This is a genomic window from Spirillospora sp. NPDC052269, from assembly GCF_040679435.1.
Taxonomy (GTDB): Bacteria; Actinomycetota; Actinomycetes; order Streptosporangiales; family Streptosporangiaceae; genus Spirillospora.
Map to the genome: position 1 here is coordinate 27,571 of NZ_JBFAUU010000017.1, position 114,579 is coordinate 142,149.

Genomic DNA, 114,579 nt, shown 5'->3' on the forward strand with positions numbered 1-114,579 from the left:
GTGGAGTCGGCGCTGCGGGGGTGCGTGGGGCGCGCCGGCGGCGCCCCCCCCCCCCCCGCCGGGGCGCCCGCCCCCCCCCCCCCCCCCCCCCGCACGACTGATCGCGAAGCGATGTCGCGCTCGCCCGAGTCATCGGGCCGCGCCCGAGCCGCTAGGCGAGGGCGTGGAGCCGGGGGCTCCTTGAACACAGCCTCTGGGCGAGCCCTCGGAGCCGGAGGCTCAAAACAAACACTCCCGGCGTTGCTGGCGTTCTTGGGGGTGGTGGCGTACTCGCTCTCGATGGCGGTGCTGACGCCCGCGATGCCGCTGGTGCAGCGGGATCTGCACACCTCGGCGGCGGGGGCGGCGTGGGGGCTGACGTCGATGATGCTGTCGGCGGCGGTCTCGACGCCCGTCGTGGGGCGCCTGGGGGACCTGTACGGGCCTCGGCGGGTGCTGTTGGTGGTTCTGGTCGTCGCGACGGCCGGGACGGTCCTGGCGGCGATTGCGCCGTCGCTGGGGGTGCTGCTGGCCGGGCGGGCGCTCGCCGGGATCGGCGGCGGGGTGTTCCCGCTGGCGTACACGGTGATCCGGAACGTGCTGCCGCCGGCGCGGACGGCGTCGGCGGTCGGGCTGATGTCGTCGATGCTCGGGCTGGGCGGGGCGCTGTCGTGGTGTGTGGCCGGGCCGGTGATCGACCTGTTGGGCTGGCGGTGGCTGCTGTGGATGCCGGTGCTCGGGCTGGTGCCGGGGATGGTCCTGGCGTGGCGGCTCGTCCCGCATGTGCCCGGACGGCCCGGAGCGGGCGTGGACTGGTGGGGCGCGGGCCTGTTCTCGGCGTGGATGGTGGCGGCGCTGACCGCGCTCACGCAGGGCATGTCGTGGGGCTGGACGTCCGGCGGGGTGCTCGGGCTGGCGGGCGCCGCGGTGGTCCTGGCGGGCGTCTGGTGGGTCGTGGAGCGGCGGGTGGACGAGCCGCTCGTCGATCCGCGCCTCATGCGCGTGCGCGGGGTCTGGACGGCGAACGCGGCGTCCCTGCTGGCCGGTTATGGCCTGATGGCGGGCGGCGTGCTGTTCCCGCTTCTGGTGCAGGCTCCGCGTCCGACGGGGTTCGGGGGGAGCGCGACGGCGGCGGCGATGCTCCAGCTCCCCGCGAGCGTGGGGATGACGCTCGCCGGGATCGCCGCCGGACGGCTCCACCACCGCGTCGGATCCCGTGCCGTGCTCATGGTGGGCGCCGTGCTCACGGGCGTCGGGTACGGGTTCGTCGCGCTCGTCCATGGCGCGATGTGGGAGCTCTACGTCGGCGGGACGGCGCGGGGGATCGGGCTCGGGCTGGCCTACGCGGCGGTCGCGAACCTGGTGGTCGCGGCGGTCGAGCCCGCGCAGACGGGGGTGGCGACCGGCGTGAACACGCTGCTGCGGACGGTCGGCGGGTCCCTCGGGACGCAGGTCAGCGCGGTCATCCTCACCGCCTCGGCCGTCCACGGGCATCCCGCCGGGGCGGGTTATGCGACGGGCTTCACCATCACGGCGGTGACGATGGCGGGGGTCCTGGCGCTCGCGCTGGCCGCTCCGGGACGGCGGGCGGCGCGTCCGTCCGGGGCCCTGGACGCACAGGCGCCTGGGCGTGCATCTGCACACTCCAGCGCGCAGCGTTAGGACGGCGGGTTTCAGAACGACCCAGAACGGCGCGGAACGGCCCGGAACGGCCGGACGGCCCGGCGGCACGAGGCCGCCGGGCCGTCCGACGCAAAGGGTTCCGCCCGACCTCCCGGAGGGCTTCCGGGAGGCCGTGACCCGGGTGTTAGAAGGACTCCACGGCCCGGCGGGCCTCGGGGTCCAGCACGCCCCAGCCGATGAGCTCCTCGGTGAGCTCGGTCGGGGACTTGTCGTAGATCACCGCAAGAGAACGCAGGTCCTCCTGCCGGATGGACAGGACCTTTCCGTTGTAGTCGCCCCGCTGGCTCTGGATCGTCGCGGCGTAGCGGGCGAGGGGACCGGCCTTGTCCTTCGGAAGCTGCTGCAGGCGCTCAAGGTCGATGACGAGCTTGGGCGTTGGCCCGAGCGGGCTCGGCGCGGCTCCGCCGGGCAGCAACTCGGAGACCGGCACGCCGTAGAAATCGGCGAGCTCGGCCAGCTTCTGAACGGTGACGGCGCGGTCGCCCCGCTCGTACGAACCCACGACGACGGCCTTCCAGCGGCCGCGGGACTTCTCCTCCACACCGTGCAGGGACAGGCCCTGCTGGGTGCGGATGGCGCGCAGGCGCGCGCCGAGAGCCTTAGCGTATTCAGACGGCATTTCGCGGCCCCCCAGGCTCACTTCTCGTCGTCGTTGCGGATTCCCCGGCACCGGTGGGTCCGGTGTCGGGCGGAGTCGGGCCTCCCGGCCGTCACGGCCCGGAAGTCCTCCTCCAGGGATGGTTACGGACAGTGACGGTAAAACGGTGACGCCCCCAGGTCAAGCCGATTGGAAAAAAGCGGTCGAATCCGTAGGTGTCGATCCGGGTCGTCCGGATCACCGCGAAGGCCCGCACGCCCCGCTCAGCGGGCACCCGCGCCCCCTCCCGCGCGCGTCTCGCGCGTGAGGGCGTGCGAGCCGGGTGTGACCGCTCTCACCAGGCACAATGCGGCCGGGAGGGGTTCGGTTCAGGGGGGTCGGCCTGCTAGGTTGTCCGGGACAAGGCGTCCTTTAAGACCCGTCCTGTGAGGCGGGAAAGGAGGTTCAGGCGGTGAATGCTGCCCAAAGGCCGGACGATCCGGCCCAGGCGCGAGTGACCGGCCGTGACAGCGGTCCGGACCCCCGGCAGAAGGCCGTTCTGGAGGGTCCCGACATCCGGCGCGCGCTCACCCGTATCGCCCACGAGATCCTCGAGCGGACCAAGGGCGGCGAAGACGTCGTCCTGATCGGCATCCAGACCCGCGGCGTGACGCTGGCCGAGCGGCTGGCCGAGGCCCTGCACGAGGTCGAGGGCCGTCCCGTTCCGTGGGGCTCGCTCGACGTGACGATGTACCGGGACGACCTGCGGCTGCGGCCCGCCCGCGCGATCCGCCGCACCGAGCTGCCCGCGGGCGGCATCGAGGACCGGGTCGTCGTGCTGGTCGACGACGTGCTGTTCTCCGGCCGCACCGTGCGCGCCGCGCTGGACGCGATGAACGAACTCGGCCGCCCCCGCGCCGTCCAGCTCGCCGTCCTGGTGGACCGCGGGCACCGCGAGCTCCCCATCCGCGCCGACTACGTGGGCAAGAACCTGCCCACCTCGACGCGCGAGACGGTGAAGGTCCTGCTGGCCGAGAACGACGGCCGCGACGCCGTCCTCCTCGGTCCGAAGGAGGAGAAGTAAATGAAGCGCCACCTCATCTCGGCCGCCGACCTCACCCGCGACGACGCGCTGCTCGTCCTCGACACCGCCGAGGAGCTCGCCCGCGCGACCGAGGGGTCGATGAAGAAGCTCCCCACGCTGCGCGGCCGGACGGTCGTCAACCTCTTCTTCGAGGACTCCACCCGCACCCGCATCTCGTTCGAGGCGGCCGCCAAGCGGCTCAGCGCGGACGTCATCAACTTCTCCGCCAAGGGCTCCTCGGTCAGCAAGGGCGAGAGCCTGAAGGACACCGCGCTCACGCTGGAGGCCATGGGCGCCGACGGCGTCGTCATCCGGCACGGCGCGTCCGGCGCTCCGCACCGGCTGGCCAACTGGGTCCGGGGCAGCGTCGTGAACGCCGGGGACGGCACGCACGAGCACCCCACCCAGGCCCTGCTGGACGCGTTCACCATGCGCCGCCGCCTCGGCGACCTGGAGGGACGCAAGGTCACCATCGTCGGGGACATCCTCCACAGCCGGGTGGCACGGTCCAACGTGCTCCTGCTGAACACCCTGGGCGCCGAGGTCACCGTGGTCGCCCCGCCGACCCTGCTGCCCGTCGCGGTGGACACCTGGCCCGCCGAGGTCTCCTACGACCTGGACGCCGTGCTGCCGAAGAGCGACGTGGTGATGATGCTGCGCGTCCAGCACGAGCGGATGAACGCCAGCTACTTCCCGACCGTCCGCGAGTACAGCCGCCGGTACGGCCTGGACGGGGAAAGAATGGCCCGTTTGTCCGATAGCGCCATCGTCATGCACCCCGGCCCGATGAACCGGGGCGTGGAGATCGCGGCCGAGGTCGCCGACTCCGTCCGGTCCACCATCGTCGAGCAGGTCGCCAACGGCGTCAGCGCTCGCATGGCCGTTCTCTACCTGCTGCTCGGCGGTTCCGAGCCCGCCATCGGCAAGGAGGTCTCCCAGTGAGCACCGAGTACGTCATCAAGGGCGCCCGCATCCTGGGCGGAGACCCCGCCGACATCCTGGTCCGGGACGGCGTGATCGCCGAGATCGGGCCGGACCTGGCCGCCGAGGGCGTGGAGGTCGTCGAGGCCGCGGGCCTCATCGCCCTGCCCGGCCTGGTCGACCTGCACACCCACCTGCGCGAACCCGGCCGCGAGGACGCCGAGACCGTCGAGTCCGGCACCAAGGCCGCCGCGATGGGCGGGTTCACCGCCGTCCACGCGATGGCCAACACCGACCCCGTCGCCGACAGCGCGGGCGTCGTCGAGCAGGTCTGGCGGCTCGGCCGCGAGGCCGGGTACTGCGACGTCCAGCCGGTCGGCGCGGTCACCGTCGGGCTGAAGGGCGAGCGGCTCGCCGAGCTCGGCGCGATGGCCGACTCGGCCGCCGGCGTCCGGGTGTTCTCCGACGACGGCCACTGCGTCTCGGACGCGGTGGTCATGCGGCGCGCGCTGGAGTACGTCAAGGCGTTCGACGGCGTCGTCGCCCAGCACGCGCAGGAGCCCCGGCTGACCGAGGGCTCGCAGATGAACGAGGGCGAGATGAGCGCCGCGCTCGGCATGCGCGGCTGGCCCGCGGTCGCCGAGGAGGCGATCATCGCCCGGGACGTGCTGCTCGCCCAGCACGTCGGGTCGCGGCTGCACGTGTGCCACGTGTCCACGGCCGGCTCGGTGGAGATCATCCGCTGGGCCAAGTCCAAGGGCTGCCGGGTGACCGCCGAGGTCACCCCGCACCACCTGCTGCTGAGCGACGAGCTCGCCGCGTCCTACGACCCGATCTTCAAGGTCAACCCGCCGCTGCGCACGGCCGACGACGTCACCGCGCTCCGGCACGCCCTGGCGGACGGCACGATCGACATCGTCGCCACCGACCACGCGCCGCACCCGGTCGAGGCCAAGGAGACCGAGTGGGCCGTGGCCGCGATGGGCATGATCGGCCTGGAGACCGCGCTGGCGGTCGTCCAGGAGGCCATGGTCGAGACCGGCCTGCTCGACTGGGCCGGGGTCGCCGAGCGCATGTCGTTCGCGCCCGCCCGCATCGGCCGCCTCTCCGGACAGGGTCGTCCGCTGGAGGCGGGGTCGCCCGCCAACATCACGCTGTACGACCCGTCGCCGCGCCGCGCCGTGGACCCGGCCGCGATGACGTCCAAGAGCCGCAACACCCCGTACACGGGGATGGAGCTGCCCGGACGCGTCGTCGCGACCTTCCTGCGCGGCCGCGCGACCGTTCTGGAAGGAAAGCTTCAGTGACCCCACCTCCCGCTCTTCTCGTCCTCGAGGACGGACGGACGTTCGAAGGGGTCGCCTACGGGGCCGAGGGGGAGACCTTCGGCGAGATGGTCTTCAACACCGGCATGACCGGCTACCAGGAGACCCTCACCGACCCGTCCTACGCCCGGCAGATCGTGGCGATGACCGCCCCGCACATCGGCAACACCGGCGTGAACGACGAGGACCCCGAGTCGTCCCGCATCCAGGTGGCCGGGTACGTGGTGCGCGAGCCCGCGCGGGTGGCGTCGAACTGGCGGGCCACCGGCTCGCTGGGCTCGGCGCTGCGCGCGCAGGGCGTGGTCGGCATCGCGATCACCGGCACCCGGGCGCTGACCCGGCACCTGCGCGACCGCGGCGCCATGCGCGCCGGGATCTTCAGCGGGGACGCCGCCCAGGCCCCCGTGGACGAGCTGCTGAAGCGCGTCCAGGAGTCGCCGCAGATGGCCGGCGCGTCCCTCGCCGAGGAGGTCGCCACCCAGGAGGCCTACGTCGTCCCGGCGATCGGTGAGAAGCGGTTCACGGTCGCGGCCGTGGACCTCGGCATCAAGGGCATGACCCCGCACCGGATGGCCGAGCGCGGCATCGAGGTGCACGTCCTGCCCGCGACGGTCACGGCCGAGGACATCCTCGCGCTGGACCCCGACGGCGTGTTCCTCTCCAACGGCCCCGGCGACCCCGGGACCGCCGACCACCAGGTCGCGGTGCTGCGCGGAGTCCTGGACGCGGGCAAGCCGTTCTTCGGCATCTGCTTCGGCAACCAGATCTTCGGCCGCGCGCTGGGCCTCGGCACCTACAAGCTGCGGTTCGGCCACCGGGGCGTGAACCAGCCGGTGCAGGACGTCCGCACCGGCAAGGTCGAGATCTCCGCGCACAACCACGGGTTCGCCGTGGACGCGCCCAAGGACGGCCCGTTCGACACCCCGTACGGCCGCGCCGAGGTCTCCCACGTCAACCTGAACGACGGCTGCGTCGAGGGGCTGCGGCTGCTCGACCGCCCGGCGTTCAGCGTCCAGTACCACCCTGAAGCGGCGGCGGGTCCCCACGACGCCTCCGGCCTCTTCGATCAGTTCGTCCAGATCATGGAGGACGGGAAGTAATGCCGCGCAGGGAAGACATCCGGTCCGTCCTGGTCATCGGGTCCGGCCCGATCGTGATCGGGCAGGCGGCCGAGTTCGACTACTCCGGCACGCAGGCGTGCCGCGTGCTGCGCTCGGAGGGCCTGCGGGTCATCCTGGTCAACAGCAACCCGGCAACGATCATGACCGACCCGGAGATGGCGGACGCGACCTACGTCGAGCCGATCACCCCGGAGACCGTCGAGAAGATCATCGCCAAGGAGCGGCCGGACGCGCTGCTGCCCACGCTGGGCGGCCAGACGGCCCTCAACACCGCGATCGCGCTCTTCGAGAGCGGCGTCCTCACCGAGTACGGCGTCGAGCTGATCGGCGCGGACGTCGACGCGATCCAGGCGGGCGAGAACCGCGAGAAGTTCAAGGAAGTCGTCGCGAAGGTCGCGCGCGAGCAGGGCCTGAACGCCGAGTCCGCGCGGTCGGTCGTCTGCCACACCATGGACGAGGTCATGGCCGCCGCCGGGGAGCTCGGCTACCCGGTGGTCGTCCGGCCGTCGTTCACCATGGGCGGCGCGGGCTCGGGCTTCGCGCACGACGAGGACGACCTGCGCCGCATCGCCGGCACCGGGCTCGACGCGTCCCCGACCAGCGAGGTGCTCCTCGAGGAGTCCATCCTCGGCTGGAAGGAGTACGAGCTGGAGGTGATGCGCGACCGCAACGACAACGTCGTCATCGTCTGCTCGATCGAGAACCTCGACCCGATGGGCGTGCACACCGGCGACTCGATCACCGTCGCGCCCGCGATGACGCTCACCGACCGCGAGTACCAGAACATGCGGGACGTGGCGATCGCGGTGATCCGCGAGGTCGGCGTCGACACCGGCGGCTGCAACATCCAGTTCGCCGTGCACCCCGGCACCGGCCGCATGATCGTCATCGAGATGAACCCGCGGGTGTCGCGGTCGTCGGCGCTGGCCTCGAAGGCCACCGGCTTCCCGATCGCCAAGATCGCGGCGCGGCTGGCCGTCGGCTACACGCTGGACGAGATCCCGAACGACATCACCCGCGTGACCCCGGCCTCGTTCGAGCCGACGCTCGACTACGTCGTGGTCAAGGTCCCGCGGTTCGCGTTCGAGAAGTTCCCCGGCGCGGACGGCACGCTCACCACGCACATGAAGTCGGTCGGCGAGGCCATGGCCATCGGCCGCAACTTCACCGAGGCGCTGCAGAAGGCGCTGCGGTCGCTGGAGCAGAAGGGCTCGTCCTTCTCCTGGGCGGGCGCGGTCGGCGACAAGGCCGAGTGGCTGGCGAAGGCCGCCGAGCCGCACGACGGGCGCGTCCGGGCCGTCCAGCGGGCGATGTGGGCGGGCGCGACCGTCCAGGAGGCCTACGAGACGACCCGGATCGACCCGTGGTTCCTCGACCAGATCGCCGGGCTGAACGAGATCGCGGGCGAGATCCGCACCGCCGAGGACGCGCTGACCCGCGACAAGATCCTCACCGCCAAGCGGCACGGCTTCTCCGACGCCCAGATCGCCGAGCTGCGGGGGCTGTCGGAGGACGTCGTCCGCGAGGTGCGGCACGCCCTCGGCGTCCGGCCCGTCTACCTCACCGTGGACACCTGCGCCGCCGAGTTCGAGGCCAAGACGCCGTACCTGTACTCGGCCTACGACGAGGAGACCGAGGTCCCGCCGGGCGAGAAGCCCAAGGTGATCATCCTCGGCTCCGGGCCGAACCGGATCGGGCAGGGCGTGGAGTTCGACTACTCCTGCGTCCACGCGTCCTTCACCCTCGCGGACGCGGGCTACGAGACCGTCATGGTCAACTGCAACCCCGAGACCGTCTCGACCGACTACGACACCTCCGACCGGCTCTACTTCGAGCCGCTCACCCTGGAGGACGTCCTGGAGGTCGTGCACGCCGAGCAGCGGTCCGGCCAGGTCGCGGGCGTGATCGTCCAGCTGGGCGGGCAGACCCCGCTCGGCCTGGCGCAGAAGCTCAAGGACGCGGGCGTGCCGATCGTGGGCACCTCGCCCGAGTCGATCCACCTCGCCGAGGAGCGCGGCGCGTTCGGCCGCGTCCTGCACCGGGCCGGGCTCACCGCGCCCAAGCACGGCACCGCCACCTCCTACGAGGAGGCGGTCGAGATCGCCGCCGAGATCGGCTACCCGGTCCTCGTCCGGCCGTCCTACGTGCTCGGCGGACGCGGCATGGAGATCGTCTACGACGACGCCACGCTCGAGGCCTACATGGCCAAGGCGACCGAGGCGTCCCCCGAGCACCCGGTGCTGGTGGACCGCTTCCTCGACGAGGCCATCGAGATCGACGTGGACGCCCTGTTCGACGGCGAGGAGCTCTACCTCGGCGGCGTCATGGAGCACATCGAGGAGGCCGGGATCCACTCCGGCGACTCGGCGTGCGCGCTCCCGCCGATCACCCTCGGCCACGACGACCTGCACCGCATCCGCGAGGCCACCGAGGCGCTCGCGAAGGGCATCGGCGTCCGCGGGCTGATGAACATCCAGTTCGCGCTGTCGGCGGGCGTCCTGTACGTCCTGGAGGCCAACCCGCGCGCGTCCCGGACCGTCCCGTTCGTGTCGAAGGCGACGGCCGTGCCGCTGGCCAAGGCCGCCGCCCGCGTCATGATGGGCGCGACGATCGCCGCGCTCCGCGCCGAGGGCCTGCTGCCGCCGACCGGCGACGGCGGGGCGCTCCCGCTGGACGCGCCGATCGCGGTGAAGGAGGCCGTCCTGCCGTTCGACCGGTTCCGCAACGCCAAGGGCCAGGGCGTGGACACCGTCCTCGGGCCGGAGATGCGGTCCACCGGCGAGGTCATGGGCATCGACGAGGTGTTCGGCACCGCCTACGCCAAGTCGCAGCAGGCCGCCTACGGTTCGCTGCCGACCAAGGGCAGGCTGTTCGTGTCGGTGGCGAACCGGGACAAACGCCACATGATCTTCCCCGTGAAGCGCCTCGCTGACCTGGGCTTTGAGATTCTTGCCACGGAAGGGACCGCCGAGGTCCTGCGCCGCAACGGCGTGCGTGCCAAGATCGTGCGCAAGCACAGCGACGGTCCCGGCGAGGAGGGCGAGCCCACCATCGTGCGGCGCGTCCTCGACGGGGAGGTGGACCTCATCGTCAATACTCCCTTCGGGAGCCCCGGCCAGTCCGGGCCCCGGCTGGACGGCTACGAGATCAGGACCGCGGCCGTCCTGCGCGGCGTGCCGTGCGTGACCACCGTCCAGGGGCTCGCCGCGGCCGTGCAGGGCATCGAGGCCATCGCCGGCGGGCTGGTCGGCGTCCGCTCCCTGCAGGAGCACGCCGAACGCCTGAGCGGCGCCCACGGCGTGCTCGGGCAGGGGTGAGCTGAGGAACACGGGCTCCGGCGGGCCGCCCCCACGCGCGGGGCGGCCCGCCGGCCCGGACGAGGACGAGAGGGAGACGGGTGTCCGACTCACCGGTGCAGACGTCGGCGACGGTCCTGACGGTCCGCCAGGTGCAGGACTATCACGCGATGACGCTGGTGGCCCCGGCCATAGCCGAGCGGTTCCGGCCCGGCCAGTTCGTGGGGCTCGCCGTCGGCGGCGAGCACTCCGCCCGGCTGGTGCGGCGCTGGTTCTCGGTCTACGAGGTCAAGTCGGACTACGGCGGGACGATCGAGATCGTGTTCGCCGACACCGAGCCCGGGACGGCCTGGATGACCTCCCGCCGCGCCCGGGACCAGGTCGACCTGCTCGGCCCGCTCGGCCGCCCCTTCCGGCTGCCCCGCGACCCGGTGAGCTGCCTCCTCGTCGGCGGCGGCCCGCAGGGCGCGGCGGTGTTCGCGCTCGCCGACACCCTGGCCCGCCGCGGCTGCAAGGTCCACTTCGTGCTCTGCGGCGCGTCCGCGCCGGAGGTGTTCGGCTCCCGGATGGCGCAGCGCATCGGCGACACCGCCGTGACCGTGACCGAGGACGGCTCGCTCGGCGAGCGCGGGACCGTCCGCGACGTCCTGCCCCGGGTCATCGACGAGACCGGCACGGACGTCGTCTACGCCTGCGGCCCGACCCCGATGCTGCGCGCGGTCACCCGCGTCGCGGGCGACTTCGGGCTCCCCTCCCAGGTGTTCCTGGAGGAGTTCCTGCAGTCCACCGCGGTCTGCGGGATCGGCGTGTGCGGGACGTGCGTCCTGCCGTTCCACGGCGACGACGGCGTCACCCGCATGGTCCGGGCCTGCGCGGACGGGCCGGTGCTGCGCGGCGACCGGGTCCGCTGGGGCGACCTCGGCACCATCCCGTTCGACGCGCTCGGCGCGCCGCGCGTGCTGTCGGCCGTCCCGTCCGAAGGAGCCGACCGATGACCCCCTCGTCGACCGACATGACCGTCCGGATCGGCTCGCTGGAGCTGCCGAACCCCGTGCTCACCGCCGCCGGGTGCGGCGGCACCGGACGCGAGCTCGCCCCCTTCTTCGACCTCACCCGGATCGGCGCGTTCACCACGGCCTCGGTGACCACGCAGCCGCGCGCCGGACGCCCCACCCCCCGCGCCGCCGAGGCCCCCGCCGGCCTGCTCACCGCCATGGGCCTGCCCGGCCCCGGCGTCGAGCCGTTCCTCGAGCGCGACCTGCCCTGGCTGGTCGACCGCGACGTCCGGACGATCGTGTCGGTCGCGGGCAACAGCGTCGAGGAGTTCGCCGAGGTCGCCCGGCGGCTGCGCGGCGTCGCCAACATCGCGGCGATCGAGGTGAACGTCGCCTGCCCGAACGTCGCCGACCGGGGCCGCATGTTCGGCTGGCACCCGGGCGCGGCGGCCGCCGTGGTCGGGGCCGTCCGGCTGCACTCGCGGCCCGGGACGCCCGTCCTGGCCAAGCTCGCCCCGGACGTCACCGACATCGCCCGCATCGCGCTCGCCTGCGTGGACGCGGGCGCCGACGGGCTCACCCTCGTCAACACCATGGAGGGCATGGCGATCGACCCGGTCACCCTGCGGCCCGCGCTGACCGGCGTGTCCGGCGGGCTGTCCGGTCCGGCGATCCGCCCCGTCGCGGTCCGCTGCGTCTACCAGGTGCACGCCGCGCTGCCCGACGTCCCGATCATCGGGGTCGGCGGCGTCGACTCCGGGCTCGCCGCCCTGGAGTTCCTCCTCGCCGGGGCGAGCGCCGTCGCTCTCGGCACCACCCTGTTCCACGAGCCCGGCGCACCGCTGCGGGTGCTGCGCGAGCTGGAGGACGCCCTCGCGTCCCGCCGCATCGCGCACCTCGCCGACGCCGTCGGGCTCGCCCACAAGCCCGCCGGGTACGTCCCGCCGCGCATCCTGCCCCTGCCCCCGGACCTCACCGAGGGCGCCACCGAGCCCGCCGAGACCCCGGAAGCCGCCGTGTCCGCCTCTGTGTCCGCCGCTGAGGCGTCCGGCGGGCCTTCCGGGTCTCTTGCGCGCCCGGGCTCCCGCAAGGCCGCTGACGCCGCGTTCGGGGCGCGGTCAGGCGGCGCGGACGCCCGTCCGGGGGGCCGGGAGGGCGCCGCGAGGTCGTGGGAGGCGCGGATCGCCGCCCCCGCCCGCCCCCGCCGCCAGGACGCACCGGACCCCGACCCCGCCGGGGCCGAGACCAAGGAGAGACTCCCGTGACCGCTGTACAGGCCCCCATCGCCGTCGCCCTCGACGCCCCCGACCTGGACACGGCCGCGCGCTGGGCCGGCCAGGTCACCCCGCACGTGAGCACCGTCAAGGTCGGCCTCGAGCTCTACCTGCGCTACGGCCCCGACGTGATCGCGAGCGTCCGCGGGGCGAGCCGCGTCCAGGTGTTCCTGGACCTGAAGCTCCACGACATCCCCGCGACCGTCGCCGGCGCGACCCGCGCCGTCGCCCGCCTGAAGCCGACCTACCTGACCGTCCACGCCGCCGGCGGCCCCGCGATGATCCGCGCCGCCGCCGAGGCCGCCCCGGACACCCGGATCGCCGCCGTGACCGTCCTGACGTCCCTGGACGACGCCGACCTCGCCCAGATCGGCCTCGCGGGCCCCGCCGCAGACGCCGTCCTGCGCCTGGCCGCCCTGTCCGTCGAGGCGGGCGCCCGCGCCCTGGTCTGCTCCCCGCACGAGGCCGCCGCCGTCCGCGCGGAGGTCGGCCCCGACATCACCCTGATCACCCCCGGCGTCCGCCCGTCCGGCGCCGCCACCCAGGACCAGGCCCGCGTCGCGACCCCCGAGCAGGCCCTGGCGGCCGGAGCCGACCTCCTCGTCATCGGCCGCCCCATCACCGGCGCCCCCGACCCCGGCGCCGCGGCCGCGAGCATCGCCGCCTCCCTCCGAAAGAACACGGCTGTGTTGGATTGAGCCTCCGGCTCCGCCTCCTCGCCTAGAGGCTGTGTTGGATTGAGCCCCCGGCTCCACGCCCTCGCCTGGCGGCTGTGTTGGATTGAGCCCCGGCTCCACACCCTCGCCTGGAGGCTCGGGCGCGGCCCGGAAGCTCGTGCGAGCGCGGCATCGCTTCGCGATCAACCGCGTGAGGGCTCGCCTTCGGCGTCGCCCCCACGCGGTTGGTAGCGCGCTCGCTGCGCGGGCTGAGCGCCTCCGCTGCGCGGGTTGAGCGCCTCGGCTGGGCGGGTTGAGCGCCTCGGCTGGGCGGGTTGAGCGCCTCGGCTGGGCCAGAAATCTTGGGCCTCGGAGCCGCGTTCCGGGGGCGGCTCGAAAACGTGACCAAGATCATCTTTGGGTGGGGTGATGAGTGACGGGTTTCGGGGGTTTATGGGGGGAAAGTTGCGATCTTGCCTATGTGTCCAGGTGGCGGGGGCGGGGCCGTCGCGCGGGGCCGAGTTGGGTACACTCTGTATTCAGGACACTCCAAGGAGTGATTTTCGTGATTTTGTGGCGGGTAAAACGGCACTTCACGTTGCCTTATGGGCCGTGAACTCGCTAGTTTCCCGTCCCGTCCGACTCCGTCGAGTGGAAACCTGAGGTGACCCGGCGTGGCTCTTCCGCCCCTAACCCCCGAACAGCGCGCCGCAGCCCTGGAGAAGGCTGCCAAGGCCCGCAAGGAGCGTGCCGAGGTTAAGAACCGGCTGAAGCACGGGGGGACCTCGCTCGCCGAGGTTCTCAAGGAGGGTCAGTCCGACGATGTCGTCGGAAAGATGAAGGTGTCGGCTCTCCTGGAATCCCTGCCCGGTGTGGGCAAGGTCCGTGCGAAGCAGATCATGGAGCGTCTGGGCATCGCAGAGTCCCGCCGTGTGCGGGGCCTCGGCGCCAACCAGCGCGCCTCCCTGGAGCGTGAGTTCGGCGGCGGTGGAAACCGTTAACCCCGATCCGCGAGCGGGCGCGACGGCGATGCCGTCGCGGCCGGCCCGGGTGTGCCCGGATCCGGCACCACCCCGCTCAGCTCCGGTGCGCTCATGACCGCGCCGGACGGCTCCCAGCTGACCGATGGTCGGCTCGTCCGTCGCCTCACGGTCCTCTCCGGGCCGTCGGGCGTCGGCAAGAGCACGGTCGTCGCCGAGATCCGGCGTGCCCACCCCGAGGTGTGGCTGTCGGTCTCGGTGACCACCCGGTCCCCCCGACCGGGTGAGATCGACGGCCTGCAGTACCACTTCGTCGACGACGCCGGTTTCGACCGGCTCGTCGGCGAGGGCGAGCTCCTCGAATGGGCGGAGTTCGCGGGCAACCGCTACGGGACCCCGCGCCGCCCCGTCGAGGAGCGTCTCGCCCGAGGCGAACCCGTCCTGCTGGAGATCGATCTCCAAGGCGCCCGCCAGGTCCGGGGGACGATGCCGGAGGCCCGACTGGTCTTCCTGGCCCCGCCCTCCTGGGACGAGCTGGTCCGCCGCCTCACCGGGCGCGGCACCGAACCCCCCGAGGTGATCGAGCGCAGGCTCGAGGCCGCCCGGGTGGAGCTCGCCGCCGAGAAGGAGTTCGATGTCACGCTCGTGAACACATCCGTGCAGGATGTCGTGCATGAGCTGCTAGTCTTGATGGCTGTTCGTCAGTAAGCATCCGCGCCGCGCGTCCGCCGCTCCGGGAACACCCTGGGCGGGGCGCGCGACGACGGCCATCTAGTGGAGGGCCACCGCGTGGCAGCCAGCAACGACGGCATCACCAACCCGTCCGTCGACGACCTGCTCGAGATCGTCGACACCAAGTACGGTCTCGTGAGCATCGCGGCCAAGCGTGCCCGGCAGATCAACGCCTACTACGCCCAGCTGGGCGAGGGCCTGCTCGAGTACGTCGGCCCGCTCGTCGAGACCCAGGTGCAGGAGAAGCCCCTCTCGATCGCGCTCCGCGAGGTCCGCGAGGGCCTGCTCAAGGCCGAGCCCGTCGAGGGCTGACCCGGCGTCCGGCCCGCGGACCACCGCGTCCTAGAGTCACCCGTATGACAGCCCCCGACAAGCCCCGCGTGGTGCTCGGCGTCGCCGCCGGGATCGCCGCGTACAAGGCCTGCGAGCTGCTGCGGCGGCTCACCGAGTCCGGCCACGACGTCACCGTCGTTCCGACCGAGGACGCCCTGCGCTTCGTCGGCGAGCCCACCTGGGCCGCCCTGTCCGGCCACCCCGTCTCCACCCGTGTGTGGGACGGGGTTTCCGGCGTTCCGCACGTGCGCATCGGCCAGTCCGCCGACCTGGTGTTCGTCGCCCCGGCCACCGCCGACCTGCTCGCCCGCGCCGCGCACGGGCTGGCCGACGACCTGCTCACCAACACCCTGCTCACCGCGCACTGCCCGGTCGTGTTCGCGCCCGCGATGCACACCGAGATGTGGGAGCACCCGGCCACGCAGGCGAACGTCGCGACGCTCCGCGAGCGCGGCGCGATCGTCTTGGACCCCGCGTCCGGCCGCCTCACCGGCAAGGACACCGGCCGCGGCCGGCTGCCCGACCCGTCCGAGCTCTTCGACGTCGCCCGGCACGTCCTCACCCGCTGGCAGAAGGCCCGCGCCGCCGCGCTCGACGACACCGGTGAGTCCGGTGGGCTCGTGGAGGCGGGGCGGCGGGTCGACCCCCGGACGACCGGACTGTTCGACCTCGCCGGACGGCACGTCGTGGTGTCCGCCGGCGGCACGCGGGAGGCGCTCGACCCGGTGCGGTTCCTGGGGAACCGGTCGTCCGGGCTCCAGGGGTACGCGCTCGCCCGGACGGCCCTGGCGCGCGGCGCCCGTGTGACGCTCATCTCGGCGAACTCCGCCCTGCCGGACCCGGCGGGCGCGCACGTCGTCCCGGTGGGGTCGGCGCGCGAGATGCGCGAGGCCGTCCTCGAGGCGGCGGACGGCGCGGACGTGGTGGTCATGGCCGCCGCGGTCGCCGACTTCCGTCCCGCCGAGTACGTCGACTCCAAGATCAAGAAGGTTCCGGGCGGGGATCCCGCGCCGATCCGGCTGGTCAAGAACCCCGACATCCTCGCCGAGCTGGGCGCGCACCGCCGTCCGGGCCGGGTCGTGGTCGGGTTCGCCGCCGAGACCGACGACGTGCTCGCCAACGGCCGGGAGAAGCTCAAGAGGAAGGGTTGCGACCTTCTGGTCGTTAACCAGGTCGGGGGAGACCTGGCCTTCGGCCGGCCGGACAACGCGGCCGTCGTGCTCGGCGCGGACGGCTCGGCCACCGAGATCCCGCGCGGCCCGAAGGAGGACCTCGCCGACGTGGTCTGGGATCTGGCCGCCGCCCGGCTGGACGGATCCGGGGAACCGGGCGACTGAGGCATGCCTCACCCCGGGGACCGGTCGCGGATCTAGCTGTTCGCGAGGTCGTTCCCGATAGACTTCGATCGAAAACTCAAGCGCAAGCCCAGGGCGGGGGGCCGGCGTCTCCCGCCACGCCAAGTCAGAGAAGTCCGTTCTGCGACGTCAGTCAGCAGCCGCTGCAAGGAGTTCACGTAACGTGTCTCGCCGCCTGTTCACCTCCGAGTCCGTCACCGAGGGGCACCCGGACAAGATCGCGGACCAGATCAGTGACGCCATCCTGGACGCGATGCTCAAGGACGACCCGGCCTCCCGGGTCGCCGTGGAGACGATGATCACCACCGGTCAGGTGCACGTGGCCGGCGAGGTCACCACCGAGACCTACGTCGACATCCCGGGCGTGATCCGGGAGAAGATCCTCGAGATCGGCTACGACTCGTCCAAGAAGGGCTTCGACGGCCACTCCTGCGGCGTGTCGGTCTCCATCGGCGCCCAGTCGCCCGACATCGCGCAGGGCGTGGACGACGCCTACGAGTCGCGCGAGGAGGGCCAGCAGGACGACCTGGACCGGCAGGGCGCGGGCGACCAGGGCCTGATGTTCGGCTACGCCACCAACGAGACCCCCGAGCTCATGCCGCTGCCGATCACCATGGCGCACCGGCTGTCGCACCGCCTGTCGGCGGTCCGCAAGGGCGGCGTGGTCCCCTACCTGCGTCCCGACGGCAAGACCCAGGTCACCATCGAGTACGACGGCGACCGCGCGGTCCGGCTCGACACCGTGGTCGTGTCCACCCAGCACGCTCCTGACATCGACCTCAAGGAGCTGCTCACCCCGGACATCAAGGAGCACGTCGTCGACCCGGTGCTCGCCGAGTTCGACATCGACTCCACCGGTTACCGGCTGCTGGTCAACCCGACCGGGCGGTTCGAGATCGGCGGCCCGATGGGCGACGCGGGCCTGACCGGCCGCAAGATCATCGTTGACACCTACGGCGGCATGGCCCGGCACGGCGGCGGCGCCTTCTCCGGCAAGGACCCGTCCAAGGTGGACCGCTCGGCCGCCTACGCGATGCGCTGGGTCGCCAAGAACATCGTCGCGGCGAAGCTCGCCGACCGCGCCGAGGTCCAGGTGGCCTACGCGATCGGCAAGGCCCAGCCGGTCGGCGTCTTCGTCGAGACCTTCGGCACCGAGAAGGTCGCCGTCGAGGCGATCCAGAAGGCCGTCCTCGAGGTCTTCGACCTCCGCCCGGCCGCGATCGTCCGCGACCTGGACCTGCTCCGCCCGATCTACTCCCAGACCGCCGCGTACGGCCACTTCGGCCGTCCGGAGCCCGACTTCTCCTGGGAGCGCACCGACCGCGCCGAGGCCCTCGCCAAGAAGGCCGGCCTCTAGGCAGCACTGGAAAGGCCCCCGGGAGTTCGCTCCCGGGGGCCTTTCGCATGTTCGAGGGTGGGTCGCTACTTACACGCGGTTCCGCGGGGGAGTTCGTAGCGGGCGCCGACGGTGTAGCGGCCGGCGGTGGGGAGCTTCAGTTCGACGAAGTCCTTGTCGGGGCCGGTCTTGATGTGAGAGAGGCAGGCGCCGCTGCCGGGGCCCTTGACGCTGAGCCAGGGGGAGTGGGCGATGCGGAGGAGGTAGGTGCCGCCGGCGGGGGCGTTCACGACGACCTTGTCGGGGCGGAAGGTCTGGACGTAGGCGGGGCTCTGGACGAGGGGGACCGGGTCGGTGACCTGGAAGAGGCGCCAGTTGGCGTCGCGCCAGACCTCGGTGAGGTAGGGCTGGCCCGCGCGGACGAGGACGTCCTCGTTGTGGGAGGACCAGTCGATCTCCTGCTCGGGGAGGACGACGTAGCGGACGGCCCACTTGTGGAGCCAGTCGCGGTAGGCCTCGGGCGACAGGGTCTTCTCGTAGAACAGGGCGTTGCGCTCGGCGTCGACCTGGCGGTTCCAGCCGCGGGCGAGGATCACCTGGCGGCTCAGGCCGGACGCCTCCCAGTGGGAGCGCAGCGGGACGACCTCGACCCGGCCGCGGTCGGCGCCGCGCTCGTGGAGCTGGGTGATCAGGTCGCGGGACTGGGCGGCGGCCTCGGCGGCGGGGGTGGTGTGGATCAGGTCGTCCATGGGCTTCACGACCTGCCAGACGCCGGTGACGATGAAGGCCAGGGACAGGACGACGAGCCGGCGCCAGTCGGTCACGCGGCCGACGGCGCTGAGCAGGATGGCGCCGCCGAAGACCAGGGACATGCGTTCGACGTTGCTGCCGACCGGGGTCGGGATCAGCCAGGTGAGGGCGATCCCGAGCAGGTAGACGGCCGCGCCGATCCGGATGATCCTCCAGTCCCTGGGCGCGCAGATCAGGAGGGCGACGACGCTGGCGATCGCGGGGAGGACGATCGCGGCGAGCGAGATCGGCTGGACGCCGGTGAACGGGAACAGCAGGGTGGTCGTGCCGACGACGAGGGGCATGCCGAGGCAGATCGCGATGCCCGCGCGGCGGCGTCCGGTGAGGAACATGGCGGCCCCGACGACCAGCAGGAACAGCCCGGCGACCGGGCTGGCGAAGGTCGCGAGCAGGCCGAAGCCGACCATCCCGGAGGCGCGCAGGAACGGGGTTCCGCGGGCGGTGAAGGCGCACATGACGGCGCCGAGCGCGAACAGCAGGCCGAGGCCGAAGGTGGTGCGTCCGGACGCCGAGTTGCAGGAGATCGCGAACGCGGCCCAGACGGCGGCGGGCAGCGCGACGGGGGCCCGGAAGCGGACCAGCATCATCGCGGCGAGCGTCGCCGACAGGGTGCCGCTGATCACCGCGACCGTCCGGATCCCGAACCAGGCCATGAGGAACGGCGAGATCACGCTGTAGGACGCGACGTGGATGCCCCCGTACCAGCCCAGGTTGTAGGCGGCCCACGGGTAGTGCCCGACGAAGTGCGTCCAGGCGGCCTGGGCGGACAGGTCGCCGCCCTCGGTGGCCAGGAACAGCGCCCAGACCATGTGCAGGACGAACGCCACGACGGTCGCGGCGACGATGGGGTTGCGCGGGTTCACCCAGCGCCGCCAGCGCGGCCCGAGAACGGGCGGCGTCGTGGGGGCGGCAGGGGTGGAGCCCACCCGCGCGGAGGCCGATGCGGTGGTCAACGCTGCCTACAGGATCGGGAGGGACGGTCTGGGCCCGGGGGGCACCGGCCAATGATCCACTGATCCCCGGACGAGTTCAAACCGGTCTCGGACGGTTCCACGGGACTGGCGCACCCCCTGGTCTGGTAGGACGAACGTGTGAGCAACGACGACGGGGACACCGGGCTGATCCCGGGTCTGGACGTGCTTCCGGACGGTCCCGGTGGAACGAAGGTACCGCCCGGGACGTCCGTCGCGCCCGGAAAGTCCCCCCGGCGGGGGGCCGGGCCGCAGGGCAAAGGCACTGTCAAGGCCGCGGCAAAGGGCGGTGTGAGGAAGACCGCTCACAAGGGCGCGCGCGTCCCGGCCGAGCGTCTCTCCGTGGCCCGGGTCGCCGTGGACATGTCGCTTCCGCATCTGGATCGGCCCTTCGACTACCTCGTACCCAACGAACTCGATCTCAAGGCCGTGCCAGGGTGTCGGGTTCGTGTGCGTTTCGCCGGTCAACTCGTGGACGGCCTGCTGCTGGACCGCGTCCAGGAGAGCGATCATGAGGGGCGCCTGTCGTTCCTGGAGCGGGTGACCTCGCCCGAGGCCGTCCTGGCCCCGGAGATCGCGGCCCTGGCCAGGGAGGTCGCCGACCGGTACGCCGGGACGCTCGCCGACGTGCTGCGGCTGGCGATCCCGCCCCGGCACGCCAAGGCGGAGGGCGAGCCGCCGCGGGAGCCCGCCACGGCCCCGGAGCCGCCGGACGGGCCGGGGCCCTGGTCGCGGTACCCGGCCGGGCCGTCCTTCCTGGCCGCGCTGGCCGCCGGACGGGCCCCCCACGGCGTCTGGACGGCCCTGCCCGGCCCCGAGCGGGTCCCGGCGATCGCGCGGGCCGTCCGCACCGCGCTGGCCGCCGGGCGCGGGGCGCTGGTCGTCCTCGCGGACGGCCGGGACGTGGCCCGCGTGGACGCGGCGCTCACCGAGGAGCTCGGTGAGGGACGCCACGTCGCGCTGACGGCCGATCTCGGCCCCACCGAGCGGTACCGGCGCTGGCTGGCGGTCCGGCGCGGGGCGGTCAGGGCGGTCGTCGGGACGCGCGCGGCGATGTTCGCGCCCGTCCATGATCTCGGTCTGGTCGTCCTGTGGGACGACGGGGACGACGTCCACGCCGAGCCGCACGCGCCCTACCCGCATCCGCGCGAGGTGCTGGCACTGCGCGCACACCGTTCGCAGGCGGGGGCGCTGATCGGCGGGTACACGCGGACGACCGAGGCGACCGTGCTGGTCGAGACGGGCTGGGCGCACGCCCTGACGGCCGACCGGGAGACCGTCCGGGCGGCGATGCCGCGCGTTCGGCCGGTCGGGGACGATTTCGACATGGCCCGCGACGAGGCCGCCCGCGCGGCCCGGCTGCCGCACATCGCGTTCGAGACGGCCCGGCGGGCGCTGGAGCACGGCCCGGTGCTGGTCCAGGTGCCCCGGCGCGGGTACCTGCCCGCCCTGGCCTGCCAGCGCTGCCGGACGATGGCGCACTGCTCGGCCTGCCAGGGGCCGCTGGCGCTGACGTCCGCGCACGCCGCGCCGTACTGCCGCTGGTGCGGCCGGATCGCGGGGGACTGGCACTGCCCGGAATGCGGGTTCTTCCAGCTCAGGGCCGTCGTCGTGGGGGCCCGCCGCACCGCGGAGGAGCTGGGCCGGGCGTTCCCGGGCGCGGTCGTCCGGACGTCGGGGCGCGAGGCCGTCCTGGACACGGTCGGCCCCGGGAAGGCGCTGGTGGTGTCCACGCCGGGCGCGGAGCCGGTCGCCGAGGACGGGTACGCCGCCGCGCTCCTGCTGGACGGCTGGGCCCTGCTCGGCCGCGCCGACCTGCGCGCGGCCGAGGAGAGCCTGCGCCGCTGGATGAACGCCGCCGCGCTCGTCCGGCCGGGCGGGTCCGTCGTGATCGCCGCCGACGGCGCGCTGCCCGCCGTCCAGGCGCTGATCCGCTGGGATCCGGTCACCTTCGCCGAGCGGGAGCTGGGCGAGCGCCGCGAGGCCGGGTTCCCGCCCGCCTTCCGGATGGCGTCGCTGACCGCCACCCCGGCCGCGATCCGCGAGCTGCTCGTGGACGCCCGGCTCCCGGCGTCCGCCGAGGTGCTGGGGCCGGTTCCGGTCGGCGAGCAGCCGCAGCCGGGGCAGCAGCCGCGCGAGCGGGCGCTGGTCCGGGTGCCGCGCGGGGACGGGCTGCCGCTGGCCCGCGAGCTCCAGGCCGGGCAGGGCGTCCGCAGCGCCCGGAAGACGACCGAGTACGTCCGCGTGCAGATGGACCCCCTGGAGCTCATCTGAGTTCTAGGGTTGCCGCGTGGGCGATGAGATGTGGGTGCAGGACGTCGCGGACCGGCTCGCCACCTGGGCCGGAGGACGCGAAGACGTGGACGTCGCCGGCGCGGAGCTGCTGCTCGGCCTGGCGTGCGAGGAGCTGGGCCTCACCGGTCCCGGCGGGCTGACCCCCGAGGCGCTGCGCGCGCTGCTGCTGGAGGTCTTCCCCGAGACGGTCGTCGCGGAGGCGGGCGAGGTCCCGTCGATCCTCGCCGCGCTGCGGGCCCTGGTCGCCTGCCTGGACGAGACGGGCGCGCTCCCGGCCGGGCGGGGCGCGGCGCTCACCGCCGAGCTGGAGGCGATCACGCCCGCGTTCACGCGGGTCGTCGAGGAGGCCGACACCGAGGAGCGCCGCGCCGCCGCCGAGGTGATCGCCGGGATGATGGCCGAGGACGGCGTGGACCCGGGCGACGCGCGGGCCGTCGAGCGCTGGGTCGCCGCGTTCGAGGCGCTGCCCGAGGCCGAGCGGTTCGCGCGCACCGAGGACTACCTGCGCAGGACCGAGGAGCTGGTCGTCCCGCCCGTCCGGCTGGCGTCCACCGAGGAGCTGGCGCGGGCGGCCCGGGCGTCCGGCCTGCTGGAGGCGGCCGAGCAGGCCGGTGCGCCCGCCGACGACGCGGTCGTCCTGGTGGCCTGGCTGAACCGGTTCGACGAGGTCGCGGTCGCCGAGCACCCCGAGGACGAGGAGCTGGAGGTCGGCGACCTCGTCCGGGGCGAGCTGACCGGCGTCCTGATCCAGCTGTACGAGCAGCGCGAGCCGTCCTCGCCGGACGACCTGACCCGCGTCCTGCTCGATCATGTCGAGTCGGTGTACGAGGTCAGCGACCCGCGGCTGCTGAAAGAGGCGGTCGCCGGGGCGCTCCGGGAGCGGCTGGACGAGCTGGCCGGGTGGGGCGTGGTGGCGGGCCGCGACGCGGGCCTGGAGCTGACCCCGCTCGGCGTGTGGGGCGTCCGGGAGCTGCTGCTCGCCGACGGCTACCTGGCCCCGGTCGTCGGGGCGCTGGCTGAGGCGGACGCGGGCGAGCTGGTCGCCGGGCTCGCCCTGCACCGTCCGGACACCCTGGACGACGAGATCACCGCCTGGCTGGACGGCCGGGACCCGCTCGTCGCGGCCCGCGACCTGGTCGAGGTCATGCGGGACGGCCCGGCGGGCGAGCGCGTGCTGGCCGCCGCCGTCCTGGACCGGCTGGGCGCGGAGGCCGAGCCGGCCGTCCGGGACGCCGTGGACGACCCGACCGTCCGCCCGTACGCCGCGCGCTGGCTGACCGGGCACGGCCTGCCCGCGCCGGAGCCCGACCCGCACTGGCTGTTCGTGGACGGCGTCGCCGGGCGCCTGGAGACCACCGCGCCCGCCGAGGCCGTGGTCGCCCTGCCCGTCCCGGAGGACGTCGCCGCGCTGTGGCGCTGCCACCATCCGGCCACCGCGGACGTGCTCGCGGCGCTCGGCGATCACCATCCCGACAGGGGGACCGCGAAGTCCGCCCGGACCGCCGCGTTCAAGGCGCGGTCGGCCGCCGGGGGATCTTAGACTGGACGGTTCGTAGACTGGACGCGTCAGCACCCCGGTTTCGAACCCGTCGGCGCACCCCTGGAAACGGAGCCCTCCTTGTCCGTCAAGCCCATCCGCCTCTTCGGCGATCCCGTGCTGCGCACCCCTGCCGAGCCGGTCAAGGACTTCGACAAGGAGCTGCGCCAGCTCGTCAAGGACCTCACCGACACCATGATCGACGCGCCCGGCGCGGGGCTCGCCGCGCCGCAGCTCGGCGTCGGCCTGCGGGTGTTCACCTACTACGTCGACGACGTCCTCGGCCACCTGATCAACCCGTCCCTGGACCTGTCGGACGAGCAGGAGACCGGCGACGAGGGCTGCCTGTCGCTGCCCGGCCTGGCCTTCCCGACGCCGCGCTCGGTGGGGGCCGTCGCCAAGGGCTTCAACCAGCACGGCGAGCCGATCACGGTCGAGGGCACGCACCTGCTGGCCCGCTGCGTCCAGCACGAGACCGACCACCTGGACGGGATCATCTTCATCGACCGGATGGACACCGCACAGCGCAAGGCCGCGATGAAGGCGATCCGGGAGGCCGAGTGGTTCGGCGACCCGGTCCCGCAGGTCAAGGTGTCCCCGCACCGCACGCTCGGGAAGGCGATCTGACCATGCGCCTCGTCTTCGCCGGAACACCCGAGACGTCCGTCCCGTCCCTGAAGGCTCTGCTGGAGTCCTCGCACGAGGTCGCCGCGGTCGTCACCCGTCCCGACGCGCCCGCCGGGCGCGGCCGCAAGCTCGTCCCGAGCCCGGTGGCGCAGGTCGCCGAGGAGGCCGGGATCGAGGTGCTGAAGCCCGCCAAGGCGTCCGACCCCGAGTTCCTGGACCGGCTGCGCGCGATCTCGCCGGACTGCTGCCCGGTCGTCGCCTACGGCGCGATCCTGCGCCCCGCCGCGCTGGAGATCCCCCGGCACGGCTGGGTGAACCTGCACTTCTCGGTGCTGCCCGCCTGGCGCGGCGCGGCGCCGGTGCAGCGCGCGATCCTGCACGGGGACGACGTGACCGGCGCGGCCACCTTCCAGATCGAGGAGGGCCTGGACACCGGCCCGGTCTTCGGGGTGCTGACCGAGCCGATCCTGCCGACCGACACCTCCGGCGACCTGCTCGGACGGCTCGCCGTCGCGGGCGCCGGCCTGCTCGTCGACACCATGAGCGGCATCGAGGCCGGGGTGCTGGAGCCCCGTCCGCAGCCGTCCGAGGGCGTCTCGCACGCCGCCAAGCTCACCCCGGAGGACGCCCGCGTCGCGTGGACGTCCCCGGCCCTGCACGTCGACCGGCTCGTCCGGGCCTGCACGCCCGCGCCCGGCGCGTGGACGACGTTCCGCGACGCCCGGCTGAAGCTGTTCCCGGTCCGGTCGGTCCCGGATGCCGAGCCGCTCGCGCCCGGCGCGCTGCGCCCGGGCAAGGACCAGGTGCTGGTCGGGACCGCCACGCACCCGGTCGCGCTCGGCGACGTCCAGCCGCAGGGCAAGCGCCGCATGCCCGCCGCCGACTGGGCGCGCGGGGTCTCTCTCACCGACAAGGACACGCTCGCCTGATGCCGCCCACCCGCCACCACCGCGGACGGAGCAACGCCAACCGCCGCCCGGACGGGCCGCGCCGCACCGGCCGCCCGCAGGATCTCGTCCGCCGCACCGCGTTCGACGTGATCCGCGCCGTGGACTCCCGCGACGCCTACGCCAACCTGCTGCTCCCGGCCCGGCTCCGCGAGCGCGGCCTGACCGGCCGCGACGCCGCCCTGGCGACCGAGCTGACCTACGGCACGCTGCGCGGCCGCGGCACCTACGACGCGATCCTGGCGCTGTGCAGCGACCGCGAGCTGCGCCGCATCGACCCGCCGCTGCTGGACGTCCTGCGGCTCGGCGCGCACCAGGTGCTCGCCACCCGGATCCCGCCGCACGCGGCCGTCGGCACGGCCGTCGACCTGGCCCGCGACGTCACCGGGCCCGGCCAGTCCAAGTTCGCGAACGCGGTGCTGCGCAGGGTCGCCGGGCGCGACCTGGCCGCCTGGCTCGACATCGTCGCGCCGGACGACATGGACGCCACGACCCGGCTGTCGCTCCGGCGCAGCCACCCGAAGTGGATCGTGTCCGCGCTGCGCGACGCGCTCGGCCCCGAGCGGGACGAGATCGACGCGCTGCTCGCCGCCGACAACGACCGTCCGCGCGTGACCCTGGTCGCCCGGCCCGGCCGCGCCACGCTCGACGAGTTGGAGGGCACCGACCCGGCGCCGTACTCGCCGGTCGGGGCCCTGCTGCCCGAGGGGGACCCGGCGATGTTCGCCGCCGTCCGCGACGGCCGCGCCGCCGTCCAGGACGAGGCCAGCCAGCTCGTCGCGCTCGCCCTGGCCGCCGCCCCGCTCGACGGCGCCGACGCCCGCTGGGCCGACCTCTGCGCCGGTCCGGGCGGCAAGGCGGGCCTGCTGTCGGCGGTCGCGACGCAGCGGGACGCCCGGCTGCTCGCCGCCGACGTCACCCCGCACCGCGCCGCCCTGGTCACCCGCGCCGTGGACCGCCGCGCCGGGGTCGTCGTCGCCGACGGAACCGTCCCCGCGTGGCGTCCCGGCTCGTTCGACCGGATCATGCTGGACGCGCCGTGCACCGGCCTGGGCGCGCTCCGCCGCCGTCCCGAGGCGCGCTGGCGGCGCGGCCCCGAGGCGGTCGCCGAGCTCGGCCCGCTCCAGCGGGACCTGCTGGGCACGGCCCTGGACTCGGTGCGTCCGGGCGGCGTCGTCGCCTACGTCACGTGCTCGCCGCACCTCGCCGAGACCCGGGTCGTCGTGGACGACGTGCTGCGCCGCCGCGAGGACATCGAGCGCGTCGACGCCCCGGACGTCCTCACCGGCATCGCGCCGTCGCTGGAGCGCGTCCGCGTGGGGGACACCCCGTACGCGCAGTTCTGGCCGCACCGGCACGGCACCGACGCGATGTTCCTGGCCCTCCTGCGCAAGCGCGCCTGAGGCACGGCGGAAACACCGGCGCTGAGGCCCGCCCTGCCGCATGAGCGGTGACCGGGGGCTTCTAAGCTGGGGGCATCATGGCTCCGCAGATCTCTCCCAGCATCCTGTCCGCCGACTTCGCCGCCCTGGGCGGCGAGGTCGAGCGGATCGCCGACGCCGCCGACTGGGTGCACGTCGACGTGATGGACAACCACTTCGTCCCCAACCTGACCCTCGGGCTGCCGATCGTGGAGGCGCTGCTCAGGACCAGCCGCCTCCCGCTCGACTGCCACCTGATGATCGAGGACCCCGACCGCTGGGCCCCCCAGTACGCCGAGGCCGGGGCGAAGAGCGTCACGATCCACGCGGAGGCGGCGTCCGCGCCGATCCGCACCCTGCGCACGATCCGCGCCGCGGGCGCGCGCGCCGGGCTCGGCGTGAACCCGGCGACGCCGGTCGACGGGTTCGAGGACATCCTCGGCGAGATCGACATGCTGCTGCTGATGACCGTCGAGCCGGGCTTCGGCGGGCAGAGGTTCCTCGATGTCGTGCTGCCGAAGGTGCGCCGCGCCCGCGATCTGATCAAGGGCCGTGACCTGGACGTCTGGCTCCAGGTGGACGGCGGCGTCAGCGCCGAGACGATCGAGCGCTGCGCCGAGGCGGGCGCGGACGTGTTCGTCGCGGGCAGCGCCGTCTACGGCGCGGACGACCCCTCCGAGGCGATCCGGAAGCTCCGCGCCCAGGCCGAGAAGGCGACCGCCGCCGCCCCCTGGTCCGTGCACTGATGACCTTCCTGCCATGCTCGGCCGTCCTGTTCGACGTGGACGGCACGCTCGTCGACTCCACCCCGCTGGTCGAGGCGGCCGCGCGGGAATGGGCGGCCGAGTACGGCATCGACGCCGCGGACTACCTGGCCGGAGCGCACGGCCGCCGCACGTCCGACCGGATCGCCGAGTACCTGCCCGCGGGCCAGGTCGCCGAGGCGGCCGCGCGGCTGGACGCGCTGGAGGCGTCCCGCACCGACGGCATCACCGCGCTGCCGGACGCCGTCCGCCTCCTGACCTCGATGGACGCCCTGCCCTGGGCACTGGTCACCTCGATGGACCTCGGCCAGCTCAAGGTCCGGACGGACGTCGCGGGCGTGCCGCTGCCGCCGGTCGTCGTGACCGCCGAGCGCGTGGCGGAGGGCAAGCCCGACCCGCAGGGATATCTGCTGGCCGCGCGCGAGCTGGGCGTCGAGCCGTCCGCGTGCGTGGTCGTGGAGGACGCGCCCGCCGGGATCCACGCCGGACGCGCCGCCGGTGCGACCGTCGTGGCCGTCACGACCAGCCACGACGCGTCCGAGCTGGGCGAGGCCGACTGGATCGTGCCCGACCTGACCCACGTCACCGCGACGCCAGGCGGCCTCATGGTGGAGTTGAGTGCACCCCAGGTCGGCACCTAGCCACCTCGAAGGGCCGTCGCCGGGTCCGTAGCGTCCAGGACATGAGCGATCACCACCTTGGACGACCCGCCCTGACCCGCCGCAGCGTGCTCGGCGGGGCCGTCGCACTCGGCGCCGCCGGAGGCGCCCTGGCCGGCGGCCTCCCCGCCTACGCGACCGAGCCGTCCGGCCTCGAGAAGCAGATCGACGCCACGGCCAGACGGCTGGACGCCGACCTGATCGCGTTGCGCCGCGACATCCACTCCCACCCCGAGTTGGCGGGCGTCGAGACGCACACCGCCGCGCTCGTCGCGGACCGGCTCCGCGCCGCCGGACTCGAGGTGACCACGGGCGTCGGCGGCACGGGCGTCGTCGGCGTCCTGAAGGGCCGGAAACGCGGCCGGACGGTCGCCTACCGCGCCGACATGGACGCCGTCCCGCCGGACTCGCAGATCAACGGCGGCCCGGACCCCGCGCACGTGTGCGGCCATGACCTGCACACCACGATCGGCGTCGGCGTCGCCGAGGTCCTGGCCCGCCTGCGGAACCGGCTCAGCGGCGAGGTCGTGTTCTTCTTCCAGCCGGGCGAGGAGTCCCTCACCGGGGCGCAGGCGATGATCTCCGCCGGTGTCCTGGAACGGACGAGGCCGGCCGAGATCCACGCCCTGCACTGCGGCCCCATGCCGGTCGGGACGTTCGCGGTCACGCCGGGCACCGGGCTTCCGGGCCTGGACCGCGGCAGCATCACGCTGACCGGGCCCGGCGCGTCCGACCGGGCCGCCCGGCTCGTCGCCGACATCAGCGCGCTCTCCACGGTCGCCTACCCGGAGACGTCCGCCGACCTCGAACGCATGGTCCGGGAGACGGAGACGCCGAACGGCCCGCTCGCCCGTTTCGTCTGGATGCGGGCGGGCGCACGTCCCGCGGCCAACGGCGACGTCGAGGTGCGCGCGACGTTCCGCTGCTGGCCGCAGGAGCGCGTCCCGGAGATCCGCGACCAGCTTCGGGGCCTGGCCGCCCGCTACCCGGACGCCCGGATCGACTTCCCCACGGACGCGTTCCCGGCGATGGTGTGTCCGCCGCGTCCGGGACGGGAGGTCCGCGACTACCTGACGTCCAGGCTCGGACGCCGGGCGGTCACGACGATGCACGCGGCGATCCCGTTCAGCGGCGAGGACTTCGCGCTCTTCCTCCGCCGCCTCCCCGGCACGTTCAGCTTCCTCGGCGTCCGCCGTCCCGGCGCGGACATCGTCACCGCCTACCCGCACTTCGGCGCCTTCGACCCCGACGAACGCGCCATCGGCGTCGGCGTCCGCTCGATGTCCGGCTGGCTGGCCCACCGCACCGCGTCCGGGACGACGGAAAGGATGGCGGCCTAGAAGGCTCCGGTGGCGAGGACGGCAGGCCCGTTCTCGTCTCCGACGCTGACGGACGTGGTGGTGTGCGGGAGGTGGGTCATCCCGCTCAGGTAGGGCTTGGCGACACCGCCCTTGGGCGTGGCCTTGGTCCAGTGCCCCTTGCTGTAGTGCCAGATCTCGCTGGGGGAGTAGAGGGTGGTGGCCCACAGTCCGCCGTGGCCGTCGTCGGCGAGCCCGGCCAGGGGAGTGGACGCGCCGGGTGCGGTGACGACCGTCCACTTCTTGCCGTCGTAGTGCGCCAGGCCGGGCGCGCCGGTGCCCTTCGCGGTCGGGAACCGTCCGGCGACCCAGACGTCGTGGGAGCCGCGCGCGACGAGCCCGCCGCCGGCGAACGACTGGTAGGGGTTGTCGACCGTGGTCGGCATCGGCATCGACCGCCAGGCCCGGCCGTCGTAGTGGATGACCGCGAACCCGAACGGCTCGGCGACCACGGCCCACAGGTTCTTGGGGGAGATCCCGACGACGTTGTTGATGGAGCCGCTGGTGACGTTCTTCGGGGCGGCGACCTTCGTCCAGCGCTTGCCGTTGAAGTGGGCGATGTACGGCTCGCCGTTCTGCCCGCCGACGCGTCCCAGGGCCCACACGTCGCGCGGGCCGAACGTGGCCGCGGTGGTGATCCAGGTGTAGTCGCCGGGCAGGCCGCCGGCCGTCCAGGCCTTTCCGTTCCAGTGCAGGGCGCGCTCGGGCTTGTCCACGCCCATCAGGGGACCGAACGCCCAGGTGTCGCCCGTGGACGAGGTCGCGATGGTGGTCAGCCGGGTGACCTGGTCGGCACGTGGCGACAGGGACGCCCACTTCGCCCCGTTCCAGTGCAGGGCGACCGGCGTGGACGGGTGGTCGATCGTGCCGTAGGTCTCGCCGGCGGTCCACAGGTTGCGCGGGCCGCCCGCCTTCACGTCCCGCAGGAGGACGTCCTTGTTCGCCACCCGGTGGACGATCCGCCAGCCCGGGACGGGCTTGGCCGTCCCGGCTTCGGCCGGTGCGGCCAGGGTTCCGCCGGTCAGCGTGAGCGCCGCCGTAGTGATCACGATCCGCTTGATGGACATGGGGCTCCCAGGACAGGTGTGTGTGCAGGGATGATCACCGCGGCCGTGCGGGGGCAGCCGCAGCGGGAGCCTAGTCCGGGTGATCTTCGGCGGGAAGGCCCGTCTTTCGGGGGTCGGAGAGGCTGTACCCGAACGAGCGCTTGGTTGGCCGAATGAGGTCGTGGGCGTTCTCACATGGTCCCGGGAACAAGGCGCGTGGCACACTGGTTGGCAAGCAGTGCAACGCGTGCTCCGGGGTCGGTGAAAGTCCGAACCGGCGGTGATAGTCCGCGACCCGGCCGAAGCCATCGGCCGGTTGACCCGGTGGAACTCCGGGACCGACGGTTAAAGTCCGGATGGGAGGCAGCGCGCGAACGGCCCCTGCTCGAGGTGAAAAGGGGCTGCACGCCGTACGCGATCCGTCGTGCTGGCAGGAACCCCGGAGCCTGACCCCCAAAGGGAGGCCCGGGACATGTTCACCGGCATCGTCGAGGAACTCGGCGAGATCAGAGCGGTCGAGTCCGCGGCGGATTCGGCCCGCCTGACCATCCACGGCCCGATCGTCACTTCCGACGCCGTCCACGGCGCGTCCATCTCCGTCAACGGCGTCTGCCTCACCGTCGTGGACGTCAAGGACGAGGCCTTCACCGCCGACGTCATCAAGGAGACCCTCGACCGCTCCGGGCTCGGCGGCCTCGCCCCCGGCGCGCGGGTGAACCTCGAGCGGCCCGTCCGCGTGTCGGACCGGCTCGGCGGCCACATCGTGCAGGGCCACGTCGACGGCACCGGCACGATCCTCTCCCGCGAGCCCGGCGAGCGCTGGGACGTCGTGACCGTTTCGCTCCCGTCCGGCCTCGCCCGCTACGTCGCCGACAAGGGCTCGATCACGGTGGACGGCATCAGCCTCACCGTCGTCGAGGCCGGGCCCGACCGCTTCACCGTCGCGCTCATCCCCACCACCCTCGCCCTGACCACCCTCGGCCACAAGGGCGTCGGGGACGTTGTCAACCTCGAGGTCGACGTCGTCGCCAAGTACGTCGAGCGGATGCTGACCGTCCGGAACAGCGAGGAGGCGTCGTGAACTGGTTGAACTCGAGCTTCACCCTCTTCGGTGAGCACGTGCTGTGGACCGACCTGGTCGGCAACGTCCTCTCGCTCGCCGTCGTCTACCTCGCCATGAAGAAGACGCTGTGGACCTGGCCCGTCCAGATCGCCGGCGCGCTGCTGCTCCTCGCGGCCTCCCTGCACGCCCACGTCCCCGGCAACGCCCTCAAGCAGGGCCTGTTCGTCTTCCTCGGCGCGTACGGCTGGTTCATGTGGACGCGCGGACGCCGTGGCGGCGGGCCCCTGGTCATCCGCAAGGCCACCGCCCGCGAGCGGATCGTCCTGCTGGCCGCGCTCGCGGTCGGGACCGTCCTGGTCGCGCAGATCTTCATGCACCTGGCCTGGCTGAAGGTCGCCTGGTCGCCGTGGGCGAACGCCTACATCTTCGTCGGCAGCGCGGCGGCGACGTTCGCGCAGAGCCGCGCCCTCGTGGACTTCTGGATCATCTGGGTGCTGGTGGACCTGGTCGGCGTCCCGCTGGCCCTGAAGTCCGGGCTCTGGGTGTCCGGGGCCGTGTACGGGATCTTCTTCGTCATGGTCATGGCCGGATTCCGCAACTGGCTCAAGGAGGCGCGCCGGACCCCACCCGTCCAGGCGCGCGCGGACGGGGCGGTGACGGCGTGATGACCGGCGACGACACGAGGGACGACATGACCCACGGCACCGTGGCCGTCAGCGGCACCGACCTGGCGCGCGACGACGCGTCCGGCGTCTTCGACCCGATCGAGGACGCCGTCGCCGACATCGCGGCCGGGAAGGCCGTCATCGTCGTGGACGACGAGGACCGCGAGAACGAGGGCGACATCATCTTCGCCGCGGCGAAGGCCACGCCCGAGTTGCTCGCCTTCACCATCCGGCACACCAGCGGCGTGATCTGCGCGCCGATGCTCGGCGCGGACCTGGACCGCCTCCAGATCCCGCTGATGACCACCCAGAACCGCGACCGCATGCGCACGGCGTTCACCGTCACCGTGGACGCCCGGGACGGCGTGTCCACCGGCATCTCGGCGGCCGACCGCGCGCACACCCTGCACGTCCTGTGCGATCCGGGCAGCGAGCCGTCCGCGCTGGTCAGGCCGGGGCACATCTTCCCGCTGCGCTACCACGAGGGCGGGGTGCTGCGCCGCCGCGGCCACACCGAGGCCGCCGTCGACCTCGCCCGGCTCGCCGGGCTGCCGCCCGCGGGCGTCCTCGCCGAGATCGTCAACGACGACGGCACCATGGCCCGGCTGCCCGAGCTGCAGGTGTTCGCCAAGGAGCACGGCCTCAAGCTGATCTCCATCGAGCAGCTCGTCGAGTACCGGCGGCGCACCGAGCCCATGGTCACCCGCGAGGCCGAGACCAGCCTCCCGAACCGCTTCGGCATGTGGCGCGCCGTCGGGTACGCCAGCTCCGTGGACGGCGGCGAGCACGTCGCGCTCGTCCTCGGCGAGATCGGCGACGGCGAGGACGTCCTCGTCCGCGCCCACTCCGAGTGCCTCACCGGCGACGTCCTGCACTCCGAGCGCTGCGACTGCGGCGCCCAGCTGGACGCCGCCATGGAGCGGATCGCCGAGGAGGGCCGCGGCGTCGTCCTCTACCTGCGCGGGCACGAGGGCCGGGGCATCGGCCTGCTCGCCAAGCTGCGGGCCTACGCCCTCCAGGACGTCGGCTCCGACACCGTGGACGCCAACATGGAGCTCGGCCTCCCCGTGGACGCGCGCGAGTACTCCAACGCCGCGCACATGCTGCGCGACCTGGGCGTGAGGTCGATCCGCGTCCTCACCAACAACCCGGCCAAGCTCCAGGGCCTGTCCGGGTTCGGGATCGGCGTCCACGGCCGCGAGGCCCTGCCCGTCGCCGTCACCGAGCACAACCGCCGCTACCTGACGGCCAAGCGCGACCGCCTCGGCCACGAGATCGGAGACCTCGTATGAGCGGGCAGGGACGCCCCGAGGACACCACCATCGACGCCGCCGGGCTGACGCTCGGCATCGTCTGCACCCGGTGGAACGCCCAGATCACCGACCAGCTGCTGGACCGCGCGATCATGGCGGCCAAGGCGTGCGGCGTCCCCGAGCCGATCGTCGTCCGCGTCGCGGGGGCCCTGGAGATCCCGGTCGTCGCGCAGCAGCTGGCGCGCGACCTGGACGCGGTGGCCGTGCTCGGCGCGGTCATCCGCGGTGAGACGGCTCACTTCGACTACGTCTGCGACTCGGTCACCGCCGGTGTGACCAGGGTCGCTCTGGACGAGTCGACTCCGGTCGGTAACGGTGTTCTCACCTGCGACAACGTCGATCAGGCCCTCGCGCGCAGCGGGTTCGCGGACAGCTCGGAGGACAAGGGCTGGGAGTCGGTCGTCGCGGCGCTCGACACCGCCCTCACCCTCCGTAGCCTGCGGTAGTGGCGCGGTCACCCCGGGTGGCGCCACCCGGGGTGACCCGGAGGAGTCCGCCGGTCACGGCATGGTAAGGTCGGCTTTCACTACAGCAAGTGATGGCATCGAAAGGGACGGGAGGCGACGGTGACCGCATCCGGCACGGTTCTGACCCTGCGAGGTACGCGGCATCACGGTCACGCCGGGCATGACTCGGAGCATCTGGGCTCCTGAGCCCGTCCCGGATCCGTCCCACCATCACCTCTCCCCGAAAGGGAATGCTGTGCTGTCTCTCGTTCTGCCCAAGGGGTCCCTGGAGAAGGCGACCCTGGAGCTGTTCGACGCCGCCGACCTGACCGTCCGGCGCTCCTCCGACCGCGACTACCGCGCGTCCATCGACGATCCCCGGATCGACCGGGTGCGCGTGCTGCGCCCCCAGGAGATCCCGACCTACCTCGAGCAGGGGCTCTTCGACCTCGGCATCACCGGCCGCGACTGGATCACCGAGACCGACTCGGACGTGGTCAGCCTCGGTGAGCTGAAGTACTCCAAGGCCACCTCGAACCCGGTCCGCGTGATCATGGCGGTGCCGAACGACGCGCCCTGGCAGTCGGTGTCCGACCTGCCCGAGGGCGTCCGGATCTCCACCGAGTTCCCGGAGATGACCCGCCGGTTCCTCGACCGGCACGGGGTGAAGGCCAAGGTCGTGCCGTCCTACGGCGCCACTGAGGCGAAGGTGCCCGACATCGTGGACGTCATCGTCGACCTCACCGAGACCGGGTCGTCCCTGCGCAAGAACGGCCTGCGCATCCTCGACACCCTGCTGACCAGCTACACCGAGCTGGTCGCCAACCGCGAGGCGTACGAGGACGACGAGAAGCGCGCCGCCATGGAGGACGTCGCGCTCCTGCTCCAGGGCGCCATCCGCGCCCGCGGCAACGTCCTGCTCAAGCTGAACGTCGCCCAGGCCGACCTGGCCGGGGTCCTGGAGATCATGCCCGCCATGTCGTCCCCGACCGTCACCGCCCTCGCCGGCGGCGAGGCCAGCGCGGTCGAGTCCGTCGTCCCCAAGCGCGGGGTGAACACCCTGATCCCCGCGCTCAAGGCCGCCGGCGCCCACGACATCCTCGAGATCCCGATCAGCAAGATCGTTGACTGAGACCCCGACGCTGCCGGTGGTGTGGCGCCCCCGCACCACCCGGTTCATCGCGTACGTGACGGCGGGCGTGAGCGTGCTCGGCATGGTCCTGCTCGCCGTCATCGTCGCGCCCCAGTTCAAGGCGTTCGACCGGACCATGATGGTCCTGTTCGGCCTGCTCATGGCGTGGCTGCTGCACATGCTGGCGCGCTGCCGGGTGGCCGCCGACGAGGCGGGGGTGACGGTGGTCAACGCCTTCCGCACCCGCCGCCTCGAATGGGCCGAGATCGTGGACGTGAACATGAGCGTCGGCGAGCCGTGGCCGACCCTCGACCTGGCGGACGGCACGTCCATCGGCGCCATGGGCATCAACGGCGCCGAGAAGCACCTGGCCGTCCGCCAGCTCACCGAGCTCCAGGCGCTCGTCCACGCCCGCGGCGAGGCCCGCGACCGCTAGTCGCTAGTCCTCCTTCTGGAACTGCTCCAGGACGGACTTGATCCACTCCTCCGCCTCGTCCTTGTCGAGGTTCGCGTCCAGCAGCGGGCTGCCCTCGTCGAAGTAGGCGAGCAGCAGGTGCTCGGTGCCGATGTAGTTGTGGTTGAGCCGCAGCGCCTCGCGGACGCTCCGCTCCAGCACCTTCGCCGCCTCCTGCGCGTAGGGGATGTTCTCCGGGATCTCGGTCTCCACGCGCGGCGGCAGCGCCTGGACGGCGATCACCCGCACGTCCTCGACCGTGACGCCCTGCTCCTCGATCGCCTTGACGGCGAGGCCCTCGGGCTCGGTCAGCAGCCCGAGCACCAGGTGCGCGAGCCGGATCTCGTCGTTGCCCGCGCTCCGCGCCGCCTCCTGCGAGGCGAGCACCGAGTTGATCGCGCGCTTGGTGAACCGCGAGAACGGCCCGCTCGCCTCCGCCGTCCCACCGCTGGGCTTCGGCACGAACCGCTTCTGCGCGGCCTGCTTCGTGACGCCCATGCTGCGCCCGATCTCCGTCCAGGACGCCCCTGACCTGCGCGCCTGGTCCACGAAGTGCCCGACCAGATGATCGGCCGCCTCTCCGACCTGCTCCGACACCACCACCGCGCCCGACAGCCGCTCCAGCGGCCCGCCTTCGGGACTCTGCTCGTTCACGTACTCGATGAGATCACCGAGCCGCACCGGAAATTCGCTCATACGTCAACCATAGGTTGACGCTCGCAATGCGTCAACCCGCGGTTGACGATCGATGGGGGAATGGACACTTCTCCGCCCGGGGCCGCCAACTAGGCTTCACCGAGATCAGCGCGGCGAGGGAGGGTTCAGTGGCTCTGACCTGGGTTCAATCCGGTGGAGGCCCGCTGTTGGTCGCGCCCCGGGCCGTGCTCGACCGGTGGGAAGGCGTCAGTGACGACGACGGCCCCGTCGAGACCTGGGGCGACTACGGTCGCGCCTGTTCGATCGAGGGATACGTCGGATCGATCCCGATCGGCGATCAGCACGGCCTGGTCCTCGGAGTGGAACCGGTGTCCACCACATTCCTGCCCGACGAACTGCTGTTCTTGCGCTGGGCCGCCGCCGACTCCGAGTCCGAGATCGTCGACGCGGCTCGCCGCGCCCTTCACGACGGCGTCACCTGGGACGAAGACGGAGACCTCATCTGGGACGTCCCAGGCACAGCCGTCCTCTTCGATTCGACCTTGGCCGGGGACGAACTCGAACCCGGCGACCACCTCGTCGTCGACCTCGCACCCGGCCGGTACCGAGTCCGCGCCACCTACATCATGGACGACGCCGTCTGGATGATCCTCGTCCAACTCCAGCCGATCGAGGAGCAGGGGGCTGGGGCGTCGGCGCGGGTGGTGCTTGGGGTTGATGACCTGCGGTCGTTGCCTGGGGTCACGCGGATTGCGCGGACGAGTGCTGAGGGTGTTCTTCTGCTGGAGGAGCACCGTGGGTGCTTCATCGATGAGCTGTGGCTCGACCATGACCTGGGTGGGGACGACAGCATCATGCCAGTGGTGACGGTTCTGGAGGAGGCGGCTTTCAGCGGGGAGCCGTTCCGGATCGGGATGGTCTATGTGCACAGTGCGAATCCGAGTGGTGCGGAGACCGTTGTCCGGGTGCTCAGCCGATGGGGATATCAGGTTCGGCGCGCGGTTGCTTGCTAGTGAAGGCCGGCTTGGGAGAGCAGGGTGGTCATCACTTCGGGTGGGAGGGCCGGGGGCGGGGACGGGTGGTGCTCGGTGAGGAACTCGACCAGGTCCGCGGGCAGATGGGGACTGTAGGCGGCGGTGCGGCGGAGGCCCAGGTGGGCGGACGTGGCGCAGCGGCGCATCGTCTCGAGGTCGTCGAGCCGGTCCCACAACCAGTCGGGCGGCCGGACGAAGTCCTTCGGGCCGACGTGGAAGTCGATGGCGGCGCGTTGTTCCTCGGTCAGTTCCGGGCGCATCGACACCGCCAGGCGGACCGAGGGGGCGGGGTCGGTGAGGAGACGGTCGGTGACGTCCTCGGGCGGGTTCGGCCATCCCTTGATGGCGGTGGCGCGGACGAGGGGGTCCTCGTCGGCGCAGAGTGCCCTTCTGGTCTCGGGTGGGGTTCGGCGTTGTTCCGTCAGGGCAACGCGGACCTGCTGGTCGGGGTCGGTGGCCAGGCGGGCTCGGTGCTCGGGTGGGGCGTGCCGGTTCTTGGCCACCATGTTCCGGACGTGCTGGTCGGGGTGGGTGACGGCGGCGTTCCAGACCTGGTCCGGGACGTGCGGGTTCCGGAGGACGTTGAACTGGAGGTCGTGCTCGCCGCTGTTCAGCAGGGCCAGGAGCATGTCCGTCGGGGTGTTCGGGTTCTTCGCCAGGCCCTTCAGTTGGGCGAGGGTGAGCTTGTCCAAGTCAGTCCTGGTCCGGGGCGGGGGAGAGGGGGAGTTCGGTCGTGTCCTGGCCGAAGGCCCAGTCGAGCAGGCGGGTGGCGTCGGTGAAGCGGGCGGTGGAGGTGGGTTCGCCGAGGACGGCGCCGTAGACCGTGCGCTTGCCGCGCCGGGCGGTGAAGAGGAGGCAGTAGCCGGCGGTGTTCGTGAAGCCGGTCTTGACGCCTCGCACGCCATTGTAGGTACCGAGGAGGCGGTTGGTGTTCGTCCAGGTGTAGGCCCTGTGGGTTCTGGTTTTGGGGAGTGTGTAGGTGCGGGTTCCGACGACGCGGCGGACGGTCGGGTCGGTGAGGGCCTCGCGGGCCAGGACGACGAGGTCGCGCGGGGTGCTGGAGTCGGCCGTCCGGGACGGCCAGGGGAGGCCGTCGAAGTTGTCGTAGCGGGTGTCGGCCATGCCGAGGTCGGCGGCGGTGGCGTTCATCCTGGCGACGAACTTCGGCCAGGTGCCTCCGTAGGACTCGACCAGGGCGAAGGCGGCGTCCGAGCCGGACGGCAGGAGCATCGCGTAGAGGAGCTGGCGCGCGGTGAGGCGGTCGCCGGGGTGGAGGCCGGCCATGCTCGCGTCGTGGCGGGCGCCGTAGGTGCGGTACTTGCGCTTGATGGTGATCGTCCGGTCGAGGTCGCCGGCGTGGACGACGACCAGGGCCGTCATCAGCTTGGTGATGCTGGCGATCGGACGGGCGGACTCCGCGCCGCTGCCCCAGGTGGTGTTCCCGACGGACAGGTAGGCGGCCTTCGCGCGCAGGCTGGACGGCTCCGGGCCCTGGAGGGCGGGGCGGGGTTCGGCCGCTGAGGGCGCCGCCGTTATGAGGGTGATTGCGAAGGTCGTGCCCGCGAGAAGTCCCGTGCGTCGCATCAGTGGCCCCGTTTCGCTCGTCCGACGAAAGCCCATGCAGCTTCGCGGGGCGGCGGGGGCGTCCGCAAGCGGTTCGGCCGAAACATGGGGAGGCCCCCTGCGCCTCGAGCGTCGCAGGGGGCCGGGGAGCCAGGGGGCTACGTCAGTCGACGTTCGCGCCGGCCGGGACCGGCGGGACGACCCAGACGTCGGCGGTGCGGACGCCGAAGCCCCAGTTGAGCATCTTCGCGGCGTCGGTGAAGCGCGCGGTCTCGACGGTCTTGGAGGAGTCCATGACCACGCCGATCAGCGTCTTCTTGCCGCGGACGGCCTCGAACATCAGGGAGTAGCCGGCCGCGTTGGTGTGGCCGGTCTTGATGCCGATCGCGCCCTTGTAGGCGTTCTTGCCGGAGCCGAGCATCCGGTTGGTGTTCCACTCGCTGTACGCGTGGTGCGAACCGGTGGCGCCGAGGTAGTAGCGCGGCTGCTTCACGATCGAGCGGAACGTGGAGTTCTTCATCGTGAAGTAGCCGAGCCGCGTCTGGTCGTACGCCGTCGAGTAGGTCGACTTCTCCGACGGCCAGTTGAGGCCGTCGAAGTTGGCGTAGTGGGTGCTCTTCATGCCGAGCTTGCGCGCGTTGGCGTTCATCTTGGCGACGAAGTTCTTCCAGCCCGGACCGACGGTGTCGGCGAGGACGTACGCGGCGTCGCAGCCGGACGGCACCATCATGAGGTTCAGCAGCTGCCGGACGGTCAGCTTGTCGCCCGCGACGATGCCGGCCCGGCTGGCGTCCTTGTGCTGCTTGGTGACGTACTCGACGTGCTTGCGCTGGATGGTGATGACCTTGTCCAGGCTCACCTTGCCGTTCAGCACCGTGTAGGCCGTCATGACCTTGGTCATGGAGCCGATCGGGCGCTTGGTCTTGTCCGCGCGGGCCCAGCGGGCCTTCTTCGCGGACACGTCGTACAGGTAGGCGGACTTCGCTCCCACCCCGGCCGGGCCGGCGGCGGCCCAGACGTCCGCGCCCGGCGCGGCGGCCGGCGCCGCGTTGGCGGCGGTCCCGGCGACGGCGAGCAGCGGCACGGCGGTGATGGCCGCGACCGCGCAGCGCGCGGCTAGTCGTGCAGAAGCCTTCATGGCATCCCCGTTCAACAGATCGCCCCATAGGTCACTGATGTCCCATGGGTCCGATAGGAGAGTGCCAGGGGGGACCGTCCCTCGCAATTGATCTTGATTGAAGGGTGTGGGTTGGGCGGGTTTCGGACAGTCCGTGTGCCGTTTTCGTCCTGAGTGACAAAACCGGATCATCACTCGGTGACAACCCGGGTTCGTCTCGCGGCCACATGACGGTTGCTCAGATTCGGACAACGTCCCGCACTCAGCGGGTGACAACGGGATGTGCTCAGGGATGGATGACGTCCTGTGCTCACGGGGTGATGACTGCGGGCGCCTCAGGGGGCGTCAGCGGCCGAGAAGAGGGATACGGGTTCGGGCGGCGAGGGCGGCGACGCCGTACCAGACGCAGATCAGGCCCATGAGCTGGCGCAGGTCGGCGACCGGGCAGGTGACGGTGTGCTCGTCGACGCGTTCGGCGCCGGGGACGTCGGCGGCGGCCTCGGCCGCGGCGGGGAGCTGGAAGCCGACGGTCAGGTCCAGCCGGTCGGGGATCGGGACGGGACGGAGCGTCGGGGCGTTCTTGACGGCCGCCGCCGCGCCCTCGCGGATGAGGGCCTGAGCCCGTCGTGGATGCAGGCTGTCGGTGGCGCTGTGGCCCTCGGCGGTCTTCACCGGGGCGGTGACGACGCCGGGGAAGACGCGTTCGGCGAGCGCGCAGATCTGGTCGTCGCCGGTCACCAGTCCGACCGGGACGCCGTGCTCGGCCGCCAGCAGGGCGTTGACCTCGGCCTCGGACACCAGCCGGTCGTTGAGGCGCATCCAGGTGAACCAGGACGAGAAGCTGTGGGCGAGCACGCCGGGACAGCCGCCCGGCGCGTGGTAGCCGACGAACAGCGCCACGCCATGGCGTCCGTCCAGGCCGTGGGCCATGCACTGGGCCTTGGGGGCGCCGGTGACCAGGCGGGCCCGCTCGTCCAGCGCGTCCTGGAGGAAGTTGTCCATCGTGCCGTGGCTGTCGTTGACCACGACACTGTCGGCCCCGGCGTCGAACGCGCCGGCGATCGCGGCGTTGGCCTCGGCGGTCATCAGCTCCTGGGAACGGGGGTAGTTGTGCCCGCCGCGCACGATCTGGTCCATCGTGGCGATGCCGGCGATGCCCTCCATGTCGACCGAGATGTAGACGTCCATAGGGCTCCCTTCGCGGTTTTGCCCGTGAGTATCCGTGGACGGACGGCAGGGAGGCTTCGGAGCACACCACATGGATCGGCCGTGTTTTTTGTGCGGCCGCACGAATCGTGCCCGGTGGCGTGATGCCTACCGTTCAGCCACCCGGCGGCGAACACGTCGCCCGGACGGAGGTGACGACGGTGACTCCACAGGAACTCCAGGCGCGGCTGGCCGAGGCGGCCGGGCGGCATGACATTCCCGGCGCGGTCCTGGCGGTCCGGCGCGGGGCCGAGGTCGTGGAGGCCGCCTTCGGCGTGCTGGACGTCGAGACCGGCTACCCGGCGACCGTCGACTCGGTCTTCCAGACCGGCTCGATCACCAAGGTCTGGACGGCGACGCTGATCATGCAGCTCGTCGACGAGGGCCTCGTGGACCTGGACGCGCCGGTCGCCCTGTACCTGCCCGGGTTCCGGGTCGTGGACGAGGCCGTGAGCGCGTCGGTCACCGTCCGGCACCTGCTGTCCCACGTCGGCGGCTTCGAAGGCGACATCTTCGACGACCACGGGCCGGGCGACGACGCCGTCGAACGGTTCGTCGCGCACCTCGCCGAGCGGGCCGGGCAGCTGTTCCCGCCGGGGGAGCGGTGGTCGTACTGCAACAGCGGATACGTGGTGCTCGGGCGGATCGTCGAGGTGCTGACCGGGCAGACCTGGGAGGCGGCGCTGCGCGAGCGGATCGCCGTGCCGCTCGGCATGACGCACGTGGCGACCTCGCCCGCCGAGGCGATCCGGCACCGGGTCTCCATGGGGCACGTGACCGGTCCGGACGGCGCGCTCGTGAAGGCCCCGGTCTGGGCGATGCCGCGCTCGAACGCGCCGGCGGGGTCCACGCTGACGCTCACCGCCCGCGACCAGCTGCGCTTCGCCGGGATGCACCTCGGCGGCGGCCTCGCCCCGGACGGGACCCGCGTGCTGTCGGAGGCGAGCGCCCTGGCGATGCGCGAGCCGCAGGCCACCCTGCCCCCCATCCCGCCGCTGGGCGAGCGCTGGGGGCTCGGCTGGGAGCTGTTCGACTACGAGGGCGGCCTGGTGGTCGGGCATGACGGCGGCACCCTCGGGCAGGTCTCGCTGCTGCGGGTGGTTCCCGGCGCGGACGTGGCGGTCGCCCTGATGACCGGCGGCGGCGAGTTCTACGGCCTGTACCCGCTGGTCGCCGAGCTGCTGGACGAGCTGGCCGGGGTGAAGGTCCCGCCCCTGCCGTCGCCGCCCGCCGTCCCGCCCACCGTCGATCCGCGCTACTTCACCGGCAGGTACGCGTCGGGGACCATGTGCGCCGACGTCGCCGAGGACGAAGGCGGCCTGACGGTGACCGTCCGGCCGCTGGGCGCCCTGGCCGAGCTGACCGGCGACGCGACGGGGAGCACCGAGGTGATGGTGCCCCTGGACGCCCGGACCCTGATCGCCCGCGAGCCGCAGGCGGGACGGCACGCCGTCCACGTCTTCCCGGGCGACGGGCTGCGCGCCGACTTCCTGCATCTCGGCCGCGCGATCCCCCGCGCCTGACGCGCCCGTGCGACGGCCTGGCGTCCGATCTTCGAGGAGTACCAGTATGAGAACAACCACGGCCAGGGCGGCCGCAGTGGTCGCCGCCCTCGGACTCGCCGCCGCCGGTTGCGGCGGCGGGGGCGGCACCGCGGGCGGCGGCCGCGGCGCCGTCACCATCGCGGTCCCCAGCGACCCCGGATCCCTCGACCCGCTCACCACGCTGGCGTCCAAGGCCATCCTCATGAACGGCTTCGCCTACGCCCGGCTGGTCCAGCTGGGCGCGGACGGGAAGCTGACCGGCGGCGTCGCCGAACGCTGGTCGTCCACCACCACGTCCGCGACGTTCACCATCAAGCGTGGCGTGACCTGCCAGGACGGGTCGCCGCTCACGGCCGAGGACGTGGCGGCCGAGTACAACCACGTCGCCGATCCGCGCAACGAGTCGCCGATGCTGGGCCTGTCGGTGCCGTTCACCGCCAAGGCCACCGCCGACCCCGCGTCCCGGACGGTCACGGTCAGGACGGCGCGGCCCGCGCCGTTCATCCTGCCGATGTCGAACCTGCTGCCGCTGGTGTGCCGCAAGAGCCTCGCCGACACCAAGACGCTCGCGCGCACCACCGCCGCGTCCGGGCTCTACCGGATGACCGAGGCCGTGCCGGGCGACCACTACACCTACGTGAAGCGGCCGGGCGTCACGTGGATGCCCGGCGGCGCGGACACGTCGGCCTCCCCCGACAAGGTGATCTTCAAGGTGGTCGCGAACGAGTCCACCGCCGCCAACCTGCTGATGTCCGGGCAGGTCAACATCGTCCAGCTGAACGGCTCGGACCGGCAGCGGCTGGAGGCCGCCCGGATCGCCCACCAGGGGATCCGGGCGACGATCGGGCAGCTGCTGTTCAACGAGGCGGCCGGCCACACGACCGGCGACCCGGTGGTCCGGCGGGCGCTGGTCACCGCCGTGGACCTCGGGCAGATCGGGGCGGTGGCGAGCGGCGGAAAGAACGTCCCGCCGACCAACCTCGGCGAGGTCGCGCCCACGCCCTGTCCCCAGAACTCGGTGGCGGGCAACGTGCCCGGCCGCGACACGGCCCGCGCGGCGGCGGACCTGACCGCCGCGGGATGGGCCAAGAGCGGCGGCCAGTGGACCAAGGACGGGAAGCCCCTCCAGCTGACCGTGGCCTATCCGACCGTCATCGGCCCGCGCGTGACGGCCGCCGTCGAGCTGGCCGTGCAGCAGTGGACGGCGTTCGGGGTGAAGGTGTCCACCAAGACCATGACCCCCACGACGGTCGGCACGATCATGGCGGCCAGCGAATGGGACGTCGCCTGGCAGCCGCTCGTCGTCAACCTGCCCGACCAGCTCGTCCGGTTCTACGACGGGCCCCGGCTGCCGAAGGGGTCCAACTACGGCGGCATCGACAACCCCGACTACCGCCGGCTCTCCGGCCAGGCCATGGCCAAGCTCGGCACCGAAGGCTGCCCCCTGTGGATGGCGGCCGAGAGCGCCCTGATCAAGCGCCTGGACGTGGTGCCCTTCGCGACCTTGGAGGAGACCTACTACGGCAAGGGCGTGACCTTCCAGCTGGACGGCGGGGGCCCGCTCCCGCAGACGCTGCGAAGGACCGGACGATGAGCGCCGCGAACCCCCCGAGCGCCGCCACCGTCCGGAGTGGCGCGCCCTTCCTGGGCGCCGTGGGCTCCCTGGTCGAGGCACATCCGTGGGCCGGGTTCGCGGTTCGCCGCGCCGGGCGCCTGGTGGTGTCGCTGCTGGTGCTGGTCACCGCCTCCTTCGCGATGATCCACCTGGTGCCGGGCGACCCCGTCCGCGCGGCGCTCGGCCCGACCGCCGACCCGCAACTGGTCGCCGCCCGCAGGCACGCGCTCGGCCTGGACCGTCCGCTGTTCGACCAGTACCGGCACTTCCTGTCCGGGCTGGCGCACCTGCGCCTGGGCGACTCGATCAGCACGGACATGCCGGTGGCGCAGGTCATCTCCAGCCGTCTGCCCGCGACCCTGGAGCTCGCCGTCCTGGCGTTCGTGCTCATCCTGGCCGTCGCGATTCCGCTGGGCATGGCCGCCGCCGTGCTGACCCGCGAGGGCCGGCGCCGCGGAACCGAGCTCGGCTTCGCCGCCGTCACCGGGATCCTGGGCGCGGTGCCGGAGTTCCTGCTCGCGGTCGGCCTGGTCGCGGTGTTCGCGGTGGCGATCCCGCTGCTGCCGGTGGCCTCGCGGGGCGGCGCGTCGTCGTACGTCCTGCCGGTCCTGGCGCTGGCGGCCGTCTCCGCCGCCGCGCTCGCCCGGATCGTCCGGGTGGAGACGCTGCGGGTGCTCGGCGAGGACTACATGCGCACCGCGCGGGCCAAGCGGCTGCCCGCCCGGCTGCGCTACCTGCGGCACGCGCTGCCGAACCTGCTGACCGCCTCGCTCACCCTCGGCGGCCTGCTGTTCACCTCCCTGATCACCGGGACGGTGCTGGTGGAGAACGTGTTCGCCTGGCCCGGCCTCGGCACCACCATCGTGCAGGCGATCACGCAGAAGGACTATCCGCTGGTGCAGGGCGTGGTGCTGGTCTACGGGACGGCGGCCCTGCTGATCACGTTCGCGGTGGACGTCGCCGTCGCCCTGGCCGATCCCCGTTCCACGATCCGCGGGAGCTGACGATGCCGTCGAAACCATCCTCCACCCGCTCCGCCCGGCGGACGTCCGCCGGGCCGTCCTCGGAGTCGTTCGGCCACCGGCTGCTGGACGCCCTGCGCACGCCGCTGGGCCTGGCCGCCGTGACCGCCGTCGCCGTGCTGACCCTCATGGCCGTCCTCGGTCCGACGCTCGCCGGATCGGCGGCGACCCGGGTCGACACCGGGGCGATCGACCAGGGCGGCGGGTCCGCGCACCTGTTCGGCACCGACGGCCTCGGCCGGGACGTGGCGGCGCGGGTGCTGGTCGCGACCCGGCTCACGCTGGAGCTCACCCTGGCCGCCACCGCGATCGGCCTGGCCGGGGGCCTGCTGCTCGGCCTGGCCCCGGTGGTGCTCGGCCGCCGGGCGGGCCGTCTGGTGACCGCGACCGTGGGCGTGCTCGTGGCCTTCCCCGGACTGCTGTTCGTCCTGGTCCTCGCGACGGTCTTCGGGGCGGGGAGCACGGGGGCGGTGCTGTCGGTGGGCCTGGCCCTCGTGCCGCCCGCCGCGCGCCTGGTGCAGAACCTGTCCGCGTCGGTGGCCACCGCCGACTACGTGGCCGCCGCGCGCATCCTGGGGACGGGCCGGTTCCGGCTGGTCACCCGGCACGTGCTGCCGAACATCGCCGAGCCGGTGACGCTGTTCACCGCCCAGTCGGCGGCGCAGATCCTCATCGCGTTCTCCGGGCTGTCCTTCCTCGGCCTGGGCGTGCAGGCGCCCGCCTACGACTGGGGCCGCCTGCTCAACGAGCAGCTCGGCCGGATCTACGTCAACCCGCTCGCCGCGCTCGCGCCGGGGCTCGCCGTCGTCCTCACCGGCATGGTGTTCACCCTGGTCGGCGAGGTGATCGCGCAGGCCGGCGGACGGCGCGCGCCGCACCGGGCCGCCGCCTCCGACCCCGCGGACGAGCAGGCGGGGACGTCCTCCGCGACGCCGTCCTCGGCTTCGGCTTCGGCCTTGGACGCGGGAGGAGGCGGCGACACCGCGACCGAGGACGCGCTGCTGAGCGTGCGCGACCTGCGGGTGACCTTCCCCGGAGGCCGGACGTCGGTCCGCGGCGTGTCGCTGTCGGTCGCGCCGGGAGAGGCCGTGGGACTGGTCGGGGAGTCGGGTTCGGGCAAGAGCCTGACCGCCCTCGCCGTGGCGGGCCTGGCCCCGCACCCCGCCCGGGTCGCCGCCGGCGAGCTGCGGTTCCGCGGGGTCGATCCCCGCTCGGGGAGCGGGCTCGGCACGTCGCTGGCCATGGTGTTCCAGGACCCGATGGCCTCCCTCAACCCCGCGCTGCGCGTCGGACGCCAGCTGGCGGAGGTCGCCGAGGTCCATCTGGGCGCGTCCCGCGCTCAGGCGTCGGCCCGCGCGGTCGAACGGCTGGCCTGGGTGCGGATCACCTCGCCCGAGCGGCGGGCGCGGCAGCGTCCCCACGAGTACTCCGGCGGCATGCGCCAGCGCGCGATGATCGGCATGGGCCTGATGGGCGAACCGAGCCTCATCGTCGCCGACGAGCCGACCACGGCGCTCGACGTCACCGTCCAGCGCCAGGTGCTGGACCTGCTGGGCGAGGTGCGGCGCGACTCGGGTGCGGCGCTGCTGCTGATCTCGCACGACATCGCCGTCGTCGCGCAGGTGTGCCAGCGGGTCCTGGTGATGTACGCGGGCCGGGTCGTGGAGGAGCTTCCGGTCGCGGACCTCGCCGTGCGCGCCGCCCACCCGTACACCAGGGCCCTGGTCGGGGCGGTTCCCACCATGGGCACCGACCGGAACACCGCGCTCGCGACGATTCCGGGCCGTCCCCCAGAGCCGGGGGACCGGCCGCGCGGTTGCGCGTTCGCACCGCGTTGCGACCGGGCGCGCGACCGATGTCGCACCGCCGAGCCCGTGCTCACCGACCAGGGCGAGGGCCGCCGCGTCGCCTGCTGGTACCCGGTGACCGCCTCCTCGGGGCCCGTCCAGGAGGCCCGGCATACGGAAGAACCGCCGCCGGGTGACGCGGACCCGTCCCGGCACGAGGCGGAAACGCTGCAGGACGATGCGCGGTCGGTACGAGACGGGGGAGTGCGATGAGCACGCTGGAGTTTCGCGGGGTCGGCGTCCGCTACGGCCGGTTCACCGCCGTGGACGGCGTGGACCTCACGGTGCCGGACGGCTCCGTCACCGGTCTGGTCGGAGAGTCGGGCTCGGGCAAGTCCACGCTGGGCCGGGCGGCCGTCGGGCTGGCCCCGGTGGTAGCCGGGCAGATCCTGGTCGATGGCCGGGACGTCGGTGCGCGGCCCCGGCGCGGTCCCGTCCAGCTGGTCTTCCAGGACCCGTACGCCTCGCTCGACCCGCGCATGCCGATCGGCGCGTCCGTCGCGGAGGCACTGCCGCGACCGTCCCGCACCGCGGGCGTCCTCAGGACCGGCCGCGACGGCCCCACCGCCCGGAGGGGCCGTGCCGGACGGACGGACCGCGCGGCCGAGGTCGCGCGCTACCTGGACCTGGTCGGCATCGACCCCGCCCGTGCGGACCAGCTGCCCCGGGCGCTGTCGGGCGGTCAGCGGCAGCGGGTGGCGCTGGCCCGCGCGCTGGCCGCGCGCCCGAGCGTGCTCGTCGCCGACGAGATCACCTCGGCGCTCGACGTGTCGGTCCAGGGCGCGGTGCTCAACCTGCTGCGCGGGCTCCAGCGCGAGCTGGGCTTCGCGATGCTGTTCATCTCCCACAACCTGGCCGTCGTCCGCTACCTGGCCGACCGGGTCGCCGTCATGGACGGAGGCCGCCTGGTCGAGAGCGGCCCGGCGGACCAGGTGCTGGAACGCCCCGACCACACCCTGACGCGGACCCTGCTGTCCTGCGTCCCCACCCTCGACGCGTCCGTCCCCGGAACGCGTCCCCAGGAACCCACCACCGACACGACCGCTGTTGAGGAGGCTTCGTGACCCGGCCCCTGGCCATCGACGATCTCTACCGCTTCGCGCTGCCCGGCGATCCCGCCCTGGCGCCCGGCGGAGACCGGGTCGTCTACACCCTGACCACACAGAACGCCGAGAACGACCAGCCGGAGAGCGCGCTGTGGGAGGTGCACGCCGACGGCGGAGCGCCGCGACCGCTGACACGCGGTCCCGCCGACCTCGCGCCGCGCTGGTCCCCGGACGGCTCGACAGTGGCCTTCCTGCGCGCGGGGCAGATCCACCTGCTGCCCGCCGACGGGGGCGAGGCCGTACCCCTGACCGACCGTGAGCCGGGCGCGGGCGCCCCGGTCTGGAGCCCGGACGGCACCCGCATCGCGTTCGCCGCCCCCGCCGAACGTGCGGACCCGGTGGCGCCCGTCCAGATCGACCGGCTCGACTACAAGGCCGACGGGCGCGGCGTGGTCGGGAACGTTCCGACGGCGCTGTTCGTGGTCGAGGTCGCGACCGGCCGGACCACGCGGATCGCCGACGCCGTCCAGCACGCCGGGCCGCCCGCCTGGTCGCCCGACGGGACCCGGATCGCGTTCCCCGCCTCGACCGGTGACCGGTCGGACCTGACCGGGACCCTGGCCGCGTGCGTGGTCGAGGCGGACGGCGCCGACCTCCGCGTCGTCGGGAACGCCGACGGCCTGACCGCGACGGTCGGGTGGTTCTCGGACGGTGAGTCCCTGCTGGTCATCGGGCGCGAAACCGCCGACACCGGGCATCTGCATCTGATGCGCCTGCCGCTCGACGGCTCCCCGGTCACCGTCCTGTCCGCCGCGCTCGACCGGAACGTCATGCCGGGCTTTCCGGGCTACCCGGGGGCGCCGGCGCAGTTCACCGGCGGAGACGCCGACTCGCTGGTCTTCTGCGCCCGCGACCGCGGCGTCACCCGCCTGTACCGCCTGGACGGCGAGGGGATCACCGAGGTCGCGCTGCCCGCCGGGACGGGCGTGTCGGGCTGCTCGGTCGCCGCCAAGGCGGGCCGGGCCGCGCTGCTGGTCGGCGACGCGGCCCGCTTCGCCGAGATCGAGCTGCTCGACCTCGGCACCGGCCGGACCACGCCGCTGACCCGCCACACCGCCGAGTCCCTGCCGGGCGTGGCGCTGCCGGAGATCGCCGAGCGCGAGTTCACGATCTCCGACGGCACCCGCGTGCACGGCTTCCTGATCCGCGATCCGGACGCGCCCGCCGGCGGCCCCCTACTGGTGGACGTCCACGGCGGCCCGCACAACGCCTGGGCTCCGCTCGCCGACCCCGTCCACCTCTACCACCACGAACTCGTCGCGCGCGGCTGGACGGTCCTGGCGCTCAACATCCGCGGCAGCGACGGCTACGGCGAGGCGTTCTACACCGCCGCGCTCGGCGCGTGGGGCGAGGCCGACGAGCGGGACGTCCTGGAACCCGTCCAGGTTCTGATCGACGAGGGGCTGGTCGACCCCGGCCGCGTGGCGCTGACCGGCTACAGCTACGGCGGCTACCTCACCTGCTGGCTGTCGGCGCGCAGCGGGATGTTCAGCGCCGCCGTGCCCGGCGGCGTCGTCACCGACCTGGTCTCGATGGCCGGGACCTCCGACGAGGGCCACGGCCTCACCGGCCTGGAGATCGGCCCGCACGACCGGCTCGTCGCGCTGTCGCCGCTGACCCACGCCGACGGCGTCCGCGTGCCGACCCTGATCCTGCACGGCGACGCCGACGACCGCTGCCCGGTCGGCCAGGCGGAGCAGTGGTTCCACGCGCTGCGCATGCGCGGCGTCCCGGTCCGCCTCGTCCGGTACCCGGGCGGCGACCACATGTTCCTGCTCACCGGACGGCCCTCGCACCGGGCCGACTACTCCCGCCGCCTCGTCGGCTGGGTCACCGAACACCTGGGAGTCGACCATGACTGACACCACGTCCGCCCCCGCCCCCTCCACCTCCACGTCCGGCGCCGCGCGCCCGGCCGACGCCGCGCACTGGGCCGAGCGGCTGGCCGTCCTGGCCGCCCGGCATGGTGTGCCCGGCGCGAGCCTGGGCATCCTGTCCGGCGGTGAGATCGTCGAGGTGGCCACCGGTATGGCCAACCTCGGTGCCCGGATCGAGGCCACGACCGACACGTTGTGGCAGATCGGTTCGATCTCCAAGGTCTGGACGACGACCGTCGCGATGATGCTCGTCGACGAGGGCGTCCTCGACCTGGACGCCCCGGTCGTTTCGGTGCTGCCTGAGCTGCGGCTCGCAACCCCGGAGCTGACCGAGCAGGTCACCCTGCGCCACCTGCTGTCTCACACCAGCGGCATCGACGGTGACTTCTTCATTGACACCGGGCGCGGCGACGACTGCCTGGAACGCTACGTCGAACGCCTCACCGAGGCCGCCGCCAATCATCCGGTCGGCGCGACGATGTCCTACTGCAATGCCGGGTTCACGCTGGCGGGCCGCGTCCTCGAAAAGGTCACCGGCGTGCAGTGGGACCGGCTGATGGCCGAACGCCTCTACGGACCGCTCGGCCTGACCCACACCGCGACGCTGCCCGAGGACGTCCTGCGTCACCGCGCCGCCGCGGGCCACATGGGTGACCCGCCGGCCGTCGCGCCGCACTGGATGCTCATGCGGTCGGCGGGACCCGCGGGCCTGATCTGTTCGACGCCCCGGGACGTCCTGACCTTCGCCCGCCTCCACCTGGACGACGGCCTGGCCTCGGACGGCACGCGCCTGCTGTCGGCGGACAGCGCCCAGGCGATGCGCACATCCCAGGTCGCCCTGCCCGACACCCGTGTTCTCGGTGACGCGTGGGGGCTGGGCTGGATCCTGATGGGCTGGCAGGGACACCGCCTGTACGGCCACGACGGCGGCACCATCGGCCAGAGCGCCTTCCTGCGCATCCTGCCCGACGCCGGTCTCGCGGTCTGCCTGCTCACCAACGGCGGCGACACCATGAGCCTCTACCAGGACCTCTACGGCGAGATCTTCGCCGAACTCGCCGACGTCGAGATGCCCCGGCTGCCCGAGCCGGCCGCCGAGCCCGTCCCGGACGACCCGTCCCGCTACGTCGGTGTCTACGAGCGCGCCTCCACCCGCATGGAGGTGTTCGAGCGCGACGGCGGTCTGGTCCTGCGCACCACGGTGACCGGGGTACTGACCGAGCTGATGCCCGAGGAGGAGCTCGTGCAGGAGGAGCCGATGCGCCCGCTGGAGCCGGGGGTCTTCGTCATCCGGCGGTCCGGCGCGGACGGCTGGTTCCCGGTGACCTTCTACACGCTCGACGACGGGTCCCGGTACGTCCACCACGGTGTCCGCGCGACGCCCAAGGTCGGCTGACGTGCCTGAACTGCTCACGGCGGCCCGCGCCCGGACGTCCGGGATGGTCGCCGACATCGAGGAACTGGTGCGGGCCGAGTCGCCCACCGCGGACGTGGCGGCCGTGCGCCGCTGCGCCGAGAAGGTGGCCGAGCTCGGCTCGCGCCTGACCGGGGCGTCCCCCGAATGGCTGGAATCGGACGGACGGCCGCACCTGCGCTGGCGGTTCGGCGCGGGGGACCGCGTGCTGCTCCTCGGCCATTTCGACACCGTCTGGCCGATCGGCGCGCTGGCCACCCATCCGTTCGCCGTGACCGAGGGGAGGCTGACCGGCCCCGGCTGCTTCGACATGAAGGCCGGACTCGTCCAGATCTTCCACGCCCTGGCGCTCCTGGACGACCTGGACGGGGTGACCGTCCTGGCCACCGGCGACGAGGAGACCGGATCGCGCTCCTCCCGCGAGCTGGTCGAGTCCGAGGCGCGCCGCGTCCAGGCCGTCCTGGTGCTGGAGGCGAGCGAGGACGGCGCGCTGAAGACCGCGCGCAAGGGCGTCTCCACCTACGACCTCCGGATCGTCGGGAAGGCGGCGCACGCCGGCCTCGAACCGCACCGGGGGGTGAACGCCGCGATCGAGCTCGCCCACCAGATCCACGCCGTCGCCGCGCTCGCCGATCCGTCCGCGGGCACCTCGGTGACGCCGACGGTCGTCTCCGCCGGGACCACCCGCAACACCGTCCCGGACGCGGCGGAACTGCTCGTGGACGTCCGCGCCGAGACGACCGCCGAACAGTCCCGGGTGGACGACGCCGTGCGCGCGCTGCGTCCCGCGCTGCCCGGCGCGCGGCTCGAGGTGACCGGCTGCCCCGACCGGGCGCCTCTCCAGGAGGAGTCGTCGGCGCCGCTGTTCGCCCTGGCCTCGCGGCTGTACGGCGAGCTCGGCCTCGGCTCGCTGCGGGGTGTGGCGGTCGGCGGCGGCTCCGACGGGAACCTCACCGCCGGGGTCGGCACGCCCACGCTGGACGGCCTCGGCGCGGTCGGCGGCGGCGCGCACGCCGACCACGAACACGTGATCGTCGCCGAGCTGCCGAACCGGACGGCCCTCCTCGCGGCGCTCGTCCGCGAACTGACCATCCGTCCACCCGGAGACCAGGCGGGGGAGACGGCGTGAGCGGCCCGACGACCTTGGATGAAGGACCGAAGATGGCTGACCGACCCGGAACAGGCGAACCCGGAGGGGACGAGGAGGTCTCCCAAGCCGTCCGCCGGGCCGCGCATCGCGCCGCCCACCGGGCCGCCGACGCCGCCGGCGTCCGGGTCAGGGAGCTGGCCGAGCTTCCCGAGCTGGCCCAGGCGGCGGCGCTCATCGACCGCGTGTGGCGGCCCCCCGCCGGGAGCCCGCTCATCACCCCCGAGCTGATGCGCGTGATCGCGCACGCGGGCGGCTACGTCGTCGGCGCCTACGACGGCGACCGCATGGTCGCGACCTGCGTCGGGCTGCTGGCCGCTCAGGGGCTGCACTCCCACATCGCCGGCGTCGAGGGACACTCCCGGGGCCGCAGCACCGGGTACACCCTCAAACTGCACCAGCGCGCGTGGGCGCTGTACCACGGCATCACCACGGTCAGCTGGACCTTCGACCCGCTGATCAGCCGCAACGCCTACTTCAACCTGGCCAAGCTCGGCGCGGTGCCGGTCGAGTACCTGACCGACTTCTACGGCGCCATGCAGGACGAGGTCAACGGGGGCGACGAGACCGACCGCGTCCTCGTCCATTGGGATCTGGCGAGTCCGCGCGCGGCCGCCGCCTGCGAAGGGCGTCCGCACGTCCCGGACGCGGGGCCGCGCCCGGTCGTCGCGCTCGACGCCAAGCCGGACGGCCGTCCCGCCGCGGGACGGCTCGACGGCGCGACCGTCCTCGTCCGGATCCCGTCCGACATGGAGGCCATGCGGACCTCCGCCCCCGCCGTCGCCCGGGAGTGGCGGCGCGCCGTCCGCGACACCCTCGGTGGCCTGATGGCCGAGGGCGCGGCCGTCACCGGCTTCGCCCGGGACGGCTGGTACGTAATCGAACGCGAAGAAAGGACCTGTTCATGAAGCTCGCCGGAGTGGAGTTGCGCCGGATCGCGATGCCGCTGGTCTCGCCGTTCCGCACCTCGTTCGGAACCCAGACCACCAGGGAGCTCCTGCTGGTCAGGGTGGAGACCGGTGAGGGCGAGGGCTACGGCGAGTGCGTCACCATGGCCGACCCGGTCTACTCCTCGGAGTACACCGACGGCGCGATCGACGTGCTCCGCGGCCATCTCATCCCCGCCCTGATGGCCTGCCCCGACCTCGACCCGTGGCGCGTGGCGCCCGCGCTCGCCCACGTCAAGGGCCACCGCATGGCCAAGGGCGGCCTGGAGGCGGCCGTCCTGGACGCCTGGCTCCGCTCGCGGTCGGTGTCCTTCGGCGCCTGGCTCGGCGCCACCGCCGACCGCGTCCCGGCGGGCGTCTCGGTCGGCATCATGGACTCGATCCCCGCGCTGCTCGACGCGGTCGAGGGCTACCTCGCCGAGGGCTACCGGCGGATCAAGCTGAAGATCGAACCGGGCTGGGACATCGAGCCCGTCGCCGCCGTCCGCGAGCGCTTCGGCGACGCGGTGCCGCTCCAGGTCGACGCCAACACCGCCTACACGGTCGGCGACGCCGCCCACCTGGCCCGCCTGGACGAGTTCGGGCTGCTGCTCATCGAGCAGCCCCTGGACGAGGAGGACCTGCGCGGCCACGCCCGCCTCGCCGCCACCGTCCGCACCCCGATCTGCCTGGACGAGTCCATCGTGTCCGCCCGCGCGGCCGCGGACGCGATCGCGCTCGGCGCCTGCTCGGTCGTCAACATCAAGCCCGGCCGCGTCGGCGGCTACCTCGAGGCCCGCCGCATCCACGACGTCTGCGCGGCGCACGGCGTCCCGGTGTGGTGCGGCGGGATGCTGGAGACCGGCCTCGGCCGCGCCGCCAACGTCGCCCTGGCCGCCCTCCCCGGCTTCACCCTCCCCGGCGACACCTCGGCGTCCGACCGCTACTACCGCACCGACATCACCGAGCCGTTCGTCCTCGAGGACGGCCACCTGCGCGTCCCGACCGGTCCGGGCCTCGGCGTCGAGCCCGTTCCCGAGCGGCTCGCCGAGGTCACCGTCTCCACCGAATGGATCACCGGGTGACCGCCGCCGCCCCGCCCACGATGGAGGCGGCCGAGGCCCGCATGCGCGCCGCGTTCACCGAGGCGGGCGTCCGGGGATTCTGCTTCGCGCGCGACGTCGACGGCGACCGCGCCGTCGGCGTCGACCCCGACGCCCCGGTCGTCCTCGCGTCCGTCTTCAAGATCCCGATCGCGCTCGAATACGCCCGCCAGGCCGCCGCCGGACGCCTCGACCCCACCGGCCGGCACGCGGTGGAACCCCGGTTCCGCGACGGCGGCATCGGCACCTCCGGCTGCGCCGACCCCGTCGAGATGAGCCTGCGCGACCTGGTCCTGATGATGCTGACCATGAGCGACAACGCCGCGACCGACGTCGTCCTCGACCAGGTCGGGACGGACGCGGTCAACGCCACGCTCACCGGGCTCGGCCGCACCCGCACCCATCTGGTCGGCGGCTGCGCCGACCTGCTCGCGTCCCTCACCGCCGAGCTCGGGGCGGCCTCGCTCGCCGACGCCGAGGCCCTCATGGCCGCGCTCACCCCGGCCCGGCTGGACGAGCTGTCGGTCTGCGACCCCGGGCGCACCACCCGCGGCACCGCCCGCGACATCGCCGAACTGCTCGCCCAGATCTGGCGGGACGAGGCCGGGCCACCCGGGGCGTGCGCCGAGGTGCGCGCCGTCATGGCCCGGCAGATCTGGCCCCACCGCCTCTCCTCCGGCTTCGGCGACGACTACCGCGTAGCGGGCAAGACCGGCACGCTGCCCGGCTGGCGCAACGAGGCGGGGGTCGTCCAGGCCCCGGACGGCGGGCGCCACGCGGTCGCCGTCTTCACCCGGTCCACCCGCCCCGACCTGCGCCACCCCGAGGCCGACCGCGTCATCGGGACCGTCGCCCGCATCGCGGTGGACGCGCTGCGATCGCCTACCTTGACGGCATGACCACTCCGCCCGCCGCCGTCCTCGGCCGCATCCTCGCCGACCTGGGATCCACCCTGGTCGAGGTCGCGGCCGGCGACCCGGACCCGGCGCGCCCGGTCGCCGGCGTCCTGATCCACGACCCCCACGACGAACCCGTCCGCCTGCCCGGGGCCGTGGTGCTGGGCGTCGGCGTCCACGGCGCCGGACCCGTCGCGGCGCTCGTCGCGCGGGCCGCCGACCTGGACGCCGCCGCGATCATCGTCCGCTCGCCGGTCGCGGTCGACGACGCCGTCCGCGACGCCGCCGCCCGCACCGGCGTCACCGTCCTCGGCCTCACCCCGGGCGCCTCCTGGGCCCAGGTCGCCGCCCTGCTGAGGTCGCTGCTGGCCGTGGACGAGATCGGCGTGGACGACCCCGGCCCGTCCGACGACCACGACGGGCCGCCCGCCACCGACCTGTTCGCCCTGGCCAACGCCATCGCCGCCCTCCTCGACGGCCCCGTCACCGTCGAGGACCGCAACGGCAGGGTCCTGGCCTTCTCCAGCCGCCAGGACGAGGGCGACCAGGCCCGCATCGCCACGATCCTCGACCGCCAGGTGCCCGCCGACAAGCTCCGCGCGCTCGAGGAACGCGGGGCGTTCCACTCCCTCTACCGCAGCGACCGTCCCGTCTACGTCGAAGGCGTCGCCGAGAAGCCCCGCGTCGCCATCGCCGTCCGCGCGGGAGGGGAGATCCTCGGCTCGATCTGGGTCGTCGTCGACCGGCCGCTCACCCCCGACCGCGAGCGGTCCCTCACCGAGGCCGCCCGTGTGGTCGCCCTGCACCTGCTGCGCCGCCGCGCGGGCCAGGACGTCGAACGGCGCCTGCGCGCCGACCTGCTCGCCACCGTCCTGGAAGGGGGCGCGAACGCCTCCGAGGCCGCCGCGCGCCTCGGCCTGACCGCACAGCCCGCCTGCGTCCTCGCCCTCGCGATCACCGGGGAGTCGTCCGCGCCCGAACGGGTCGCCGCCGGTGAACGCGTCTCCGACGCCCTCGCCCTCCACCTGGCCGCGATCCACCCGCGCACCGCGACCGCCTCCCTGGGCGGCGTCACCTACGCGATCCTGCCCACCGCGACGGACGAACCCGCCCTTCGCGTCGCCGACGCCTTCCTCGCCCGCGTCGGCACCCGCGTCCCGGCCGTCATCGGGATCGGCCGGGTCGCCGTCCGTCCCGCGCACCTGCCGCGATCCCGCCATGACGCCGACCGCGCCCTGCGCGTCCTGCGCCAGGGACGCGCCCACGCCCGCGCCGCCCGTCTCACCGACGTGTACGTCGCCTCCCTCATGGCGGACCTGGCCGGCCGCATGGCCGGCGAGGACGACATCCCCGACGGTCCCGTCGTCCGCCTCCGCGCGTACGACGCCGAACACCACACCGCCCTCACCGGGACGCTCGCCGCCTGGCTCGACACCTTCGGCGACGTCCCCACCGCCGCCGCGGCCGTCCACGTCCACCCCAACACCTTCCGCTACCGCCTCAAACGCCTCACCGAGGTGTCCGGCCTGGACCTCACCGACCCCGACGCCCGATTCGAGGCCATGCTCCAACTCCGCCTGACGCCCCCGTGACACGACACTGACCCCGTCCCCGGTTCAGGCGGTGGCGAGGGCGAAGGCTCCGGCGCCGACGAGGGCGACGGCCCAGACGCGGTCCAGGTCGAGCCAGGCGCGGCGCAGGACGGTCAGCCCGAGGACGTCGTAGACCAGCAGCGCGATGATCCCGGCCGTGACGAACATGGCGAGGGTGTGGACGCCGGTGACGAAGACGGCGGCGGAGACCGCGCTGCCCGCCGCGTGGCCGAGTCCGTGCGCGTGCGCGCCGGTGAGGGCGTGAGCGGACCCGGACGCGGTGATGACCGGGATCAGCATGAGCCCGGCGCCGTGCGCGGACGACATCAGGAACGACCAGCCCGCGAGCTGCGGCAGCGACAGCCGCATGCCGACCCAGCGGAAGTGCCGCTTGGACAGCAGCCGCCACAGGCCGAACCCGACCAGCGCGACGCCGCCGACGACCGCGACGACCTGGGCGGCGACGACCGACCGGGTGAGCGTGACCAGCAGCGCCACGGCTCCGACGGACGCGGCGTGCCCGGCGGCGATGGCGGGCAGCGCTTCCAGGACCCGCTTCCGGCTGCGTTCCTGGAGGCCGCGCGCCACCGCGAACAGCCAGCCCATCGCGGGGTTGAGGCCGTGGAACGCCCCGAGGGCGACCAGCGCCGCCAGCGACCCGTCCGTCACCGGGTCACGGGTAGCAGTAGGAGTCGGACGAGGCGTCGCCGCCCTGGAGCCGGGTCTGGTGGACGCGCAGCCCGCCGAAGTCGTCGCCGTTCGGGAAGAAGCGCGGGTCGAAGCCGAATCCGGCGTCGGACGAGTCGAGTTTGGCCATCCACGCGCCGACGCCGTCCGGATAGAACTGGTCGTCCCAGGACCGGTACAGGGAGTTGGTCACGTAGACGCGGCGGCCGTCGCGGCTGACCTCGACCATCTGCGGGCCGCCGGAGAGCGGGACGTCCGGCGCGGTCGGGTGCGGCGTGCGGTTCACGATGCCGCCGATCCGCACCGACCCGGCCTCGACCGGGTGGAACGGGTCGGACACGTCGTACCGCTTCAGCTCGCCGGTGCCCCAGCACGACACGTACAGCCAGCGGTCGTCGACGGACAGGTCGATGTCGGTGACCAGCGGCGGGACGGCCCCGAACGGCTGGATCACCGGCGGCAGCGCGTCCGCGGGCGCGGGCTCGGCCGGGATGGTGATGATCTTGGTGGCCGTCCAGGGGCCGTCCTTCGAGCCGTTCTCGCGGTGCCAGACCCAGATGGAGGACGACAGGTCCTCGACGCTGACCACGGTGTTCACGAAGCCGTACTGCTTGGTCGGGTCGTGCGCGGGACGCAGTTCCAACGCCATCTGGTGCTGGTCGCCGAGGTCGACCCGCTGGACGTGGCGGCGCTTGCGCATGTCCCAGAAGTGGAGCGCGTGGCCGTACTTGCGTCCGAGGAGCAGCTCGCCGACCACGCCGTCCTCGATCATGGACGGCGTGCCCCACTCGGATGTCACGAGCACGTCGTGCGCGATGTGCCACCAGGCGTCATAGGCGAGGTGCTGCGGCCCGCGGTCGACCTCCCAGCGTCCGAGCACGTCGAACGAGTCGTGGTCGAGCAGCGCGATCCCGCCCGGTCCGTCGTTGCCGTTCGCTCCGCCGAGGGACGCGACGTACAGGCCCTCGGGCCCGCAGTGGACGGTGTGGGGGCGGGAGTACCCGGCGCGTTTGGCCAGCTCGTCCGGCTCGAGGATCTTGGCGATCTCGGGCGAGGTCGGGTCCTTCTTGACGTCGACGAAGTACATCCGGGACGACCGGAGGCCGGGGACGACCAGGTAGCGGCGTTCGACGTGCGGGTGCGGGGCGTACGGGCACAGGGCGCTGCTGCAGGCGTTCCACCCCATGTGGTGCAGCTCGTCGCCGGTGTGGGGCAGGTCCGTGCGCCCGACGACCGAGCCGTAGGCGGCGGAGTCCGGGTCGGCGTCGAGGACCAGGACGGCGTCCGGCCCCTGGGAGGTCGGGTCGAACGCCGCCACGTAGGCGAGCTTCTCGGGAGGGGCGGAGACCGCGTCGCGCGGGGAGGCGTAGAAGGTGGGGTCCGGCTTCCACAACGGCATGGCGGCTCCTCAACGGGGTCCCCCCGATCCTCGCTCGAAGCGCCCCGTTTCGCCAAGGGCCGGTTCAGGTCACAGTCACCGGGTGGCGCACGACCGCGCCGAACAGGTAACCGTTGTCGTTCGGGGGTTCCGCGTCCGGCTGGGTGTGGCCGGTGTCGTCGGTGGCGCGGGCGAGCAGCTCGTACCGTCCGGGCGCGGGCGGACGCCATCGCAGCGACCAGAGCGCCCACGCGTCGGGGTCGCCGTGCAGTTGGACGGCCTGCCAGTGCGCGCCGCCGTCGGTGCTGACCTCGACGCGCTCGACGCGTCCGGTGCCGGACCAGGACCGTCCGGTGAGCGTGACCTCGCGTCCGGCCGCGCCGTCGAGCGTGGCGGGGAGCGGGAGCTCGAACGCGCTCTTGACGTTCATCGTGGTGAGCGGCGCGCCGCCCTCGGGCGGGAGGTCCGGCCCGAACATCCGGTAGTAGCGGGTGTTCCAGGGGGACGTCAGCGCGTGGTCGGCGACCTCGATGTCGCCGAGCCACTTGATGGACGCGATGCCGACCCAGTGCGGGACGACCAGCCGCGCCGGGAACCCGTGGTCGGGCAACAGCGGCTCGCCGTTCATCTCGTAGGCGACCAGGACGTCGTCGAGGGCCTTGGCGACCGGCAGCGGACGCCGGACGCGGCCCATGTTCTCGCCCTCGTCGACGAAGTCGGGGTCGAGGCCGCGCGGGAGCAGGTCGACGGCGGCGGGGGACAGGCCCGCGCGGCGCAGGACGTCCGCGAGCGGCACGCCGCGCCAGCTCGCGACGCCGATCCCGCCGAGCGTCCAGGGCGTCCCGGTCACCTGCTCGTCCTGCTGGGTCCGGAAGAACGAACGGCCGGTTCCGGTGCATTCGATCGCGGTCGTGATCGTCCGGGCGGGCATGCCCAGGAGTTGCTCGTAGGTGAGCTCGAAGGGGGCGTCCTCGGTGGGGGAGCCGTCCAGGCCGGCGCCCCACAGCTTGAGCCGCCACGTCCGCTCGTCGATCCGGGGCGTGATCACGTGGTTCCGGACGAAGAACCTGTCCGTGGGGGTGATCAGGCCCTGCCCGGCCATGGACTCCCAGCGCATCTCCGCGTTCGTGTCGCGCGTGATGAACAGCTCCTGCGGCAGGGGCTTCAGGATTCCGTGAGCGGGGCCGTCCGCGTCGTTGCGCACCGGATCATTCAACCAGAGGGCGCCGGTCCGGCCTTCGCCCGCCTGGCGTGGGCGCGGATGTCCGGGTTCTCGCCCGGGTGGGGGATGTGGCCTGCCGGATAGGCTGTGTGGCGTGGCGCACAGCATCCCTCCGCCGCGTCCGGCGGGAGTCCTTCCGGCGTCGCCCGGCGCGCTCGCGGAGCTGCTCGACGAGCACGCCTACCTGTGCGACGACGGCCTCGCCACGGCGTGCTTCCTCGCGCTGCGCATGGGCCGCCCGCTGTTCCTGGAGGGCGAGGCCGGGGTCGGCAAGACCGAGCTGGCCAAGACCCTGGCGCGGGTGCTCGGCGCGCCGCTGATCCGGCTCCAGTGCTACGAGGGCCTGGACGCCTCGCAGGCCCTCTACGACTGGGACTTCCCCCGGCAGATCCTGCACCTGCGCGCCGCCGAGGCCGCCGGGGCGACCGACGCGGCCCGGCTCGAGGGCGAGCTGTACGACCGGCGGTTCCTGCTGGCCCGGCCGCTGCTGCGGGCGCTGGAGACCAGCCCGTCGGTCCTGCTGGTGGACGAGGTCGACCGCGCCGACGACGAGTTCGAGGCGTTCCTGCTGGAGGTGCTGAGCGACTTCACGATCTCGGTGCCCGAGCTCGGCACGATCCGCGCCGAGACGCCGCCCGTCGTGGTCGTCACGTCCAACCGCACGCGCGAGGTGCACGACGCGCTGAAGCGCCGCTGCCTGTACCACTGGCTCGAGCACCCGTCCTACGACCGCGAGGTCGCCATCATCCGCCGCCGCCTGCCGGACGCGGCGGGCCGCCTCGCCGGGCAGGTCGCGCGCGCCGCCGCCGCCCTGCGCGCCGCCGACCTGCTGAAACCGCCCGGTGTCGCGGAGTCCCTCGACTGGACCGAGGCGCTGGTCGCGCTCGGCGTCCGCGACCTGGACCCGGACGCCGCCGCGCTCACCCTCGGCGCCGTCCTGAAGTACCGGGAGGACCGCGACCGCGGCCTCGCCGCCCTCTTCGACGGGGGGTGACGCCGTCGTGCGTGATGTGGTCGAGACGGTCGTCGGGTTCGCGCGGACGGTGCGCGCCGCGGGCGGACGCGCCGATCCCGAACGGGTGCAGGCGATGCTGACCGCGCTCGACCACCTCGACGTGCTCGACCCGCGCGACGTGTACTGGGCCGGGCGCCTCACGCTGTGCGCCGACCCCGAGGACCTCCCGCGCTACGACCGCTGTTTCGTCGCGTACTTCTCCGGCAGGACGGCCGTCCCGGGGCCCCGCCGGACCCCGCCGCCCGTCGTCCGGACGGTCCGTGTCGCGCCGCCTGTGCCCGACCCGCCGTCCAATGGCGACGCTCCGGCCGACGCGAGCGTCACGAGTGCGAGCGGGGTGGAGGTGCTGCGGCATCGGGACGTGTCCCGCCTCGGGCCGGACGAGCGCGCGGAGATCAACCGGCTGATCGCCGTCCTCGGAGCGTCCGCCGAACCCCGCCGGTCGCGCCGCCTCACCCCTGCGTCCAGCGGACGGCTCGACCCCGCCCGGACCGTCCGCGAGGCGCTGCGCCATGGAGGCGAACCGGCTGTCCTGCGCCATCGCGCCCCGCGCACGCGGCCCCGCCGCCTCGTCCTGCTGGTGGACGTGTCCGGTTCCATGAGCCCCTACGCCGACGCCCTTCTCCGCTTCGCGCACGCCGCCGTCCGCGCCGGGACGGCGGCCCGGCGGGTCGAGGCGTTCGGCGTGGGGACGCGGCTCACTCGGGTGACGCGGGAGCTGGGGACGCGGGATCCGGACGCGGCCATGCGGGCGGTCGCGGCGGCGATCCCGGACTGGAGCGGCGGCACGCGGCTCGGCGAGGAGCTGAAGGAGTTCCTCGACCGGTTCGGGCAGCGGGGGATGGCGCGCGGCGCGGTGGTCGTCATCGCGTCGGACGGCTGGGAGCGCGGGGACGCGACGCTGCTCGGGGAGCAGATGGCCAGACTTGCGCGGCTGGCGCACCGGGTGATCTGGGCGAACCCGCACAAGGCGCGCCCCGGGTACGCGCCGCTCGCCGCCGGGATGGCGGCCGCCCTCCCGCACCTTTCCGCGTTCACCTCGGGGCACAGCCTGGCCGCCCTGGAGGAACTCGCCCGACTGATCGGAGACCCGGGTCATGCGTGACGTGCTCGACGACATCGCCTCCTGGTACGCGTCCGGGCGGACGTTCGGCCTGGCCACCGTGGTCGGGACGTTCCGCAGCGCGCCGCGTCCGCCGGGCGCGGCCATGGCGGTGTCGGCGGACGGCGAGGCGGCGGGCAGCGTGTCCGGCGGGTGCGTCGAGGGCGCGGTGTACGAGCTGGCGCGGGAGGTCGTGGCGTCGGGGCGGCCGGTCGTCCAGCGGTACGGGGTGAGCGACGACGACGCGTTCGCGGTGGGGCTGACCTGCGGCGGGATCCTGGACGTCCTGGTCGAGCCGGTCGACGCGGCGTCCTTCCCGGAGTTCGGCGAGGTCGTGGCCGCGATCCGGGAGCACCGTCCGGTCGCCCTCGCGACCGTCGTGGCGGGACCCGGGCGGATCGGCGCGCGGCGCGTCGTCTGGCCGGACGGCGCGTCGGGGTCGCTCGCGCCCGGGGAGGCGCACGCGGCGCGGCTGGACGCGGCCGTCGACGACGACGCGCGCGGGATGCTCGCGCAGGGCCTCACCGGGCAGCGCCACTACGGGCCCGAGGGCGAGCGGCGGCTGGACGACCTGACCGTGTTCGTGCAGAGCTTCGCGCCGCCGCCGCGCCTGCTGGTGTTCGGCGCGATCGACTTCGCCGCGGCCGTCGCGCGCGTCGGCAAGTTCCTCGGATACCACGTGACGGTGTGCGACGCGCGTCCGGTGTTCGCGACGTCCAAGCGCTTCCCGGACGCGGACGAGGTCGTGGTCAAGTGGCCGCACAAGTTCCTGGACGAGGCGGACGTGGACGAGCGGACGGCCATCTGCGTCCTCACCCACGACCCGAAGTTCGACGTCCCGCTCCTGGAGATCGCGCTGCACACGCCCGCCGGATACGTGGGCGCGATGGGTTCGCGTCGCACGCACGAGGACCGCCTCGCGCGCCTGCGCGAAGCCGGTCTCACCGAGGCGGAGCTGTCGCGGCTGCGTTCGCCCATCGGCCTGGACCTCGGCGCGCGGACGCCCGAGGAGACCGCCGTGTCGATCGCGGCCGAGCTCGTGCAGCTGCGCTGGGGCGGTTCGGGCCGTCCGTTGTCGGACACCCAGGGCCGTATCCACGGCGAAACGTGAAACGGCGACTACCCTGCCGGGATGACCCTGCACGGAGCGCAACCACCCGCCGGTGTCCTGCTCGCCGCCGGCGGCGGCAGCCGGCTCGGCCGGCCCAAGGCCCTGCTGGAGCTGGACGGCGAACGCCTCGTGGACCGGGGCGTCCGCACCCTGCACGACGGCGGGTGCGCGCCGGTCGTGGTCGTCGCCGGGGCGGTCACGGTCGAGGTGATCGGCGCGGTCGTCGTGCCGAACCCGGACTGGGCGTCGGGCATGGGCTCGTCGCTGCGCGCGGGCCTCGCCGCGCTCCCGCCCGAGTGCCCGGCGGCCGTCATCGCCCTGGTCGACCAGCCGCGCGTCACGTCCGCCGCGGTGTCCCGGCTGCTCGCCGCGTACGAGGACGGCGCGCGCGTCGCCGTCGCCACCTACGGCGGACGGCCGCGCAACCCGGTGCTCATCGCCCGCGAGCACTTCGACGCCGTCGCCGCGTCCGCCGTGGGCGACGTGGGCGCGCGCCCGTTCCTGCGCGCGAACCCCGACCTGATCACGCCCGTGCCCTGCGACGGCGTGGCGTCCCCGGACGACATCGACACCCCGGCCGACCTCGCCGCCTACCTCGTCCGCCGCGGCGCCTAGGCGCTCTAGGTTCCGAGTCCGGCTGATGATCCGTTCGGGGGCGGTATGTCGGACCGTCCTTCTACGATGCCCGCGTGACGAAGATCGTTGACTATGGGACGTTCGCGGACCGACTGAAGGCCGCGCCGAATCGCTGGCACGTCCTGCGCGAGTTCTTCGAGGAGTGGGGCTGCGCCGTGGATCCCGACTGGGACCGCTGGGACCGCGGGGCCGAGGACGAGCAGGAGACGGCCGGCGCGCTGAGCGGGGAGCCCGGCGACGAGGACGGCCTGGAGGACGACGACACGCCGCCCATCCCCGACGCGGTGTTCGAGTTGTGGGACCTGCCGCTCGACTCGTACTACCAGTACGACGACACGAACATGCTCACCCTTCCGCTCGTGCGGTTCGACCCGTCCTCCAACGGCGATCCGGGCCCGCTCCAGGACGACTCGGACCTTGTCGCCCCCGGCTCCGACCGCCGCGTGTGCGTGTTCCTGGCCGAGCACCAGTACTGCAACGAGTGGGGCTACCTCGCGGCCGAGGCGCACGAGCCCGACCCGCGCGTGCTGGTCAGCGTGGGCGACGAGCGGTGGGTGCTCCAGGCGCGGTCGGTCTCGGAGTTCTTCCTCCAGCTCGCCGTCCAGCGGCTGCCCCGGAGGCTCGGCTGGTCCACGCGGATCCGCGACGAGGAGATCATCGACGGCGACGAGGACGACCTGCGCGCCCGGATCGCCGAGCGGATGCCGGAGCTGGGCTTCGAGCCGTGGGCCGAACTCGAGCGGTACACGATCGTCTACGGCGGCCCGGACGTCCTGGTCTTCGTCGCGGACGGCGAGCTGGGGGGCATCGACTTCGCCGGCCGCACTGCCCAGGCCGTCCTCGACCTGGCCGAACGCCTCGGCGTGAAACTCGCCGAGGAAGAGCTCGGCAAGCCCGGCCAGTACTAGCCGAGGCGCGTCGCGGCGCGCCCGGTACGACCGGTTGAAGGAGGGGCACATGGCCGCTCCCGCAAGCGCCGGCGGTTGAACGACGCCGTTCCCGGCTCATGGATCGCGCTTTCGGGCGTGCTCGGTCCACGCCCTAATGTGAACAGGAAGGTGATCGGCCGAGAGGGCTGGGAGGGTTCGGGGAGTGGGGATGGCTGAGGGGGTGCGGCGGCGTCCGGTGCAGCAGCGGAGTATCGAACGGGTCGCGAGGATCCTGGACGCGTGCGCGCACCTGCTGGACGAGGTCGGCTACGACGATCTGACCGCGGTGGAGGTGGCGCGCCGGGCGGGGGTGCCCACCGGGACGATCTACCAGTTCTTCGACGGCAAGACCGGCATGCTGCGTGCCCTCGCCATGCGCAACATGGACCTGCTGCTCCATCGGCTGCGTGGTCATCTGCGCGAGGGTGTCGAGCTCACCTGGCCGTCGGCCGCGGAGATGGTCATGGACGAGACGCTCGACATGCGCAGGACCGTGCCGGGTTTCTCCGTCATGGACTTCGGGGACTCCCGGGTGACCGGCCACACCTTTCTGCCGCCGGGCTCCAGCCCGGAGGGCGGTGACGCGCTGGTCGAGGCGCTGTACGACCTCGCCACGCGGGAGGCCGGTCTGCCGCCTCTGCCGGATCCCATGCGGATGGTCAGCCTGGCGATCGAGATCGGAAGCGTGGCCCTCAAGCGGGCCTTCGTGATCTCGCCGACGGGCGACGTGCCCATGCTGGACCTCGCGCACAGGCTGATCCGCCTCTACTTCACCGAGGTGGCCTCTCCCGAACGGGACTGAGCTCCTTCCTGCGCCGAAACGGCTGACGTGCTACTTCATCCCATTGAAACGTGACATGTCGTCATGTTCTAATGTGGCGCCTCGTCATGTTTCGCCGAGCCGGAGGTGGCGCAGTGACTGATCCGTGGTGGCGTGACGCGGTGGTCTACCAGGTGTATCCGCGGAGTTTCGCCGACGCGAACGCCGACGGCGAGGGGGATCTGCGGGGAATCCGCGCCCGTCTGCCGTATCTGAAGGACCTGGGTGTGGACGCGGTCTGGCTGAGCCCCTTCTATCCCTCGCCCATGGCCGACAGCGGGTACGACGTCGCCGACTACCGCGATGTCGATCCCCGCTACGGGACGCTGGCCGACTTCGACGACCTGCTGGCCGCCGCGACCGCCGCGGACATCAAGGTGATCGTCGACATCGTGCCCAACCACTGCTCGTCCGCTCACCCCTGGTTCGCCGAGGCACTGGCGGCGGGCCCCGGCAGTCCTGAGCGGGAGCGCTTCATCTTCCGCGACGCACCGAACAACTGGCAGTCGCAGTTCGGGGGCCCGGCCTGGACGCAGGTCGCCGACGGGCAGTGGTACCTGCACCTCTTCGACGCGGCCCAGCCCGACTGGAACTGGCGTCACCCCGACGTGGTCGCCCTGTTCGAGGAGACCCTGCGGTTCTGGCTGGACCGCGGCGTGGCGGGCTTCCGCATCGACGTGGCGGACATGCTGTTCAAGGACGAACTCCTGCCCGACACCACGCCGCCCGACGGTGTCGCCGAGCAGTTGGAGTGGACGCCGGCCAAGGAGACGCCGCCCTACAAGCACCAGAAGGAACTCTTTCCGCTCTACCGGACCTGGCGGGAGATCCTCGAGTCCTACCCCGGCGACCGCGTGATGATCGGGGAGATCTGGCTCGACGATCAGGAACTCAAGCGCGAGTACCTGGCCGGCGACGGACTGGACCAGGCGTTCAACTTCACCTTCATGGCCACTCCCTGGGACGCCGCGGACCTGCGCGCGGTGATCGGCCGGTCGCTTCCCCTGGCGCACGCGCAACCGTGGGCGCTGGGCAACCATGACGTCCCCCGGGCGGTCACCCGGCTCGGCATCGACCAGGCGCTGGTCCGCAACCCCACCGCCGAAGTGCTGCGCGGCGAGGTGGAGGTGGACCGGGCGCTCGGGACCCGCAGAGCGCGGGCCGCCGCGCTGCTCCTGCTCGCACTGCCCGGCTCCACCTACATCTACCAGGGCGACGAACTCGGGCTGCCCGAGCACCTGACGATCCCGGACGAACTGCGCCAGGACCCGATGTTCATCAGGATGGGCGGTGCCTTCATCGGCCGTGACGGCTGCCGCGTGCCGATGCCCTGGGCCGGACGGCGCGCGCCGTACGGATTCGCCGACCGGCCCGTCGACACCTGGCTTCCCCAGCCGCCGGACTGGGCGGAGCTGACCGCCGAGGCCCAGCAGGCCGACCCCGGCTCGATGCTCACCCTCTACCGGCAGGCCCTGCGGCTGCGGCGCGACCACATCAACGGAGCGTTCGCCTGGCTGGACACCGTCCCGGACGCCGACGTTCTCGCCTTCACCCGAGGCGAAGGCTTCGCCTGCGTCCTCAACGTCGGCGAGCAGCCGGTGACGCTGCCGGCGCACCTGCGCGTCCTCCTGGCCAGTGAACCGCTGGACGGTGGCGTCCTGCCCCCCGACACGGCGGTCTGGCTGGACCTCGCGAAATGACGGACCGGCTCCCGGCCGGGAGCGCCCGGTGACCGCACTCGCCCAGCCCCCCGCCGGAACCGAACCCACCCGGAGGGCCGGCAGGGGATTCGTCGCCGCGCTGACCGGCGCCAACCTCGGTCTGTGCGTGGCGTGGTTCGGCCCGCTGCAGCTCCTGCTGGCCAAGCAGGCCGCGCAACTCACTCCGCACCACAAGACCTCCACGCTCGCGCTGGTCACCGGTCTCGGCGCGGCCGCGGCGCTGATCGCCAACCCGGTGTTCGGGGCGCTGTCCGACCGGACCGTCGCCCGGGTCGGCCGGCGCATCCCCTGGGTGGCGTTCGGTCTCGCGGTCGCCGCCGCCGGCCTCGCGGTGCTCGCCCGGGCTCCGTCGGCGCCGGTGATGGCGATCGGCTGGTGTGTCGTCCAGATCGGTTCCAACGCCGCCTACGCCGCGCTGACCGCGGCCGTCCCGGACCAGGTGCCGACCCGCCAGCGCGGCACGGTCGGCGCCGGCATCGGCGTCGCCGCGATCGTCGGCGTCCTGATCGGCACCGGGCTGGCCACCGTCGCCGGCGGCCTGACCACCGGATACCTGGCCTGCGCGTTGTTCTCCGTCATCGCCGGCGTGCCCTACCTGCTGATGCGACGCGACCTGCGACTGGACCGCGCGCAACGCCCGCCCTTCCAGTGGAGGCGGTTCCTCGCCGGGTTCTGGCGCTCGCCCCGCCGCTACCCCGATTTCGGATGGGCGTGGCTCACCCGCTTCCTGATCAACCTGGGCAACTCCATCTGCACGATGTACCTGCTCTACTACCTGACCGACACCGTCCACTACCGCGGCGACGCCGACACCGGCGTCCTGATCCTCACCGCACTGGACGCCCTCACCATCCTGATCGCGGCCCTGATCGGCGGCATCTGGTCCGACCGCACCGGCGAACGCAAGGCCTTCGTCGTCTGGGCCGGGATCATCATGACCGCCGCGACCGTGCTGTTCGCCACCATCCAGACCTGGCCCGGCGCGATCGCCGCCGCCCTCATCCTGGGCATCGGCTACGGCGTCTACACCTCCGTCGACTTCGCCCTCATCACCGACGTGCTCCCCACCGCCGAAGACCACGGCCGCGACCTCGGCGTCATCAACATCGCCGGCGCCGCGCCCCAGGTCCTCGCCCCCGCCATCGCCGCACCCATCGTCGCCGCGACCGGCGGCTACACCACCCTGTACCTCGCCGCCGCCGCCATCTGCCTGGCTGGCTCCCTCCTCGTCCGCAGAATCCGATCGGTCCCCTGACGGCCGCGCGCCGACCGGTGGACGCGACGCGACGGCCCGGCCTCGGTGCCGTACCGGTCCCGGGCTGAGTCCCCGGGACCGGTGCCCTGCGCGGAGGTCGAACCGCGAAGGGCCGTCAGCCGCCGAACATCTCGACCTGGCAGGCCGAGGAGAACAGGAAGTCGGTCGCCTCGCCCATCTCCTTCACCAGCCGCGGGATCTCCCAGCCCGCGCCGGCGAAGGTCCGCCGGACCAGGTCCTCCTGCTCGGCGCGGTCGCGCAGGTCGATGTCGGGGGAGTCGGTGGCGAACGACAGGCTGACGGTCAGGCGGTCCGGCTCGGCGCCGCTGAACAGGTAGACCGCGCGTCCGGGGGCGCTCATCAGGAGGCCCTGGTGGTCCAGCCCGAGGTGGTTGGCCGTGGTGAAACCGGCCCCGGACATGCCCAGGTGCCGCACGAAGTCCGTGTGCGGCCCGAAGGCCAGGCGGCGGACGGTGGAGTACACCCCGTCCGCGCCGACGACCAGGTCGTAGACGCCCGACGGGTGGTTCTCGAACTCGACCCGCACGCCCGCTTCGTCCTGGGCGAGGGCGCTGATGGAGTCGCCGAAGACGTAGCGGACGTCGTCGGCGGTGATGCGGTGCAGGATGCGGGTGAGGTCCTTCTTGGGGACCTCCAGCCCTCCGGCGAACGCCTCGGCGGGAAGCTCGCCGGTCTTGCGGCCCTCCGCGTCCACCATGTCGGTTCCGCGCATCCCGGTCTCGCGGGAGCGGACCTCGGCCGGCTGATCGACGGGTGGGTGGGCTATCTGGCCGACTGCCCGTTCCCGGGCGGCTGCTTCATCACGTCCGCCTCGTCCGAGCTGGACGGGCGTCCGGGGCGGCTGCGTGACCGGCTGCGCGAGATCGCCGCGTCCCAGCGCCGCGCGCTGGCCGCGGAGGTCACCGCGGCCCGGGCCGAACTGCCGGGTCCGTATCGTCCCGCCGAAGAGGTCGTCGCGACGCTGGTCGGCCTGTACATGGTGCTCAACCAGGAGATCCAGTTGCTCGAGGACCCCACGGCCCCGTCCCGCGCCCGCACCGCCATGCGCCACGCCGCGGGACTGCCCACCTGATCGGCGACCGCCGCGTCGAACAAGTGGTGCTCACCGAAGCCGGCGAGCACCATCGCACGCCCGGTACGTCCGGTTGAAGGAGGTCGCATGGCCACTCTTGCCAAGCGCGGGCTGCTGGTGTCGATCGACGGTCCCGGCGGGGCCGGGAAGTCGGCCCTCGCCGAAGCCGCCGCCAAGCTCCTGCGCCGCAGTGGCCACCTGGTTCTGAACACCGCCGAGCCCTCGACCGGCGCGGTCGGGGATCTCATCCGGACCGGCACCCACTACCGGGGGCTGACGCTGGCGTGCCTCGTCGCCGCGGACCGCCTCGACCACCTCACGACCGAGATCCAGCCCGCGCTCGACAGCGGCGTGACCGTCATCTGCGACCGGTACACGCCGTCCTCGCACGTCCTGCAGACCCTCGACCACGTCCCGGCCGAGTACGTCGCGCACCTCAACACGTACGCGCCCGCACCCGACCTGGCGGTCATCCTCACCTGCGACCCCGCCGAGATCACGCGCCGCCTCCGGGAACAGGAAACGCCCGGCCGGTTCGGGGACGACGTCAGGCGACCCGCGCGCGAGGTGGCCGCCTTCGCCGACCTCGCCGAACGGCTCACCGGTCCCACCCTCGTCCTGGACTCCACGTCCACCCCGGCCAAGTCCCTGGCGAACCGGGTGTTCTGGGCCGTGCGAACGCTGGCCTCCGGCGGCGCACACCTACCACCGTCCCCGGGAGCCGACTCGCATCCGACCGATACTCCTTCACCGTTCACGTGATCCGCGAGGGCGGCGGAGACCCGTGGGCCTTCATCACCCGCCGAACATCTTGACCGCTTCGCGGACCGTCACGATTCGGGAAATGGGCTTTCCGGTAGCGCAGTAGGCGACATCATGGCACCTTGGCTTCAGGTCGCCTGATGTGGAAGTGCCGTCGCATTTGGAAGGCGGAGCATCGTGCCAAGTGAAAGCAGCGGATGGGCCGACCGGCCCCGCCTCGGGGAGTCCCCGGCAGCTCGCGCAGAGAACGCAGTCGCGGCGGACGACGGTTTGGAGATGCTTCAGAGCCTCACCGACAGCCGGACTCTTGTGTTGATCCCGTGCTCGAAGAGCAAAAGAGCCGGTGGGGACTCGGAGAACTGTAGCTCTGAGCCGTGGCCCTCCTCGCTTCTCGCGGCACGGCGGCGCATCCGCTCAATGACGAACGTGGATGAACGACGGTTGATGCCCGCGTGGCGTCGCTACAACGGCGGCTTCTATGCAAAGGCTGGAGACCGGCTGCGGGATGCTGTGGCTCGGGAAGCTCCCTTGCTCATCCTCAGTGGCGGGTACGGACTGTTGCACCCGCGAGAGCCGATCGGCGACTACGACAAGGTCATGCGCCTGTCGGACTGGCCGGCCGGCCTTCTCGAAGACCTTCTGATCAGCGAAGTGCGACGTCGGAACGTATCGTCGGTCGTGGCTTTCGCGGCCGGCAGCTCCGACTACGCGAAGCTCGTCCGGCGCACGCCCTGGGAACGGACAGGAGTCAACGCGTTCCTTGTGACCGTCAAGGGCGTGGAGAAGGGAGCCTCGGGTAAGGTGCCGCGTCTGCTCGGGCAGGCCTTCGCTTGCTTCTGGCAGGGCCACCTCGCCGACAGGTATCCGGAAGGTGCAGCGGTGGAGCCTTTGGGGTGAGCGTCATGCGAGAACATCGTCGACTGGATACCGACCGGTTCTACGCCGTACTCGACGAGTTGGCCGGACGGCTCGGCGGACCGAGGCTGCTCAAGGATTGCGCCCCGACTGACGGGTGGCCGCAGCACGGTGTGGAGTTCTTCCTCGAAGACGGTCAGGCCCGAGCCGGGGAGAGCCGGCTTCGGGTCGTGCGCGTGGGCAGCCATGCACTCAGGGCCACATCGCAGGCGACCTTCTGGACCAGGCTCACCCAACACCGGGGTCCGGTGCGCGGCGGCAATGCAGGAGTGGGCAATCACCGCGGATCGATATTCCGGCAGCACGTCGGCAGCGCGCTGCTGCAGGACGGCCAGTGGTCGGACGAGGTGCAGATGTCCTGGGGCCAGAAGATGGTGAGTCCCGCGCAGCGAGAAGCCGAGTACCCGCTTGAGCGCGCTGTGAGCGACCGCATCGGTGCCATGCCGCTGATTTGGCTCGATGTGCCCGACCGCGAGCAACGCATATCGATACGAGCCAACTCGATCTCCCTGCTGTCCCGCTGCAACGGCGGTATCCACCCGATCAGTCCCGGCTGGCTCGGCCTGGACGCGGAAAACGAGAACGTTCGCAGATCCGGATTGTGGAACAGCGAGCACGTGGACGACGTCTACGAGCCCGCTTTCCTGGATCTCATTGAAGCCCGCTTGAAGGCAACCCCTCGACAAGGATGAGAGACCGTGGGTTTCCAGACTCCCCTCTATGAGCTGGCCAAGTACCTCAAGTGGACGACGAGTGGCGATGTCCAGCTTCCTGACTTCCAGCGGGGCTACAAATGGGAGGACGAGCGGATCCGCCAACTCCTCGTCACGATCCTGCGAGGGCATCCGCTCGGCGTCGTGATGATGCTGAAGACGGGGAACGACCAGATCCGCTTCAAGCCGCGCCCGGTCGAGGGGGTCGTCCTTCCCGAGAACACCGAACCCCGTTGGCTGCTGCTCGACGGACAGCAGCGGTTGACCTCCCTCACCCAGGCCCTCGCCGGCGACGGCGTCGTGCACACGAAGGACAGTCGGGGCAAGCTCATGGAGCGCCGCTACTACGTGCACATGCCGACCGCGTTGCTAGGCGAGGACCGGATCGACGAGGCCGTCCACTCCCTGCCCGGCGACGGCGTGCTGCGCAGCAATTTCGGCAAGGACGTCGTCCTCGACCTGTCCACGCCCGAGAACGAACGGACGCATGGATACTTCCCGGTCAGGCTGCTCTTCGGCGAGGCGGAGACCGTCACCTGGCTCTTCGCCTGTGAGGACAAAGAGCAGGCGGCCGTCTTCCACGCCGAGGTCATACAACGTTGCTCCATCTACAACATCCCGGCCATCGAACTCGACGAGACGACCAGCAAATCGGCCGTCGCCACCGTGTTCGAGAAGGTGAACACGGGCGGCCTGCCTCTCAACGTGTTCGAGCTCCTCACCGCCACGTTCGCCGGTGACAAGAAGTACTACGACACGCATGGGACCGACTTTCGTCTCAACGACGACTGGCAGGAGACCCAGAAGCTGTTCGCCGCGCACTCGGTGCTGGCGGCCGTCGAGAACACCGACTTCCTCCAGGCGGTGAGTCTGCTCGCGAGTCTCAAGCGAGCGAAAGAGGGCGGCTCGGGGCGGCCGTCCGCGGTCTCGGCCAGGAAGGAGGATCTGCTCAAGCTCACGCTCGACGATTACCTCGAGTGGGTGCAACCGGTTCGCGATGCGTTCATGTGGACGGCGACCTTCCTCGCGGACCAGCACATCTTCGATGTCAGGTTCCTGCCCTACCCGAAGCAGCTCGTGCCGCTCGCCGCGCTCAAGGTCGTCCTCGGCGGCGACGCCGACTTGTACGGGGTGCGAGCCAAGCTCACCCAGTGGTTCTGGTGCGGCATCCTCGGCGAACTCTACGGCTCCGCCATCGAGACTCGGTTCGCGCGCGACGTGGAGTCCGTTCCAGGCTGGGCGCGGGGCATCGAGACCACCGCCCCGCGGACGGTCGCGGACTGCACCTTCGCGGCCTCCCGCCTTCTGTCGCTACGGACCCGGAATGCGGCGGCGTACAAGGGGATCTATGCCCTCGTCCTGTCCCAGGGCGCCAAGGACTGGATGTACGACAAGTCATTGGACAAGGTCCAGTACGTCGAGCTCGCGGTCGACATCCACCACATCTTCCCGTTCAAGTGGTGCCTTGATCACGGCATCGATCCGGCCATGCGGGAGAGCATCGTCAACAAGACGCCGCTATCTGCGGAGACCAACCGTGCCATCGGTGGGGCCGCGCCCTCGATGTACCTGCCGAAGATCGAGAAGAAGGCGGGCATCGTGGCGGGGCAGCTTGACGCCCTCCTCGCCACTCATCTGGTGGATGCCGGCGAACTGCGTGCGAACGACTTCGACGGCTTCTTCAAGAAGCGGTTGGAGAAGCTCGTGGACGTCATCGAAGCCGCGACCGGCAAGCCCGTGCAGAACGACATGCAGGACGGCGACGCCGAGGAAGAACTGCAGAAATTCGACCCGGAGGACGTCGCCGTCATACCCGACCTCGATGACCTGGAGGTCTGACGGCACCGGTCCACCCGCTGCGCGCGGCCAGGATCGTCTCCCGAATCCCGCCTGGAGCGTCCAGTGGAAGTTGCACTCCGTGAGCGACGGGTAACGCTCCTTCGTGACGTCCACGGGTCGAAGGGAATACCCACCCTGCTTCTGCTGCTGGTCGAACCACAGGTCGGTGCGGTCGGTGATTCGTGGCCGCTTCTCGACGCAGCTTGTTGAAAGTGGGGTCGGTGGCATGGCGGAATTGACGGGCGTGGCGGCTGTCGGGGGCGGTTCCGGGCTTCAGGCCGATCTGCTGGTGATCGGTTTTGGGAAGGGTGGGAAGACGCTCGCGGGTGTGCTCGGCCGCAGGGGGCAACGGGTCGTCATGGTGGAGCAGTCCGACCAGATGTACGGCGGGACGTGCATCAACATCGGTTGCGTGCCGTCCAAGGCGCTGGTGCACCGCTCCCAGGAGCGGCCCGGAATCGACGATCCGGCGGCGTGGTTCGAGAAGAACGCGCGTGACGTCCACGAGCTGACCGCTTTCCTGAACCAGAAGAACTTCGCAATGCTCGACGGCATCGACACCGTCACCGTCGTCACGGGGAAGGCGCGTTTCCTGAGCCCGACGACGGTCGAGGTGAGCGCGGGGGACGACCGGCTGCTCATCTCCGCGGACGCGATCGTGGTGAACACCGGCGCCGTTCCCGTGGTGCCGCCGATTCCCGGGCTCCGGGAAAGCGCCCATCTGACCACCAGCACGGAGATGCTGCGCGGTTCGGAGCTGCCTCGGCGGCTGGCCATCGTCGGCGGCGGGTATCTCGGCCTGGAGTTCGCGCAGATGTACCGGAGTTTCGGCTCCGAGGTGACCGTCCTCGAGGCCGCGCCGCGGCTGGTGGGACGTGAGGACGACGACGTCGCCGCGGCCCTCGCGGGCATCCTCGCCGACGAGGGGATCACCGTGGTGACCGGCGCGACCGTCACCGAGGTCGAGGACACCGACGGCGGGGCGGTCGTCCGCTACGTCGGTGAAGGCGCCAAGGGCGAGGTAGTGGTGGACCGGGTGCTGGCGGCCGTCGGGCGCGCGCCCGCGACCGAGGGACTCGGCCTGGACGCCGCGGGCGTCGAACTCACCGACCGGGGCGCCGTCGCGGTCGACGAGCACCTGCGGACGAGTCAGCCGCACATCTACGCCATCGGCGACGTCAACGGCGGACCGCAGTTCACCTACATCTCCCTGGACGACCACCGCATCGTCGCCGACCAGCTGGTGGGAACCGGCAAGCGGAGCACGAAGGACCGTCGTGCCGTCCCGAACACCACGTTCGTGACGCCGCCGCTGTCCACGGTCGGGCTGACCGAGAAGGCCGCGCGCGAGGCGGGCCACCGGGTCAAGGTCGCGAGGAAGCCGGTCGCCCAGATCGCGGCCATGCCCCGGGCGCGCATCGTCGGCGAGACCCGCGGCCTGATGAAGGTCGTCGTCGACGCCGACACCGACCTCGTCCTCGGCGCCGCGCTGCTGTCCGTCGACTCGCAGGAAATGATCAACACCGTCGCGCTCGCCCTCCGGCACGACGTCACCGCGAGCGAGCTGCGCGACGCGATCTACACCCACCCCAGCTCGACCGAGGCGCTCAACGAGGTGCTCAACACCCTGTGACGCCGCGGTCCGGTGGCCCGGGGCGAACCGGGCCACCGGGCCGTTACGGGGCCGGCGGGAGCACGGACGGGTCGATGGCGCCGCAGTCGACGGCGCGCTGGAGGCGGGCGGTCAGGGCCCTGATGGTGGCGGGCTCGTCCAGGACGCCGCCCTCCTTGCCCGCGGCGGTCTGCTCCTGCCAGGCGCGGACGCGGGCGACGGCGTCGTCCACGCCCGCGAGGTGGAAGCCGTAGACGGCGGCGTAGCGGCTCGGCAGGTGCGCGGGGTGCAGGTCCCAGCCCTGGTAGAAGCCGTTCGCGAGGGAGTGCCGGACGTGCCCGGCGTGCTCGGTCCAGACGCGCTGCATCTCGGCGGCGGTGTCGTCGCGCGGGACGGCGTTGGACGAGCCGTCCGACAGGCGGACGCCGGTGCCCGCGAGCGTCACCTGCATGACGTTGCGGGCGAAGTCGCAGGCAGGGTGGTCGAGGCGCTGCCGCTCGGGCGGCAGGTCGCAGGCGGCGGTGTAGTCGAACACGCCGAAGTGCGCGGCGGTCATCCGGCCGCGCGCGGCGGCGGTGATGCCGCGCAGCCCGATCCGGCCCTCGTGGTCGACGATCGCCTCGGTGGTCTCGACCTGGATCTCGAACCGGAGGATGCCGCCGGGCAGGCCGAGCGCGCCCTCGAGCCGCTCCAGGTAGTCGGTGAAGACCGTGACGTGCTCGGCCATCACGACCTTCGGGAAGGTGATGGTGAACCCGCCGGGCAGCCGTCCGAGGCGGTCGCGCAGCGCGGTGAGGAAGGCGTCCAGCGTGCGCATCGACCGCTCGTGCCCGCCGTCGGCGAACGACTTGACCCGCAGCCCCCAGTAGTGCGGCAGGGTGCGGGCCTCGTAGGCGGCGGCGACCGACTCCACGGCCTGCGCGACGTGGCCGTCCTCCTCGGCGTCGGAGCGGACGCCGTAACCGTCCTCGAAGTCGATCCGGACGTCCTCGACCGGCTCGCCCGCGAGCTTGGCGGCGACGCGCTCGTGCACCGCACCCGCGATCGCGGGGTCGAGTCCGAACACCGTGCCGAACGACCCCGCGCCCGGCGCGTGCGCCGTCAGCAGGCGCAGCGCCTCCGCGCCGTACTCGGCGGCGGTGCCGGGGGAGAAGCGGTCGGCCGGGACGTAGACGGTGTGCACCGGCTGCCGTCCCTCGGCGGGGCCGGGGAAGACTCCGGCGTGCGTCTCGCGGATCGCGGCGACGCGGGCGGACAGGTCCTCGATCGAGGGCACGCTGAGGTTCACTCCGCCATGATCCCCCATGAACCGCCCGTGCGGGCGCCCGGAGCGAGAACGATCCGGTCCGTTCCGGTGACGAACGCGTTCGGCGGCGCGGTCATCGGCTCGACGGCGAGGCCGCGGCGGCGGTGCTCGGCCGGGATCGTGTGGGCGGTGTACACCTCGAGCCACGGGTGCGCCGCGTCCGCCCAGAGCGCGACGGTCCGTCCGTTTCCGGTCAGGCGCGCCCAGGCGCGGCCCCGCTCGTCGCGGGCGAGGCCGGTGTAGGCGTTGTCGATCTCCCGGTCACCGATGAGGACGCCGCCGCGCAGGTCGCGGTCGGTGCCGTCCACCGGGACGGGCGCGTCGAGCGGGATCATCCGCTCGCCCGCGGGCAGGAAGCGCTCGGCGTCGAGCGTGACCGTGCACTCGTCGATCGGGACGCCGACGGTCAGGTACGGGTGGGCGCCGTGCGCGTACGGCGCCGGGCGGGTGCCGGTGTTCTCGGCGGTGAGGGTGACGGTCAGGCCGTCCGCCGCGTCCAGGACGTACTCGGCCGTGAGGGCCAGGCGGAACGGGTAGCCCTGCGCGCCCGGGATGTCGAGGGTGAGCGTGACGCGGTCGTCCGCCCGGTCGGCGGCCGTCCACGCCGACCAGCGGGCGAGCCCGTGGATGGCGTTCCCGAACTTCGGCTCGGTCAGGGCGAGCTGGTAGGACGCGTCGCCGAAGGTGTACCGGCCTCCGTCGACGCGGTTCGGGAACGGGACGAGCAGCTGGCCGAAGGCGGCCGGGGCGAGCGTGTCCGCGTCGTGCGTCAGGACCAGGTCCCGCCCGTCCAGGGTGAGGGCGCGGAGGCTCGCCCCCGCCTCGGTCACCACGGCCCGGTAGGGGCCCGCGGTGAGGATGTGCTGGGTTCCGGTCAGGGGACGCTGCTCGCTCATGCGCGGCAGGTTATCCCGAGTTGATCACCAGGCCCGTCACGCGGTCGCGTCGACGCGCCTCGCGGCCGGGTCCGCGCGTCCCGCGGCGGCGCCGACGCGGGCGGCCAGGGCGAGGGCGGCGCGGCAGCCCGCGAGGACGCCCCAGGCGAGGTCCGCGCCGGAGGTGTGGCCCACGGTGAGCAGCCGCCGGACGGCCGGACCGGGCGGTTCGTGCCCGGCGACGCCGCGCAGGACGGCCGCGACCTCGCCGCCCGCCTGGCCCTTCGCCGCGCAGTGCAGGAGGGTCGCGGCGAGCGCGGTGGTGCGGGTGTCGGCGTCCTCGGTGACGGCCGCGCCGAGCCAGTCGGCCAGCCAGACGGCCCGCTCGCCGCCGCGTACCGCCCGTCCGAGCAGCCGGGACGCGACCAGCAGCCCGGCGATGACGTCGTCGCCGCTCGGGGTGAGCCCGGGGCCGAGGCCGACGATGCGCCCGGCCGCCTCGACCGCGCCCGCCAGGTCGCCCTCGGCGCACGCCTCGGCGAGCAGGGCGGGGCCGCGGTGCCCGGCGAGCCCGCCCGCCGCGGCCGGTCCCGCGTCGCGGAGCGCGACCTCGAGCGAGTGGATTCCGCGGGTCAGGGCCGCGGGCGTCATGGCGGCCAGAACCGGCGTCGGATCCCACCAGCGGCGGGCCTTGACCCGGAACCCGCACGTCTCGACCCGTCCCTCGCCGATCCACGCCTCGGCCCCCTCGCGGATGCCCGCGAAGGGCCGTTCCCGCGCCGGGACGACCAGCACGACGGCGTTCGGGAGGCGGACCGCGCCCTCGGTGACGACGGCCAGCACGCGGGGCTCGGGGACGCCTCTGACCTCGAGGTACACCGCCGCCGGGAAGACCGCGATCACGCGCGCCGGACGTCTCGGGGCGTCCAGCAGCCTGCGCAGGGGGAGCGCCGCCGCACCGGCCGTGGCGGGGCCCTGCAGGGCCGTCGGCTGAAGCGGTTCGCGGACCGGCACGCCCACCCAGCCTCCCGGTACTCGTCCGCCGGCCCGCGTCGTTGCGGGCCGAGCCTCTCGGTGACCGTAGACCCCTGTGCTCGAGGGGCGTATGGGAAAAGCTGCCAAGGATGCTTGTCATGGTTCGTCTTTGTTGTCAGGGTTGATCGCGAAATCGGTATCGATCGCGCCCCCTCCGCGATCGACCGTCAAAGGCGAGGTGACACCTGCATGAGTGACATCCGCGTGAACACGGGCCCACCCGCCCACCGGTTCGCGAGCACCGGCACCCTCACCCGGGGCCTGCCGGTCGGCGAGGTCCTCGAAGTCCCGGCTCTCGCCGGCGCGCGGCTCATCGCCGGACGTGCCGGACTCGGACGCGTGGTGCAGCGGCTCAACGTGATGGAGACCCCCGACTTCCTTCCGTGGGTCAAGCCCAACGAGCTGCTCCTGACCACGGGCTACCCGCTGCGCGGCACCCCGCGCGGCCTCGACTGCCTGGTCGGGGACCTGGACGAGCGCGGGGTCGCCGCGCTCGCCATCAAGCCCGGCCGCTACCTGGCCGAGCCGCCGCCGGACATGGTCGAGCAGGCCGACCGGCGCGGCTTCCCCCTGATCCTGCTCCCCGCCGACGTCGGCTTCGACGACGTCATGAACCAGGTGCTCACCGACATCCTCAACCGGCAGGCCGCCGTCCTCGCCCGCACCGAGGAGGTGCACCGCGCGCTCGTGCAGACCGTGCTCTGCGGCGGCGGGCTGCGCGAGGTCGTGGACGAGGTCGCCGCACACCTCGGCGCGTCCGTCGCGGTGCTGGACGGCGAGCGCCGCGTCCTGGCCGCCACGGGCACCGAGGACCAGATCCGGGCCGTCCGGGCGCTCGCGCTCCGCGGCGACACGGGGCCGCCGGTCCCGGCCGAGGGCGACCACCTGGTCGTCCCGGTCGTCGCGGGCGGCTTCGACCACGGCCGCCTGGTCGCCTACCGTCCGGACGGCGCGCTCGCCGAGGGCGCCCTCGGCATCCTGGAACGCGCCGCGACCGTCGCGGCGCTGGTGGTGACCAAGCAGCAGGCCGTCGCCGCCGTCGAGAGCAAGTACCGCGCGGACTTCCTCCGCGACATCCTCGCCGGACGCGCCGGAGACGACGACCGCGTCATCGCGCACTGCTCCGGCTTCGGCTGGGACCTCGACCGTCCGATCGTGGTCATCGTCGCCGAACTGGACGGGCGTCCCCGGCCCGAACCCGACCAGGCCGGGCAGGGCGCGCAGAACGGTCAGGCCCGTCCGGCGCGTCCGGGGGCCGAGTCCCGGGGCCGCGGCCGTGCGGTCAAGGCGGACGGCCACCCGGAACCGGCGTCCGCGACGGCGGCTCGTCCCACCGGCGTCCGAAGACCCGACACCGCTCCGGCCGAGCCGGAGACCGTCCGGTCCCTGGCGCCGGACCCGTTCGGCGACTCCGACGACCTCCCGATCGCCGACCTGCCTCTTCCGGTGGACGCCGTCCGCGCCACCCGGACCCTCGAACCGAACGGCTCCCCACGCTCCCGGAGTGCCACCGGCACGACCGATCCGTCCGGACGCGGCGGGCACGATGTCGGCGGCCGTGCCGCGGTCGACGTCGCCCCTGGCCGGGCGGTCTCGGACGTCGGTCCGGGACGCGCGGCCTCCGACGTGGGTCCTGGACGCGCCGGGGCCGACGTCGGCCCGGGGCGTCGCGGCACGCGCGCGGCCACCGGACGGCCCGGTGGCGGCGGCCCGGCGACGCGCGGCGGGCGCGGGGCCGAGGAACGGGCGACGCAGGAGCGGCTCGCCGCGGCCTGGGCGGCGGCGGTGCGGCGGCACGACCGCGGCGCGGCCGTGGCCAGCTTCGCGCACGAGGTCGTGGCCGTGGTGGGCGCGGACGGCGACGATCCCGACGTGGACGGTGGACCGGTCCACACCCTGGTCAAGGAGGCCGCCGCGCTGTTCGCCGAGCACACCTCGGTCCGCAGGAGCTTCTCGACCGGCATCAGCCGCACCGTCGTGTCGCCGGCCCGGCTGCCGGAGGCCTACGAGCAGGCGCTGAAGGCCGTCCGGGTCGGACGGCAGCTGCACGGCGACGGCGCGCGGGCGCACTTCGACCAGCTCGGCGTGTACCGGCTGCTCAGCCTCGTCCCGGATCCGGAGGAACTGCACGCGTTCGTCCGCGAGACGCTCGGGGACCTGGCCGCCGACGACGAGCCGGAGCTGGTGGACCTGCGCCGGACGCTCCAGGTGCTCCTGGAGACCAACCTCAACGTCGCCGAGACCGCTCGGCGGCTGCACTTCCACTACAACACACTGCGTTACCGCATCGGGAAGCTGGAGCGGCTGCTCGGACCGTTCACCGAGGACGCCCACCTTCGTCTCAACCTGACCCTCGCACTGCACGTCCTGAGGATGCGGGGGATCTAGCGACCGCGTGCGGGCCCCGGCCGCTGCGCCACCCCCGGTGGTGCGCGGCGGGGCCTGGGTGCGGCATTCTCGTTCACGTAGCGTTAACGAGAATGGAGTTCTGGATGGGGTTCGGCTGGAAGGTGCACGGCGACGGGAAGACGCCGCCGCCGGGGGAGGTCGTCCGCCCGGACGAGCGGCTGTCCTGGCCGCGCACCGCGGGCATCGGGGCGCAGCACGTGGTGGCGATGTTCGGCGCCACGTTCGTGTTCCCGGTGCTGATGGGGTTGGACCCCAACCTGGCGATCATGATGTCCGGTGTCGCCACCATCCTGTTCCTGCTGATCACGAGCGGGCGGGTGCCGTCCTACCTCGGGTCGAGCGCGTCGTTCGTCGGGGTCGCGGCGGCGATCCGCGCGGCGGGCGGCGACTCCGGGACGGTCACCGGCGCGATCCTCTGGGTCGGCGTCGCGCTGCTCGTGGTCGGGCTGGTCATCCACCTGCTCGGATCGGAGGTGCTGCACGCGGTGCTGCCGCCGGTCATCACGGGCGCCGTGGTCATGCTGATCGGCTTCAACCTCGCGCCGGTCGTCGCGAACGTCTACTTCCCGCAGGACCAGTGGGTCGCGATCGGCACGATGGCGTTCGCCGTGCTCAGCGCGGTGCTGCTGCGCGGCTTCTGGGCGCGGATCAACGTCCTGCTGGCGCTGGTGTTCGGCTTCGGGCTGTCCTGGGTGCTGGACAAGACCGCGGGCAAGGTCACCTCGGTCCAGGGCGGCCGGAACCTGCTGGACGCGTCGGGCCACCCGTGCCCGACGGAGGGCCCGTACTGCGTCGCGACCGCGTTCCCGCACGACCGCGTGGACTTCTCGGCCGTGAAGTCGGCCGACTGGGTCGGGCTGCCGCACCTGCACGGCCCGAACTTCAAGATGTCGGCGATCCTGCTGGCGCTGCCCGTCGTGATCGCGCTGATCGCCGAGAACACCGGGCACGTGAAGGCCGTCGCCGCCATGACCCGCGACGACCTCGACCCGTACATCGGCCGCGCCCTCGCCGCCGACGGGTTCACCACCACCCTCGCGACGGCGGTCGGCGGCGCGCCGACGACCACCTACTCCGAGAACATCGGCGTCATGGCCGCGACCCGCATCTACTCGACGGCCGCGTACTGGGTGGCGGCGGTCGTGGCGATCGCGGTCGGGTTCGTCCCCAAGTTCGGCGCGCTGGTCGCGGCGATCCCGGGCGGCGTGCTCGGCGGCATCACGGTCGTCCTGTACGGCATGATCGGCCTGCTCGGCGCCAAGATCTGGGTCGAGAACCGGGTGGACTTCGGCGACCCGGTCAACCTCGTCCCGGTCGCGGCGGGCATGATCCTGGCGATCGGGAACGTCACGCTGCACATCACCGACGGCTTCCCGCTGCAGGGCATCGCGCTCGGCACGGTCGTCCTGCTGATCGGCTACCACCTGCTGAACCTGGCGGTGCGGCGTCCGAGCGACAACGGCGGCGGCATCATCGCGCCCGGCGAGCGGGAGATCGGCGGCGACGTCCGCCGCTCCTCCGAGTAGCCCGGCGCGGGTCAGGCGGGCGGGGTGTCGGGGGCCTCGCCGCCCAGGGAGCGCGGGAGGTAGTTCTGGACGGCGGCGGGGCGGAAGCCCTGCTGCCGGATCCAGCCGAGCAGCATCCGGAACTCCCCGGCCAGGCCCTTCCGGTAGTGCATCAGGACGATGTCGCCGGGCCGGAATCCCTTGCCCAGGCCGTCCCCGCGCGCGAACCCGTTGAAGCCGACGCCCGGGCCGGTCGTGCCGTTGTAGAACTCGGCCGTCCAGGTCAGGATCGACTTGATGCCGCACGCCTTCGCGGCCTGCCGGGTCGCGGTGTTGTAGGAGCCGAAGGGCGGGCGGAACAGCTGGGGCCGCCGCCCGTACTGCTTGGCGATCGTGTCGGACGACTGGCAGATCTGCCGTTGCTGAGCGTCCAGCGGGAGCGTCTTCATGTCGGGGTGGGTGACCGTGTGGTCCTCCATCCGCGAGCCCGCGTTGCGCAGCGCCCAGAAGTACTGGCCGTGCCCGCGCACGTACGTCGTGGTCAGGAACGTGAGGATCGGCACCCTCTCGTTCCGGACGATGTTCACGAACTCGGGGTCGTACTCGTAGCCGTCGTCGATCGTCAGGAACACCACGCGGTCCTGAGTGTTGATCTTGCTGATCACCGGGGGCAGGCCGTCGGCGGACGGCTGGGGCGGCGTCCAGGAGCCGGGCTTCGGCCGTTCCCACTGGTGGTCGGCGAGCGCCGTGGTCAGCTCGGTGCGCAGTTTCGCGCCGTCGCCGCCGCCCCCGGCCGGAAGCGCCGACACCGCGGGCCAGATGCCGGCCGCGATCCCCAGCGCCGCCGCCACCGCCGTGTACCCCTTCGGAACACCGCCACGCATCCCCGCGTCCCCCGTGCCGTACGTTCAGGCCAATCAGATCGGACATATCTGATCACGTCAGGGCAACGGGTGAGACACCGACGCACCACTGTTGCAGAGCTGTGTCCGAACTCTCGTCGGCAGCAGCCGTGGCCGGGTGGGGCTAGGCGTCCCGCTTCTGGAAGAGCACCAGGGCCACGATCAGCAGGACGGCCGTGTAGAGCGCGAACAGCCCGAGGCCGGTCCACGGCGACAGCAGGTCCCGGGACGGCCGGGTGCCCATCACCGCGCCGCCGGCCGCGGAGGGCATCAGCTTGCGGACCGTCTCGCCGAAGGTCCCGGGCAGGAACGAGGCGACGATCGGCAGCACGAACAGCAGGCCGAGGACGGTCGTGACCGCGCCCGCGGTGTGCCGCAGCAGCGCCCCGAAGGCCAGCGCGAACAGCGCGATCAGGGTCAGGAAGAGGCCGCCGCCGATGACCGCGCGCAGCACCCCGTGCGCTCCGAGGCCCTCGTTCAGGTTCTTGTCGGCGAAGATCAGCTGGGACAGGAAGTAGGCGGCGAACGACACGATCTCGCCGACGATCAGCACGACCACGCCGAGCACCAGCGCCTTGGCCGCGAACAGCCGGGCGCGGCGCGGGACCGCGGTGAGGGACGTCCGGATCATCCCGGTCGCGTACTCGCCGGTGATGACCAGCACACCGAGGACGCCGAACGCGACCATGCCGAACTGGATGCCGACCAGCCCGTAGGCGGTCGGGTCGAACTGCAGCTTGTCGTGCGGGGTCAGGTTGTCGTAGGCGGAGACGAAGACCAGGGCCAGCAGGCCGCTCAGCCCGATCGTCACCACGAGCCCGGCGAGCAGCGTCCAGAACGTGGACCGGACGGTCAGGATCTTGATCCATTCGGAGGCGACGGCGTCCGCGAAGGTGGCCGGACGCCCTCGCGTGCCGGGCCGTTCGGCCGCGTCGGGGGCTTCGGCCGCGGTCATGACCGTCCTCCTTCCCACATGCCGGTCGGCCCGGACGCCGGCGGCCCCGAGGGGCCCTCGTCGGGCGGCGATCCCGGGGGAGGCCCGCCCGGCGGGGAGTCCTGGGGAAAGTCGTCCGGCGGTGGCCCGCCCACCGCCTCGTCCTCGGCCTCGTGTTCGTGCAGGCCGCCCGCGTGGTACTCGACGGTGTCGCCGGTCAGGCGCATGAACGCCTCCTCCAGGGACGGCCGGACGGGCGACAGCTCGTGCAGCCGGACCCCGGCCGCGGCGGCGACGTCGCCGATGGAGGCGGGGTCGGCCCCGAAGACGCGGAGCGAGCCGTCCGGGTCGACCTCGACGCGCCAGTGCCGCCGGGCCAGCAGCGGCCCCAGCTCGGCCAGCTCCGGCGAACGCACCCGCACATGGCTGGTGGCGTTGGTCTCGATGAACTCGCGGACGGACGTGTCGGCCAGGATCCGGCCGCGTCCGATCACGATCAGGTGGTCGGCGGTGAGCGCCATCTCCGACATCAGGTGGCTGGACACGAACACCGTCCGGCCCTCGGCGGCCAGGCTCCGCATGAGCGTCCGGATCCACACGATGCCCTCGGGGTCCAGGCCGTTCACCGGCTCGTCGAACATCAGGACGGCCGGGTCGCCGAGCAGCGCGCCCGCGATGCCGAGCCGCTGCCCCATGCCCATCGAGAACCCCTTGGCGGGCTTCTTCGCGACGGACCGGAGGCCGACGAGCTCCAGCACCCTGTCCACGCGCCGGGTCGGGATGCCGTTGCTGCGGGCCAGGCACCGCAGGTGGTTGTAGGCGCTGCGCCCGCCGTGCATGGCCTGGGCGTCCAGCAGGGCGCCGACCTCGTGCAGCGGCGCGCCGAGTCGCGCGTAGCGGACGCCGGCGACCGTCACGGTCCCGCCGGTCGGACGGTCGAGGCCGAGGATCATCCGCATCGTGGTGGACTTGCCCGCGCCGTTCGGGCCGAGGAACCCGGTCACCCGGCCCGGTTCGACCGTGAACGACACGTCGTCGACGGCCGTCTTCTCACCGAACCGCTTCGTCAGCCCGCGCGCCGTGATCATGCTGGGCTGATACCGACCCGTTCCCTTCCGGAAACGGCGACGGCGGGCACCCGGAGCAGGATTTGGCTCCCGGATTGCCCGCCGTTGAAGCGTGGTTTCAGGGGGTTCGGGGCGGGGGTTCGTCCCTCCGTGCCCGGTACCTTCCGTCGACCTGAGTGACGTCCTAGTTCACGTCGACGAGGTCCACCACGAAGATCAGGGTCTCGTTGGCGCCGATCTTGGGGGACGGGCTGTGGCTGCCGTAGGCCAGGTGCGGCGGGATGACCAGCTTGCGCCGGCCGCCCACCTTCATGCCCGCGATGCCCATGTCCCAGCCCTTGATGACGCGGCCGGCGCCGAGCGGGAAGTCGAGCGGCGCGCCGCGGCCCCAGGACGCGTCGAACTCCTCGCCGGTCGAGAAGGACACGCCGACGTAGTGCGCGGAGACGGTCGAGCCCTTGGTGGCCTCCTTGCCGTCCCCGACCGTGATGTCGGTGATCTCAAGGTTCTGCGGGGGCTGGCCCTCGGGGAAGTCGATCTCGGGACGTTCAAGCGCCATCTGCTGGCTCCACCCGTCTTCTCATGGGTCGATTAGGGACCCGGCCAGCCTAGTCGGCCCTGCGAGCGGCCTTGTGCGGACCGGTCCCGTTTCTCAGGGGACGTCCGCGTCGGGGCGGACGGCGTGGAACGCGGGGCCCGCCACGGCGGTGCCGTCCACGAGGAGGTCGGCGCGCTCGCGGGTGCGGTCGGACGCGAAGTGGCGCGCCTCGCGCTCGGACCACTCGTCCCAGGCGCTGGCGTAGGCGAGGCCGTCGCGCTGGAGGGCGCGGGCCCGGCGGAGGTCGCGCGGCGCGTCCACCCAGATCCGGAACGCGGCGGGGGAGCCGCGCCAGGCCGCGCCGACGCCCTCCACGACCAGCGTCCCGGCGGGCGGCAGCTCCTCGGGCGGCCCGTAGACGTCGCGGTGCCAGTCGTAGCGGCGCAGGCGGCCGGGGCGTCCGGCGGTGAGCGGGGCCAGGACGTCCCGCTCGAACGGCGGCCACCAGGTCAGCGGATCGGCGTCCCAGGGCACGTGGAAGTCGTCCGACCGGACGAGCGGCACCCCGCCCGGCGCGCTGCCCGGACCGCCGAGCGCCGCCGCGAGCCGCGGCGCGAACGTGGACTTCCCGGACCCGCTCGGCCCGTCGACGGCGACCAGCCGCACCGGCCCGGCCGACGGGGGCAGGGCGCGCAGCCGGTCCGCGAGGGCCGGGTAGGTCGTCGGAGCGTCCGTCACGGACGGCATACTTCCAGCAGATGCCGGTTGATCCCGCATCGGCGGGCGCGCCCTTTGCCGGGTGTTTCCCGTCCTCCCCGGACCGACGCGAAAGGGACGCGCCCGATGGACCTGCTCGGCGGACCCCGCCCGGACGCCCCCGGACGTCCCGCGATCACCGTGGCCGGACGCGCCCTGACCCGTCCGGCGCTGGGCGCCTGGGCGGTCGCGATCGCCGCCGAGATCCGGGACGCGCGGGCCGTCGCCGTGCACGCGACCCCCACTCTGGAGACCGTCGCGGCCGTCGTCGCCGGGCTGTTCGCGGGCGTCCCCGTGGTGCCGCTGCCGCCCGACTCCGGTCCGGACGAGCGCGCTCACATCCTGCGCGACTCGGGTGCGACGCACCTGCTGGCCGCGTCCGGCGCCGCTCTCGAAGGGCCGGACGTCCCGCCGCTCGTCGCCGTCGACCGCCTCCGCCCGTCAGGCACCCCCGACGGCCGGCACGTCGCCTCCGCACCGGACCGCGCCGACGTCGTGCGGACGCCCCGCACCGCCGCCTCGCCGGGGACGGACCCGGGCTCGACCGCGTTCATCCTGTACACGAGCGGGACGACCGGGGCGCCGAAGGGCGTCCTGATCTCGCGCGCGGCCGTCGCCGCCGGGCTGGACGCGCTCGCCGAGGCGTGGGAGTGGACGGCGGACGACACCCTCGTCCACGGACTGCCGCTGTTCCACGTCCACGGGCTGGTGCTCGGCGTGCTGGGGCCGCTGCGGGCCGGGTCGCCGCTCGTCCACACCGGACGTCCCACGCCTCAGGCCTACGCGGACGCGGCGCGCGACGGTGGAACGCTGTTCTTCGGTGTCCCGACGGTGTGGTCGCGGGTCGCCCGCGACCCCGAGGCCGCCGCCGCGCTGCGCGGGGCCCGGCTGCTCGTGTCGGGGAGCGCGCCGCTGCCCGTCCCGGTGTTCGAGCGCCTCGCCGAGCTCACCGGGCACCGTCCCGTCGAGCGGTACGGGATGACCGAAACCCTCATCACGGTCAGCGCCCGCGCGGACGGCGACCGCGTCCCCGGCGCGGTCGGCTTCCCGCTGCACGGCGTCCGCACCCGCCTGGTCGGCGAGGACGGCGCGCCGGTGCCCGCCGACGGCGAGACGCCCGGCGGCCTGGAGGTCTCCGCGCCGACCCTGTTCGACGGCTACCTGGGCCGCCCGGACGCCACCGCCGAGGCGTTCACCCCGGACGGCTGGTTCCGCACCGGCGACATCGCGGTCGTCGACCCGGACGGACGGCACCGCATCGTCGGCCGCGCGTCCACCGACCTGATCAAGAGCGGCGGCTACCGGATCGGCGCGGGCGAGGTCGAGAACGCGCTGCTGGCGCACCCCGCCGTCCGCGAGGCCGCCGTCGTCGGCGTCCCGCACGAGGACCTCGGCGAGCAGGTCACGGCCTTCGTCGTCCTTGAGGACGACGGCGAGGGCGACGGCGATGGCGACGGCGGCGTCGGGGAGAAGGGCCTGATCGACTTCGTGGCCGAGCGGCTCTCCGCCCACAAGCGGCCCCGGGCCGTCCACCTCGTGGAGTCCCTGCCGCGCAACGCCATGGGCAAGGTCGTGAAGACCCGCCTGACCCCGTGACCACGGTCACCCAGAGGCGGCTGATCATGCCGTTCACCAGGGCGGACATCACGGACGGAGCGGTACTTTCCGCCCAGTATTCCCGCTAGGCTGAACGCTCGAGATGACAAGCACGCACCCCGCCCCGGCCGCTGACCACACCCACTCGCTGGAGCCCGTCCCGCCCGGGGCTCGCAGCTCGACCGCCCTGCACCAGTTCTGGATCTGGGCGGGCGCGAACATCGCCCCGATCAACTGGGTGCTCGGCGCCCTCGGGATCAAGCTCGGGCTGAGCCTCACCGACACCATCGCCGTGCTCGTCGCCGGCAACGTCCTCGGGATGTCGGTGTTCGGGCTGTTCGTCCTGATGGGACAGCGGACCGGCGTCACCCAGATGGTCCTGGCGCGGTCCGCGTTCGGCCGCCGCGGCGCCTACCTCCCGGCCGCCCTGCAGGGCGTCATGTCGGCGGGCTGGTGCGCGGTCAACACCTGGATCGTCCTGGACCTGGTGATGGCCCTGCTCGGGCAGCTCGGCGTGCACGGCGCCGGCACCCCGCTGAAGATCGCCGTCGTCGTGCTGATCATGGGCCTGCAGGTCGGGATCGCGGCGTCCGGGTTCAAGGCGATCGCCTCGTTCGAGAAGTGGACGGTCCCGATCACCCTCGTGGTGCTCGCCGCGATGACCGCCGTCGCCTGGACCAAGACCGGGGTGCACTGGGACTTTCCGGGCGCGCACCTCGCCGGCAAGAACCGGATTTCGGCCATGACCACGGTCATGACCGCGATCGGCGTCGGCTGGGGCATCACCTGGTTCGCCTACGCGTCCGACTACTCCCGGTTCGTTCCGGAGAGCGTCAGCCGCCGCAAGCTCTACTGGTCGAGCGTGCTCGGGCAGTTCGTCCCGGTCGTGTGGCTCGGCGTGCTCGGCGCGTCCCTCGCCACGGTCAGCCAGAACACCGACCCCGGCAAGATGATCGTCGACTCGTTCGGCGCGCTCGCCATCCCGGTGCTGCTGCTGGTCGTGCACGGCCCGATCGCGACGAACATCCTGAACGTCTACTCCTGCTCGCTGGCCGCCCAGACCGTCGACTGGAACGTGTCCCGCCGCGCCGTCTCCTACGGCGTCGGGATCTTCGCCGCCGCCTTCACGATCCTCCTGATCTTCCAGGAGGACTTCGCGCACACCCTGGACGCCTGGCTCGCCGGCCTCGTGACCTGGGTCGTCCCGTGGGCCGCGGTCATGGCCGTCCACTTCTACGTCGTCAAGCGGCAGAACGTGGACATCCAAGCCCTCTACGACCCGCCCGGATCGTCCCGCCTCGGCGACATCCGCTGGGACGCAGTCGTCTCCTTCCTCCTCGGCGCGCTGGCCACCTGGACCTTCCAGTACGGCATCCCGGAGGCCCTGCAGGGCCCCGGCGCCAAGGCCCTCGGCGGCATCGACCTGTCATGGCTCGCGGGCGTGGTCGTCGCCGGCGGCCTCTACCTGGTGCTGTCCCGCCGCCGGGCGCCCGCGCCCGTCGCCGCCTCGTCCAACTGACCGGTTCCGCAACCGCCCCGTCCAACCGTCCGCCCGTCCAGCTGAGGAGTCCGCCGGTGAAGGTGATCCGCAACGTCCGCCTGACCGACCGCGAGGGTCTGCACGACATCGAGGTCGAGGACGGCCGGTTCGCCCGGATCGTCCCCGCGGGCCAGGGCACCGGCGACCTCCTCGCGGACGGCGCGGGCGGCCTGGCCTCGGCCCCCTTCGTCGAGCCGCACGTCCACCTGGACACCACCCTCACCGCGGGCGAGCCGCGCTGGAACGCGTCCGGCTCCCTCTGGGAGGGCATCGCCGTCTGGTCCGAGCGCAAGCAGTCCCTGACCAGGCAGGACGTCATCGACCGGGCCACCGAGGTGCTCCGCTGGTACGCCGCCAACGGCGTCCTGCACGTCCGCAGCCACGTGGACGTCACCGACCCCGGCCTGGTCGCCCTGGACGCCATGGTCGAGGTCCGCGACCGCGTCCGGGACGTCGTCGACCTGCAGCTCGTCGCGTTCCCCCAGGAGGGCATCGTCTCCTTCGAGGACGGCCCGCAGCTCCTGGAGAAGGCAGCCGAGCGCGGCGCCGACGTCATCGGCGCCATCCCGCACTTCGAGGACACCCGCGAGGACGGCGTCCGCTCCCTCGAGATCGCCTTCGACATCGCCGAGCGCCACGGCCTCCTCCTGGACGCCCACTGCGACGAGATCGACGACGAGCAGTCGCGCTTCGTCGAGGTCCTCGCGACGCTCGCCCGCCGCGGCGGCCTCCGCGACCGCGCCACCGCGTCCCACACGACCGCGATGGGCTCCTACAACGGCGCCTACTCCTACAAGCTCCAGCGCGTCCTGGCCCGCAGCGGCATCAACCTCGTCAGCAACCCCATGGCGAACCTCTGCCTCCAGGGCCGCTTCGACGACTACCCCAAGCGCCGCGGCCTCACCCAGGTCAAGGAGATGCTCGCCGCGGGCGTCAACGTCGCCTTCGGCCACGACGACGTCATGGACCCCTGGTACCCGCTCGGGACCGCCTCGTCCCTCCAGGTCGCCCTCGTCGGCGTCGCCGCCGCGCAGCTGACCGGCGCCGCCGAGATCGACGAGGCCTTCCGCATGATCACCGACCGGGCCGCACGCGTCCTGCACCTGGGCGACCGCTACGGCATCGCGGAGTCCCGTCCCGCGAGCCTGATCATCCTTCCGGCGACGTCCCCGTACGACGCGATCCGCCGCCAGACCCGTCCCACCCACGTCATCGCCAACGCGCGCGTCATCGCCGAGACCCCCGCCACCCCCACCCGCCTGACCTGGCCCGGCGAGCCCGCCCGCGACGTGGACTTCACCCGCCCCACGGCCCCGTAGGGAGCGCGGGGAGGGTAAGGGGAACCTGTCCTTGTTGGGAGCAGGGGGTGAGATTAGCGTGAGTACGTTCTGGATTGCGCGATTCACCCCTTTCAGCTCCGGCTGACACCGCGGTGCGACCCCGATGGGATTCGCCATGCCCGGACTTCCCGCTTTCCCGTTCCCCACCGACCACGCCCTGCGGCTCGCCCCCGAACTCCGGAACGTGCGCGACGACGGGCCGCCCATCCGGGTCCAGCCGCCCTACGGCGCGCCGGTTTGGCTGGTCACCCGGTACGAGGACGCCCGGCACGTCCTCAGCGGCCCCGCCTTCGGGCGTGATCCCCGGCGGGCGGGAATCGCCGACGCCGACATCGCCCGCACGACCCCGGTGGACCCGTCCGCGCAGACGATGGTGAGCACCGACCCGCCCGACCACACCCGGGTGCGGCGCTTCGTCTTCCGCACCTTCACGCCCCGGCGGATCGAGCGGCTGCGTCCGGGCACCGAGCGCATCGCCGAACGCCTGGTCGACGCCATGATCGAGCAGGGCCCGCCGGCCGACCTGTTCGAGTCGTTCGGACTGGCGCTGCCGGTCCAGGTCATCTGCGACCTGCTGGGCGTGCCCACGGCGGACCAGGCCCGCTTCACCGCCTGGGTCGACACCCTGGTCGACGACGGCGGCCTGACGCCCGAAGAGGTCCTGGCCAGCATCGCCGAGATGAACGACTACCTGGCCGAGCAGGCGGAGCGGCGGGTCGAGCACCCCACCGACGACCTCATCGGCGCGCTGGTCCGCGCGCGGATCGAGGGCGACCGGCTCAGCCTCGACGAGATGGTCAACCTGCTGCGCACCCTGCTGGCCGCCGGACACGAGACGACCGCGTCGCAGATCCCCAACTTCGTGTTCCTGCTGCTGCGCGAGGGCGACTACAAGAGGCTGGGCGAACGGCCCGACCTGGTCCCCACGGCGGTCGAGGAGCTCCTCCGGTACGTCCCGCTGGTCTCCCAGGGCTCGTTCACCCGCTTCGTGCTGGAGGAGGCGGAGGTCGGCGGGGTGAAGATGCGCCGGGGCGACCAGGTGCTGGTCGAACTGTCGGCCGCCAACCGCGACGGCTCGGTGTTCCCCGATCCCGAGGCCGTGGACATCGCCCGCGCCGACAACCCGCACCTGGCCTTCGGGTTCGGCCTGCACCGCTGCGTGGGCGCGTCCCTGGCGAGGATGGAGTTGCAGGTGGCGCTGTCCACGCTGACCCGGCGCCTCCCCGAGCTGCGGCTGGCCGTCCCCGCCGACGAGGTCCCCTGGCACGTCAACAACCGGTTCGTCCGCCGCCCGCGCGCGCTTCCCGTCACCTGGTGACCTGGCCGTCCGGCCGCCTGGTTCGGGCGGCCGGACGGCTTTGGCCGTCGCCCCCCGCCCGGCGCATGCCGGGGCCGGACGTCTTCCATCGTGCGGAAATGTACGGACAATGAGCGGTTAGGTCCTTGCAGTGCTTGCATGTGGCGAGAACGCCTGGCAGCTTAATGTCCGTACATTTGGCGGCTTTGGGGGGTTCTCGTGCAGTCCAGGCGACATCACCGGATCGTGATCATCGGCGGCGGGAGCGCGGGGATCTCGGTCGCCGCCCGGCTCCGCCGCGCCGGACAGCAGGACGTCGCGGTGGTCGAGCCGTCCGCCCGGCACTTCTACCAGCCGCTGTGGACGCTGGTCGGCGGCGGGCGGGCGCCCCTGAGGGAGAGCATCCGCTCGGAGAAGTCGGTGATGCCGAAGGGCGTCCGGTGGATCCGCGACGCCGCGACCGCCGTCGACCCCGAGGCGCATGAGGTGACGCTCGACGACGGCGGGACGCTCCACTACGAGCACCTCGTGGTCTGCGCGGGCATCCAGCTGGACTGGGGCCGCGTCCCGGGCCTTGAGGACGGGCTCGGCCAGGACGGCCTGTCCAGCAACTACCTGCCGACGACCGCCCCCGCGACCTGGCGCTTCATCCGCGGCACCCGTTCGGGCAGCGCGGTGTTCAGCATGCCCCCGGGAGCCATCAAGTGCGCCGGCGCCCCGCAGAAGATCGCCTACCTCGCCGCCGACTACTGGCGCGAGCAGGGCGTCCTCGGCAAGATCGACGTCCACCTCGTGCTCCCGGGTGCGGCCATGTTCGGCGTCCCGGAGTTCTCGCGCGTCCTCGAGGACGTCGTCCGCCGGTACGGCATCAACGTCCACTTCGGCAGCGAGGTCACCGAGGTGCGGCCCGACGCCCGCGAGGTCGTCGTCACGAGCCTGGGCAGCGGGGAGAGGACGACCCTGCCGTACGACATGGCCCACCTCGTCCCGCCGCAGAGCGCCCCGGACTGGATCAAGCAGAGCCCCCTGGCCGGCGCGGACGACCCCGCCGGATACGTCGAGATCGACAAGCACACGATGCGGCACGTCCGGTATCCCGACGTCTGGGCCCTCGGCGACGCCGGCTCGTCGCCGAACTCCAAGACCGGCGCGGCCATCCGGAAGCAGGCGCCGGTGGTGGTGGAGAACCTCCTCGCGGCGCTCGACGGCCGGGAGCCCACGGCCTCCTACAACGGCTATGCCTCCTGCCCGCTGACCACGGCCCGCCGGAAGATGCTGCTCGCCGAGTTCGACTACAGCGGACGGCCCACCCCGTCCATCCCGGTGATCGACACCCTCCGCGAGCGCACCGACATGTGGTACCTCAAGCGGCGCGGCCTGCCGTTCCTGTACTGGAACCTCATGCTCCGCGGGCTCGCCTGACCCGGCCGCCCGCGCCTCCGCCTTCGCTCTTCGCCGTCCTCGCGACGCCGGTGCCCGTCCTGGCCGCCGGACCGGCACACCCCGATCTCGCCGCCTTCAAGGCGCGCTGAAACCGTCCATCCAGGAGTCTCCATGACCGACCGCACCGGACCGCTGGTCTTCGTGCAGTTCTATCTCGAGTGCCTTTCCCACGCCTCCTACCTCGTCGGCGACCGCGTCTCCGGCCGGGCGGTCGTGGTCGACCCCCAGCGGGACGTCAACGAGTACATCGCCACGGCCGAGCAGCACGGCCTGACCATCGAGCGGGTCATCGAGACCCACATCCACGCCGACTTCCTCTCCGGTCACCTGGAGCTGGCCGAGCGCACCGGCGCGCGCATCTCCTACGGCTCGTCCGCCGCGCTCGACTTCGACGTCGACCCCCTCGCGGACGGCGAGCGCCTCAGCCTCGGCGAGGTCGACCTGGAGATCCTGCACACCCCCGGCCACACTCCGGAGTCGATCTGCGTCGTCGTCCGTGAGAACGCGGGCGACGCCGTCCCCTACGGAATCCTCACCGGCGACACGCTGTTCATCGGCGACGTCGGCCGTCCCGACCTGCTCAGCTCCCGGGGCCGGTCCGCCGACGAGATGGCCCGCGCCCTCTACGGCTCGACCCGCGCCCTGCTCACCCTCCCGGACGGCACGCGCGTCTACCCCGCGCACGGAGCGGGCTCGTCCTGCGGCAAGAACCTGTCGACCGATCTGAGCAGCACGATCGGCGCACAGCGTCGGACGAACTACGCCCTGGCGGACATGACCGAGAACGAGTTCGTCGCCGCCGTGGTCGAGGCCCAGCCCTCCGTGCCCGCGTACTTCGCGTTCACCTCCGTGCGCAACCGCCAGGCCCGTCCCGTCCTGGACGAGGACGCCCCCGTCCCGTCCCTCACGCCGGACGCGTTCCTGCAGGCCAACGTGGGTGGGGCCAGCATCCTGGACACGCGCGACCCGGAGGCGTTCGCCGCGGCCCACGTGCCGGGCGCGGTCAACATCCCCCTGGGCGGACGGTTCGCCGAGCTGGCCGGCGAGGTGCTCGACGCCCAGGACGAGATCGTTCTCTGCGGCGACCCGTCCACCGCGCGCGAGGCCCGCAACCGCCTCGCCCGCATCGGCTTCGACCGGGTCCAGGGAGCCCTGGCCACGCCGGTCGAGGCGGTCGACACCGCGCACCTGCGCGCCGCCGTGCGCGTGGAGGCGGGCGCCCTCGCCGTCCGGCTCGCCGAGGCGGCGGACGACGTCGTGCTGGTGGACGTCCGCGGACCGGGCGAGGTGCAGGACGTCGGCACCATCCCCGGCTCCCACCTCGTCCCGCTGCCCGAGCTGCTCGCCCGCCTGGGCGAACTGCCCGCGGGCCGGCCGCTGACCGTGTTCTGCGCCGGTGGCAACCGTTCGTCGGTGGCCGCGTCCGCCCTGCGCGCCCGCGGCTTCGAGGCCGTCGACCTGCGCGGCGGATTCTCCGCTTGGGACGGCGAGGTGGCGCGTCCCGCCGGAACCGCTTCCGGCGACGTGTCCGCGTGAGCGTCGTCGTCCTCGCCCTGCTCTGCGGAGCGGCGGTCGGGCTGGCGCTCGGCGCGCTCGGCGGCGGCGGGGGAGTGCTCGCCGTCCCGGCCCTGGTGTACCTGCTGGGCGTCTCGCCCGCCGACGCCGGGACGACGAGCCTGGCCATCGTCATCGCGACGTCCATCACCGCGCTCGTCCGGCACTCCAGCACCGGCAACATCCAGTGGCGCACCGGCGCGCTGTTCGCCGCGACCGGAGTGCTCCCGGCCATCGGGGCGGCGGTGCTCACCCACCGCATCCCGCAGGGCGTGCTGACCACCGCGTTCGCCCTCCTGGCCGCCGCCGCGGCCGCGGTGATGCTCCGCGGAGCCCGCGCGGCGCGCTCCGCCCGTCGCGACGCCGCGTCCCCGGCGGTCGTGTCCGGTGCGCGCCGCTCCGGCGTCGCGGACCCGCGACCCGCCGGGGGCACGATCCTGGCCGAGCGGGACGAGAACGGCGATGACCCGGACGGAGGCCGGGCGGAACCCGCGCACGGGAACGGACGCCTGCGCACCGCCGCCGCCGGAGCCGGCCTGGGCGCGGTGACCGGGCTGCTGGGGGTCGGCGGCGGCTTCCTCGTCGTCCCCGCGCTGGTCTCGGTGCTCCGCCTGCCGATGCGGAAGGCGGTCTGCACCAGCCTCGTGGTCATCCTCATCAACTCGGTGGTGTCCCTCACCACCCGCCTGGCGGTGGGGGGAGACTCCCTCGACTTCGCGATCTTCGTCCCGTTCGTGGGCGCCGCCATCCTCGGCGCCTGGGAGGGCAAGCGGCTGGCGGCCATGCTCTCGGGCGCCGCCCTGCAGCGGGCCTTCGCCGCCCTGCTGCTCGCGGTGGGGGTGTCGATGCTGGTCGGCGTCGTGGCCTGACGAACCTCGGGACGAGCCCGGGGTTCGTCCCGTTCCTGGAAGGTCGTACATTTACGCCGTGTCCCATGCCTTCTATCGGCCCCCCGCGTCCAGGAGGGTGCCGTGAGCGCGCAGCCCGGCCCGCGTCCGCTCGTCCGGTCCGCGGGCAAGCCGCTCTGGGCGCAACTGCGCGCCGACCTGCTGCGCCGTCTCGAGGAGGGCGAGTTCCACGACGTCTTCCCCGGCGAGCACGACCTCGTCGCGGAGTACCAGGTCAGCCGGCACACGGTCCGCGAGTCGCTCCGGCAGCTCCGGGCCGAGGGCCTCGTCACCGCCCAGCGCGGCAGGCCGTCCCGGTTCACCACGGGCCGTCCGCTGGAGCAGCCGTTCGGCGAGGCCTACAGCCTCTTCCGCTCGGTCGAGGAGGTCGGCGCCGTCCAGCGCAGCGTCGTCCGCGTGCTCGACCGCCGCGCGGACGGCGTCATCGCCGTCCGCATGGGCCTCGAGGAGTCCACGCCCCTCGTCTACCTCGAACGCCTCCGCCTGGCCGACGACGAACCCCTCGCCGTCGACCGGGTCTGGCTGCCCGCGGACGTCGCGGGCCCGCTCCTGAACGTCGACTTCACCCGCACCTCGCTCTACGACGAGCTCGAACGCCACTGCGGCACGCGTATCAGCAGCGGATGGGAGCGCATCCGCGCCGTCGTGCCCGGCCCGGCGGAACGCCTGCTGCTCGACTGCCCCCCGACGACCGCCCTGTTCGCGATCGACCGGCTCGGCCGCGACGGCGACAGGCGCCTCATCGAGTGGCGGCAGACGCTCGTCCGCGCGGACCGCTTCGCCGTCGCCGCCGCGTTCTCCAGCAGCGACTACCGCCTGGGCGCCCCGGCCCCCGCGCTCTGACGCGACCCGCCCCCGGCGCGGGACCGCCGCCCCGCCCCATATACTTGCGTCAATGCTTAAATGTCACTTGACCGGGTGGCGGACGAAGGGGGCGCGGTGTTCGACATCGGGCTGGTCAAGCTGGGAGTGCTCGCCCTCCTGGCCTTGCTGATCTTCGGCGAGCGGCTGCCGGAGGCCGCCCGGCAGGCGGGCCGGACGCTGCGTCAGGTCCGGGCCATGGCCGACGCGGCCCGGCAGGGGATGCGCGAATCGCTGGGCCCCGGGTTCGAGGACTTCGACCCCGCCGACCTGAACCCCAACACCTTCATCCGCAAACACCTGCTCGAGCCCCCGGTGCCCCGTCCGAGCCTTCCCGAGCCGACCCTGGCCACCGAACTGCCCCACGGCGCACGACCCCCCTTCGACCCCGAAGCCACCTGACCGGCCCGTCCACGCCACGCAGCCCACGGCCTCCGTCAGCCGAACACCTGGACCTGGGCGAGCGGCACGTGGCGGGACCCGCTCGACCGTCAGCGCATCAGCGCTGCGCCCAGCAGGCGGATCGTCTCGGCCTCGCCGGGGTCGATGTCGTCACCGGAGGGCGCGTGCTCGGTGATGGCCGCCCCGACGATGTCGTCCACCTGGGAGACAAGCTCGACCAGCTGCTGCGGTTGCACGCCGTTCGGCTCTGGGTAGCAGGTCGCGCCGAAGGCGGTGGGCTCCAGGACGTCGAGGTCGATGTGCACGTACACGGGGCCACGCAGACCTTCGAGCACGCGCTCCAGGTCGTCGACGCCGTACCTGCGCAGGCCGGTCTTCGCGATGTACTCGTGCTCGGATGCGTCGCCCGCCCGCTCCCCGGCGATGATCACCTGCCGTGGCGCCAAGGGCCGCTCCGGCGTGAGGCCGACCGGCCCGTCTCCGAGCAGCGCGCGCACCACCATCCCGTGGAAGGCGCCCGACCGCAGGGTCTGAGGGCTGTAGACGTCCGGGTGCGCGTCGATCCAGAGCACCGTCAAGGCGTCCCCGTAGCGGGCGTGGGCGGCGGCGATCGGCGGGATGTCGACCGCGCAGTCGCCGCCGATGGTGATCACCCGGTCATCGATGCCGGCCAGTGCCTTCCGCGTCGCCCGCTGGTTCTCCACGAGCGCGTCGTAGGCGCGGATCCCGGCGGCCTTGTCCCCGCCGGTTTCCATCACCGGCACGGTCACCACCGCGTCGGCAGGGACGAGCTCGGCGACGCGGCGGGCACCGGCCATCAGCCGCGGCGCCTTGCTCGACGCCGATCCTTGCCATTGCGGTACGCAGAGCACAGTCGTCATGCGGCGACGCTACGAGACGCCAGGATCAAGGTCTAGATCGTTTTCCTGCTCCACCACACCATGCGTCGTCCGGCAAGGCGCAACGGAACCGGATCGCGGGAGTGCTCTCGCAGCTCAGGCATCCCCGCTGTCTTGTCATGCGCTCGGTGAGGGCGGGTTCGGCGGCAGCGTGGCCCGCCACCGCTCCACCAGCTCAGAATCCTGTTCCTCGCCCAGCAGTGCTCCCCTGATCAGGATTTCGAGCAGGGTGAGGTCATGGGCATCCGAGCGGCGCCGGTATCGCTCCGGGTCGGATTCCACCCGTACTTCTGCGACGCGTCGGCCGCCCTCGACCTCGGTGAACGTCGCCTCGTAAACGCAGAAGCCGGTCCAGCTCCGATAGGCGAACAGGGTGTCGCCCTCGACGACCAGGTCCCATTTGTCGTCCATGTCGCGTGACGCATGCCCCTGCTGGATTCGCGCCCACTCCTCCGCCGTCCACACTCGGCTGGTGAACCCGCGAAGAGACAGGGGCACTGAGAACGGCAGGTGGGGCATGCGAAGGATGGTAGGCCCCTCGGCAGGGGACGTGCCCTCAGACGGCCGGGGCGGGGAGGAGGGCGGGGAGGAGGGGGTGGACGAGGTAGGCGGCGTCTTCTTCGGTGGGGTCGGGGCCGTCCGGGCCGGAGGTGAAGAAGAGGAGGAAGCCCTGCTGGAAGGTGGCGCCGATGAGGAGGGCGGCGATGGAGGCGGTGTCCGCGTCGGGGCGGATGCGGGCTCGGGTCTTCTCGGCGTCCAGGTAGCGCGCCACGGCGGTGACGGGTTCTCGCGGGCCCGCGTTGTACTTGCTCAGGGATTCGCGGGTGGCGGCCAGGACGCGGGGTCGGGTGAGCATTCCGGCCATCATCGGGAACGCCTTGCGGTAGAAGCGCAGGCCGCCCCGGGCGGTGGCGGTCAGGTTGCCCTGGACGGTGTCCTCGCCGGGGTTGAGGCGGTGGGTGAACGGGGGCATGCGTTCGCTCAGGACGCTCAGCATGAGTTCTTCCTTGTCGCGGAAGTGCTTGTAGAGGAGCGCCTCGGAGCAGCCGGCCAGGCGGGCGATCTCCTTGGTGGTGGCCTCGGCGAGTCCGCGGGTGCGCATGATCTCGGCGAGGGCGTCGAGCATGCGCTCGCGAGCGGTGGTCATCTCGGCGGGGCCCCCTTGACAGGTGAGTGAACGCTTACCCACACTCTAGGGGTGAGTGAGTGTTTACTAACCCCTGGGGAGGGATGATCGATGAAGCTCACGATCTTCGGTGCGTCCGGCGGGATCGGGACGGCCGCGTGCCGCGAGGCGATCCGGCGCGGCCATGAGGTCACCGCCGTCGTCCGGGACGCCTCCCGGCTGGCCGAGGACGTGCGCGCCGGCGTGGACGTGCTGGTCGGGGACGTCATGGACCCGGCCGCGGTCGAGTCCGCCGTCGAGGGGCGGGACGCGGTCCTGTCCTGCCTCGGGTCCCGGGAGGGACGCGCGGCGACCACCGTGCACACGCGCAGCGCCACGTCCATCATCGCGGGCATGCGCGCGGCGGGGACCCGGCGGCTCCTGACGGTCAGCGCCGCGGCGCCCTACTCCGACCCCGGTGACGGGTTCCTCGGCGGCCGCGTCATCAAGCCGCTGGTCAGCAAGATCCTCGAGAGGCCCTTCGAGGACCTCCTCCGGGCGGAGACCATGATCGAGAACGCGGACGGCATCGACTGGACGCTCGTCCGGCCGCCGATGCTCCAGGACGGCCCGCCGACCGGGACCTACCGCCTCGGGCTGGACCACGCGCCGCCCAAGACCCGCACGATCAGGCGCGCGGACGTGGCCGCCGCCATGCTCGACCTGGCCGGCGACCCGAAGTCGATCGGCCACGTGGCCTGGGTCGCGTCCTGACGCCAAAGCGCGTCCCGACCCCTAAAGGACGTCGCGGCGGCGGTGGCTCAGGGACGGCAGGGTCTCGCGGACCCTGGCCGTGAGGCCCGGGTCCAGGTCCAGGACGCGGACGGACGGGAACGGCCCCAGGTCGGTGACGACGTTGCCCATCGGGTCGACCAGCAGGCTCCGGCCGACGCCGCCGGGCAAGCCGCGCGGCGGGCGGGTGCGGTCGGGGGCCTTGTCGACGGCGACGACCCACGTGGTGTTCTCGATGGCCCGGGCGCGGACGAGGGTCGTCCAGTGCTCCTCTTTGAAGACGCCCTGGGCCCAGGCGGCGGGGATGACGAGGATGTCGGCGCCCTGGTCGACCAGGGCGCGGGCCAGCTCGGGGAAGCGGACGTCGTAGCAGGTGACGACGCCCAGGCGGTGGCCGGCCAGGTCGAGGACGACCGGCCGGTCGCCCGGCGCGACGCGCTCGGACTCGCGGTCGCCGAACGCGTCGAAGAGGTGCAGCTTGCGGTAGGAGCCGACCACCTCGCCGTCGGACGAGACGCCGACGACGGTGTTGTACACGCGTTCGGCCCCGGAGGGCTCGAAGGTGCCGATGACGACGTTGACGCCGTGGTCGCGGGCGGCCTCGCGGACGGCCGTGAGCCACGGCCCGTCGAGGGGTTCGGCGGCGGCCGCGAGGTCGTTGCCGAAGCGGAGGCACGACGCCTCCGGGAACACCGCGAGGTCGCAACCTCCCGGCGTGCCGGCGGCCTCGGCGAGCGCCGCGAGGACGCGGTCCAGGTTCTCCTTGGGGTCGTCGCCGACCTCGATCTGACACAGAGCCACGCGCATGCCCTCATTCTGCCCGTTCGGCGTGCGCATATGACAGCTGTCATCCGCCGGGCCTGACGGACGCCTGCGAGAGCGGTGATACCTGCGTCTACCGGCCCGGACGCGTTCTCGCGAGCCTTGGGGCATGACGAACACGGCGGTCCGGGTCAGGGAGTTGCGGCAGCGGTACGGGGAGTTCGAGGCCGTGGCCGGGGTGTCGTTCGAGGTGGCGCGCGGTGAGCTGTTCGCGCTGCTCGGGACGAACGGGGCGGGGAAGACGACGACGATGGAGACCGTCGAGGGGCACCGGGCGGCGCACTCCGGGGAGGTCCGGGTGCTGGGCCGGGACCCCTACCGGGAGCGCGGGGCCGTCCGCCCGCGCCTCGGGATCATGCTGCAGGAGGGCGGGTTCTTCGCCGACCTCACCACGGCCGAGACGATCGACCACTGGCGCGGGTTCGTCGAGGACCCCCGTCCCCGGGACGAGCTGCTCGAGCTCGTCGGCCTGCGCGAGCAGGCGCGGGTCCGGACACGGCAGCTGTCGGGCGGGCAGAAGCGCCGCCTCGACCTGGCCCTCGCCCTCACCGGACGTCCCGACGTCCTCTTCCTGGACGAGCCGACCACCGGCATGGACCCCGAGGCCAGGCACGCCACCCGGCGGACGGTCGCGGACCTCGTCGGGGAGGGGCTGACCGTCCTGCTCACCACGCACTACCTGGAGGAGGCCGAGCAGCTCGCGGACCGGCTGGCGATCATGCACCGGGGGCGGATCGTGGCGTCCGGGACGGTCGCGGAGGTGGTCGGCGGGCACGGCGACCGCGTCCGGTTCCGCGTCCCGTCCGGCCTGCCGGTCGCGGAGCTGCCCCGGCTGCGCGGGGTCGCCGCAGGGATCGAGGTGGACGCGGGGCACGCGACCGCCACCTACACCCTCCCGCCGGACGATCTCCAGTCCGGCCTCCACGGCCTGCTGCGCTGGGCGGACGAGCGGCACCTCACCCTGTCCGGCCTGCGCGTCGACAACGCGTCCCTGGAGGACGTCTTCCTCACCACGGCGGGAGCCGGATCATGATCGCGATCGGCCGGGACCACCTCGTCGGCGTCGCGCGGCTGGACGCCAGGCTCCTGTGGCGCAACCGGACGGCGCTGTTCATCAGCGTCGGCCTGCCGCTGCTGTTCGTCGGGATGCTGTTCCCGATGCGCGGCCAGAAGATCCAGGGCGTGGACGCGGCGCTCCTGCAGGGCACGGGCCATCTGGCGTTCTTCCTGCTCTTCGCCCTGTTCATGAACCTCGCGACGGTGTTCACCACGCGCCGCGAGGACGGCACGCTCAAGCGGATGCGCGGCACCGCGCTCAGCGACACCGAGATCCTCGGCGGCAGCGTCCTCACCGCGACCGTCCTGTACTTGGCGCAGGTGGTCGTCCTCGTGGTGGTGCTGGCGGCGGCGTTCGGCGGCCGGATGCCCGCCGACCCGCTGCTGATGCTCGCCGGGATCGCGGGCGGCGTCGTGGTGTTCGCGCTGCTCGCGTTCGTCGTCTCCGGGTTCACCCCGACCGCCGAGCTGACGCAGCTGACCGTCCTGCCCGTGATGTTCGCCTGCATGGCGGGCGCCGGGGTGATGTTCCCGCTGGGAGTGGTGCCGGAGGTCGTCCAGCAGCTGCTGCGCGCGCTGCCGCTGACGCCCGTCGTGGAGATCGTCCGTACCGGGTACTTCGGACGCGATTTCACCGCGCACGGCGTCCCGCCCGCGGTCGGGATCGGCGGCGGATGGCTCGCGTGCCTGCCGTCCTTCGCGATCCTGGCCGTCTGGACGGGCGTGGCCCACCGGCTCGCCGAGCGCCGCTTCCGCTGGGAACCGAGGCGCTCGTGACCGGGAACCGTCGTCTCGTGACCGGGAACCGCCGCCGAGCCGCGAAGTAGGGTGCCGCACATGGACGCCACCACATCCGCTGAGCTGGAACGACGCGCCGCGGCGCGGTTCGGGCGGTACCGCCGGGTCACCTACCGGTCGTTCCTGCTCGCGGGGGCCGGAGTCCTCGCGCCGACGTTCGTCGGACTGTTCCTCGGACACCGGGACGGGCGGCTGCCGATGCCGCTGCTGCTGCTCGCCCTCGCGGGTCTCGGCGTCCTGTTCTGGCTCTACACGCGGATCATCGCCCGCGGCCTGGACGGTCGGCCGGACCGCCGGGACGTCGTGGCGGGCGGCGTCCTCGCGGTCGTGCTGAGCCCGCTGCTCATCGCGCATCCGCTGGCGATCATGATCCCGTACTTCTGGCTGTCGGCCGTCGTACTGGCCCCGATGCGCGTCCGGACGGTCGTCCTGCTCTGCCTCGGGACGGCCGCGGTCGAGGTGCCGTCCATGATCGCGGCCTGGAAGGTGACCTCGGACCGGCCGATGTCCTGGTGGGCGGTGCCGTTCGCGTTCGCGATCCTCGCCGCGACCGGCGGGATCGTCGCGTTCGTCAACCGCTACCAGCGCCGCATCTGGGATCTGCACCTGGAGATGCACGCCGTCCGGCAGGCGCTCGCGCGGGCCGCGGTGTCGGAGGAGCGGCTGCGGTTCTCCCGCGACCTGCACGACCTGCTCGGCCACAGCCTGTCGCTGATCGCGGTGAAGAGCGAGCTGGCGACGCGGATGACCGAGGCCGACCCGGAGCGCGCCCGCGCCGAGATGGCGGACGTGCGGCGCGCGGCCCGGGACGCGCTCCGCGAGGTCCGCGCGGCGGTGCGCGGCTACCGGGCGATCGAGGTGGACGCCGAGCTCGCCGGGGTGCGGGCGGTGCTGGAGACGGCGGGCGTCCGGTGCGAGGTGGGCCCGGTGCCGGACGGACTGCCGCCGGAGGTCCGGGCCGCCCTCGCCTGGGTGATCCGGGAGGGGGCCACGAACGTGATCAAGCACAGCGACGCGCGGACCTGCCGGATCGGCCTGAGCGGATACGGTGACACGGTGGTGCTGGAGCTGACCAACGACGGCGTCCGCCGGGACGCGCGAGCGGGCGCGGAGGGGTCCGGGCTGGCGGGGCTGGGCGAGCGCGTGGCGCTGCTCGGCGGCGAGCTGACGGCCGGTCCGCACGGCCGCGACGGATTCCTGCTCCGGGCCGTCCTCCCCCTGGACGCGCCGGACCGCGTGACCGAGGCGGCGTCGTGATCACCGTCCTGCTCGCGGACGACGAGCACCTCATCCGCGGCGCGGTCGCGGCGCTGCTCGGCCTGGAGCCGGACCTCACGGTGGTCGCCGAGGTCGGCCGCGGGGACGAGGTCGCCGCCGCGGTCGCCGCGCACGACCCGGACGTGACCGTCCTCGACATCGACATGCCCGGAATGGACGGCCTGACCGTCGCCGAGCGCCTGAACGCCGACGGCGCGCGCAGCGCGGTGTGCGTCCTGACCAGCTTCGCCCGCCCCGGATACCTGCGCCGCGCGATGACCGCGGGCGTCCGGGGCTTCGTCGCCAAGGACGCCCCGACCGACGAGCTCGCCGCCGCGATCCGCAAGGTCCACGGAGGCGGCCGCTACCTGGACGCCGAACTCGCCGCGAGCGCGATGGCCGCCGGGGACAACCCGCTCACCGACCGCGAGCGCGAGATCCTCCGGCTGGTCGGCGCGGGCGCCGAGACCGCGCGCGTCGCCGAGTTGCTGCACCTCAGCGAGGGGACCGTCCGCAACTACCTCTCGACCGCGATGACCAAACTCGGCGAGCCGAACCGCGTCGCCGCCCTCCGCGCCGCCCGCGACATGGGCTGGATCTGACCCCTCCGGGCCCGACTCCTTTGGGGGAGAACGACCGGATCCACGAACATCCTTTGCCGGTTTGCGGGATGCCCCGGTAGGTGAGGGCGGTACCTCAATGGAGTGAATGACTACTCACGTCGGGTAATGCTGCGTTCTGGACTGGCCACGGGAGGCCTGGGCCTCGCCGCGCTGATTCCGTCGCTGGGCGCGTGCGGCTCCAGCCGCACGGGCTCGGCGGTCCCTGTCGCGCAGAACGCCACGCCCACGCCGACCACCACGCCCACGCAGACCACCGGTACCAAGACCGCGGAGAAACTCACCCCGACCCAGGCATGGAACAAGCTCGCGCAGGGGAACCAGACGTGGGCCGCCGGGAAACGCACGTGCCCGCAGGAGAGCGTGGAGCGGCGGCAGGAGGTCGCCCCGGCGCAGAACCCGTTCGCCGTGGTCGTGTCCTGCATCGACTCGCGGCTGCCGCCGGAGACGGTGTTCGACCAGGGCGTCGGAGCCCTGTTCGTCGTGCGCACCGGCGCACAGACCATCGACGACCTGGTCACCGGTTCCATCGAGTACGGGCCGCTCGAGCACGAGACGCCGCTCATCGTGGTCATGGGCCACCAGCGGTGCGGGGCGGTCAAGGCGACGGTGGAGTCGCTCCAGCACAACAAGCCGCTGCCGCCCCACCTGAACGCCATCGTGAACTCGGTCAAGCCCGCCTACGAAACGGCCAAGACCAAGGGCGGTGACGTGGTCGACGAGACCATCCGGGCCCAGACCCTGCGCACGGCCTCCACGCTGGCCGCCGATCCGGCGCTGTCGCCGAAGGTCGCCAAGGGCACCCTCGGCCTCGTGGCCGCCTACTACAGCCTCGACACCGGCAAGGTGTCCGTGCTTCAGACCCTCGGGTTCCGACCGGCCTGACGGCGCGATCGGCGCACAGGGCTCAGAGGGCGTCCCGCCAGATCGGGATGGACGGCGCGATCGACAGCGGCCCGTCCGAGATCTCGTCGTCCCAGACCCGGGCGATCCGTCCGGCGGACGCGTCGTACCGGGCCCACCCCGGATCGCCACCGGCGGCGAACGACGTCCACGCCTTCCGGACGGCGTCGGACAGCGCCGGGAACCCGTCCGGCGCGGGTGAGCCGAGGAGCCGGGCGGCGAACCGCGTGTCCGGGAGGCCGAACACGAACGGCACGTCGATCGAGTGCCGGTTGAGGCCCGCCGGGTTGCGCCAGGCGAAATCGAACAGCCACGTCCGTCCGCCGGCCGCCGCGTGCGCCTCGGCGGTGAGCGTGGTCGGCATGCGGAACATGGCGTCCGAGAGCAGCTCCACGGTCAGGTCGACGTCGCTGAGCTTCGGATATGCCGTTCGATAGCGCTCCGCCCCGGTCGCACCGACCTTGACCGCGCCCGCCACCATCTCAGGCGCCAGCTCCGGCGGCACCGGCGACGGCAGGAACGCCCGCGACTCCTCGTGGACGAACCCGCAGACCAGGTCGACGTCCGTGGCGTCCGCGATCCGCGACCACGGGGAACCGGTGACCAGGTCGCCGTCGACGACCGGCGCGAACGCCGTGACGGGACGCCTCCCCGCGTCGACCGGCGCGTCCTGGACGGCGAGGACGGCCTCCGGCGACAGCGCCGCGAACCCCTCCCACGTCGGCTCGACCCCGGCCGCGTCCGCGATGATCCCCGTGATCTCGGACGCCTCGGAAACGTCGTGATACCCGTCCGGAATGCTGTGCACGATCGCCCGCCGGAACAGCCCCCGGGCCTCGGGCGCACTCGCCAGCAGCACGATCGACGCGGCCCCGGCGGACTGCCCGAACGCCGTGACCTGGTCCGGGTCGCCGCCGAACGCGGCGATCTCGCGCCGCACCCACTCCAGCGCGGCGATCTGGTCGCGCAACCCGCGGTTGTCCGGGACTCCGGGCAGGTGACCGAAACCCTCGAAGCCCGTCCGGTAGTCGAACGTCACGACGACCACGCCCGCCCGCGCGATCCGCGCCGCGTCGTAGTGCGGCATGGGACTCGCGCCGATCCGCCAGGCCCCGCCGTAGAACCACACCATCACGGGCAGGCCGGAACCGCCCACGTCGGGCGTCCAGACGTTGACGTTGAGGCAGTCGAGACCGTCCCCGGGACGCCAGATAGGCGGCGTTCCCTGAGCCGCCGCGCGCTGCGGCGGGGCCGTGCCGAACCCGGTCGCGTCCCGCACGCCGTCCCATGCCTCGGCAGGGACGGGCGGCCGGAACCGCAGCCGGCCTTCCGGCGCGGCCGCGTACGGGATACCCCGGAAGATCGCCAGCCCGTCGGCCTCGGTCCCGCGCACCACGCCCCGGCCGGTCCGCGCCGGCACCTCGTCTGTCACGTCTCCCGACGCTACCGGGCCCGCCCTCCGCGCCGCCCATTGACCGCTTCATGACAATTTCACCCCGATGCCGCGGCCCCGGCGAAGATCACCGATACGCTGACCCGGCTTCCACCCCGGGGAGGACGACATGCCGCGCCGCACAGCGCTCCTGGCCACCGCCACCGCCGCCGTCACCACGGTCCTGGCCGCCCCGGCGACGGCCGCCACCCCCGCGAAAGCGGCCCTCCCGACCGTCGGCCCCTGGCAGGCGACCGGATCATCCCTGGTCAGCAGCCTGTTCCAGAACCAGGGCCTCGCGACGGTCCGCGCGTTCGGCGGCGCCCACCTCTGGTACACGGGGAACGTCGTCGCGCCGGACGCGCAGCTCAAGGGCTGGAACCACGTCGGCGACCCGGACTTCTCGCACGGCTACGTCGTCGAGCCGTACCAGTCGGGCGCGGCGTCCCCGACGTCCAAGATGTTCCGCGTGTACGACACGGCGCACGGGTTCCGGCCGTCCGATTTCGTGCACAAGCTCGTCCCCGGGGAGGCGATGAACAACTCGTTCGCCGCCGTCAGCCGGGACGGCCGGTGGCTCGTCTCCGGCGAGTGGGAGACCGAGAACCGCCTGCTCATCACCCCGATGCCCAAGGTCAACAAGGCCGCGGCGGACCCCGCCAAGGACCTTCCCCTGACCGGACGCGTCGTCCTCGACAAGCCCGTCCGGAACGTGCAGGGCTGCGTCTTCACCACCGCGACCCGCCTGGTCTGCTCCTCCGACGACGGGAACGGGACGGTCGACGGCGTCGTCCGCCCGCTGCTCCAGGTCGACCTGGCCCACGCCCCGGACGGCCACGACGTCGCAGGTCACGTCACCGCGCTAGGGCCGCTCCCCATGGAGAGCGCCTGCAAGCCCGACGCCACGCACAACTTCGAGGCCGAGGGCCTCGACTACGACGCGTCCACGGGCGTCCTGCGCGTCGAGGTCGTCCAGCCCGGCCTCTGCATCCCGCTGACGACCGTCTGGGAGTTCAAGAGCCGTACCGTGGGAGCGTGACGGACCAACTCCGCGAAAGCCCGCAAAAGACGCGCGCCCGGAAGCCGAGAACGCGCCTGCGGCGATGGTCGCGCCGCACGCTCCTGGTCCTGGTGACCCTCTGGGGCGTGGTCACGGCGGCGTCCATGGTGGTCGTCCTGTCCACGGAGCGACGCGCCGCCGTCCCGGCCGGGATGTCGTACGCGCAGGCCGGGGACGTGCGGACGCGGTACCGCGAGTGGGGGAGCGGCGGCAGCCCGGTCGTCCTGGTGCACGGCGCGTTCGAGTCCGCGGACGCCTGGACCCCGACCGCCGAGATCCTCGGACGCACCCACCACGTCTACGCGATCGACCTCACCGGCAACGGCTACAGCCAGCGCAAACCGCCCTACAACGCCGCGCACATGGCCGACCAGCTCACCGCGTTCATCGCCGCGACGCACCTGGCCAAGCCCGTCATCGTCGGCCACTCCAGCGGCGCGGCGGTCGTCGCCGAGGCCGCGATCCGCCGCCCCGACGCGATCGGGGCCCTCATGCTCCTCGACGGGGACGCCCTGCTCACCGGCGCTGGCCAGAAGAACCCCCTTCCGTACTTCCTCCTCGACCCGTACAAGACGGCCGTCCTGCGGCTGGGCGTCCGCTCCGACTGGCTCGTCCGCACGGCCTTCTCGCGCGCGTGCGGGCCGCGCTGCCCGCGCCTCGACAAGCAGGGCGTTGAGCAGTGGCGGCGTCCGTTCATGGTCCAAGGTGCGGAGAAGGGCGTCTGGGCGATGCTCCGGGAAGGCGTCGTCGGCATCCCGACGTCCCGTCTCGACCAGCTCCGCACCGTGAACATCCCGAAGTCGGTGGTCTTCGGCGCGAACGATTTCGTGTTCAGCAAGTCCACGCCCGCCGAGACCGCCGCCCGCATCGGCGCGCCGCCGCCCACCCTCATCCCGCGCGCCCAGCACATGGCCTTCATCTCCGACCCGGGCGTCGTCGCGACCGCGATCGACGACCTCTCGAGGAAACACTGAATCCACCGTGGCCACGGTCGGCCGCGAAGCCGGGACGTTCCGCCCACGGCGCCGCCGGTTAGAGTTTCGGGGTGAGTGAGCCATTGGTGCGCCGGATGCGCGAGTTCGGCGAGACGATCTTCGCGGAGATGTCGGGTCTGGCGGTCCGGACCGGCGCGATCAACCTCGGGCAGGGCTTCCCGGACGAGTCGGGCCCGGCCGCGATGCTCCGGCACGCGGCCGACGCCATCCTCGCCGGGGACAACCAGTACCCGCCCGGACCGGGCGTCCCCGAGCTGCGGGACGCGGTCGCCGAGCAGCGCCGGGCCCGGTACGGGCTGGAGTACGACCCGGCGACCGAGGTGTTCGTGACCGTCGGCGCTACCGAGGGTATCGCCGCCGCGCTGCTCGGCCTGGCCGAGCCCGGCGACGAGGTGATCGTCTTCGAGCCGTACTACGACTCCTACGCGGCGATGATCGCGATGGCCGGGGCGGTCCGCCGGACGGTCACGCTCCGCCCCGAGCACGGCCGCTTCACCTTCGACCCGGACGAGCTGCGCGCCGCCGTCACCCCGCGGACGAAGCTGATCATGGTGAACTCGCCGCACAACCCGACCGGGACGGTGTTCACCCGCGCCGAGCTGGAGCAGATCGCGGCGGTCTGCCGCGAGCACGACCTCGTCGCGATCACCGACGAGGTGTACGAGTACCTGACCTTCGACGACGTCGAGCACGTCAGCCTCGCGACCCTCGACGGCATGCGCGACCGGACGGTCGTGATCTCGTCCACGGGCAAGACGTTCTCGGTGACCGGCTGGAAGACCGGCTGGGTGTGCGCGCCGGCGCGGTACGTCAACGCCGTCCGGACGGTCGCGCAGTTCGTCACGTTCACCGCCAGCGCGCCCTACCAGCGGGCGACCGCGTACGCGCTGCGCGAGGAGTCCGCGTGGGTGGAGAACCTGCGCAAGTCGCTCCAGTCCAAGCGCGACCGCCTGATCAGCGGCCTGGAGGCGGCCGGATTCGCGACGCTCCGCCCGCAGGGCACCTACTTCGTGCAGGCCGACATCCGCCCGCTCGGCTTCGCGGACGGCCTCGAACTGGCCCGCGCGCTGCCCGAGCGCGCCGGGGTCGTCGCGATCCCGACCCAGGTGTTCTACGACCACGCCGAGGCCGGGGCGCACTTCGTCCGGTTCGCGTTCTGCAAGCGCGAGGACGTCATCGACGAGGCCGTCGAGCGCCTCCACCGCCTCGCCCGCTGATCCCTCGCGGGAGCCGGACACAGCGGAAGGGCACCATCGGATCGCCCGTCCGATGGTGCCCTCGCCGTCGGCGGGACGGGACGTGCCCGCGCTACGCCGCCTCGGAGACACGCTGTGGCTGGGGCATGGGGGCCGGCTCGGACGCGGCGGCCTCGCGGCGTTCGGGCAGGTGGATGAGACGCCAGGAGATCACGGCTCCGGCGACGTAGGCGGCGCCGATCAGGAGGAACGACAGGGCCGCTCCGGCGGTCCAGTCGGGGGCCGCGGCCAGGACGGCGCCGATGGAGGCGATCCCGACCAGGGAGCCGACCTGCCTGTTGGCGTTGAGGACCGAACCGGCGGTGTTGGCGTGCCGGGTTCCGGCCGCGTCCACGGTGGCGGCCGTCATGGCGGGGGAGATGAGGCCGCCCGCGATGCTGGTCAGGGCGAGGGCGACGGCCAGCACCCAGTACGGGGTGGCGGGCGACAGTGCGACCATGGCCAGTGAGGCGACGCCCGCGACCAGGAAGGACACGGCCAGCAGCGGACCGGCCGCGACGCGTCCGGAGACGCGGGCGAAGGCGATGTTGCTGACCGGGATGAAGATCGTCAGGGGCAGGATCTCCAGCCCGGCCCGGACCGGGCTCGCGCCGCGGGCGTGCTGGAGGTACAGGGCGATCATGAACAGCGAGCCGTAGAACGCGGCGTTGAACAGGAATCCCACGGCGTTGGCGCCGGCGAAGCGGGCGCCGCGGAACAGCGTCCAGGGCATCACCTGGTTGTCCGTGCGGCGCTCGTGGACGACGAGCAGGACGGCGGCGAGCACCGCCACGGTGACGGCGCCGAGCACCGGGGCCGAGCCCCAGCCGAGCTGCGGCCCCTCGATCAGCGCGTAGCTGACGCCGGCCAGCCCGGCGATGAGGGCGGCCTGCCCGGGAACCGCCAGCGGCCGGGCGTCCCCCTCCGCCGGGGCGATGTACCGGCGGGTCAGCAGCATGCCCGCGACGCCGATAGGAAGGTTGATCAGGAAGATGCTCGGCCAGCCGAACGCGCCGACCATGACGCCGCCGACCGTCGGCCCCAGCGCCATGGACGAGGAGACGATCGCCGACCAGATGCCCACGACCTTGGCGCGTTCGCGGGCGTCGGGGAAGGAGCGCACCAGCAGGGCGAGCGAGCTCGGCATGAACAGCGCCGCCCCCGCCCCCTGCAGGAGCCGCGCCGCGATCAGGACCTCGATGCCCGGGGCCAGCGCGGAGGCCAGCGACGCGACGGCGAAGATCCCCATGCCCCACATGTAGACCCGTCTGGCGCCCACCCGGTTCGCCAGGCCGCCGGCCAGCATCAGCAGCGCGGCGAAGGTGAGGACGTAGCCGTCCACGGCCCAGGTGAGCTGGGAGAGGGAGGCGTGCAGGCGCTCCTGGATCGTGGCCCCGGCGACCTGCATCACGGTGGTGTCCAGGCTCGCCATGACGAATCCGGCGGCCAGCGCCGTGATCTTCATCGGGCCTGAAGGAATCTTGGACATGGTCGACCTCACGCTTCCGAGACAAGTGGACGCCTGGCGTCCGGATAGGGACACTAGTGCAAACGGACGCCAGGCGTCCACTTAAATCGGACGCGTTCCGTCCGCTTGTGGATCGAGCCCGATGGCCGCGGCGGACTCGTGGCCGCGCCCTCCGGCCGGATCCCTGGTCCTCGCGTGTCTCTTGATCTTCATCGACTGCGCATTTACGCTCGGGATGCCTGTGAAACGCTCAGCTTCGAGCAGCCCTGTGAGGTGCCCGTGCCGCGTGAGTCCCGACGCAGCCGTCCTGTAACCCGCCGCAGAAGAAGCACCGCGACCGTCGCCGCCGCCGTTCTGGCGGCGCCGCTGGCCGCCGCCGTCACCCCGTCCGCCCAGGCCGCCCCCGCCCCGAACTCCGGAACGACCGTCCGGCAGGACGCCGGGACGGTCACCGTCACCACCCGCGACTACGAGATCGACATCGCCCGCAGCCCGTTCGCGATCACCACCCGCCGCGCCGGGAGGGTCGTCCTGGCGACCGCGGCGTCCGGCGCGTCCGGGAAGTCCGGCGCGTTCGACCTCACCCGCGCGGACGGCTCGCACATCACGCCGACCGACGTCCGCGCCGCCACCTGGGCGGACGGCACGCTGAACCTGGCCGTCGCGACGTCCGACCCCGCCGCGACCCTGACCCTGAAGATCACCCCGGACGCCGACCGCTACCGGATCCGGACCGGCGTCACCGGCGCGACCGCCACCGCGTCCGCGCTGCACCTGGACATGGCGTCCGGCGGCCACTGGTACGGCCACGGCGAGGCCAAGACCGACGCCGAGGGCGAGCCCGACACCCGCCAGCCCTGGCCCCTGGACGCCGCGACCGGCAAGGAGCAGGTCAACGACACCACGTTCGGCCCGGCGTCCTACCTGATGACCGAGCCGTTCTGGTTCACCGCGACGTCCGCCGGGTTGTACCTGAAGACGGGCGACCTCATGCACGTGTCGCTCGGCCGCCTCCACCAGGGCGTCGCCGACTTCGAGGTCACCGACACCGCGAGCCTGGACGCGACGTTCTTCGTCGAACGCACCCCGCGCGCCGTCTACCAGGACTACGTCGGCATCGCCGGGAAGCCGCAGACCGTCGGCGCGACCCCCGCGCAGTTCGAGAAGCCGCTCTGGAACACCTGGGCGCAGTTCTACTCCACCGTCGACCAGCAGGGATTCCTCGACTACGCGCGCTCCCTGCACGACGCGGGCGTCCTCGGGCACACCGTGCAGCTGGACGACGGCTGGATGACGCACTACGGCGACTACACGTGGAACTCCAAGTTCCCCGACCCCAAGGGCATGTCCGACCAGATCCACGCCATGGGCTACGACTTCGGCGTCTGGATCACCCAGTGGATCAACCTGGACGCCGACAACTACCAGGTCGCCAAGGACAAGGGATACCTCCTCAAATCCAAGGACGACCCGTCCCAGCCCTGCAACGTCACCTGGTGGAACGGCAAGGCCGGGCTCATCGACCTCGGCAACCCCGACGCCTACCAGTGGTACGAGGGCCAGCTCAAGAAGCTCCAGGCCGACTACGGCGTGGACGGCTTCAAGTTCGACACCAAGTTCTTCGACGAGCGCTGCGCCGCGTCCAACGGACTCGACGCCGCCGGCTACCGCAGGCTCGGCGCCGAACTCGCCCAGCAGTTCGACCTCCAGGGCGCGGGCATCCGCGTGCACTGGACGGGCGCGCAGAAGTACGGCTTCGTCACCCGGACCGTCGACAAGGGCACCGACTGGGCGTCGCTCAACGCGGCCGTCAAGCAGAACCTCGCCGTCTCGGTCATCGGGTACCCGTTCGTCGCGACCGACATGGTCGGCGGCTCGGACAGCATGCCGCCGCCCTCGAACGAGGTCCTGGTGCGCTGGGCGCAGGCCGCCGCCGCCATGCCGATCGAGTACGCGTCGACGTCCCCGCTGAAGGTGTACGACTTCGTGAACAAGACCTGGGTGACCTACCCGTCCGAGGTCACCCGCGCCTACGCCGCCGCGACCCGGCTGCACGCCGCGCTCGCCCCGTACATCCGCGACCAGGCCGACCGCGCCGTCCGGACGGGCGAACCGATCATGAAGCCGCTGTTCTTCGAGCACCCGGACGACGCCGCGTCCTACACCGTCTCGGACGAGTGGCTGCTCGGCGACTCACTGCTCGCCGCGCCCGTCCTCGCCTCCGGGACGAGCCGCGAC

Annotated in this window: 102 protein-coding genes and 1 riboswitch (1 of these 103 only partly in view); of the genes, 76 read left to right on the forward strand and 26 right to left on the reverse strand. The window is 72.8% G+C overall.

What is annotated here, in order from left to right:
* Positions 1-240: 240 nt before the first annotated feature.
* Positions 241-1,641, forward strand: a complete 1,401-nt coding sequence (locus AB0L06_RS31870) for an MFS transporter (RefSeq protein ID WP_500234843.1) — start codon at positions 241-243, stop codon at positions 1,639-1,641.
* Between the two features lie 145 nt (positions 1,642-1,786).
* Here the strand turns inward: AB0L06_RS31870 and bldD are convergent, their stop codons facing one another.
* Positions 1,787-2,281 (reverse strand): transcriptional regulator BldD, encoded by a 495-nt coding sequence (bldD, locus tag AB0L06_RS31875; RefSeq protein WP_021597992.1) that lies wholly within the window; start codon positions 2,279-2,281, stop codon positions 1,787-1,789.
* A gap of 472 nt (positions 2,282-2,753) precedes the next feature.
* Between bldD and pyrR the strand changes: the two genes are divergently transcribed.
* The 13 genes from pyrR to metK all read left to right on the forward strand — a co-directional run bounded on the left by pyrR (position 2,754) and on the right by metK (position 17,668).
* Positions 2,754-3,323 (forward strand): bifunctional pyr operon transcriptional regulator/uracil phosphoribosyltransferase PyrR, encoded by a 570-nt coding sequence (gene pyrR / locus AB0L06_RS31880; protein WP_500235034.1) that lies wholly within the window; start codon positions 2,754-2,756, stop codon positions 3,321-3,323.
* Positions 3,324-4,265: an aspartate carbamoyltransferase catalytic subunit gene (locus tag AB0L06_RS31885; RefSeq protein WP_500234844.1), complete on the forward strand. Its 942-nt coding sequence runs from the start codon at positions 3,324-3,326 to the stop codon at positions 4,263-4,265. It abuts the gene before it with no gap.
* A complete protein-coding gene (locus AB0L06_RS31890; RefSeq protein WP_500234845.1) occupies positions 4,262-5,551 on the forward strand; it encodes a dihydroorotase in 1,290 nt (429 codons plus the stop codon). Before AB0L06_RS31885 ends, AB0L06_RS31890 begins: the two co-directional genes overlap by 4 nt.
* Complete coding sequence (gene carA, locus AB0L06_RS31895; protein WP_500234846.1) at positions 5,548-6,669, forward strand: glutamine-hydrolyzing carbamoyl-phosphate synthase small subunit; 1,122 nt, start codon at positions 5,548-5,550, stop codon at positions 6,667-6,669. Before AB0L06_RS31890 ends, carA begins: the two co-directional genes overlap by 4 nt.
* Complete coding sequence (gene carB / locus AB0L06_RS31900) at positions 6,669-10,007, forward strand: carbamoyl-phosphate synthase large subunit (protein WP_500234847.1); 3,339 nt, start codon at positions 6,669-6,671, stop codon at positions 10,005-10,007. The genes carA and carB overlap by 1 nt, the downstream gene beginning before the upstream one ends.
* Before the next feature lie 80 nt (positions 10,008-10,087).
* Positions 10,088-10,981, forward strand: a complete 894-nt coding sequence (locus AB0L06_RS31905) for a dihydroorotate dehydrogenase electron transfer subunit (RefSeq protein WP_500234848.1) — start codon at positions 10,088-10,090, stop codon at positions 10,979-10,981.
* Positions 10,978-12,246 (forward strand): dihydroorotate dehydrogenase, encoded by a 1,269-nt coding sequence (locus AB0L06_RS31910; protein WP_500234849.1) that lies wholly within the window; start codon positions 10,978-10,980, stop codon positions 12,244-12,246. Before AB0L06_RS31905 ends, AB0L06_RS31910 begins: the two co-directional genes overlap by 4 nt.
* The gene (gene pyrF / locus AB0L06_RS31915; protein WP_500234850.1) at positions 12,243-12,953 is read left to right on the forward strand and encodes an orotidine-5'-phosphate decarboxylase; all 711 of its coding nucleotides are present in this window, start codon (positions 12,243-12,245) and stop codon (positions 12,951-12,953) included. Before AB0L06_RS31910 ends, pyrF begins: the two co-directional genes overlap by 4 nt.
* A 632-nt stretch (positions 12,954-13,585) precedes the next feature.
* Positions 13,586-13,912 carry an integration host factor, actinobacterial type gene (gene mihF / locus AB0L06_RS31920; protein ID WP_500234851.1) on the forward strand — a complete coding sequence of 109 codons (327 nt, stop codon included), beginning with the start codon at positions 13,586-13,588 and terminating at the stop codon, positions 13,910-13,912.
* Between the two features lie 93 nt (positions 13,913-14,005).
* Entirely contained in the window at positions 14,006-14,599 is a 594-nt protein-coding gene (gene gmk, locus AB0L06_RS31925) for a guanylate kinase (RefSeq protein WP_500234852.1), read from the forward strand.
* A gap of 81 nt (positions 14,600-14,680) precedes the next feature.
* A complete protein-coding gene (rpoZ, locus tag AB0L06_RS31930) occupies positions 14,681-14,935 on the forward strand; it encodes a DNA-directed RNA polymerase subunit omega (RefSeq protein ID WP_026411629.1) in 255 nt (84 codons plus the stop codon).
* A gap of 44 nt (positions 14,936-14,979) precedes the next feature.
* A complete protein-coding gene (locus tag AB0L06_RS31935) occupies positions 14,980-16,293 on the forward strand; it encodes a bifunctional phosphopantothenoylcysteine decarboxylase/phosphopantothenate synthase (protein ID WP_500234853.1) in 1,314 nt (437 codons plus the stop codon).
* A gap of 181 nt (positions 16,294-16,474) precedes the next feature.
* Complete coding sequence (gene metK, locus AB0L06_RS31940) at positions 16,475-17,668, forward strand: methionine adenosyltransferase (protein WP_500234854.1); 1,194 nt, start codon at positions 16,475-16,477, stop codon at positions 17,666-17,668.
* Positions 17,669-17,733: 65 nt separating this feature from the next.
* On the opposite strand, the gene AB0L06_RS31945 is transcribed toward metK, so the two are convergent.
* Complete coding sequence (locus AB0L06_RS31945) at positions 17,734-19,410, reverse strand: DUF8823 domain-containing protein (RefSeq protein WP_500234855.1); 1,677 nt, start codon at positions 19,408-19,410, stop codon at positions 17,734-17,736.
* A gap of 138 nt (positions 19,411-19,548) precedes the next feature.
* On the opposite strand from AB0L06_RS31945, the gene AB0L06_RS31950 reads away from it, so the two are divergent.
* The 8 genes from AB0L06_RS31950 (at position 19,549) to AB0L06_RS31985 (ending at position 29,018) form a co-directional block, all read left to right on the forward strand.
* Positions 19,549-21,702, forward strand: a complete 2,154-nt coding sequence (locus AB0L06_RS31950; RefSeq protein WP_500234856.1) for a primosomal protein N' — start codon at positions 19,549-19,551, stop codon at positions 21,700-21,702.
* Positions 21,703-21,718: 16 nt separating this feature from the next.
* Positions 21,719-23,263, forward strand: a complete 1,545-nt coding sequence (locus AB0L06_RS31955) for a hypothetical protein (RefSeq protein ID WP_500234857.1) — start codon at positions 21,719-21,721, stop codon at positions 23,261-23,263.
* A gap of 78 nt (positions 23,264-23,341) precedes the next feature.
* On the forward strand, positions 23,342-23,887 hold the full coding sequence (def, locus tag AB0L06_RS31960) for a peptide deformylase (protein ID WP_500234858.1): 546 nt from the start codon (positions 23,342-23,344) through the stop codon (positions 23,885-23,887).
* Positions 23,888-23,889: 2 nt separating this feature from the next.
* Complete coding sequence (fmt, locus tag AB0L06_RS31965; protein WP_500234859.1) at positions 23,890-24,816, forward strand: methionyl-tRNA formyltransferase; 927 nt, start codon at positions 23,890-23,892, stop codon at positions 24,814-24,816.
* Complete coding sequence (locus AB0L06_RS31970) at positions 24,816-26,237, forward strand: RsmB/NOP family class I SAM-dependent RNA methyltransferase (protein ID WP_500234860.1); 1,422 nt, start codon at positions 24,816-24,818, stop codon at positions 26,235-26,237. Before fmt ends, AB0L06_RS31970 begins: the two co-directional genes overlap by 1 nt.
* A gap of 77 nt (positions 26,238-26,314) precedes the next feature.
* Positions 26,315-27,001, forward strand: coding sequence for a ribulose-phosphate 3-epimerase (rpe, locus tag AB0L06_RS31975; RefSeq protein ID WP_500234861.1), 687 nt, complete (start codon positions 26,315-26,317; stop codon positions 26,999-27,001).
* Entirely contained in the window at positions 27,001-27,660 is a 660-nt protein-coding gene (locus AB0L06_RS31980; protein ID WP_500234862.1) for an HAD-IA family hydrolase, read from the forward strand. The genes rpe and AB0L06_RS31980 overlap by 1 nt, the downstream gene beginning before the upstream one ends.
* A gap of 41 nt (positions 27,661-27,701) precedes the next feature.
* Positions 27,702-29,018 (forward strand): M20 metallopeptidase family protein, encoded by a 1,317-nt coding sequence (locus tag AB0L06_RS31985; protein WP_500234863.1) that lies wholly within the window; start codon positions 27,702-27,704, stop codon positions 29,016-29,018.
* On the opposite strand, the gene AB0L06_RS31990 is transcribed toward AB0L06_RS31985, so the two are convergent.
* Positions 29,015-30,103 carry a hypothetical protein gene (locus AB0L06_RS31990; protein ID WP_500234864.1) on the reverse strand — a complete coding sequence of 363 codons (1,089 nt, stop codon included), beginning with the start codon at positions 30,101-30,103 and terminating at the stop codon, positions 29,015-29,017. The two genes, AB0L06_RS31985 and AB0L06_RS31990, sit on opposite strands and share 4 nt — an antisense overlap.
* Before the next feature lie 222 nt (positions 30,104-30,325).
* Positions 30,326-30,456: riboswitch (FMN riboswitch) on the forward strand.
* Between the two features lie 98 nt (positions 30,457-30,554).
* Here AB0L06_RS31990 and AB0L06_RS31995 point away from each other — a divergent pair.
* The 6 genes from AB0L06_RS31995 (at position 30,555) to AB0L06_RS32020 (ending at position 35,137) form a co-directional block, all read left to right on the forward strand.
* Positions 30,555-31,163 carry a riboflavin synthase gene (locus AB0L06_RS31995; protein ID WP_500234865.1) on the forward strand — a complete coding sequence of 203 codons (609 nt, stop codon included), beginning with the start codon at positions 30,555-30,557 and terminating at the stop codon, positions 31,161-31,163.
* A complete protein-coding gene (locus tag AB0L06_RS32000) occupies positions 31,160-31,810 on the forward strand; it encodes a nicotinamide mononucleotide transporter family protein (protein ID WP_500234866.1) in 651 nt (216 codons plus the stop codon). Before AB0L06_RS31995 ends, AB0L06_RS32000 begins: the two co-directional genes overlap by 4 nt.
* Complete coding sequence (locus AB0L06_RS32005; protein ID WP_500234867.1) at positions 31,810-33,102, forward strand: bifunctional 3,4-dihydroxy-2-butanone-4-phosphate synthase/GTP cyclohydrolase II; 1,293 nt, start codon at positions 31,810-31,812, stop codon at positions 33,100-33,102. The genes AB0L06_RS32000 and AB0L06_RS32005 overlap by 1 nt, the downstream gene beginning before the upstream one ends.
* Positions 33,099-33,569 (forward strand): 6,7-dimethyl-8-ribityllumazine synthase, encoded by a 471-nt coding sequence (gene ribH / locus AB0L06_RS32010; RefSeq protein WP_500234868.1) that lies wholly within the window; start codon positions 33,099-33,101, stop codon positions 33,567-33,569. Before AB0L06_RS32005 ends, ribH begins: the two co-directional genes overlap by 4 nt.
* 256 nt (positions 33,570-33,825) lie before the next feature.
* The gene (hisG, locus tag AB0L06_RS32015; protein WP_500234869.1) at positions 33,826-34,701 is read left to right on the forward strand and encodes an ATP phosphoribosyltransferase; all 876 of its coding nucleotides are present in this window, start codon (positions 33,826-33,828) and stop codon (positions 34,699-34,701) included.
* Positions 34,694-35,137 (forward strand): PH domain-containing protein, encoded by a 444-nt coding sequence (locus AB0L06_RS32020; RefSeq protein WP_500234870.1) that lies wholly within the window; start codon positions 34,694-34,696, stop codon positions 35,135-35,137. The genes hisG and AB0L06_RS32020 overlap by 8 nt, the downstream gene beginning before the upstream one ends.
* Before the next feature lie 3 nt (positions 35,138-35,140).
* Here the strand turns inward: AB0L06_RS32020 and AB0L06_RS32025 are convergent, their stop codons facing one another.
* A complete protein-coding gene (locus tag AB0L06_RS32025; protein WP_500234871.1) occupies positions 35,141-35,851 on the reverse strand; it encodes a Clp protease N-terminal domain-containing protein in 711 nt (236 codons plus the stop codon).
* 128 nt (positions 35,852-35,979) lie between these two features.
* Between AB0L06_RS32025 and AB0L06_RS32030 the strand changes: the two genes are divergently transcribed.
* On the forward strand, positions 35,980-36,825 hold the full coding sequence (locus AB0L06_RS32030; RefSeq protein ID WP_500234872.1) for an Imm21 family immunity protein: 846 nt from the start codon (positions 35,980-35,982) through the stop codon (positions 36,823-36,825).
* On the opposite strand, the gene AB0L06_RS32035 is transcribed toward AB0L06_RS32030, so the two are convergent.
* From AB0L06_RS32035 to AB0L06_RS32050, 4 genes are all read right to left on the reverse strand, one after another.
* The gene (locus tag AB0L06_RS32035; protein ID WP_500234873.1) at positions 36,822-37,538 is read right to left on the reverse strand and encodes a hypothetical protein; all 717 of its coding nucleotides are present in this window, start codon (positions 37,536-37,538) and stop codon (positions 36,822-36,824) included. The genes AB0L06_RS32030 and AB0L06_RS32035 overlap by 4 nt on opposite strands.
* Position 37,539: 1 nt before the next feature.
* Positions 37,540-38,430 (reverse strand): D-alanyl-D-alanine carboxypeptidase family protein, encoded by an 891-nt coding sequence (locus tag AB0L06_RS32040; RefSeq protein ID WP_500234874.1) that lies wholly within the window; start codon positions 38,428-38,430, stop codon positions 37,540-37,542.
* 142 nt (positions 38,431-38,572) lie between these two features.
* Entirely contained in the window at positions 38,573-39,547 is a 975-nt protein-coding gene (locus AB0L06_RS32045; RefSeq protein ID WP_500234875.1) for a D-alanyl-D-alanine carboxypeptidase family protein, read from the reverse strand.
* 324 nt (positions 39,548-39,871) lie between these two features.
* On the reverse strand, positions 39,872-40,714 hold the full coding sequence (locus tag AB0L06_RS32050; RefSeq protein WP_500234876.1) for a M55 family metallopeptidase: 843 nt from the start codon (positions 40,712-40,714) through the stop codon (positions 39,872-39,874).
* Positions 40,715-40,893: 179 nt separating this feature from the next.
* Here AB0L06_RS32050 and AB0L06_RS32055 point away from each other — a divergent pair, with 179 nt between their 5' ends.
* From AB0L06_RS32055 to AB0L06_RS32110, 12 genes are read left to right on the forward strand one after another with little or no spacing between them, the layout of a single operon-like run.
* Positions 40,894-42,255, forward strand: a complete 1,362-nt coding sequence (locus AB0L06_RS32055; protein WP_500234877.1) for a serine hydrolase domain-containing protein — start codon at positions 40,894-40,896, stop codon at positions 42,253-42,255.
* Between the two features lie 46 nt (positions 42,256-42,301).
* Positions 42,302-43,870 carry an ABC transporter substrate-binding protein gene (locus AB0L06_RS32060; RefSeq protein ID WP_500234878.1) on the forward strand — a complete coding sequence of 523 codons (1,569 nt, stop codon included), beginning with the start codon at positions 42,302-42,304 and terminating at the stop codon, positions 43,868-43,870.
* Complete coding sequence (locus AB0L06_RS32065; RefSeq protein WP_500234879.1) at positions 43,867-44,895, forward strand: ABC transporter permease; 1,029 nt, start codon at positions 43,867-43,869, stop codon at positions 44,893-44,895. The genes AB0L06_RS32060 and AB0L06_RS32065 overlap by 4 nt, the downstream gene beginning before the upstream one ends.
* A 2-nt stretch (positions 44,896-44,897) precedes the next feature.
* Positions 44,898-46,973, forward strand: a complete 2,076-nt coding sequence (locus tag AB0L06_RS32070) for a dipeptide/oligopeptide/nickel ABC transporter permease/ATP-binding protein (protein ID WP_500234880.1) — start codon at positions 44,898-44,900, stop codon at positions 46,971-46,973.
* Positions 46,970-47,824, forward strand: a complete 855-nt coding sequence (locus AB0L06_RS32075; protein WP_500234881.1) for an ABC transporter ATP-binding protein — start codon at positions 46,970-46,972, stop codon at positions 47,822-47,824. The genes AB0L06_RS32070 and AB0L06_RS32075 overlap by 4 nt, the downstream gene beginning before the upstream one ends.
* Complete coding sequence (locus AB0L06_RS32080) at positions 47,821-49,728, forward strand: S9 family peptidase (protein ID WP_500234882.1); 1,908 nt, start codon at positions 47,821-47,823, stop codon at positions 49,726-49,728. The genes AB0L06_RS32075 and AB0L06_RS32080 overlap by 4 nt, the downstream gene beginning before the upstream one ends.
* Positions 49,721-51,139, forward strand: a complete 1,419-nt coding sequence (locus AB0L06_RS32085) for a serine hydrolase domain-containing protein (protein WP_500234883.1) — start codon at positions 49,721-49,723, stop codon at positions 51,137-51,139. The genes AB0L06_RS32080 and AB0L06_RS32085 overlap by 8 nt, the downstream gene beginning before the upstream one ends.
* A 1-nt stretch (position 51,140) precedes the next feature.
* Positions 51,141-52,286 (forward strand): M20 family metallopeptidase, encoded by a 1,146-nt coding sequence (locus AB0L06_RS32090; protein ID WP_500234884.1) that lies wholly within the window; start codon positions 51,141-51,143, stop codon positions 52,284-52,286.
* A 32-nt stretch (positions 52,287-52,318) separates the two neighbouring features.
* On the forward strand, positions 52,319-53,212 hold the full coding sequence (locus tag AB0L06_RS32095) for a GNAT family N-acetyltransferase (RefSeq protein WP_500234885.1): 894 nt from the start codon (positions 52,319-52,321) through the stop codon (positions 53,210-53,212).
* Positions 53,209-54,315 (forward strand): o-succinylbenzoate synthase, encoded by a 1,107-nt coding sequence (gene menC, locus AB0L06_RS32100; RefSeq protein WP_500234886.1) that lies wholly within the window; start codon positions 53,209-53,211, stop codon positions 54,313-54,315. The genes AB0L06_RS32095 and menC overlap by 4 nt, the downstream gene beginning before the upstream one ends.
* Positions 54,312-55,232: a serine hydrolase gene (locus AB0L06_RS32105; protein WP_500234887.1), complete on the forward strand. Its 921-nt coding sequence runs from the start codon at positions 54,312-54,314 to the stop codon at positions 55,230-55,232. The genes menC and AB0L06_RS32105 overlap by 4 nt, the downstream gene beginning before the upstream one ends.
* Entirely contained in the window at positions 55,229-56,821 is a 1,593-nt protein-coding gene (locus AB0L06_RS32110) for a PucR family transcriptional regulator (protein WP_500234888.1), read from the forward strand. Before AB0L06_RS32105 ends, AB0L06_RS32110 begins: the two co-directional genes overlap by 4 nt.
* Before the next feature lie 24 nt (positions 56,822-56,845).
* On the opposite strand, the gene AB0L06_RS32115 is transcribed toward AB0L06_RS32110, so the two are convergent.
* From AB0L06_RS32115 to AB0L06_RS32125, 3 genes are all read right to left on the reverse strand, one after another.
* A complete protein-coding gene (locus AB0L06_RS32115; RefSeq protein ID WP_500234889.1) occupies positions 56,846-57,490 on the reverse strand; it encodes a hypothetical protein in 645 nt (214 codons plus the stop codon).
* A 4-nt stretch (positions 57,491-57,494) separates the two neighbouring features.
* On the reverse strand, positions 57,495-58,907 hold the full coding sequence (locus tag AB0L06_RS32120) for a selenium-binding protein SBP56-related protein (protein WP_500234890.1): 1,413 nt from the start codon (positions 58,905-58,907) through the stop codon (positions 57,495-57,497).
* Positions 58,908-58,971: 64 nt separating this feature from the next.
* Positions 58,972-60,090, reverse strand: coding sequence for a sulfite oxidase (locus AB0L06_RS32125; RefSeq protein ID WP_500234891.1), 1,119 nt, complete (start codon positions 60,088-60,090; stop codon positions 58,972-58,974).
* Between the two features lie 112 nt (positions 60,091-60,202).
* Between AB0L06_RS32125 and AB0L06_RS32130 the strand changes: the two genes are divergently transcribed.
* The 8 genes from AB0L06_RS32130 to AB0L06_RS32165 all read left to right on the forward strand — a co-directional run bounded on the left by AB0L06_RS32130 (position 60,203) and on the right by AB0L06_RS32165 (position 68,697).
* On the forward strand, positions 60,203-61,102 hold the full coding sequence (locus AB0L06_RS32130; RefSeq protein ID WP_500234892.1) for an AAA family ATPase: 900 nt from the start codon (positions 60,203-60,205) through the stop codon (positions 61,100-61,102).
* Between the two features lie 7 nt (positions 61,103-61,109).
* The gene (locus tag AB0L06_RS32135) at positions 61,110-62,228 is read left to right on the forward strand and encodes a vWA domain-containing protein (RefSeq protein ID WP_500234893.1); all 1,119 of its coding nucleotides are present in this window, start codon (positions 61,110-61,112) and stop codon (positions 62,226-62,228) included.
* On the forward strand, positions 62,221-63,336 hold the full coding sequence (locus tag AB0L06_RS32140) for an XdhC family protein (protein WP_500234894.1): 1,116 nt from the start codon (positions 62,221-62,223) through the stop codon (positions 63,334-63,336). Before AB0L06_RS32135 ends, AB0L06_RS32140 begins: the two co-directional genes overlap by 8 nt.
* Positions 63,337-63,357: 21 nt before the next feature.
* Positions 63,358-63,951 (forward strand): nucleotidyltransferase family protein, encoded by a 594-nt coding sequence (locus AB0L06_RS32145; RefSeq protein WP_500234895.1) that lies wholly within the window; start codon positions 63,358-63,360, stop codon positions 63,949-63,951.
* A gap of 74 nt (positions 63,952-64,025) precedes the next feature.
* Positions 64,026-64,880 carry a hypothetical protein gene (locus AB0L06_RS32150; protein WP_500234896.1) on the forward strand — a complete coding sequence of 285 codons (855 nt, stop codon included), beginning with the start codon at positions 64,026-64,028 and terminating at the stop codon, positions 64,878-64,880.
* A 190-nt stretch (positions 64,881-65,070) separates the two neighbouring features.
* Entirely contained in the window at positions 65,071-65,703 is a 633-nt protein-coding gene (locus AB0L06_RS32155; protein WP_500234897.1) for a TetR/AcrR family transcriptional regulator, read from the forward strand.
* Positions 65,704-65,816: 113 nt separating this feature from the next.
* Positions 65,817-67,421 (forward strand): glycoside hydrolase family 13 protein, encoded by a 1,605-nt coding sequence (locus tag AB0L06_RS32160; RefSeq protein ID WP_500234898.1) that lies wholly within the window; start codon positions 65,817-65,819, stop codon positions 67,419-67,421.
* Positions 67,422-67,449: 28 nt separating this feature from the next.
* The gene (locus AB0L06_RS32165; RefSeq protein WP_500234899.1) at positions 67,450-68,697 is read left to right on the forward strand and encodes an MFS transporter; all 1,248 of its coding nucleotides are present in this window, start codon (positions 67,450-67,452) and stop codon (positions 68,695-68,697) included.
* Positions 68,698-68,812: 115 nt separating this feature from the next.
* Here AB0L06_RS32165 and AB0L06_RS32170 read toward each other — a convergent pair whose 3' ends face one another.
* Positions 68,813-69,430, reverse strand: a complete 618-nt coding sequence (locus AB0L06_RS32170; RefSeq protein WP_500235040.1) for a Rossmann-fold NAD(P)-binding domain-containing protein — start codon at positions 69,428-69,430, stop codon at positions 68,813-68,815.
* Here AB0L06_RS32170 and AB0L06_RS32175 point away from each other — a divergent pair.
* The 6 genes from AB0L06_RS32175 to AB0L06_RS32200 all read left to right on the forward strand — a co-directional run bounded on the left by AB0L06_RS32175 (position 69,317) and on the right by AB0L06_RS32200 (position 75,652).
* Entirely contained in the window at positions 69,317-69,790 is a 474-nt protein-coding gene (locus tag AB0L06_RS32175) for a TetR family transcriptional regulator C-terminal domain-containing protein (RefSeq protein WP_500234900.1), read from the forward strand. The two genes, AB0L06_RS32170 and AB0L06_RS32175, sit on opposite strands and share 114 nt — an antisense overlap.
* An 87-nt stretch (positions 69,791-69,877) precedes the next feature.
* Positions 69,878-70,552 (forward strand): dTMP kinase, encoded by a 675-nt coding sequence (gene tmk / locus AB0L06_RS32180; protein WP_500234901.1) that lies wholly within the window; start codon positions 69,878-69,880, stop codon positions 70,550-70,552.
* A 417-nt stretch (positions 70,553-70,969) separates the two neighbouring features.
* Positions 70,970-71,449: a YaaA family protein gene (locus AB0L06_RS32185; RefSeq protein WP_500234902.1), complete on the forward strand. Its 480-nt coding sequence runs from the start codon at positions 70,970-70,972 to the stop codon at positions 71,447-71,449.
* A 5-nt stretch (positions 71,450-71,454) separates the two neighbouring features.
* On the forward strand, positions 71,455-72,159 hold the full coding sequence (locus tag AB0L06_RS32190) for a GIY-YIG domain-containing protein (protein ID WP_500235035.1): 705 nt from the start codon (positions 71,455-71,457) through the stop codon (positions 72,157-72,159).
* 6 nt (positions 72,160-72,165) lie between these two features.
* Complete coding sequence (locus AB0L06_RS32195) at positions 72,166-74,019, forward strand: GmrSD restriction endonuclease domain-containing protein (protein WP_500234903.1); 1,854 nt, start codon at positions 72,166-72,168, stop codon at positions 74,017-74,019.
* Between the two features lie 226 nt (positions 74,020-74,245).
* A complete protein-coding gene (locus AB0L06_RS32200) occupies positions 74,246-75,652 on the forward strand; it encodes an FAD-dependent oxidoreductase (RefSeq protein ID WP_500234904.1) in 1,407 nt (468 codons plus the stop codon).
* A 43-nt stretch (positions 75,653-75,695) separates the two neighbouring features.
* Here the strand turns inward: AB0L06_RS32200 and AB0L06_RS32205 are convergent, their stop codons facing one another.
* The 3 genes from AB0L06_RS32205 to AB0L06_RS32215 are packed head-to-tail and all read right to left on the reverse strand — an operon-like array spanning position 75,696 to position 78,832.
* Positions 75,696-76,919 carry a DUF6986 family protein gene (locus AB0L06_RS32205; RefSeq protein WP_500234905.1) on the reverse strand — a complete coding sequence of 408 codons (1,224 nt, stop codon included), beginning with the start codon at positions 76,917-76,919 and terminating at the stop codon, positions 75,696-75,698.
* Entirely contained in the window at positions 76,916-77,833 is a 918-nt protein-coding gene (locus tag AB0L06_RS32210; protein ID WP_500234906.1) for an aldose 1-epimerase family protein, read from the reverse strand. Before AB0L06_RS32210 ends, AB0L06_RS32205 begins: the two co-directional genes overlap by 4 nt.
* Before the next feature lie 36 nt (positions 77,834-77,869).
* Complete coding sequence (locus AB0L06_RS32215) at positions 77,870-78,832, reverse strand: oxamate carbamoyltransferase subunit AllH family protein (RefSeq protein ID WP_500234907.1); 963 nt, start codon at positions 78,830-78,832, stop codon at positions 77,870-77,872.
* Between the two features lie 204 nt (positions 78,833-79,036).
* On the opposite strand from AB0L06_RS32215, the gene AB0L06_RS32220 reads away from it, so the two are divergent.
* Entirely contained in the window at positions 79,037-81,235 is a 2,199-nt protein-coding gene (locus AB0L06_RS32220; RefSeq protein ID WP_500234908.1) for a PucR family transcriptional regulator, read from the forward strand.
* A gap of 104 nt (positions 81,236-81,339) precedes the next feature.
* Positions 81,340-82,782, forward strand: coding sequence for a uracil-xanthine permease family protein (locus tag AB0L06_RS32225; RefSeq protein ID WP_500235036.1), 1,443 nt, complete (start codon positions 81,340-81,342; stop codon positions 82,780-82,782).
* Positions 82,783-82,793: 11 nt separating this feature from the next.
* Here the strand turns inward: AB0L06_RS32225 and AB0L06_RS32230 are convergent, their stop codons facing one another.
* From AB0L06_RS32230 to AB0L06_RS32250, 5 genes are all read right to left on the reverse strand, one after another.
* Positions 82,794-83,645, reverse strand: coding sequence for a polysaccharide deacetylase family protein (locus tag AB0L06_RS32230; protein WP_500234909.1), 852 nt, complete (start codon positions 83,643-83,645; stop codon positions 82,794-82,796).
* Positions 83,646-83,787: 142 nt separating this feature from the next.
* Entirely contained in the window at positions 83,788-84,618 is an 831-nt protein-coding gene (locus tag AB0L06_RS32235; RefSeq protein ID WP_500234910.1) for an ABC-2 transporter permease, read from the reverse strand.
* On the reverse strand, positions 84,615-85,685 hold the full coding sequence (locus AB0L06_RS32240; protein ID WP_500234911.1) for an ABC transporter ATP-binding protein: 1,071 nt from the start codon (positions 85,683-85,685) through the stop codon (positions 84,615-84,617). Before AB0L06_RS32240 ends, AB0L06_RS32235 begins: the two co-directional genes overlap by 4 nt.
* A gap of 163 nt (positions 85,686-85,848) precedes the next feature.
* The gene (locus tag AB0L06_RS32245) at positions 85,849-86,223 is read right to left on the reverse strand and encodes an FKBP-type peptidyl-prolyl cis-trans isomerase (protein WP_500234912.1); all 375 of its coding nucleotides are present in this window, start codon (positions 86,221-86,223) and stop codon (positions 85,849-85,851) included.
* A 93-nt stretch (positions 86,224-86,316) separates the two neighbouring features.
* Entirely contained in the window at positions 86,317-86,949 is a 633-nt protein-coding gene (locus AB0L06_RS32250; protein WP_500234913.1) for a uridine kinase family protein, read from the reverse strand.
* A gap of 96 nt (positions 86,950-87,045) precedes the next feature.
* Here AB0L06_RS32250 and AB0L06_RS32255 point away from each other — a divergent pair, with 96 nt between their 5' ends.
* From AB0L06_RS32255 to AB0L06_RS32295, 9 genes are all read left to right on the forward strand, one after another.
* Complete coding sequence (locus AB0L06_RS32255) at positions 87,046-88,554, forward strand: acyl-CoA synthetase (protein ID WP_500234914.1); 1,509 nt, start codon at positions 87,046-87,048, stop codon at positions 88,552-88,554.
* Between the two features lie 103 nt (positions 88,555-88,657).
* Complete coding sequence (locus AB0L06_RS32260; protein ID WP_500234915.1) at positions 88,658-90,073, forward strand: purine-cytosine permease family protein; 1,416 nt, start codon at positions 88,658-88,660, stop codon at positions 90,071-90,073.
* Between the two features lie 56 nt (positions 90,074-90,129).
* A complete protein-coding gene (gene codA / locus AB0L06_RS32265; protein ID WP_500234916.1) occupies positions 90,130-91,413 on the forward strand; it encodes a cytosine deaminase in 1,284 nt (427 codons plus the stop codon).
* A 136-nt stretch (positions 91,414-91,549) separates the two neighbouring features.
* Complete coding sequence (locus AB0L06_RS32270; RefSeq protein ID WP_500234917.1) at positions 91,550-92,752, forward strand: cytochrome P450; 1,203 nt, start codon at positions 91,550-91,552, stop codon at positions 92,750-92,752.
* Positions 92,753-92,950: 198 nt separating this feature from the next.
* Complete coding sequence (locus tag AB0L06_RS32275; protein ID WP_500234918.1) at positions 92,951-94,153, forward strand: NAD(P)/FAD-dependent oxidoreductase; 1,203 nt, start codon at positions 92,951-92,953, stop codon at positions 94,151-94,153.
* 132 nt (positions 94,154-94,285) lie between these two features.
* Complete coding sequence (locus tag AB0L06_RS32280; RefSeq protein WP_500234919.1) at positions 94,286-95,710, forward strand: MBL fold metallo-hydrolase; 1,425 nt, start codon at positions 94,286-94,288, stop codon at positions 95,708-95,710.
* A complete protein-coding gene (locus AB0L06_RS32285; protein WP_500234920.1) occupies positions 95,707-96,597 on the forward strand; it encodes a sulfite exporter TauE/SafE family protein in 891 nt (296 codons plus the stop codon). The genes AB0L06_RS32280 and AB0L06_RS32285 overlap by 4 nt, the downstream gene beginning before the upstream one ends.
* A gap of 102 nt (positions 96,598-96,699) precedes the next feature.
* Positions 96,700-97,479: a GntR family transcriptional regulator gene (locus tag AB0L06_RS32290; RefSeq protein WP_500234921.1), complete on the forward strand. Its 780-nt coding sequence runs from the start codon at positions 96,700-96,702 to the stop codon at positions 97,477-97,479.
* Between the two features lie 60 nt (positions 97,480-97,539).
* Positions 97,540-97,899, forward strand: a complete 360-nt coding sequence (locus AB0L06_RS32295) for a sec-independent translocase (RefSeq protein WP_500234922.1) — start codon at positions 97,540-97,542, stop codon at positions 97,897-97,899.
* An 89-nt stretch (positions 97,900-97,988) separates the two neighbouring features.
* Here the strand turns inward: AB0L06_RS32295 and AB0L06_RS32300 are convergent, their stop codons facing one another.
* From AB0L06_RS32300 to AB0L06_RS32310, 3 genes are all read right to left on the reverse strand, one after another.
* Positions 97,989-98,780, reverse strand: coding sequence for an arginase family protein (locus AB0L06_RS32300; RefSeq protein WP_500234923.1), 792 nt, complete (start codon positions 98,778-98,780; stop codon positions 97,989-97,991).
* 135 nt (positions 98,781-98,915) lie between these two features.
* Positions 98,916-99,317, reverse strand: a complete 402-nt coding sequence (locus AB0L06_RS32305; RefSeq protein WP_500234924.1) for a hypothetical protein — start codon at positions 99,315-99,317, stop codon at positions 98,916-98,918.
* Between the two features lie 37 nt (positions 99,318-99,354).
* Positions 99,355-99,945, reverse strand: a complete 591-nt coding sequence (locus AB0L06_RS32310; RefSeq protein WP_500234925.1) for a TetR/AcrR family transcriptional regulator — start codon at positions 99,943-99,945, stop codon at positions 99,355-99,357.
* Positions 99,946-100,035: 90 nt separating this feature from the next.
* Between AB0L06_RS32310 and AB0L06_RS32315 the strand changes: the two genes are divergently transcribed.
* A complete protein-coding gene (locus AB0L06_RS32315) occupies positions 100,036-100,677 on the forward strand; it encodes an NAD(P)-dependent oxidoreductase (protein ID WP_500234926.1) in 642 nt (213 codons plus the stop codon).
* 21 nt (positions 100,678-100,698) lie between these two features.
* Here the strand turns inward: AB0L06_RS32315 and AB0L06_RS32320 are convergent, their stop codons facing one another.
* Complete coding sequence (locus tag AB0L06_RS32320; protein WP_500234927.1) at positions 100,699-101,502, reverse strand: carbon-nitrogen hydrolase family protein; 804 nt, start codon at positions 101,500-101,502, stop codon at positions 100,699-100,701.
* 124 nt (positions 101,503-101,626) lie between these two features.
* On the opposite strand from AB0L06_RS32320, the gene AB0L06_RS32325 reads away from it, so the two are divergent.
* From AB0L06_RS32325 to AB0L06_RS32345, 5 genes are all read left to right on the forward strand, one after another.
* Positions 101,627-102,550: an ABC transporter ATP-binding protein gene (locus AB0L06_RS32325; protein ID WP_500234928.1), complete on the forward strand. Its 924-nt coding sequence runs from the start codon at positions 101,627-101,629 to the stop codon at positions 102,548-102,550.
* Positions 102,547-103,350 carry an ABC transporter permease gene (locus AB0L06_RS32330; RefSeq protein WP_500234929.1) on the forward strand — a complete coding sequence of 268 codons (804 nt, stop codon included), beginning with the start codon at positions 102,547-102,549 and terminating at the stop codon, positions 103,348-103,350. Before AB0L06_RS32325 ends, AB0L06_RS32330 begins: the two co-directional genes overlap by 4 nt.
* A gap of 60 nt (positions 103,351-103,410) precedes the next feature.
* The gene (locus tag AB0L06_RS32335; protein ID WP_500234930.1) at positions 103,411-104,628 is read left to right on the forward strand and encodes a sensor histidine kinase; all 1,218 of its coding nucleotides are present in this window, start codon (positions 103,411-103,413) and stop codon (positions 104,626-104,628) included.
* A complete protein-coding gene (locus tag AB0L06_RS32340) occupies positions 104,625-105,230 on the forward strand; it encodes a response regulator transcription factor (protein ID WP_500234931.1) in 606 nt (201 codons plus the stop codon). The genes AB0L06_RS32335 and AB0L06_RS32340 overlap by 4 nt, the downstream gene beginning before the upstream one ends.
* Before the next feature lie 126 nt (positions 105,231-105,356).
* On the forward strand, positions 105,357-106,133 hold the full coding sequence (locus tag AB0L06_RS32345) for a carbonic anhydrase (protein WP_500234932.1): 777 nt from the start codon (positions 105,357-105,359) through the stop codon (positions 106,131-106,133).
* A 22-nt stretch (positions 106,134-106,155) separates the two neighbouring features.
* Here AB0L06_RS32345 and AB0L06_RS32350 read toward each other — a convergent pair whose 3' ends face one another.
* Positions 106,156-107,583, reverse strand: a complete 1,428-nt coding sequence (locus tag AB0L06_RS32350; protein ID WP_500234933.1) for a carboxylesterase/lipase family protein — start codon at positions 107,581-107,583, stop codon at positions 106,156-106,158.
* Positions 107,584-107,713: 130 nt separating this feature from the next.
* On the opposite strand from AB0L06_RS32350, the gene AB0L06_RS32355 reads away from it, so the two are divergent.
* The 3 genes from AB0L06_RS32355 (at position 107,714) to AB0L06_RS32365 (ending at position 110,855) form a co-directional block, all read left to right on the forward strand.
* Positions 107,714-108,622 (forward strand): hypothetical protein, encoded by a 909-nt coding sequence (locus tag AB0L06_RS32355; RefSeq protein WP_500234934.1) that lies wholly within the window; start codon positions 107,714-107,716, stop codon positions 108,620-108,622.
* The gene (locus AB0L06_RS32360; RefSeq protein WP_500234935.1) at positions 108,619-109,617 is read left to right on the forward strand and encodes an alpha/beta fold hydrolase; all 999 of its coding nucleotides are present in this window, start codon (positions 108,619-108,621) and stop codon (positions 109,615-109,617) included. Before AB0L06_RS32355 ends, AB0L06_RS32360 begins: the two co-directional genes overlap by 4 nt.
* Positions 109,618-109,688: 71 nt before the next feature.
* Positions 109,689-110,855: a pyridoxal phosphate-dependent aminotransferase gene (locus tag AB0L06_RS32365; protein ID WP_500234936.1), complete on the forward strand. Its 1,167-nt coding sequence runs from the start codon at positions 109,689-109,691 to the stop codon at positions 110,853-110,855.
* Positions 110,856-110,946: 91 nt separating this feature from the next.
* Here the strand turns inward: AB0L06_RS32365 and AB0L06_RS32370 are convergent, their stop codons facing one another.
* Complete coding sequence (locus AB0L06_RS32370) at positions 110,947-112,362, reverse strand: MFS transporter (protein ID WP_500234937.1); 1,416 nt, start codon at positions 112,360-112,362, stop codon at positions 110,947-110,949.
* A gap of 258 nt (positions 112,363-112,620) precedes the next feature.
* On the opposite strand from AB0L06_RS32370, the gene AB0L06_RS32375 reads away from it, so the two are divergent.
* Positions 112,621-114,579: the 5' portion of a glycoside hydrolase family 31 protein gene (locus AB0L06_RS32375; RefSeq protein ID WP_500234938.1), read on the forward strand. It continues 156 nt past the right edge of the window; only the first 1,959 of its 2,115 coding nucleotides appear in the window; it begins with the start codon at positions 112,621-112,623; its stop codon lies beyond the right edge, outside the window.

Bases quoted from the DNA above. Each gene is read 5' to 3' on its own strand.
- bldD (WP_021597992.1), bottom strand. From the start codon at position 2,281: ATGCCGTCTGAATACGCTAAGGCTCTCGGCGCGCGCCTGCGCGCCATC.
- AB0L06_RS31885 (WP_500234844.1), top strand. From the start codon at position 3,324: ATGAAGCGCCACCTCATCTCGGCCGCCGACCTCACCCGCGACGACGCG.
- carB (WP_500234847.1), top strand. From the start codon at position 6,669: ATGCCGCGCAGGGAAGACATCCGGTCCGTCCTGGTCATCGGGTCCGGC.
- AB0L06_RS31910 (WP_500234849.1), top strand. From the start codon at position 10,978: ATGACCCCCTCGTCGACCGACATGACCGTCCGGATCGGCTCGCTGGAG.
- gmk (WP_500234852.1), top strand. From the start codon at position 14,006: ATGACCGCGCCGGACGGCTCCCAGCTGACCGATGGTCGGCTCGTCCGT.
- AB0L06_RS31935 (WP_500234853.1), top strand. From the start codon at position 14,980: ATGACAGCCCCCGACAAGCCCCGCGTGGTGCTCGGCGTCGCCGCCGGG.
- fmt (WP_500234859.1), top strand. From the start codon at position 23,890: ATGCGCCTCGTCTTCGCCGGAACACCCGAGACGTCCGTCCCGTCCCTG.
- AB0L06_RS31970 (WP_500234860.1), top strand. From the start codon at position 24,816: ATGCCGCCCACCCGCCACCACCGCGGACGGAGCAACGCCAACCGCCGC.
- rpe (WP_500234861.1), top strand. From the start codon at position 26,315: ATGGCTCCGCAGATCTCTCCCAGCATCCTGTCCGCCGACTTCGCCGCC.
- AB0L06_RS31980 (WP_500234862.1), top strand. From the start codon at position 27,001: ATGACCTTCCTGCCATGCTCGGCCGTCCTGTTCGACGTGGACGGCACG.
- AB0L06_RS31985 (WP_500234863.1), top strand. From the start codon at position 27,702: ATGAGCGATCACCACCTTGGACGACCCGCCCTGACCCGCCGCAGCGTG.
- AB0L06_RS31990 (WP_500234864.1), bottom strand. From the start codon at position 30,103: ATGTCCATCAAGCGGATCGTGATCACTACGGCGGCGCTCACGCTGACC.
- AB0L06_RS31995 (WP_500234865.1), top strand. From the start codon at position 30,555: ATGTTCACCGGCATCGTCGAGGAACTCGGCGAGATCAGAGCGGTCGAG.
- AB0L06_RS32005 (WP_500234867.1), top strand. From the start codon at position 31,810: ATGACCGGCGACGACACGAGGGACGACATGACCCACGGCACCGTGGCC.
- ribH (WP_500234868.1), top strand. From the start codon at position 33,099: ATGAGCGGGCAGGGACGCCCCGAGGACACCACCATCGACGCCGCCGGG.
- AB0L06_RS32025 (WP_500234871.1), bottom strand. From the start codon at position 35,851: ATGAGCGAATTTCCGGTGCGGCTCGGTGATCTCATCGAGTACGTGAAC.
- AB0L06_RS32040 (WP_500234874.1), bottom strand. From the start codon at position 38,430: ATGCGACGCACGGGACTTCTCGCGGGCACGACCTTCGCAATCACCCTC.
- AB0L06_RS32045 (WP_500234875.1), bottom strand. From the start codon at position 39,547: ATGAAGGCTTCTGCACGACTAGCCGCGCGCTGCGCGGTCGCGGCCATC.
- AB0L06_RS32050 (WP_500234876.1), bottom strand. From the start codon at position 40,714: ATGGACGTCTACATCTCGGTCGACATGGAGGGCATCGCCGGCATCGCC.
- AB0L06_RS32060 (WP_500234878.1), top strand. From the start codon at position 42,302: ATGAGAACAACCACGGCCAGGGCGGCCGCAGTGGTCGCCGCCCTCGGA.
- AB0L06_RS32065 (WP_500234879.1), top strand. From the start codon at position 43,867: ATGAGCGCCGCGAACCCCCCGAGCGCCGCCACCGTCCGGAGTGGCGCG.
- AB0L06_RS32070 (WP_500234880.1), top strand. From the start codon at position 44,898: ATGCCGTCGAAACCATCCTCCACCCGCTCCGCCCGGCGGACGTCCGCC.
- AB0L06_RS32075 (WP_500234881.1), top strand. From the start codon at position 46,970: ATGAGCACGCTGGAGTTTCGCGGGGTCGGCGTCCGCTACGGCCGGTTC.
- AB0L06_RS32085 (WP_500234883.1), top strand. From the start codon at position 49,721: ATGACTGACACCACGTCCGCCCCCGCCCCCTCCACCTCCACGTCCGGC.
- AB0L06_RS32095 (WP_500234885.1), top strand. From the start codon at position 52,319: ATGGCTGACCGACCCGGAACAGGCGAACCCGGAGGGGACGAGGAGGTC.
- menC (WP_500234886.1), top strand. From the start codon at position 53,209: ATGAAGCTCGCCGGAGTGGAGTTGCGCCGGATCGCGATGCCGCTGGTC.
- AB0L06_RS32110 (WP_500234888.1), top strand. From the start codon at position 55,229: ATGACCACTCCGCCCGCCGCCGTCCTCGGCCGCATCCTCGCCGACCTG.
- AB0L06_RS32120 (WP_500234890.1), bottom strand. From the start codon at position 58,907: ATGCCGTTGTGGAAGCCGGACCCCACCTTCTACGCCTCCCCGCGCGAC.
- AB0L06_RS32140 (WP_500234894.1), top strand. From the start codon at position 62,221: ATGCGTGACGTGCTCGACGACATCGCCTCCTGGTACGCGTCCGGGCGG.
- AB0L06_RS32145 (WP_500234895.1), top strand. From the start codon at position 63,358: ATGACCCTGCACGGAGCGCAACCACCCGCCGGTGTCCTGCTCGCCGCC.
- AB0L06_RS32155 (WP_500234897.1), top strand. From the start codon at position 65,071: ATGGCTGAGGGGGTGCGGCGGCGTCCGGTGCAGCAGCGGAGTATCGAA.
- AB0L06_RS32170 (WP_500235040.1), bottom strand. From the start codon at position 69,430: ATGCGCGGAACCGACATGGTGGACGCGGAGGGCCGCAAGACCGGCGAG.
- tmk (WP_500234901.1), top strand. From the start codon at position 69,878: ATGGCCACTCTTGCCAAGCGCGGGCTGCTGGTGTCGATCGACGGTCCC.
- AB0L06_RS32185 (WP_500234902.1), top strand. From the start codon at position 70,970: ATGACGAACGTGGATGAACGACGGTTGATGCCCGCGTGGCGTCGCTAC.
- AB0L06_RS32190 (WP_500235035.1), top strand. From the start codon at position 71,455: ATGCGAGAACATCGTCGACTGGATACCGACCGGTTCTACGCCGTACTC.
- AB0L06_RS32200 (WP_500234904.1), top strand. From the start codon at position 74,246: ATGGCGGAATTGACGGGCGTGGCGGCTGTCGGGGGCGGTTCCGGGCTT.
- AB0L06_RS32210 (WP_500234906.1), bottom strand. From the start codon at position 77,833: ATGAGCGAGCAGCGTCCCCTGACCGGAACCCAGCACATCCTCACCGCG.
- AB0L06_RS32220 (WP_500234908.1), top strand. From the start codon at position 79,037: ATGAGTGACATCCGCGTGAACACGGGCCCACCCGCCCACCGGTTCGCG.
- AB0L06_RS32225 (WP_500235036.1), top strand. From the start codon at position 81,340: ATGGGGTTCGGCTGGAAGGTGCACGGCGACGGGAAGACGCCGCCGCCG.
- AB0L06_RS32230 (WP_500234909.1), bottom strand. From the start codon at position 83,645: ATGCGTGGCGGTGTTCCGAAGGGGTACACGGCGGTGGCGGCGGCGCTG.
- AB0L06_RS32235 (WP_500234910.1), bottom strand. From the start codon at position 84,618: ATGACCGCGGCCGAAGCCCCCGACGCGGCCGAACGGCCCGGCACGCGA.
- AB0L06_RS32240 (WP_500234911.1), bottom strand. From the start codon at position 85,685: ATGATCACGGCGCGCGGGCTGACGAAGCGGTTCGGTGAGAAGACGGCC.
- AB0L06_RS32245 (WP_500234912.1), bottom strand. From the start codon at position 86,223: ATGGCGCTTGAACGTCCCGAGATCGACTTCCCCGAGGGCCAGCCCCCG.
- AB0L06_RS32250 (WP_500234913.1), bottom strand. From the start codon at position 86,949: ATGCCGTCCGTGACGGACGCTCCGACGACCTACCCGGCCCTCGCGGAC.
- AB0L06_RS32255 (WP_500234914.1), top strand. From the start codon at position 87,046: ATGGACCTGCTCGGCGGACCCCGCCCGGACGCCCCCGGACGTCCCGCG.
- AB0L06_RS32260 (WP_500234915.1), top strand. From the start codon at position 88,658: ATGACAAGCACGCACCCCGCCCCGGCCGCTGACCACACCCACTCGCTG.
- AB0L06_RS32270 (WP_500234917.1), top strand. From the start codon at position 91,550: ATGCCCGGACTTCCCGCTTTCCCGTTCCCCACCGACCACGCCCTGCGG.
- AB0L06_RS32280 (WP_500234919.1), top strand. From the start codon at position 94,286: ATGACCGACCGCACCGGACCGCTGGTCTTCGTGCAGTTCTATCTCGAG.
- AB0L06_RS32295 (WP_500234922.1), top strand. From the start codon at position 97,540: ATGTCACTTGACCGGGTGGCGGACGAAGGGGGCGCGGTGTTCGACATC.
- AB0L06_RS32300 (WP_500234923.1), bottom strand. From the start codon at position 98,780: ATGACGACTGTGCTCTGCGTACCGCAATGGCAAGGATCGGCGTCGAGC.
- AB0L06_RS32305 (WP_500234924.1), bottom strand. From the start codon at position 99,317: ATGCCCCACCTGCCGTTCTCAGTGCCCCTGTCTCTTCGCGGGTTCACC.
- AB0L06_RS32310 (WP_500234925.1), bottom strand. From the start codon at position 99,945: ATGACCACCGCTCGCGAGCGCATGCTCGACGCCCTCGCCGAGATCATG.
- AB0L06_RS32315 (WP_500234926.1), top strand. From the start codon at position 100,036: ATGAAGCTCACGATCTTCGGTGCGTCCGGCGGGATCGGGACGGCCGCG.
- AB0L06_RS32320 (WP_500234927.1), bottom strand. From the start codon at position 101,502: ATGCGCGTGGCTCTGTGTCAGATCGAGGTCGGCGACGACCCCAAGGAG.
- AB0L06_RS32325 (WP_500234928.1), top strand. From the start codon at position 101,627: ATGACGAACACGGCGGTCCGGGTCAGGGAGTTGCGGCAGCGGTACGGG.
- AB0L06_RS32330 (WP_500234929.1), top strand. From the start codon at position 102,547: ATGATCGCGATCGGCCGGGACCACCTCGTCGGCGTCGCGCGGCTGGAC.
- AB0L06_RS32335 (WP_500234930.1), top strand. From the start codon at position 103,411: ATGGACGCCACCACATCCGCTGAGCTGGAACGACGCGCCGCGGCGCGG.
- AB0L06_RS32345 (WP_500234932.1), top strand. From the start codon at position 105,357: ATGCTGCGTTCTGGACTGGCCACGGGAGGCCTGGGCCTCGCCGCGCTG.
- AB0L06_RS32355 (WP_500234934.1), top strand. From the start codon at position 107,714: ATGCCGCGCCGCACAGCGCTCCTGGCCACCGCCACCGCCGCCGTCACC.
- AB0L06_RS32370 (WP_500234937.1), bottom strand. From the start codon at position 112,362: ATGTCCAAGATTCCTTCAGGCCCGATGAAGATCACGGCGCTGGCCGCC.